This is a genomic window from Sphingomonas sp. SDUR79 (assembly GCF_056821745.1).
In genome coordinates, this window is sequence record NZ_JBPDIN010000001.1 from 576,717 (window position 1) to 685,668 (window position 108,952).

Sequence of the window (108,952 nt, forward strand, 5' to 3'; positions counted from 1 at the left end):
CCGCGCGCCGCCGCCGCATCTTCGAATCCGGCGACAGCAGCCTCGTCGTGCGCGGGGCCGAGCGCGATCCCGCCGTCGCGCGGGTCGCCAGCTTCCTCCACCGCAACCGCATCCCGTTCCATGAGGAGGCCGATGGCGAACCGCTGGTCAGCTGGTCGGGCCATCCGATCCCGAACCCCACGCCGCGCGCGGTTGCGGGTCATCTCGGCCTCGACCTCACCGCCAGCTCGACCGAGCCGTTCGACCTGCTGATCGTCGGCGCCGGCCCCGCCGGCGTCGCCGCCGCCGTCTATGCTGGGTCTGAGGGGCTGCGCGCGCTGGTGATCGAGGATACCGCAATCGGCGGACAGGCCGGCACCAGCTCCCGCATCGAAAACTATATGGGCTTTCCCACCGGCATCTCCGGCGCGGACCTCACCTTCCGCGGACAGGTTCAGGCGATGAAGTTCGGCACCTGCTTCGCCATGCCGCGCCGGGTCGAGGCACTCGCCCGCCGCGACGACGGCTTCTGCGCCACGCTCGACGGGGGCGAAGAGCTGTGTGCCCGCGCCGTACTCGTCGCCACCGGCGTGCAATATCGCCGCTTGCCGCTCGACCGGCTCGAAGCGTTCGAAGGTGCCGGCATCTATTACGCCGCGACCGAGATGGAGGCGCGCCTGTGCGCCCAGACCGAGGCGGTCGTCGTCGGCGGCGGCAACAGCGCGGGGCAGGCGGCGATGTACCTCTCGCGCGTCGCCAAACGCGTCCATGTCGTCGTGCGCGGCGCCAGCCTCGCCGATACGATGAGCGCCTATCTGCGCGACCGGCTTGAGGCCGACCCGCGTATCGTCATCCACACCCACAGCCAGCTGGCGCAGCTCGATGGCGACGCCCATCTCGAACGCGTCGTGTTCACCGGCCCGGCGGGCAGCCATGCGGTCGATTGTCGCGCGCTGTTCATCATGATCGGCGCTGCGCCCAATACCGACTGGCTTTCCGGCCTGGTCGAACTCGACCCGCATGGCTTCGTCCGCACCGGCGCAGAAGTCGGCGCATCGTCCAGCTACGCCACCTCCTGCCCCGGCATCTTCGCGGTCGGCGACGTCCGCTCCGGCTCGGTCAAGCGCGTCGCCAGCAGCGTCGGCGAAGGCTCGGTCGTCGTCAGCGCGATCTGGACCCATGTCAACGCGCCCCCGCCGCGCACTATCGAGGGAAATCTATGAGCCGCATCCTCCGTCTTGGCCTTGGTGCGCTGCTCGCCGCCGCTGCGGTCCCCGCCATGGCCGCACCGCACCGCATCGACACCGCCGCACGCGCGGCCATGACGCAGACCGGCGCGCGCGGGCTGGCGATTGCGCTGGTCGAGCGCGGCCGCGTGACCCATGTCGCCGCCTTTGGCGCGCGCGACGCGTCGGGCCAGCCGCTGACGGCCGACACCGTGATGTATGGCGCGTCGCTGACCAAGGCGGTGTTCGGCTATTTCAATGCCCAGCTGGCGGACCAGCGTCGGCTGGACCTTGATCGGCCGATCGCCGCGCTGCTGCCGCAACCCGTCCCGGCCTATGGCAATGTGCCCGGATCGGGCCAGTGGGGCGACCTGGCGAATGATCCCCGCTGGAGCGCGATCACGCCGCGCATGACGCTGACCCATTCGACCGGCTTTGCCAATTTCGCCTTTCTCGAACCCGATCGCCGCCTGCGCATCCATTTCACGCCGGGTACGCGTTACGCCTATTCGGGCGAAGGGCTGATGCTGCTGCAATTCGGGCTCGAACGCGGCCTCGGTCTCGATGTCGAGGCGGAGCTGCAGCGGCGATTCTTTGTGCCGCTCGGCATGACGCGCACCAGCCTGAAATGGCAGGATCGCTTTGCCGCCAACCTCGCCGATGGCTGGGACGAAAGCGGTGCCGCCCGCCCGCACGATCAGCGCAGCCGCGTGCGCGTTGCCGGATCGATGGACACCACCATCGCCGACATGGCGCGGATGGCGGCGGCGATGGTGCGCGGCTACGGCCTCTCCAAAGCGGGGCATGCCCGCTTCAGCCAGGGGACGTTGCCGATCACCACGCGCCAGCAATTCCCCACCTTGCTGCCCGAAGCCCCGCCGGCCGAACGCCCCGCCGCCAAGGCCGCGCTCGGCGTGATCGCGTTCAACGGACCGCAGGGGGCGGGCTGGTTCAAGGGCGGCCATGACGACATTACCGCGAACACCCTGGTCTGCCTCCAGCGCGGCCAGCGCTGCGTGCTGATCCTGTCCAACGACGTCCGCGCCGAACGCGCGTTTCCAGCGCTCGTCCGGGCCGCGCTGGGGGAGACCGGTGTGCCCTATCGCTGGGAATATCCGGGGCTTCCCAGTTATTGAGGCGACCCCACCACCCGCGCCGGGCTCGCCTCACGCCAGCGCGACCTCACCCCTTACCGCCGCCCGCCGCGCCACGACAAAGGCCGCAGCCACCATCACCACGCCCAGATACCCGACCAGCAGCGAATCCAGCGCCATCACCGCCCAAACCACAGCCGGCGCCTTGCCCACCGCCACAAATGCCAGCGCATAATGCGCCACCATCAACGGCAGCATCGCCAGCAGCGACACGATCACGGCGTAAAGATACACCCCCCGCGTCAGCCGGATCGACCGCACAAAGCCGATGCCGGGATTGCCCGCCGCCGCCGCCGTCTTCCACGCCGACAGCAATGGCTCGAACAACAGGCTGACGATCAGGCTCACGATCAGCACCCACGCCGCGACATTGCCCCCGATTCCCGCCGCCTTGGCGATCAACGGCACGTCCTGCACCAGGATCAGCCAGAACAGGCTCCACACCATCACCGGCACGAACAGCCGCACCGCCACTGGATCGATCCGCCGCGCCGCAGCCGGATCATCGCCGAACACCAGAAAGCGCACCGCCCAATATCCGGTCAGGAACAGCGCGATCACCTTCACATGTCCGATCGCCAGCCGCAGCATGTCGCCCTCCGCCGCCTTGAGGCCCGCGATATCGACATACATGCCCGCGCGGATCTCGACCGCATGCTGCACCATCTCGACCGCGACCGGCACCAGGAACAACAGCGGGCAGAGCAGGGCATAGCGGCCCGATCGCACGAACACTTCAACCAGATCGCGTCCCATCGTCATTCCCCTTCGTCATAGGTCAGGATGTCGCCCGGCTGGCACTCCAGCGCCCGGCAGATCGCGTCGAGCGTCGAAAAACGGATCGCCTTGGCCTTGCCGGTCTTCAGGATCGACAGATTGGCGAGCGTGATATCGACCCGCTCGGCGAGTTCGGTCAGGGTCATGCGCCGCGCATGCAGCACATCGTCCAGCGTCACGCGGACCGCCATCAGACGGTCCCCTCAATCTCGTCCTGCATCGCCGCGCCCTGCTGGAACACCCGCGCCAGCACGAACAGCAACAGCACCGCGAGCCAGCCGGTGACCGAAAACTGCCACGCCATGAACTCGCCCGTCGCCTCGCTCAGCTGCGTCGCGAACCAGCCATAGCCAAGGTCGACGATCTGCAACGCCAGCATCGCCCAGGCGATCTGCCGCAACCGATCGGCATTGACCGCCGCGAACGGGGTGCCGATGCGCACCGTATCGATCATCGCGATGATCCGGGTAAACATGACATGCACCGGCACCGCAGCGACGCACCCGATCGCCATCACTCCGACCAGCGCAAGGCGAACTGCATCAGCCTTGCTACCGAAATCCTCTGTCAGTCTGCCCGTCATGAACTCGGGCATCGCCAGCAGCGCGCCGCCGAACACCACGAACCCCGCGACCGCGATCCAGTTGAGAACCAGCAGCACCATCAGGATGCGCCGCGTGAGAATGAGCATGTCGAGTCTCCGTGAATTATCGGTATTCGATAATCCACACATCGAATAACGGCAAGCAAATTTATCGTTTTACGATAAATCTCCCGCCATCCCGACGTCGGGGGGCGAAAACGCCCGCCCACACCCCTCGTCGTCCCGGCCTTGAGCCGGGACAGGGCTTCTTCTTGCTCACGAAGCGGTCATGTCGCTCATGGCTGGGACGACGCGCAGGAATCGAACGGTCGCCCAATCCACCCTCACCGCTGAAACCCAACCTCCCGCACCCGCACCCGCCGCGTCGCCACCGTCCGACCCGCGACAAACTCCCGCAACACCGGCTGGAGCATTGGGTCGCCGAACAGGTCGAACTGATGCGCCGCATTCTCCACCACGACGATTTGCGCATGCGACAGCCCCCGCGCGATCTCCCGCGCATTCTCCACCGGGGTGCGCGCGTCGAGGTCGCCGACCAGAATCAGCGTCGGCACCTTACTGCGCACCGGCTTGCGATAGGCCGCACCCAGATCGACCGCCGGCCAGGCATCGCGCAGCCCCGTCAGCGGAAAGTTGATCGCATTGCCGAGCAACGCGGTGCGCGCCTCGCGCTCGATCCGCCGCAGCCGCGCCGGGCTGGCATGCGAGGCGAGGTCCATCATGTACTTCATCCCCGACCCCAGCCGCCACTGGCTGCGCGCCGCCAGCGCCACCGCACCCATGCGCCGGAAATCGCCGGCCGCCATTTCGCGATAGGCGGCGGGCAGGGTGGCGAGCGTGCGCGGATCGCCCAGCGCCTGCGCGGTCAGCCACTGCACGTCGAACGCCCCGATGGTAACGCGGCGCGCCACCCCGTCCGGTCCCGCGACCTCTACGGTCACCGGTGCGCGCCGCAGCCGTGCGATCACCGTGCGCATCGTCGCGGGCAGTTCCGGCGTACCCGCCCGTTCGGCGATGCGTGCAATCACCGCATCGGTCTGCGCAGGCAGCTTGTAGGTGTGATCGGGGCCTTCGGGACTGACCAAAATCAGCCGCGCGACGCTCGCCGGGTGCCGCCGCAGAGTCGCCAGCGCGAGGTGCGATCCATAGCTGCGCCCCCACACATGCATAGTCGCATAGCCGAACGCCCGCCGCACCGCGTCGACATCATCGGCATTCTCGGCGCTGGTATAGGATGCCAGCCGCACCCCGCTCGCCTCGAACCGCCGCGCCGCCGCGCGCGCCGCATCCGCCATCACCGGCAGCCACAGGGCAGGGGAACCCTCCGCTTCCAGCGGCAGCGGTGTGCGCTCGGGCAGGGCAAGGCTCGGCCGCGACCGCCCGCTCCCGCGCTGGTCGAACGCGATCACGTCCCCGCCCATCAGGTCGAGCAGAGCAGCCGCGCGCGCGGCGGAAAGGCCGCTCAGCAATCCGGTCCCGGAATCGCCCGGTCCACCCGCCAGCACCATGTTGACGATCGGGCTCGGCGCGTCCGCCCAGCGCAGCCGCATCACCGCCAGCTCGATCACCCCCTCCGGCACCGCGCGGTCGCGGCGTTCGGGGACGCGGAGAAAACCGCGCTCGACCGCCATCGAGCGCCCGTCCGGCGCCACCAGTCGCTCGGCGCGCGCTTCACCCAGTTGCGGCGCGATCGGCGCGGCGTTGGCGGCGGTGGCGCTGGCCAGCAGCGCCAATCCGGTCAGCAGGAGGCGGATCATTGCGCGCGCTCCGCCATCTGCGTTTCCAGCGCCCGCCGCTTTGCCGTCAGAGCCGCGAGCCGCCGTCGCGCCCGGCCGAGCAGCACCAGCGCCGCACCGACCATCGCCACGCCCATCGCCGCTGCGACGAACCCCGTGGCCACCCCCGACCCGATCCCGATCGCCAGCGCCCCCAGCGTGAACACCGATGTGAAGGCGACCGCCATCCATCCGGCGACGACTTGCTGGCGCGCATACAGCACGCGCCGCTGGGTCAGCACCCATAGCGCATAGGCGGTCCACCCCGTCCCGATCAGCGACAACACCGCAAAGGCGGCACGCGTGCGTAACGGCAGGTTGGGCTCGGTCATGAACAGCGACAGCGTGACCACCGTCCCGCTCAGCGCGGCGGCCAGCAACAGCGCGTGCGCAATGCGGGGGCGGGGGGACAATTCGGCGCTGACGATCCGGACTTCCGGGGCCGCAGCATCCATTTGCGGGGCAAGGGTCATTGGGCGTCTCCATGCAGTTCGAGCACGCGCCGCAATTGCTTGCGGGCGCGGTACAGGCGTGACTTGACGGTTCCGGTCGGGATCGAGAGCGCGATTGCGACCTCGTCGATCGCCAGTTCCTCAAGGTAGAACAGGGTCAGGATCTCGCGTTCGACCGGGGCCAGTCGCGCCAGCCCGCGCTCGACCGCTTCGACATCGAACGCTGCCTCGCCGTCATCGGCTTCGGCGACATCGTCCTCGGCGGGCAGAGGCGTCGCGGCGCGGTATTTGCGGCGCAGCTGGTCGGCAAAGGCGCGATGCGCCACGCCGAACAGCCACGACCGGAACCGGCTCGTGTCCTCGATCCGCCCGATCCCGCGCACCACGCGCAGCCAGATGTCCTGCGTCAGCTCGGCTGCGGCATCGGCGTCGCCCGTCACGCGCCGGGCATAGCCGCTGACCGGCCCGGCCCATCTCCGCACCAGCGCATCGAACGCCTCGCGCTCGCCCAGCTGGCAGCGCACGACCAGCAGCTCGTCCGCGATTGCCCCCACTTGTTCCCCGCCATCCGGCCGCATCATTCACCTCATGCTTTCCCTCGTAGTCGGTGGACGGCGAAAAAGGTTCATTCGAATGGGTTCGGACGCTAACACCGCCGCATGACCGACCCCCGCGATTCCACGCTCGACCTCAACCCGAACTACGACGCCAACGGCCTGATCACCGCCGTCGCCACCCACGCCGCGACCGGCGAGCTGCTGATGCTCGCGCACATGAACGCCGATGCGCTGGCGAAGACACTGGAGAGCGGCGAAGCATGGTTTTGGTCGCGCAGCCGCCAGCGGCTGTGGAAAAAGGGCGAAAGCAGCGGCCATGTGCTGCGCGTGGTCGAGGCGCGGATCGACTGCGATCAGGACGCGCTGTGGCTCAAAGTCGACCCCGCCGGCCCCGCCTGCCACACCGGCGAACCCAGCTGCTTCTTCCGCCGCATCGAAAACGGCAAGCTGGTGCGCGAGTGAGGGGAGGGCATGTCCCAATTCCTCCCCCAGCTTGCTGGGGGAGGGGGACCGCCGCCGAAGGCAGTGGTGGAGGGGCCGCCCCGCAGAGGGCGGTGAGCATCTCGGCAAAATTCCGCCGTCTTCGCGGCGGCCCCTCCGTCAGCGCTGCGCGCTGCCACCTCCCCCGTTGGGGGAGGAATTGCGCGATCCTCGCCGCCGTCCTCCTCCTCGCCGCCTGCTCCGGCAGCAGCCCCCAGCCCGCAGCATCCCCCACACCCCCCAGCCTCGAATCCGCCGCCATCGAGCGGGGCCTCGTTCGCGATCCCAGGGCGAGCGACGTCACCGGCCTCTACGCCCGCGACACCGACCGGCTGTGCGTCGTGCCCGACGGCACCGCCTATCGCGTCGGCGCGTTCGTCGATTATGGCGACAAGGTCAGCTGCACCGGCCGCGGCACCGCCGCCCGCTCCGGCTCGACCCTCGCGATCGAGTTCAAGGGGCGGAACGGCGAGACCTGCAGCTTCGACGCCAAGTTCGACGGCGACCGGATCACCTTCCCCGCCACCGTCCCCGACAGCTGCGCCAAGCTGTGCGGCCCGCGCGCCTCCTTCGCGGCGCTGGAGGTCGAGCGCCTCAGCGAATCCGCCGCTGAAGCCGAAGCGCTCAGAAGTGCCGAGGGAGTCCGACTCTGCGGTAGTTGACGTTAACGTAAGGTCGGCGTAAATCGACTCGCATGGCAACGAAACTGAAAGCCGTAGCCAGCTTCGCCCCGATCGAGGCGCGGCCGGACAAGGAGAGCTTCTCGATCTCGGACCTGTGCGCCGAGTTCGACGTCACCGCACGCGCGCTGCGCTTCTACGAGGATGAAGGGCTGATCAGCCCCGAGCGGCGCGGGCTCCAGCGCATCTACTCGCACCGCGACCGCGCCCGGCTGGCCTGGATCCTGCGCGGCAAGCGCGTCGGCTTCAGCCTCGCCGAAATCCGCGAGATGATCGACCTCTACGACGTCGGCGACGACCGCCGCACCCAGCATCAGGTCACGCTCGACAAATGCCGCGCCCGCATCGACCTGCTCGAGCGGCAAAAGGTCGATATCGACGCCGCCATTGCCGAACTCGACGATTTCATCGCGGTCCTCGAAGGCCGCGCCAGCCCCATCAAATAAGAACAGGAACGAGAGAGATGCCCCGCTACAATCCCCCCGTCCGCGACACCCGTTTCGTCCTCGACCGCGTGCTCAAGATCGACCGCTACGCCAACCTCCCCGGCTTCACCGCCGCGACCCCCGACGTGGTCAGCGCGGTGCTGGAAGAGGGCGGCAAGTTCGTCGCCGAAGTCCTGTTCCCGATCAACCACAGCGGCGACCAACAGGGCTGCACCCGCCACCCGGACGGCAGCGTCACCACCCCCGACGGCTTCAAGGAGGCCTATAACCAGTTCGTCGAATCCGGCTGGGGCACCCTCAGCGCGCCGGAGCAGTTCGGCGGCCAGGGCATGCCGCACGTCGTATCGACCGCGTTCCAGGAGTACATGATCTCCGCCAACATGGCCTTCGCCATGTACCCCGGCCTCACCCACGGCGCGATCGAGGCGCTCCTCGCCAAGGGCAGCCCGGAGCAGCAGGAGAAATACGTCCCCAAGATGGTGTCCGGCGAATGGGGCGGCACGATGAACCTGACCGAACCGCATTGCGGCACCGATCTCGGCCTCATCAAGACCCGCGCCACCCCCAATGCCGACGGCAGCTGGTCGATCACGGGGACGAAGATCTTCATCTCCTCCGGCGAGCATGACCTCACCAGCAACATCATCCACCTCGTCCTCGCCAAGACGCCGGGCGCGCCGGAGAGCAGCAAGGGCATCAGCCTGTTCGTCGTCCCCAAATTCATGGTCAACGACGACGGCAGCCTGGGCGAGCGCAACGCCGTCTCCTGCGGCTCGATCGAGCACAAGATGGGCATCCACGCCAACTCGACCTGCGTCATGAACTATGACGGCGCGACCGGCTGGCTGGTGGGCGAAGAGATGAAGGGCCTCGCCGCCATGTTCATCATGATGAACGCCGCCCGCCTCGGCGTCGGGCTTCAGGGCCTCGGCATCGGCGAAGTCGCGTACCAGAACGCCGTCCAATACGCGCACGACCGGCGCCAGGGCCGCGCGCTCACCGGCGCCGCCGAGCCACAGGAAAAGGCCGACACCCTCTTCGTCCACCCCGATGTCCGCCGCATGCTGATGGAGGCCAAGGCGATGACCGAAGGGCTCCGCGCCCTGTGCCTGTGGGGCGGCCTCCAGGTCGACCTGTCGCACAAGGCGGCGAGCGAGGAGGAGCGTCAGCTCGCCGACGACCTGATCGGCCTGCTCACCCCGGTGATCAAGGGCGTCGGCACCGACGCCGGCTACCGCATCGCGACCGACAGCCAGCAGGTCTATGGCGGCCATGGCTACATCGCCGAATGGGGCATGGAGCAATATGTCCGCGATGCCCGCATCGCGATGATCTATGAAGGCACCAACGGCGTGCAGGCGATGGACCTGGTCGGCCGCAAGCTGGCCCAGAATGGCGGCCGCGCGGTCCAGACGCTGTTCCGCATCGTCGCCGAAGAGGTCGCCGCCGCCAAGGCCAAGCCTGACCTCGCCCACCTCGCCGAAGCCCTCGAAAAGGCCAATGGCCAGCTTCAGGCCGCGACCATGTGGTTTATGGCCAACGGCATGAAGGACCCCAACCAGGTCGGCGCCGGCGCGTATTCGTACATGGAGCTGATGGGCACCGTCGCGATCGGCCTGATGTGGCTCCGCATGGCCGACGCCGCCGTCGCGGCATTGGCCGAAGGCGACGACGACAAGGCATTCTACGAAGCCAAGCTGGTCACCGCCCGCTTCTACGCCGACCGCATCATGCCCAACGCCGGCGCGCTGCGCCGCAAGATCGAAAGCGGCGCGGAGACGATCATGGCGCTGCCGGTGGAGGCGTTTGGGGTTTGAGGGGAGGGGGCGGGCGCGGCATCAATTCTGGTGCCGCGCTCTACGCCGCCGCTTTCGTCACCGCGATAAAATTCTCTAACTTTGGCAAGACAAGTGTGGGATCAAAGAATATCACTTCTGATCCCGTGGATGCGCTGCGCGCGCTATAATTAATGTTATATTCGACCCCGGGTGATGCGGAATAAAGATCTTTGATTGGATTGACGTTATCGTAAGATACAAGCCAGTTGAATGGCTGTCGATCTTTTTGCACCTCGTCCGCAATGACTTTATGGTCTGACGGCTTGTAGTAGTCCAAATATAGTTGCCGACCCTTTGCGTAATATGGTGGGTCGAGATACATAAGTGTCCTGTGCGGCGACTTCTTTCTATAGGCGCACAGCAGCGACAGTGCATCACTTCTAGTTACGCTGATGCGATCTCTCATTGCGGCAAGCGTGCGTATCCGCGCCACGAGGTCAGTTCGGTTGAACCTCGCGTCAATCCCCCACTCGCTCGACTGCGATCGCCCGCCAATTATCCCTCCACTGAGTATGCCGGAGCGATTTGTGCGGTTCAGGTAGAAAGTGGAGAACCCAAGACTGTAGACGTCCGGGTTGGGAGTTCGACGCTGAGCTTCGAAAGTTGCTTTTTGCTGATCCCACTCGGAGATCGTGAGCGGCACTGAGGCGATCTGTTCGCAGAACCTATCAGTCTCGCTGAGCGCGGACTGCCAAAAGCAGAAAATAGCAGGTGAGAGATCGTTGATATGAATGCTGCGCACGTAGTTCTCGACGAGTAGTTCGCACGCCAACCCGGCCCCGCCGGCGAACGGCTCGACATACGTGCCGTCCTGAAGCTGATTTTCAGTTATAATCGCTTTCAATAGAGCAGACAGTTTCCCCTTACCCCCCGGGTAGCGGAGCGGCGAATATCTTCCAGTTCTAATCATTATGGCCACACATGCTCGAGAAAAACCTTGAGCGTGCTAGCGCCAGATCGAAGTTCACCCGGAGATGGGTTGTGATAAGCGTTGTGTACGTACTGATTTAGTAAATCGTGATAAAGGGGGCTGTTTGGGTTGTTAATAGATTTTGTCACGGGGCTCAACTTATGCTTTTTAATGCCAGAACTAATTAGATGAGTGCAAACCTCAGATACTTTTTCTGAAAGCGTTTTATCCTTTTCGTGGGGTGGCGTCCCCTTTTTGCGCGATATGTTATTGTTGTCCATATATTCGTCAGCGGACATCTCTAGGATAATTCTCATCAATACCGAGATTGAATTTTTGCACTTCTCTACCTCAAGTATTTTCAATTCCTTGAAAATATCGGTAACTCGGTCGACGCTCGCGTTGATATTAAAGGTTCTGGGCCAAATGGTCTTTTGAACAGACGGGCCTCTCTTTGATTTTTTCTTGGGCTTCGAAGAAAAATCGCCTTGAGTAAAAGAGTCGGCAGGTGTCTCGTCGATAGCTTGAGTGAGATCTGGTAAAAATTCAGACGGAATCTTCTTGATGAATTCGTTCTGGTCGTCTTTTGTATTGATCGTTCTGTTTGTGAGATTTCCGTTCAATATCTGACGAATTAAATAAGTTAGAGGCTTTATAAGTTCCTCTGCTCGTATCAACGAGTACAATATGTCTTTAGACGTTTTGACGCCAATGGCGTCTTTCATGGGCTTAGAGCCCATGATTCTATCGACTACGGAGATCGAAATGCTTTCAATTTTATCTCTTTCGTCATCTGTGAGAGTGCCAAACCGCTTTACCAGGTCGATTGCTTGCAGCGCTGGGCTGTTGCCCCGGAATCGAGCTGTGGCGATACCCGACCACCCCACTAGTCCTTCGCCGTCTCCTTGACCGGTGTGGCGCATTTCGATCCAGCGCCGAGCATCTTCGCGTTTGGCGAACGAAAAGCAGGGAATCGGCTCAACCTTCGCGGCTGAAAATTTCTTTGATGCGGCTTCAAGACGTTTCCGCATTGCGGGCGTGACCGTAAGGCCGCTTAGTACTGCTGGATTCTTCAGAATTTGAAGCGTTGCAACGCGCCGATTTCCTTCGAGGGTAACGTAACCCTTGGGGCTCCGTTGATGCATTACCAGCAACCGGTCTGCGGGGTTCAATCCGTGCTCGGCGATGTCTTCCGCCAAGGCAGTTAATCGACTCTTCTGATCGCTGATTACGGCTTGAAGCGCGTCGCGCTGACTCTGAACTTCTCTGGTGCGCGGATTAACGAGATCGAGCAGCAACTCGTCGATTTTCAGACTTTTTTCTGGCATCGGTTCCCCTCCGAAGCCGTTTCATAGTATTGTCGGCCGACACTTTACTAGACCCTTTGTTTTGGCATCGAGCTGTGAGGCTAGTGGCGCGCGAGAACAAAAATAGAACTTTCCTACAGCCCCCGTTCCGGCATACCTAACCGGTCCTCTGCATCACATCAGCAAAGGACCGGCACACATGAACGCTTTCACCACGCCAGAACCGGCGCCCCCAAAGCCCTCAACCTACGACGTCTCGACCTTCAACCACGCCGCCTTCCACGAACTCGAACCCGGCGTGCCCGATGCCCAGCGTTACGACGGCTGGACCCCCGAAAAGCAGAAGCGCTTCCTCACCGCCCTCGCGCGCGGGCATAATGTGACCAAGGCGTGCGCCATCGTCGGCATGTCGCGCCAGACCGCCTATGCCCTGCGCGACAGCGCGCGCGGCGCGGCGTTCGCGCTGGGGTGGAAGGCGGCTCAGCTTCGCGCCCGCGACTCCCTTGCCGACGAACTGATGGACCGCGCCTTCAACGGTGTCCGCGAATCCGTCACCGGCGATAATGGCAGCATCACCACCCGCCACCGCTACGACAACCAGCTGGCGTGGAAGATGCTGAACCGGCTCGACAAGCGCGCCGACGCCGCCTGCACCGATACCGACGCCGCCGCCGTGCGGCTCGCTGCGGCGGACTTCGAACAATATCTCGATCTGGTCGAACAATCGGCGGCACCGGGCCGCGCCGGCCTGTTCCTCGCCGCGCGCTTCGGGGCGGCGGGGGTGGCCAGTGAGGACGACCTCGCCCCGATCCGCACGCTCGCCCGCGCCGATCGCTGGCTGCGCACCCATGTCGACGACAGCGCCGCCGTCCCCGCCACCGACCTCGACCCCGCCGACCGCGCCCGCTGGACCGACGACCAATGGCGCCGCGCCGAAGCCATCGGCCTCGTCGCGCTCGCGTCCGAAGTGCCGCCGGATGAGGATGCTGACAGCCTGTCCGACACATGCGATTCTTGTCAGGATCGTCTGGACAGTGACGCGACTGCGCCGCCCATCTGGTGGTGCGACGAACGCAACGCCTGGCGCACCAGCTTCCCGCCGCCCCATGATTTCCACGGCTTCGACGAAGGCATCCCCGGCACCGACGATTATGAGCGCGATCTGACCGAGGAAGAGGAAGACGCCGTCGAAGCCGAAGAGGACGCCAAACTCGAACCCCTTATCGCCGCCGGCGACGCCGCCCGCGAAGCCTGGCTCGCCCGATGCCGCGCGAGGGCGGGGGAGGGGGCCACTTCTAATTCCTACCCTGAGCCTGCTCAGGGGAGGGGGACCGCCGCCGAAGGCGGTGGTGGAGGGGCGGCCGCGCAGACGGCCGGTGAACAGCTCGACAAAATTCCGCCCTCTGCGAGGGCGGCCCCTCCGTCATCGCTGCGCGATGCCACCTCCCCCAGCAAGCTGGGGGAGGAATAGCCAACCCATAACCCCTTGAGCCTTTCGCCCCACCCGCCATAACGGAGGAATGCTGCTCCCAGACACGCCGCTCCACCCGCTCGAACATGGCCAGCTCAAGGCGATGCGCCTGTCCGCCGCCGTCTTCTGGACGATCGCCACGCTCGTCTCGATCGGGCCGGGCTTCGGCCTCAGCACCGCGTTCGGCTGGTTCCCGATCTGGCTGCCCACCGCCGTCATCGCCCCGCTCGGCCTGTGGTCGGTGCTGATCGCGACCCCGGCGCGCTGGCGACGCTGGGGCTGGGCATGGACGGGGAAGGAACTGCACGTCGCTTCCGGCTGGCTCGCCCGTCGCCACACCATCGTCCCCGCCGCGCGCGTCCAGCATATCGACGTGACACAGGGGCCGGTCGAGCGGATGTTCGGCGTCGCCACCCTGGTGCTGCACACCGCCGGAACCGCGAACAGCCAGGTCGACCTGCCCGGCATCACGCGGGAGACGGCGGAGGAGATCCGCGACGCGATCCGCGACCAGCTGACGGTCGACCCGTGGTGAGCGAGGAGATTGAAGACCACGGACCGCGCCGCGTCCACCCGCTGACGGTCGTCATCTGGTTCCTGAAAAAGGCGCCACAGAATGTCCTCGGCCTGCCCGCGATCATCGGGATCACCTCCGGCCGGGGTCTTGGCTGGATCGCCTTGGCGGCGGTGGGGATTGCGGTCGTCAGCCTGGTGTGGACGTGGATCAACTGGCGGCGCTTCACCTATGAAGTGACCGACAGCGAATTGGTGATCGAACGCGGCCTGTTGAACCGAACCCGCCGCTCGATCCCGTTGGAGCGGATTCAGGACGTCGGCATCGAACAGGGGCCACTGTCCCGCATCTTCGGCCTCGCCGAAGTCCGCGTCGAAACCGGCGGTGGCGACAAGGACGAAGCGGTGCTGGACAGCGTGTCTTTGTCCGAAGCCGCCCGACTGCGCGGAGCCCTGCGCGGCGCCCCGGCCCGGCCGATGGTCGGACTGGACACCGGCGAAGACGCCCAGCCGGTCGAGGACAGGCTGACCGACGTGTTCGCCATGTCGCCGGGGCGGGTGCTGCTGCTGGGGCTGTTCAGCTTCTCGCTGGTCTGGATCGCCGCCCTGGCCACCGGCATCCAGTTCCTTGGCGATGCTCTTGGCTTCGGCTGGGACGAAATCGCCGATCTGGCGGAAACGGCGCAGGGAGAAGTGCAGAGCCGGTTGACCTACTCCACCGGCTTCGGCCTGTTCGGGCTGGTGGTGGTGTTGGGGGTAATCACCGGGGTGGCTCGGACGGTGCTGCGCGAATGGAACTTCAAACTGCGCGCCGGGATCGGCCGCTTCCGCCGGACCAGAGGGTTGCTGACCCGCAGCGAAGTGGTCGTTGCCATGCGCCGCATCCAGCTGGCGCTGATCCAGCGCGGCCCGTTCCGCGGCCTGCTCGGCTGGAATGACCTGAGTGTCCAAACACTTGGCGGCAGCAACGACCCCAGCGGCCGCCAAACCCTCGCCCCCCTGGCCCGCGATTATGAAGTGGCCGGAATCGTCGAGCGAGCCGGCCTGCCCCCCTTCGAACGTTTGCCGCTCCGCCCCGTAGCCCCGGCCCACATCCTCCGGGCCCTGGTATTGGCAATCCCCCTGCCACTGCTGGTCATCGCCGCCGCACTGCTGCTGACCCCCTTCGCCTGGCTCGGCCTGATCCTGACCCTCCCGCCAGTCCTCACCGCCCTGCTGCAACGCAAATTCCACCGCTACGCCCTCCGCAGCGCCAGCCTGCAAGTGATGCGAGGGGTGCTAGCCCAGCGCGACTGGATCGTGCCCGTAGAGAATGTCCAGGTGGTCACCCTGCGTCAGGGCCTGATCCAGCGCTGGCTCGGCCTCGTCACCGTCGACATCGACACCGCCGGGGCCAGCCTGGCCAGCACCCCCGCTGTCGTCGATGTCGCTCTGGACGACGGCGCGACCCTGGCCCGCGACCTCGTCGCCGGGATCAGTTGACGTCCGGGGAGGGGACCGGAGTAGGGGACGGAGCCGCCTTGCGCCGCACCCCGCTCAGCACCTCCGGCGTTGCCGACGGAACCGGCACCGGGGCGGCCGCCGCAGCGACCGGCGTCCGCCGCATACATTGGATCGGACTGGGCCGCTTGAACTCGCCACAATTCCACAGCGCCTTGCCAAACCCCTGTTCCTTGTCCCGCAGATAGCTGAACGACATCGCCTCGATCTGCGCCGGAGTCAGCGCCGCGCCGACCGCCGGCACCTTGGTCCGGTCGGTCCAGCCGAGGAACTTGCAATAGGGCCGCTCACCACAAGTCCGGATCGCCAGCGCCGCAAAGGCATCCGCCCCCAGCGCCTTGTCCAGAACGACATGGAAATTGTCGCCCCCCGACGCCACCGGCTTTGGCACCGCCGACTCCGGAATGGTGTCCGGGTCCAGCATCGCCGCAGGATCGACCACTCCGGCCAGCGCGACCTCGCCACCGCCATGAAAGGGCGACAGCGCCGCCATCTTCGCCACCACCGGTTCAGCCCCGGCATAGCCGCGACGAAAGGCCGGCGGCGTCCCCCACCAGCCGGTCCAGCGGAAGAAGAGGTGGGTGTTCACCTCTGCCACCTTATCCAGGCTGGAACTCCAATAGGGCACCACCCAGTCGGTATGGTAATGCGTCGAATGCCCGACCTTTGCAAAGACCGCGCCGGTCAGCGCCTGCCGCGCAATCGTCTGCGCCCGGCCCCAGGCGGCGGGGGCGGGGGTGCGCCGCATCGCACCGTCGCAGGTGAAGGTGAACTGGCAGCCGGTACGCCGCTCCTGCCCCTGAAACACCACGCCGCAGACCGATTTGGGGAAAGCAGGGTGGCGCATCCGGTTGAGCACCACCTGAGCCACCGCCCGCTGGCCGACCGGGTCGTCGCCAGCCTCATACCAGGTGGCAGCGGCGAGGCAGTCGACCGCGCGCCCGAAATCTTCGGCACCAGCGTCGAGGATCAATGGGCGGGCTGCAGGATTTGGGTCGGTCGAAAAGGGGATGGCGGCGTTGAACGTCCGTGCATCGTCCATCGACAATGCAGCGAGGCGCACCGGCTCGACCTCTGGCAGTTCGGCCTTCGGTACCACGCGTTTTGGCCGCGAAATTTCGGCAAGCACTGGCGCCGTTGCGGGCGGCCCTGCAATCTGCACGACAGCCAGCGGCACTGCGATGGCCGCCAGCGCAATCGCCGCGAGCGCGATCCACAGGCCCGGAGCAGGACGGGGCGCGGTTACCGGAACGGGGGAGGGGGTCACAGGGGGCGCGCGGTCCTTCAGCGGCGAAACGCCAGGGGTGCTGGCCGTCTCCCTTTAGCGCAAGACGCACGCGCGGCAAACCGCGCCGTTGGTCCGGAACGTCGGACGGCCTCAGTTCAGGGCCAGAAGCCCGTCGCTTCGCACAGGTCCCACTGGTCCGCCACCTTCATCCGGCAGCTGCTGTCAATCGCATTGCAGCGCGCATATTCGCGCTCATAGCGTTTGAAGCAGCTTTCCAGCGCCTTGGCTTGCGGTGCCCCCGCAGGCTTGACGGCAGTCTTAACCAGCCGCGCATCGGCAGCAGTGGCACCGGACGCGGCGACCGCCGCGACCTTCGCCCCGGCTGCCCGAACGGCCGATGTCTGTTCGCTGCCGAACACCATCGGCCACGCCAAAAACATTGCCAGCATCACGCTGACGCAAATCATTGCATTCCGCACGATTTCCCCCCGGAATCCGTGTTCCCCGACTCAGGCCAGTTTATCCGTATCGGGACAGAATGCGAGTCATTACGCCTCGGGAAGAAAGTCCGGAACGCTCAGATAGCGCTCACCTGTATCATAATTGAACCCTAGCACCCGCGAACCGGCCGGAAGGTCGCCCAGCTTCTTCGCAATCGCCGCCAGAGTCGCGCCCGACGAGATGCCGATCAGCATCCCTTCCTCACGCGCCGCGCGGCGGGCAAACTCCTTCGCATCGGCGGCATCGACCTGGATCGCGCCGTCGATCGAGTCGGTGTGCAGGTTCTTGGGGACGAAGCCCGCGCCGATGCCCTGGATCGGATGCGGCCCCGGCTGGCCGCCGGAGATGACCGGCGAGAGTTCCGGCTCGACCGCAAACACCTTGAGCGCCGGCCAGGTCTTTTTGAGCGTCTCGGCGACGCCGGTGATGTGGCCGCCCGTGCCGACGCCGGTGATGATCACGTCCGGCGGGGTATCGGCGAAGTCCTTGAGAATCTCCTGCGCCGTGGTGCGGACATGGACGTCGATATTGGCCGGATTCTCGAACTGCTGCGGCATCCATGCGCCCGGGGTCGATTCGACGATTTCCAGCGCACGCTCGATCGCCCCCTTCATGCCCTTTTCACGCGGGGTAAGGTCGAAGCTCGCGCCATAGGCGAGCATCAGGCGGCGGCGTTCGATGCTCATGCTTTCCGGCATGACCAGGATCAGCTTGTAGCCCTTGACCGCCGCGACCATTGCCAGGCCGACGCCGGTATTGCCGCTGGTCGGCTCAACGATCGTGCCGCCGGGCGTCAGGCTGCCATCGGCCTCCGCCGCCTCGATCATTGCGAGCGCAATGCGGTCCTTGATCGACCCGCCGGGATTGGTGCGCTCCGACTTGATCCACACCTCGGCATCGGGGAACAGCCGGGCCACGCGGATGTGCGGGGTGTTGCCGATCGTTTCGAGGATGTTGTTCGCCTTCATGCCTTGATCTCCTCTGGCGGGGGATTGTCCAACGACGCGGGCGGATCGAAGGTCCGCGCGCGCCGCAATTCGGGGAAGATACGCGCCCAAAGCGCGGTTACCAAGATCGCTGCGATGCCGCCGCCCACGGTCGCGACGACCGGCCCGATCAGCGAGGCGAGAAAGCCCGAACGCGCCTCGCCCAGCTCGTTCGAGCTCGACACGAACAGCGTCGAAACCGATCCCACCCGCCCGCGCATCGCGTCGGGCGTATGCAGCTGGATCAGCGACGAGCGGACATAGACCGAGATCATGTCGAAGGCACCCAGCGCGATCAGCGCGACGATCGACACCAGCACTGCCGGGGCCAGTTCGCTGCCGATCATGCTCGGCCCGAACCAGCGGGTCATCAACGGCCCGGCCCACCCAAACACGGTCGTCGCCGCGCCGAAGCCGATGACTGCCCACAGCATCTTGACCCCGACATTGGTCTTGAGCGGACGCCAGGACAGCACCACCGCCACCGCCACCGCACCGACTGCCGGCGCCGCGCGTAAATGGCCAAGGCCGTCCGCGCCGATCATCAGCACGTCGCGGGCATAGATGGGGAGCATCGCGGTGGCACCGCCCAACAGCACCGCGAACATGTCGAGCGAGATCGCGCCGAGGACGAGGCGGTTGCGTCGGACATAGCGTAACCCCTCAATCATCTGCATCAACGGGTTGCCGATGCGAGCAATGGTGCTGCGCGCCACCGGAGTGACCAGCAGCATCATGACGAACGCGACGCCGAACAGCGCGGTGGCGACCCAATAGGGGACCGCCGGACCGACCGCGTAGAGATAGCCACCCATGGCCGGACCACCGATCGAGCCAACCTGCCACGCCAATGCGCTCAGCGCGATCGCGGTCGGGAGCGAGGCGGGGGGCACGAGGTTAGGCGCAAGCGCCTGTTGCGCAGGGCTGATGAACGCGCGTGCGACGCCGAGTAGCGCGGCGATGCCAAACAAAGCGGGCAAGGTGATCGTATCGTTCTGCGTCAGCCAGGCCAGCGCGGCGGCGCAACCCAGTTCCAGCGCGATTGCGGCGCGCACGATCCAGCGGCGGTCGAGCCGGTCGGCAACCCAGCCGGTGACGAGGGTAAGCGCGAGCAGCGGCAGAAACTGAACCAGCCCGACAAAACCAAGTTGCAACGCGGCCTCGCGAATGCCCATGGTTTCACGGGCAATGTCGTAGACCTGCCACCCAATGACCACGACCATCGAAAGTCCGGCCAGTGTCGATGCAAGCCGCGCGATCCAGTAGACGCGGTAATTGTGGATCGAGAAGGGATGGGCGGCCATGCGTTCCTGTCCGGCCGTCGGTCCCGATGACCGGCGGACGAACCGGCCTTAGGGGGTCGCGAACGCTTCGCGCAATGAAGTTATCGTTGCGCGCGGCGTTCGCGACGGTTGGCGTGGGTCAGGCAAGCGAAACGTCGGCGACCTTGTCCTGATAATCCGCCTTCGGGTCCGAGCCGAGCAGCATTTTGAGACCCGCGAACAGGCTGTTTTCATTTAGCCAGATCTGACCATGTTCGGTGTCGAGGCGGAGAAGCTGGAGCTTGGGATCGTCCTTCCCGCCTTCATACCATGCCGCGATGAACGGGTTCCACAGCCGGTCAATGGTGGCGCGATCATTGTCGGCAACCAGACTGCCGTGGATCGTCGCCCACAGATCATGACCCTTGGTCACGAAATGGGCCATGGCGCGGTTGCTCTCGCTCAGCGCGGCGACCAGGCTGTTGTCCTTGGTGGTAAAGAACCAGATCGGACCACCCGTTTGCCCGTCCTCACGCAGCGCCGTCATCGGCTGCGCATGGCCGTCGCGCGCACCGTCGAGGCCGAGGAAAAGGGTGCGGTCGCTGTCGAGCGCCGACCAGAATTTGTCGGCGAGTTCCTGCGGGGTCGGCATCGGGCTGCTCCTGAATGGTGGGATTGCAGCGGGAACGGCCGATGCCGCGACGCGGTTCCCTATGCTAACCCAAATCAGGCGGCGGCATGCGGCCGCGAATATAGGCCGTGCCGGGACGCTCCATCGGAAAGCCGCACAGGGCGAGCCGTCCGAGCAGCTGACGCGCGCGGTTGGCCAGCGTCGTGCGGGCCGCGATGGCTGGGGCATCGGCAACCGGGAGCAGAATGGCGCCCGATCGGGTCAGCAGACCGCGCGCAACGAGCGCATCGATATTGCGGGACGTCGTCGCATAGGGCAGCCCGAGCATGCGTGCGGCGTTACTGGTGCGGATCATTGGATCGGACTTGCCATCCGGCCCGGCATCGGCACGGCGGCAATGGCCCCATTCGACCGCCAGCAGCAGGGAGAGCCGGGTGAAATTCTCCTCGCGCGGCCCATGGCTTTCCATCGCAGCGAGGATGAGGTCGAGTGCGATCCCCACCCCGGATCGCGGGTCATAGGTGATATCGGTGCCGGTTGGCGGCAACGCAAAGCCGTTCTTGCCCAAATCCTCGACCAGACAGACGAGCAGGTCGTGGCAGCTTTCGGTAAAGCGCGCCAGGCGCGGTTCGACAATTGTATCGATCGGCACGGAAAGACCGCCCGGCGCGCGGGCGATCAGCCCGACCTCGACCAGTGCGATGGCATGACGGCGCGTCGTTTCAAACGGCCGACCGATCGATGCAGCCAGCGCATTGATGCTGACCGGTCGCTTACGCCCGGGGGACTGGTCAAACGGGCCACAGGCACGCGCCGTTGCCGCGAACACGACTGCGCTGTTGAGGCTGCCGAACATTTCCAGCGCGTGCGCCATCGCCGACACGGCAAATTCGAGGACGTGCAGATCGAATACGGGCCCCGATAGCGGCGCCGATGCCTCAAGATCTTTGCCGGGCCTAGGCAACATGGCGGCAGACCAGGTTGTTGCACGTGAAGTTCGCACGCAAAGAAGCCACTACTTTCCCCAAAGTGGAGCAAAGTAAGGGCGCTCTGCGGCAGCGGCGCAACGCGCCAGCTACTCATTTTGCGCGCTGGGCGGTGCTGTGGCCAACAAATCCGAGTATTTGCGACCCAAAAGCCACATCGCGGGGCGGCGCAATTGCGCGGGATGGGTCGGCGATCACGTCAAAGATGCGGCCATATTGGTATCATTTGGCCGCTCCAGTTGGACCGGGGCGCGGCTAACCCGCGCCCCGACCCGGGTCAGGCATAGGCCGCGCGCATCGGCACCGGTGGCAGCCGGTCGCCAAGGGCACCGAGCGGGCCGACCACCAGCCGGCGCATCGGCTGCCAGAAGGCCGACAGGGTCAGCAGCGCCGATCCGATCACCAATGCCGTCAGCGCCGCACCCAGTTCGACCGCGCCCGCAGTCTGCAACAGCGCATACATGGCGTAGAGGACGTAGGCGAGGCTGGAGACGAGCAGCGCGCGGCGGTCTACTGCGAGTGCAACGACCGCAAAGCCGACATAGAGCAACAGCACGACGGCGGCGATGCCCGGCTGAACCGCGCCGTCGAACACGCCGAGCATGTGGAAGATCGGGTGTGCGATCATGGGCGCGGCGGCAAGATGCAACCAGAAGGCGACATCGGCGCGGCGCGTCTTGCGCTCGCGGTCGGACATGTCCCAGCGCATGGCGAACAGGAACATCAGCACGCCGCCGGCCAGCACGATCGACATCGCCCAATCCTTGGCCGCCGGGAATGCAAGCATGATGAGCGCGATCATCACCCCGACGACCGCGACCGCCCCCGCCGCCACGGTGATCGGAACCATGAACCGCCGCCAGTGCAGCCATGCAGCCGCGGCAGTGACCAGGCCGACCGTGGCAGCAATGCCTGCCGCGACCTGACGCGCAAATGTTTCACCTTCCCGGCTGACATAGCGTTCGAGCCATTCGCCATTGTCCACAACGATGCCCACCAATGTCGCGGCAATGCCCCCGACAAAGGCGAGCAGCAGCAGAATGCTGGGCAGCGCCATGCGGCGCACGCGGGTGAAATACTCGGCCAGCCCCCAGGCCAGTGCCGCGACCGCGAGGCCACCCAGCCAGGGCTTGATCTCGCCGCCGATCCAGGCGACCGCGACGAGCATCAGCGCTGCGGCGATCGCGACGAAGATGTCGTTGAACCCGGTCAACAGTCGGAAATGCTCCTCATCCGCGATCGGCGCAGAGCGCATCGACGCGATATGATCGCGGAATGCGGCGGCGGCTTCAGGGCTGATTGCCCCGGCCTCCACCGCGCTGTTCAGATCCACTTCGCTATACATGGCAGTCCCTCCTGTGCCGGAGAGACTGCCACAAGTGTGTTAGTGATGCAATACGCCGTGGCGCTGGTCTGCCCCACATCGAAAAACTTCAACCTTGCAGCTTGGCCATGATCGTCATTGCCTGCTCGCCACCCGACTTGGGCACGATTTCGCCGGTGCGATCGGTAATCTGTGCCCAATGTGCGGCGACACCCTCGGGGCTCATGTCGTCCCCGGTCAGTCGTGCGCCCTGAGTGAGGGTTACGTAAGCGGCCTGGAACACCCCGGCGCCTGCGCCGACGATCGCGTTGGTCGGCGCATCGTCGCTGACCAGGAACAGCGCAGCGGGCGCGACGCTTTCGGGGGTGAATGCCTTGAAGGCGGCTTCGGGGAAAATATCCTCGGTCATGCGCGTGCCTGCGGTCGGGGCAAGGGTGTTGACGCGGATGTTGTATTTCGCGCCCTCCAGGTAGAGCGTCTTGGTCAGCCCGGCGAGGCCGAGCTTGGCCGCACCGTAATTCGCCTGGCCGAAATTGCCGTAGAGGCCGCTGGAAGATGCGGTCATCAGGATGCGACCGTAATTCTGGTCGCGCATCGTCGCCCATACCGCCTTGGTCGCATTGGCCGAACCATTGAGATGGACATCGATGACGAAGCGGAAATCCTCCGGCTCCATATTCGCAAAGCTCTTGTCGCGCAGCACGCCGGCGTTGTTGATCAGGATGTGGACGCCGCCCCAATTCTCCTGAGCCTGGGCGACCATTTCCTGCATCTGCGCATAGTCGGTAACGCTGCCGCCATTGGCGATTGCCTCGCCGCCCGCAGCTTCGATCTCGGCGACTACCCGCTCGGCCGCATCCGATGCACCGCTGCCATCCCGCGATCCGCCCAGATCGTTCACCACGACCCGTGCACCGCGCCGTGCGAGTTCCAGCGCATAGGCGCGTCCCAGACCACCGCCAGCGCCGGTTACGATTGCGACGCGGCCTGCAAAACTGATGCTCATAACCCTCTCCGCATTGACGTTTCCGTCAAGCTATGCGGCGCACATGCGCGGCTGGCAAGCGGGGAGGTGGGGCGGGGTAGCACCCGCCCCACGGGGCTCATCCGCCGCGCTGGCGGCAATTGTCATACTGGCCCTTCTTACAGATCGGATATTCGGCAAGCGGGGCGGGGGCCGGGAAAGCGACGTCTGGTGCAGGTGCTTGCTGGAACACCACTGTCGTACCCGGCGCGGGCGGCGCCGACATTGGCGGGGTCGCAGGCTGGTAGCCGCCGACCGGATCTTCGGTCGTCGCGGCGGTGGTGGTGGTTTCAGGCGCGGCGGGGGCAGGGGCCGCCATGTCCTGCGCAGCAGCCGTTCCGGCCACCGCGAGCGCTGCGGCGAGTGCGATCAGCTTCATCTTCGTTCTCCTGACATTGTTACGCTTCGGAGCGAATTGCTCGTCGCGCCAACGCGTCAGGAGAAGAATCTTTCCGGAGCGGGCCGGTGCTGCCCGTCAGCGAACCTGACGCAGCACGTTACTGCCCGGCGTCGAGCGAATAGCCGGCCGAGCGCACGGTGCGGATGATGTCCGGGCGGTTGCCGATATTGATCGCCTTGCGCAGCCGCCGGATATGGACGTCGACCGTGCGGCTTTCGATATCGCTGTCATGGCCCCACACCGCGTCGAGCAGCCGTTCGCGCGAGAAGACCCAGCCCGGATGCTCCAGGAAATGCTTGAGCAGGCGGAATTCGGTCGGGCCGAGCGGCACGACTTCGCCCCCGCGCCTCACCTTGTGGCCGACCGTGTCCATTTCGATATCGGCATAGGTCAGCGCCTCGCCCGCCAGCGCCGGGCGCACGCGGCGCAGCACTGCGCCGACGCGCGCGACCAGCTCGCGCGGGGAGAAGGGCTTGGTGACATAGTCGTCCGCCCCGGTCTCGAGGCCACGCACACGGTCCTCTTCCTCGCCGCGCGCGGTGAGCATGATGATCGGGACGTTCGCCGTCTCGCTCATCCGGCGCAGGCGGCGGCACACTTCGATCCCCGACAGGCTTTCGACCATCCAGTCGAGCAGGACGATGTCCGGCGGCGATTCCTGGGCGAGCAGCAAGGCTTCCTCGCCATCGGGGGTGTGGCGAACCTCGAAATCCTCACGGCGGAAATGATAGGTGAGGAGTTCGGCGAGTGCCGCATCATCCTCGACCAGTAGCATGCGGGCGCGGCTCATCTCAGGCCTCCGGAACCTCGACCGTGTCGCGCTCGGCCATGTAGCTGCCGGTCGCGGCAAAATAGACCATTTCGGCGACATTGGTCGCATGGTCGCCGATGCGCTCGATATTCTTGGCGACGAACAGCAGATGCGCGACTTCGCTCACCGTGCGCGGGTTTTCGACCATATAGGTCACCAGCGTGCGGAAGATGCTGTCGTAGAAATCGTCGAGCCGGTTGTCGCGCTCGACCACCCGGATCGCGGCCTCGGCATCGCGTGCCGAAAAGGCGTCGAGCACGTCATGCACCATTTCGCTCGCCATCTGCGCCATGGCGGGCAGGATCGAAATCGCTTCGATCCGGTCGGCACCGGGGGTGTGGACGAGGGGAACGCGCTTGGCGATGTTCTTGGCATAATCGCCGATCCGCTCCACGACCGCCGCGATCTTGAGTGCGGCGACGACTTCGCGCAGGTCGTCGGCCATCGGCGCGCGCAGGGCGATGACGCGGACGGCGAGCTTTTCGACCTCCGCCTCGATCGCGTCGATGGCCTTGTCCTTGGCGCGGACATCCTTTGCCAGAGCGGTGTCGTTGCGGGTCAGTGCCAGCATCGCATCGGCAATTGCTTGCTCGGCAAGGCCGCCCATCTGCGAGATCAGCGCGCGCAGATGCTTGATGTCCTCGTCGAACGCCTTGACCGTGTGTTCCTGGCCCGTTGACATTTCAGCCATACCTTCCGGTGATGTAATCTTTGGTCCGCTCCTGACGGGGCGCGGTAAATATCTGGTCCGTCTCGCCATATTCGACAAGCGTGCCGAGATGGAAAAAGGCGGTGCGCTGGCTGACCCGTGCGGCCTGCTGCATGTTGTGGGTGACGATCACGATCGCATATTTGCCGCGCAGTTCGTGGATCAGCTCCTCGATCTTGGCGGTGGCGATCGGATCGAGCGCCGAGCAGGGCTCGTCCATCAGGATGACTTCGGGATCGACCGCGATGGCGCGTGCGATGCACAGCCGTTGTTGCTGGCCACCCGACAGCGCGGTGCCGCTGTCCTGCAGCCGGTCCTTGACCTCTTCCCACAGCCCGGCGCGCTTGAGCGAGCGTTCGACGATCATGTCCATTTCGTTGCGCGCGCGGGCAAGGCCGTGGATGCGCGGGCCATAGGCGACGTTTTCGTAGATCGACTTGGGGAAGGGGTTCGGCTTCTGGAACACCATGCCGACGCGCGCGCGCAGCTGCACCACATCCATGGAGCGGTCGTAGATATCCTCGCCGTCCAGTGTGATCTTGCCGTCGACCCGCGCGCTGGCGACCGTGTCGTTCATGCGGTTGAGCGTGCGCAGGAAGGTCGACTTGCCACAGCCCGACGGGCCGATGAACGCGGTCACATTCTCCATGTCGACATCGATCGACACGTCGCGGATCGCCTGTTTCTCGCCGTAGAAGACGTTGACGCCGCGTGCCGACATCTTGGGTACAGTTCCGGCCTGGGCGGGCGCGGCGCTGTCGACGGCGGTGCTTGCATAATCGGTTTGGGTCATCACCAGCGGGTCTCGAAGCGGTTGCGAAGATAGATGGCGATGGCGTTCATCGCGAGCAGGAAGATCAGCAGGACGATGATAGCGGCGCTCGTCTTCTCGACAAAGCCACGACTCACCTGGTCCGACCAGAGGAAAATCTGCACCGGCAGCACTGTCGCCGGATCGAACACGCCGCCCGGCGGCGTGACGATGAAGGCGCGCATGCCGATCAGCAGCAGCGGCGCGGTCTCACCCAGCGCGCGGGCCATGCCGATGATCGTGCCGGTCAGGATGCCCGGCAACGCCAGCGGCAGGACGTGGTGGAACACCACCTGAATGCGGCTCGCGCCGATGCCGAGCGCGGCGTCGCGGATCGACGGCGGCACCGCCTTGATCGCGTTACGGCCAGCGATGACGATCACGGGCATGATCATCAGCGCCAGCGTCAACCCCCCGACCAGCGGCGCGGAACGCGGCAGGTGCAGAAAGTTGAGGAACACGGCGAGCCCGAGCAGGCCGAAGATGATCGACGGCACCGCCGCCAGATTGTTGATCGACACTTCGATCAGGTCGGTCCAGCGGTTTCGCGGGGCATATTCTTCCAGATAGACGGCAGAGCAGACGCCGATCGGGAAGGCGATCAGCAACGTCACCAGCATCGTCAGCAGCGACCCCTTGAGCGCGCCCCAGATGCCGACCCCGGTCGGGTCGGTGGCGTCGGAACCCACCAGAAAGTCAATGTTGAACCCCTGGGTCAGCGTTCCCTGATCGCGCAGCCGGGTTGCCACCTTGATCACTTCGGGATCGCTGCCATCGCCCTTGGCGGCAAGCGCAATCGGCGACGAGGCGGGCACGTCGATCGACGCGCGCCCCTGCAGCAACTCGGGCCGCGCCTTGAGTTCGTCGCGGACGGTGACCCATGCACTTTCGGAGATATAGTCGGCGCCCTCCGGGCCGAAGGCGGCGACGGCGGCATTGGCGACGACATCGTTCAGCCCCGCGCTGGCCAGCGCCAGATCGGCACCCTTGCCGCGCAGCTGTTCCGGCGTGACCTCAAGGGCCGCAGCCTTGAAGTCGATCGGCAGTGCGATCTCGGCGCGCTGAAACCCGCCAATGCCCTGCCACAGCATCGTGACGAGCAGGAAGGCGAGGAAGCTGGCCGAGCCGACGACGGCCGCCAGCCCCCACATGCGGAAGCGACGCTCCTTGGCATAGCGGGCACGGATGCGCTTTTGCATCGCGTCGGTTTTCCAGCCGGTCGGAGCCGCGCGTGCGGGCTCTTCGTTACCGGTCGGGAGCTGCGGGATGAGGCTCTCACTCATAAGCTTCGCGATACTTTTTGACGACGCGCAGCGCGACGATGTTGAGGAGGAAGGTGATCATGAACAGCGTGAGGCCCAGCGCGAATGCGGCGAGCGTTTTGGGGCTGTCGAACGCGGTCTCACCGGTCAGCAGGTCGACGATCTGCTTGGTCACGGTGGTCGCGCCATCGAACGGGTTGAGCGTGATGTTGGCTGCGCCCGATGCCGCCATCACCACGATCATCGTCTCGCCGATCGCGCGGCTGACCGCCAGCAGGATGCCGGCAACCACGCCCGGCAGTGCGGCGGGGATCAGGACGCGCTTGATCGTCTCGCTGGTCGTCGCGCCCATGGCGAGCGAGCCGTCGCGCATCGCGGTGGGAACCGCGGCGATCGAGTCATCGGCCATCGACGATACGAACGGGATGATCATGATGCCCATCACCAGCCCTGCCGAGAGCGCGCTTTCGGCCGAGGCGAACTGAAAGCCCAGCATCACCGCAAAGTCGCGGATCAGCGGGCCGACCGTCAGCGCCGCGAAATAGCCGTAAACGACGGTCGGCACACCCGCCAGGATCTCCAGGATCGGCTTCATCCACGCCCGGAAGCTGCGCGGGGCATATTGCGTGAGGTAGATCGCGCTCATCAGGCCGAACGGGATCGCGATGATCATCGCAATGACCGCGCCGATGAAGAAGGTGCCCCAGAACAGCGGCAGCGCGCCCAGATTGGCGCCGGGATCGTCGGCGCGAATGACCTGGGGGCTCCAGTTCAGCCCGAACAGGAAGTCGGTGATCGGCACGATCGAGAAGAAGCGCACGCTTTCAAAAATGAGCGAGAGGAAGATGCCGAGCGTCGTCAGGATCGCGATCAGCGACGCGACCAGCAACAGCATCATCACCGCCCGTTCGAACTTCGTCCGTGCGCGGAAGTCCGGTTTGACCTTGGTGAAGGCGAACGCACCAAAGGCAAAGGCGAGGATCAGCGCCAGCGCGGTGCCGATCCAGTCATAGCGGTTCAGCGCCGTGGCATAGGCCGGCGCAAGCTGTTCGGCGAGGGGATAGAAGGCGCCCTGGCTGCTGCCCTGTGCAAGGCTGCGCGCCTCGTTGAGGATCGTCTCCCGCTCGAACCCGAATGCCGGAAGCTGTGCGGCGGCCGGGGTGGAAAGCACCGTTTCGGTGACCAGCCCGGGGCTGATGTTGACCCAGAAGACCAGGAAGATCAGCGCCGGGATGACCGCCCAGGTCGCGACATACCAACCATGCTGGCTAGGCAGGCTGTGCAGCCGTTTGGCGGGCAGCCCGCGTGCCATGCGCGCCGCCCGCGCGCGCGCCGTCAGCCAGCCAATCAGGCCCAGGCCGAGGATCAGGAACAGGAGTGCGAAAACATTCACCGGTCGAAGCCGCCTATCTGGGAACGATGTTGGTATCGGTTCGGATTATTTCAGATCGCCGCGCTGCATCGTCAGGCCCTTGGCGATGGTGTCGCTCGCCTTGCTGCGGTCCGCGTCAGACGAGGCGATCATGCCGCGCTTGGCCAGCGGGCCCCCGGGGCCCCACATCCGGGTATATTGGGCCAGGAATTCATTGATCCCTGGCACCGCCTTCAGATGCTGTTTCTTGACGTAGATGAACATTGCGCGCGCACCCGGATACTGGCCCGACGAGATCGCCGCATAGCTGGGCTCGACCCCGTTGACCGGGACGCCCTTAAGCCGCGACGCGTTTTCCTCAAGGTAGGAATAGCCGAACACGCCGATGGCATTGGGGTTGGCGCTGAGCTTCTGGACGATCAGATTGTCGTTCTCACCCGAATCGACATAGACGCCGTCCTCGCGCACGCGGGTGCACAGCTCGGTTGCCTTGTCCTTGTCGGTCTTCTCGATTTCCTTGACCTGCGGATAGGCCTCTTCGCAGCCCGGATGCATGATCAGTTCGTGCAGTGAATCGCGCGTGCCGCTGGTCGCCGGCGGGCCCATGACCGAAATCGGCACCGCCGGCAGCGACGGGTTGATGTCCGACCACAGCTTCGACGTATTGGGTTTGCCCATCGGGCTTTCGGCGAGCGCGCGATACGCTTCGGCCAGCGTCAGCCGGATCTTGGGGCCATTGACCGATTCGGCAAAGGCGATGCCGTCCATGCCCACCTGAACCTCAAGAATGTCGGTGACGCCGTTGCGCTGACACAGGTCGAATTCCGACGCGGTCATCCGGCGCGACGCGTTGGTCATGTCGGGGTGCTGCGGGCCGACGCCCGCGCAGAACAGCTTCATGCCACCGCCGGTGCCGGTCGATTCGATCACCGGGGCCTTGAAGCTGCCCGAATTGACAAATTGTTCGGCGACCATGGTGGTGAAGGGGTAAACGGTTGAAGAACCGACGATCTTGATCTGATCGCGCGACGCCTGGCCCCCGCCGCCACAGGCAGACAAGGTCAGCGCCGAAAGCGCGATCAGCGAAAAACTGCGCATCGTGATTCCCCCCGGCCATCTTGCGAGTCGCGAAACAGGGGCCGGTCCCGCCCGCGCTGGCCGTCTGTTGCAGTTGCGTGACGCTATGATGACACGGGCCCCGGAATCGGCGCGACAGGCAGCAGAATGGTGACCGAAGTACCCTGGCCCACCACGCTCGTGATGTCGAGGCGACCGCGATGCCGCTCGACGATATGCTTGACGATCGCCAGGCCCAGCCCGGTCCCCCCGGCCGCGCGGCTGCGGCTCGAATCGACCCGATAGAATCGCTCGGTCAGGCGCGGCAGGTGCTCGGGCGCAATGCCTTCGCTCTCGTCGCGCACGGTCAGGCGGACCATCGCCGAATCGGTGGCGTCGAGCGCAACGGTCACCGGCGTTCCGGCTCGGCCATATTTCATCGCATTGCCGATTATATTGTGCAGCAGCTGCGAGAGTTGCACCCGGTCGCCGCGTACTCCCGGCAGCGCCTCGACGCTCAGCGCGATGTCCGCGGCCCGCGCCGGCGCGAGGGAGGCCAGCTCGTCGCGGACCTGCGCGAGCAGTGCGGCGAGATCGACGACATCGTCGGGCGCGCGGTATTTCTCCGCCTCGATCCGCGACAGCGAGATGAGGTCGTCGATCAGCCGCCGCATGCGCCGCGCCTCATTATCCATGACCTTCAGGAACCGCGCACGGGTTTCGGGATCGTCCGCGGCATCCTCCAGCGTCTCGATAAAGCCGAGGATGGAAGCGAGCGGGGTGCGCAGCTCATGGCTGGCATTGGCCACGAAATCGACCCGCATCCGGTCCGCCGCATGCGCGCCGGTGCGATCGCTCAAATGGACGACCCGCGCACCGCCCGGCAGCGCGCGCACGCGCATCTCCCAGCGCTGGTCGCGGGTGCCGAGACCAACCAGATGGATCGGGCCGCCCGGCGCGCCCTCGACCGGGTTGAGCAGCCGTTCGGCGGCGGCCGGGTGCCGGATCGCAACGCGGACATCCTCGCCCAGGATATGCTCGCCGAGCAGCGCGCGCGCGGCGCGATTGGCCGCTTCAACCCGCTGCGCCTCGACCAGCAACATCGGTTCGAACACCGCCTCGATCGCCTCGGCCACGCCGGCGGGGGCAGTGCTGACCGGGTCGGGGCCCGGTATTTCGTGGGCCGGTTCCTCGGGCGGGGGCGAAGCGATCAGCGCCGCCAGCGTCGCGCCGACGAGCGCGATCCCGCCCGCCTGTGGTCCGGCGGTGATCCACGCTACAACCGCGGTGACGAGGACGGCGATCAGCGCGGCGAAGGTGCGGGGGTTGGTCAGGCTGGGCATGACTTCATGCCTAACCGATCATCCGCGCGATTCACACTTGTGAAAGGCCATTATGCGAGGGAAGAACGCATATGGCCGACACCACGCCCCCCAAGGACGGATCGCCGAAACGCCCGAGCAGGCGCGCGCTGATGCTGGGTGCCGCAAGCGCGTCGGCGATTGTGTCGATCAAACCGGCGCTCGCCCAGACTGCCGGATCGGTGCTGAATTGCGAGATTCCGGTCCCCGATGCAGGACGCGCGGGCAACTATATCGCCGCCGATGGATCGCTGGTGCCGGCCGGGACGCAGGGCGCGTTTCCGCCGGCCGGACGCAATTTCAAGGGTGAAGAGGTCAAGCAGGCGCTGAACGGCGCGAACCTGCCCGGCACGACCTATGAGCAGAGCCGCGCCTACACCAATTATATCCGCCGGCTGCAGCGCGGGACGAGCGGCTTTACCTGTTTCGCATCGCTTCAGATGCCGCGCGGGTAACGCCGCATGACCCGGTACCGCGCCGCGCCCGCCGCGACGCTGCGGATCGAGCCGCTCGATGCGCTGACGCTGATCTATCACCGCGCGTCGGGGATCACGCATCTGGTGGATTCGCCGGTGCCGGAATTGCTCGAACTGCTGGCCGCGCCATTGACGCTTGAGCAGGCGTTGGCGGTGCTGACCGAGCGGTTCGATCTGGTCGATCCCGACCGCGATGCGCTCGCCGCGCGGATCGAAGAGCTGGTCGCGTCCGGGCTGGTGGAGCGGCTGTGATGCGCCATGCGACCATGCTCCGCATCGGCCCGGTGGGGTTCCGCATCGGCAGCGACTGGCGCGTGCCGGTTGCTGCGCTGGACGATCTCTACCGCGACTATCCGCAGCCTCAGGACGGCATTCCCGATTTCACCGTCCGGCTGTTCGCCGCGCGACCGTGGCGGCGCTGGATCCGCCCCGCCGTGCATCTGGGCGGCGATTTCGTGATCCCGGAAGCGGCGCCGCTGCCGCTGGCACAGGGGGTGCTTGCGGCGGAAATGGCGATGAACTTGCAGATGGCGCTGGGGCAACGGCGCTATCTGCTGATCCACGCCTCGGCTGTGGAAAAGGACGGGCGTGCGCTGCTGATGACCGGCGAGAGCGGGGCCGGGAAGTCGACGCTCGCCGCGCTGCTGATGGCGCGCGGATGGCGGCTGATGGGCGACGAGTTCGCGCTGCTCGATCCGGTAACGGGGATGCTGCACGGTTTCCCGCGGCTGATCAGCCTCAAGAATGAAGCGATCGGGGTGATGCAGTCGGCGCTGCCCGATGCGCGCTGGGGGCCTTTGCTCGCGGGTACGCCCAAGGGGGATATCCGCCATTTGGTGCCTGACGCCCGCGCGATTGCCGCGATGGATGCGCCTGCGCGGCCTGCCTTGATCCTGTTCCCCGCATTCGGCCATCAAATCGCCGAGCGCGCGGTGGAGCCGAGCGAGTGTTTCGTCCGGCTGACGCAAGCCTCGACCAACTATGTCGCGCTGGGCGAGGCCGGGTTCGATGCGCTGACCGGCCTGGTGCGCGGGGTGCCGGCCCGTGCGATCGACTATCCCGACACCGACGGCGCGATTGCGCTGGTCGAGCGGCTGTGGGGGGAGCTGGCGTGAGCGGCGCGCTGGTCGCCCGCGCGCTGCGCGATCCGGCGTCGGTGCTGGCGCTGGATGCTGCGGGATGGACGGTTTTGCTGTGCGCGGCGCGGGCCGAGACGCTGATCGGCAGCCTGGCGCACCGCGTCGAAGGGCTGGCGATCCCGGATGCAGCAGCGCGGGTGTTGGCAGACGCGCGCGCGGCGGCCGAGCAGGGGCGGATGGCGGCGTTATGGGAGGCCGAGATGGCGCGGCGCGCGCTCGCGCCCAGCGGTATGCCGGTCGTGCTGCTCAAGGGCACCGCATTTGTCGCGAGCGGGCTGGCGGCGGGGCAGGGGCGGCAGATCGGCGATCTCGACATCCTCGTCCCGCGCGAGCGGATCGACGAGGCGGAGGCGCTGCTGCTCGCCGCCGGGTGGGAGTGGGTCAAGCCTGATCCCTATGACGACGCCTATTATCGCCGCTGGATGCATGAACTGCCGCCGCTGATCCATCGTGAGCGGGACCGGATGATCGATGTCCACCACACGATCCTGCCGCTGACCGCGCGGGTCACGCCCGATGCGGCGGCGCTGATCGCCAGCGCGGTCCCGCTCGGCAATGGCCTGTCGGTGCTGCCGCCCGAGGGGATGGTCGTCCATGCGGCGGCGCATCTGTTCGCCGATGGCGATTTGCAGGGCGGCTTGCGCAATTTGTGGGATATCCACTGCCTGCGCGGCGAGTTTGGCGGGGTGGAGTTCGACCTGAGCCTCACGGCCTGCGCGGCTCAGCACGGCTTGACCCCTGAGGTCGAGCGCTCGCTGCGGCTATCGGCGCATCTGTTCGGGGATGGCGCGGCACTGACCCTTGCCGACCGCGTCTATGTCCGCCGCCTGCTGGCGCGCGATGGCTGGGGCCGGCGCACCCGCAAGTTGACCGAGCTCGCCTTCTACCTGCGCGGCCATTGGCTGCGCATGCCACCGCTCATGCTGGCGCGGCACCTGTGGACCAAGTGGCGGAAAGGCTATCGCCCAGCCGGATAAGCGTCGGCACCAGTTCGTCATAGCCGTCGATCACTTCGTCTGCGCCGAGTTCCTCGACCGGCTGCATCAGGAAACCGAAGCTGACCGCGATGCTCGGGATGCCCGCATTCTTCGCCGCCATGATGTCGTAGATCGAATCGCCGACGAACGCGGCGCGCCCACCGCCGCATCTGGCGATCATTTCATGGATCGGGGCGGCGGAGGGCTTGGCGTTGCCGCGCCCCATCGTGTCGCCGCCGATGACGCAGGCAAAGCGGTGGTCGATGCCGACTTCGCGCACCAGCCGCGTCGCGAACCGCTCGAACTTGTTGGTGACGATGGCGAGCTTGACCTCGCGCGCCTCCAGATCGTCCAGCGCCTCCGTCAACCCGGCGAAGGGCACCGTCCCGTGCGAGAGGTTGTCGCCATAGAATTCGAGCAATGCCGGATAGGCCGTGGCCATGACCGCATCGTCATACCCGCCTGATTCCTCCAGCCCCTGTTTGAGCATATTCTTCGCCCCGCCGCCGATCATCGACTTGATCCGGTCGGGCGCAAGGGTGGGGCGGTCCACCAGCGCCAGCGCATGGTTGGTCGCGGCCAGCAGGTCGGCGCTGGTGTCGAGCAGCGTGCCGTCGAGGTCGAACCCGACGATAGCGAACGGAACATCGGTCATCGCGCCAAATGCCTGCGCCGCTATGGAAATTGCAACATGATCGTGGCAGTGCGCCCGCCAAGGGGAGCTATCGACCAATGACCAAGCCGATCGCCGCGATCATCCTTGCCGCCGGAAGCGGGACACGGATGAAGTCCGATACGCACAAGGTGCTGCACAGAATCGCGGGCAAGCCGATGCTGCTGCACCTGACCGATGCCTTTGCGGCGGCGGGCGCGGCGGAGAAAGTCGTGGTGGTCGGCGCACGGCGTCAACAGGTCGAGGCGGCGGTCGCGCCGCTCGGCGTGAAGATCGCGCATCAGGCCGAGCAACTCGGCACCGCGCACGCCGCGCTGATGGCGCGCGACGCGCTGGCGGGGTTTGACGGCATTGTGATCGTCGCATTCGGCGATACGCCCTTCCTGTCGGCACAGACGATTGCCGCGATGGCGGCGCGGCTCGATGCGGCGGATGCGCCGCGCGTCGCGGTGCTCGGCTTCCGCCCCGACGATGCCAAGGCCTATGGCCGGATCATCGCCGATGCGAACGGCGCAATCGTCAAGATGGTCGAATATAAGGACGCCAGCCCCGAGGAGCGCGCGGTCGATCTGTGCAATTCGGGCGTGACGGCCGTGCGCGCCGCCGATCTGTGGCCGCTGCTCGACCGGGTCGGCAACGACAATGCGGCGGGCGAATACTACCTTCCCGACATTGTCATGCTGGCGCTGGCCGATGGCGACCGCGCGGTGGTGGTCGAGACCGACGCCGACGAGGTGATCGGGATTAACAGCCGCGCCGAACTCGCCTATGCCGAGGATCGCTGGCAGGCGGCACGGCGGGCGCAGGCGATGGCCGATGGCGCGACGCTGACCGCACCCGAAACCGTGTGGTTCGCCCACGATACCGCGTTGGGCCGCGACGTGACGGTAGAACCGAACGTGGTGTTCGGCCCCGGCGTGACTGTCGCGAACGGCGTCACCATCCGCGCCTTTTGCCATATCGAGGGTGCGAGCATCGCGACCGGCGCGGAAGTCGGGCCCTATGCCCGGCTGCGCCCCGGCACGGTGCTGGGCGAGAAGAGCAAGATCGGCAATTTCGTCGAGACGAAGAAGGCGGTGTTGGGCAAGGGCGCCAAGGCCAATCACCTGACCTATCTGGGCGATGCTCAGGTGGGGGAGGGCGCGAATATCGGCGCGGGGACCATCACCTGCAATTATGACGGCTTCTTCAAATATCCGACGGTGATCGGGGCGGGGGCGTTTGTCGGGTCGAACAGCGCGCTAGTCGCTCCGGTCAGCATCGGCGAGGGTGCAATCGTCGGCGCGGGCAGCGTGGTGACCAAGGATGTCGAGGCCGACGCGCTCGCGCTGGTCCGTCCCGAACAGACTGGCCTGCCTGGCTGGGCAAAGCGGTTCCGCGCGGCGATGACGGCACGAAAGGCGGCGAAATGAGCGATATCTATGAAGGCAAACCGTTCCTGAAGCTGCTCGACGCCTATGTCCTCGATGCCATCGGCGCGCTCGATGCGGATAGCGATGCGGTGCTGACAGCGCAGGAGCCGGCGTTTCACGCGATGTTCGGCGCGACGGGCGACTGGCGCAGCATTGTGGTAGAGCGGATGCAGTTTCCCGACGGCATGGCGGGCGCGATCAACGAGGTCTGGGCCAAGGGGCGCACCAGGTTCATCGCAGCGCAGGGCCATGAGCCAGACCCGGTCGAATTCGTGCGGAGCTTCGTCGACAGCAAGTTCCCGCATTGACATGATATCATGATATGATATCATTATATCAATGACTCGCATCCTTGCCGATCTGCCCGATGAGGACATCAAGTGGCTCGACGCCCAGGCGGCCGAGCAAGGCAAGTCCCGTGCCGCAGTGCTGCGGGAGGCGGTCGCGGCCTATCGCGCTGAGGCGCCGCCGGCCGGGGACAAGGATTGGCTCGATCAGGCGTTCGGAATCTGGAAGGATCGCACCGATATCGGAGACGCCGTCGAGTGGCAGCGCCGCGAGCGCGCTTCATGGACCCGCCCGTGGGATGACGACTATGAAGAGGTCAAGGCTGAGTTCCCGGACCTGTTCGACGAAGACGATGACCGCGAGCGCCAGCGCTATCTCGACATGACCGGTCGCGAAACCTCCGATCAGAAGCGCACATCCAAGTGAGCGGTTATTCGTTCGACAGTAACATCCTGATCTATGCGCTCAACGGTGATCCGGTTGCGCATGCGGAGATCGCGCGGGTCGATCGGCCGTGGATCAGCCGCGTTACCTGGATCGAGGTGCTGTCGAAGGAGCGCGGCGCGACCCTTGCGAATATCAAGCGGTTCCTTGGCGGCTTTTCGATTGACGAGGTGGACGCGCACATCGCCGAACACGCAGCGGCGCTCCGGCGCGAGCGGCCTCGCCTGAAACTACCGGATTCGGTGGTGCTCGCTTCCGCTCAGGTCAATCACCGTATTCTCGTAACAAACAACACCAAGGACTTCCCGGCGAACATGCCGGGCGTCCGGGTTCCTCGAAACTTCTAGGCAGAGACAGCAAACATGTGTGGAATCGTTGGAATCCTGGGCAATGACGATGTTGCCGACCGGCTGCTCGACGGCCTGAAGCGGCTGGAATATCGCGGCTATGACTCGGCGGGCATCGCGACCATCGTCGATGGCGGCATCGCGCGCCGCCGCGCATCGGGCAAGCTGGTCAATCTTGGCAAAGTGCTGGCCGAAGACCCTCTGCCCGGTACGGTCGGCATTGCCCACACCCGCTGGGCAACGCATGGCGGCCCGACCACCAACAACGCCCATCCGCACGCGACCGGTGAGGTCGCGCTGGTCCACAACGGAATCATCGAGAATTTCAAGCCGCTGCGCGAAGAACTGCTGGCGCGCGGCCGCGTGTTCGAGAGCGAGACCGACACCGAGATCGTCGCGCATCTGGTGAGCGAGCAGGTCGAGGCGGGCCTCGATCCGGTCGCTGCGGTCAAGGCCATCCTCCCGCGTCTGCACGGTGCCTTCGCGCTCGCGATCCTGTTCCGCAGCCATCCCGACATGCTGATCGGCGCGCGGCTCGGTTCGCCGCTGGTGGTCGGCTATGGCGAGGGGGAGACCTATCTCGGCTCCGACGCGCTCGCGCTCGCGCCGCTGACCCAGCGCATCTCATATCTGGAAGAGGGTGATTGGGTCGTCCTCACCCGCGACGGCACGCAGGTCTATGACGTCGAGAACAACCCGGTCGAGCGCCCGATCGTCAATTCGGGCGCATCGGGCCAGCTGATCGACAAGGGCAATCACCGCCACTTCATGGCGAAGGAAATCTACGAACAGCCGATCGTCGTTGCGCAGACGCTGCGCGGCTATCTCCAGCGGCTCGAGGAAAAGGTGACACTGCCGATCCCCGAGTTCGACCTGTCCGCGATCCGCCGCGTGACGATCGTCGCGTGCGGCACCAGCTATTACGCCGGGATGGTCGCCAAATACTGGTTCGAGCAGTTCGCGCGGGTCGCGGTGGACATCGATGTCGCTTCCGAGTTCCGCTACCGCGCGCCGGTGATGGAGCCGGGCGGGTTGATGATCGTCATCAGCCAGTCGGGCGAGACCGCCGACACGCTCGCCGCGTTGCGCCACGCCAAGGCGGAGGGGCAGACGATCGCCGCCGTGGTAAACGTGCCGACCAGCACGATGGCGCGTGAGGCTGACCTGCTGCTCCCCACCCATGCCGGGCCGGAGATCGGCGTCGCGTCGACCAAGGCATTCACCTGCCAGCTCGCGGTCCTCGCCGCGCTCGCCGCCAATCTCGCCAAGGCGAAGGGGCGGATGACGCCGGAGGAGGAAAAGGAAATCGTCCTCCACCTCGCCGAAGCGCCCGCTGCGCTCAACGATGCGCTCAGCCGCGACGAGGCGATCGAGGCGATGGCCGGCAGCGTCGCCGGTGCGCGTGACGTCCTCTATCTCGGCCGCGGCACCGACTATCCGCTAGCGATGGAAGGCGCGTTGAAGCTCAAGGAAATCAGCTATATCCACGCCGAGGGCTATGCTGCGGGCGAAATGAAGCACGGGCCCATCGCGCTGATCGACGAGAATGTGCCCGTCATCGTCATCGCGCCGAGCGGCCCGCTGTTCGAAAAGACCGTCAGCAACATGCAGGAAGTGCAGGCGCGCGGCGGCAAGGTCGTGCTGATCTCCGACGCCGAGGGGATTGCTGCAGCGGGCGACAATTGCCTCGCGACGATCGAGATGCCCAAGGTCCACCCGCTGATCGCGCCGATCGTCTATGCGGTGCCGGTGCAACTGCTCGCCTACCATGTCGCAGTGGCGAAGGGCACGGACGTCGACCAGCCGCGCAACCTCGCCAAGTCGGTCACGGTGGAGTGAGCTAGCCGAAGCGGTGGTGGAGCGGGTGAAGGGAATCGAACCCTCGTCGTGAGCTTGGGAAGCTCCTGCTCTACCATTGAGCTACACCCGCGAGGCGCGCCGAAATCGGGGGTTTGCGCGGCATTGTCAAGCCGGATCGCATGAATATGGCCAGGCAGCAACATGACCCGCGTCGCTAATCCGGAGTTAGCCAGTCTGGGTGACGCTTTGCTAGCAATGATGTGGGTAGGCCTTCAGTCGGGAGCCATAGGGCCGGGGCTGGAGCTGCGAGCACTCTATCTTCGGTGAACGTTTGCTCGCGGGAGCAATGCCCGTGAATGTCGATCATGCGTCGGAAGCGACGCTGCAACCCGACGATGATCGCCGCGCCGACGACCGGACGACGACCCTGTTCCAGGTCGCACGGCTGCTTACCGAAGCGGGGGCGCAGCATCTCTGCCTGATCCGCAATATCGGGGCGGGCGGAATGATGGTCGAAATCTACGCGCCGCTCGAACCGGAGACGCGGGTGCGGATCGAACCCAAGGTGTGCGATCCCGTCGCCGGGGTGGTGCGCTGGGCACAGGCGGGGCAGGCGGGGATCGCCTTTGACGATCCCATCGACGTGCACGCTTATCTCCACACACATAACGTGCTGCTGCCCGATCAGCTGCCGCGATGCCCGCGCGTGACGACGACGTTACGGGCGCGGCTGCGGATCGGTGCCGTCTGGCACCTCGTCCCGCTGATCGACCTGTCGCAGGGCGGGGCGAAGGTCGAAACCGACCTGCCCGTCGAACTGGGGCAGGGGGTCGAGATCGATATCGCGGGCATCGGAACGCTGGGCGCGCATGTCCGCTGGGTGCGCGGCGAGCGGATCGGCCTGATCTTCACCAGCGCATTGCGGCTGGCGCGCGTCGCCCAATGGATCGCGACGCATGGCGCGGAACAGGGCAATGTCCGCGCCGCATGATTGCGCTCAGTCGATCGTGCGTCCCAGTTCGCGGTTAAGCCAAAGTGCCACCAGCGTGCCGATCGCGCCGGACAGCAGATAGGCACCCGCCGCGAGCAAGCCGAACTCCGCCGATAGCCACAACGCCGCCAACGGCGCGAAACCCGCCCCGAACAGCCAGGCAAGGTCGGAGGTCAGCGCGGAGCCGGTATAGCGATGGCGCTGCTGGAAGCTCGCCGACAGCGCGCCCGATGACTGGCCAAAAGTGAGGCCGAGTAGGACGAAGCCGAGCAGCATGAACGCCGCTTCGCCTGCTTCGCCCATTTCGAGCAGCTGCGGGGCGAAGCCGCTGAACGCCGCGATGGCGGCCGCGGTGGCGGCGAGCACGGTGCGGCGACCGACCCGGTCGGCGAGATAGCCCGAGGCGATGATCGCGCCGACGCCAAGCGCGGCTGCAACCGCCTCGATCGCGAGGAAGCGGACCGGCGATTCCTCGGTATACAGGAACACCCAGGACAGCGGGAACACGGTGACCATGTGGAACATGGCAAAGCTCGCCAACGGGGCGAAGGCACCGAGGATGATCGTGCGCCATTCGGAACGGATCGTCTCGGTCATCGGAGCCGGCTGCAGCTCGCGGCGTTCGAACAAACTGGCATATTCGGGCGTCACCACGATACGCAGCCGGGCGAATAGCGCGACGACGTTGATCGCGAACGCGACGAAGAACGGGTAGCGCCAGCCCCAGTCGAGGAAGTCCTGCGCGGGCAGGGCGGCGATCAGGAACATGAACAGCAAGCTGGCGACGATCAGGCCGAGCGGCGCGCCGAGCTGCGGGATCATCGCATACCATCCGCGTTTGCCCTCTGGGGCATTGAGTGCGAGCAGCGAGGCAAGGCCGTCCCAGGATCCGCCCAGCGCCACGCCCTGACCCATGCGGAACAGTGCGAGCAGCAGTGCCGAGCCTACGCCGATCGAGGCATAGCCGGGAAGGAAGGCGATGGCGGCGGTCGATCCGCCGAGCAGGAACAGCGCAATGGTCAGCTTGGCGCCGCGACCATAGGCGCGGTCGATCGCGGTGAAGATCAGCGTACCGACCGGCCGCGCGACAAAGGCGAGCGCGAAGATCGCGAACGACCACAAGGTCCCCTGGAGCGGGTCGAGATGCGGGAACACCAGCGACGGGAACACCAGCACCGATGCGATGGCATAGACGAAGAAGTCGAAGAATTCGGACGTGCGCCCGATCACCACGCCGATCGCGATCTCGCCCGGGGCGATCTTGTGCCCATCCCGCGGGCCGTCGGAATTGACCGCGCGCGCATCGCGTTCGGCTTCGGTCGTGGGGACGGTTTCGGCGCTCATTCCAGTCTTCCCGGCTTGCCCCGCTGACGCGGCGCGACTCACTCATGCGGTCCAGTGTCGGCTTCCCGCAGTGAAAACGCACTGCTGCATTGATGGGCATCAAGGGATTGGACAAAATGTCCTATGTGCGCGCCGGGGGCACAGGCGTAGGCGCCGATCATGGCCCAGAACCCTGTCCGATTCCGCCATCGCCTTCGGCCCCTGCTCGCGCTTGCGGCCCTGCCGCTGCTGTCCGGCTGCGGGCTGATCGTCCTCGACCCCGCCGGTGAAGTGGCGCGGCAGCAGGGCAATCTGGTGATGATCTCCACCGCGCTGATGCTGTTGATCATCGTGCCGGTGATGGCGCTGACCGTGTTCTTCGCGTTCAAATATCGCGCGGCGAACCAGGACGCGACCTATGATCCCGACTGGGACCATTCGACCCAGCTGGAGCTGGTGATCTGGGCAGCGCCCCTGTTGATCATCATCTGCCTTGGCGCCCTGACCTGGGTCGGCACGCATCTGCTCGACCCGTATCGCCCGCTCGCGGCCGCTGAAGCCAAAGGGCCAGGCGCACCGGAGACCGACCGCGAAAAGCCGCTCGAGGTGCAGGTCGTCGCGCTCGATTGGAAGTGGCTGTTCATCTATCCCGAACTGGGGATCGCGACGGTCAACGAGTTTGCCGCGCCGGTGGATCGCCCGATCCGCTTCCGCATCGCGTCCTCCACGGTGATGAACAGCTTCTACATCCCCGCGCTGGCGGGCCAGATCTATGCGATGCCGGGCATGGAGACCAAGCTGCACGGCATCTTTAACGAGACCGGCAATTTCGTCGGCTTCTCCGCCAACTATTCCGGCGCCGGCTTCTCCAACATGCGCTTCGCTGCAAAGAGCATGGAGCGCGGCCAGTTCGACGCCTGGGTCGCGCAGGTGAAGGGCAATGCAACGCCGCTCGACCGCGCCACCTATCTCAAGCTCGAACGCCCGAGCGAGAAGGAGCCGGTGCGCCGCTTTGCGCAGGTCGAGCCGAACCTGTTCGACCGCGTCGTCAACCTCTGCGTCGAGCCTGGCAAGATGTGCATGCACGACATGATGGCGATCGACGCGCGCGGCGGGCTGGGCCTCGCCGGCACGTACAACGTCCGCGACCTTGCCTATGACAAATTCACAGCGCGCGGCACGTTGCCGACGCTCAACACCCGCTATGTCGCCGCCGTCTGCACCACGCCGATGGTGCCGATGACCGGTCCCGATCCCAAGCCGGTGGACAGCACCCCGCTGACCGGCGCCGGCCTGTCGCGCGTGCGCCAGTCGACCCCGCCGATCGCGCGTACCGCGATGACTGACATCCCCGTCCTTCCGGAAAGCTGAGCAAGCCCGTGTCCGATCCCATTGCGCATCCCGCCCCGTCGGTCGATCCGATCTTCGGCCGTCTGTCGCTCGACTCGATCCCGCTGCACGAACCGATCCTGATCGTCACCTTTGCGGTGGTCGCGATCGGCGGCATGGCGGTGATCGCGCTGCTGACCAAATATCGCCTCTGGGGTTATCTGTGGAAGGAGTGGTTCACGAGTGTGGACCACAAGAAGATCGGGATCATGTACATGATCCTCGGCCTCATCATGTTCCTGCGCGGCTTTGCCGATGCGATCATGATGCGGTTGCAGCAGGCGATGGCGTTCGGCGGGAACGAAGGCTATCTCAACGCGCACCATTATGATCAGATCTTCACCGCGCATGGCGTGATCATGATCTTCTTCGTGGCGATGCCGTTCATCACCGGCCTCATGAACTATGTCGTCCCGCTGCAGATCGGCGCGCGCGACGTCAGCTTCCCGTTTCTCAACAATTTCAGCTTCTGGATGACCGCAGCGGGCGCGGCGCTGACGATGGTGTCGCTGTTCGTCGGTGAATATGCCCAGACCGGCTGGCTCGCCTATCCGCCGCTGTCGGGGATTACTTACAGCCCCAATGTCGGCGTCGATTACTACATATGGTCGCTACAGATAGCAGGCGTCGGCACGACCTTGTCCGGCATCAACCTGATCGTCACCATCCTGAAGCTGCGCGCGCCGGGCATGGGCCTGATGAAGATGCCGGTGTTCACCTGGACGTCGCTATGCGCCAACATCCTGATCGTCGCCAGCTTCCCGGTGCTGACCGCCGTGCTCGCGCTGCTCGGACTCGACCGCTATGCGGGGACCAACTTCTTCACGAACGACTTCGGCGGATCGTCGATGATGTACGTGAACCTGATCTGGATCTGGGGCCATCCTGAGGTCTACATCCTGATCCTGCCGCTGTTCGGCGTGTTCAGCGAAGTCACCTCGACCTTCTCGGGCAAGCGGCTCTTCGGCTATACCTCGATGGTCTATGCGACGGTGGTCATCACCATCCTGTCCTACGTCGTGTGGCTCCACCACTTCTTCACCATGGGGTCGGGGGCGAGCGTCAACAGCTTCTTTGGCATCACTACGATGGTGATCTCGATCCCGACGGGTGCGAAGCTCTTCAACTGGCTGTTCACCATGTATCGCGGGCGCATCCGGTTCGAGCTGCCGATGATGTGGACGATCGCGTTCATGCTGACCTTCACCATCGGCGGCATGACTGGTGTGCTGCTCGCGGTGCCACCGGCGGACTTCGTGCTGCACAATTCGCTGTTCCTGATCGCGCATTTCCACAATGTGATCATCGGCGGCGTGCTGTTCGGCCTGTTCGCGGCGATCAATTACTGGTGGCCCAAGGCGTTCGGGTTCAAGCTCGACAAGAAGTGGGGCCTGGTGTCCTTCTGGTGCTGGGTCGTGGGCTTCTGGCTCGCCTTCGCGCCACTCTACATCCTTGGCCTGATGGGCGTGACGCGACGGATGCGGGTGTTCGACGACCCGTCCTACCAGATCTGGTTCATCATCGCCGGCATCGGCGCGGCGACGATCGCGGTCGGCATCTTCGCGATGCTGGTCCAGTTCGCGGTCAGCATCTGGAAGCGCGAGGAGCTGAAGGTCGATGGCGACCCGTGGAACGGCCGCACGCTGGAATGGGCGACCAGCTCGCCCCCGCCGGAGTATAATTTCGCTTTCACCCCGCGCATCCATGATCTCGACGCGTGGTATGACATGAAGAAGCGCAACGCCGCGCGTCCGGTCGACGGGTTCCGCGACATCCATATGCCGCGTCCGACCGGCGCCGGGATCATCCTGTCGGGCATCAGCCTGGTGATCGGCTTTGCGCTGGCGTGGCATATCTGGTGGCTGGTGATCGCGGCGTTCGTCGCGCTGCTCGCCACCGCGATCATCCACACCTTCAACTATGACCGCGACTTCCACATCCCGGCGGCAACCGTCACCGAGGTTGAGGACGCCCGCACCCGCCAGCTGGCCGCCGGAGCCGCCGCATGACCGCTATCACCGCCACCAACGAGCCGCCCGTCTTTTACGAGTTGGAGGAGCATCCGCACCCTGAGGGGCACAGCACGATGCTGGGCTTCTGGATCTATCTGATGAGCGACTGCCTCATCTTTGCGATCCTGTTCGCCTGTTACGCGGTGCTGGGCGGCAATTACGCCGCCGGGCCGGGTCCCAAGGACCTGTTCGACCTCAAGCTGATCGCGCTCAACACCGCGATGCTGCTGTTTTCGTCGATTACCTATGGCTTTGCGATGCTGTCGATGCAGCTGGGCAAGGTTCGCGCGACACAGGGCTGGCTGGCCGTCACCGGCCTGTTCGGCGCGGCGTTCCTGGCGATCGAGCTGTATGAGTTCGCCCACCTGATCCACCTCGGCGCGACGCCCCAGCGCAGCGCGTTCCTGTCGGCCTTCTTCACGCTGGTCGGCACCCACGGCCTGCACGTCACCTTCGGCCTGATCTGGCTGGTGACACTGATGGTTCAGCTGGGGCGCAAGGGCCTGATCCCCGCCAATCAGCGCCGGGTCGCGTGCCTTGGCATGTTCTGGCACTTCCTCGACGTCATCTGGATCGGCGTCTTCACCTTTGTCTATCTGATGGGGATGCTGCGATGAGCGCGCACCATGACGAGCAACACGCCGCCGCCGAGCTGCCGCACGCGACGCTGCGCGATTATGTGATCGGTTTCGTGCTGTCGGTGATCCTGACCGCGATCCCGTTCTGGCTGGTGATGACGATGCCGCTCAGCGCCGGGGTTACGGCCGCTGTCATCATGGGCTTTGCGGTGGTGCAGATCATCGTCCACATGATCTTCTTCCTGCACATGAACCCGAAGGCGGAGGGCGGCTGGACGCTCACCTCGCTGGTGTTCACCGTGATCGTGATCTTCATCATGCTCGCCGGCTCGCTGTGGGTCATGCATCACCTCAACAGCAACATGATGCCGCAGCATCTGGAGCAGCAGGTCCCGTGAAGCTCCGCCGCGCCGTTCCGGCGGCGCTGCTGCTGATGCTCGCCGCCGGGTTTGTGGCGCTGGGCATCTGGCAGGTCGAGCGGCGGGCGTGGAAGCATGCGCTGATCGACGCGGTCGCGACGCGCAGCACCGCCGCTCCGGTCGCCGCGCCGGCTCCCGGGGTTGCGGTGAGTGCCGAGGCGGACGCCTATCGCCGCGTGCGGGTTACGGGACACTTCCTGCATGAGCGCGAGACGCTGGTGCGTGCGGTCAGCGATCTGGGCAGCGGCTATTGGGTCGTCACCCCGCTCGATACCGGTCGCTTCACGGTGCTGGTCAATCGCGGCTTCGTGCCGCCCGACCGGCGTGAGTCCGCAAGCCGCGCGGCGGGCAATGGGGCGGGGCAGGTGACCGTCACCGGCCTGCTGCGCGTGACCGAGCCGGGCGGCGGCTTCCTGCGCAGCAACGATGCGGTGGCGGACAATTGGTATTCGCGCGATGTCGACGCGATTGCCGCCGCGCGAGGGCTGAGCAACGCCGCACCCTATTTCATCGACGCCGACGCCGCGCCCAATCCGGGCGGGTGGCCGCGCGGCGGGCTGACCGTGCTGCGCTTCTCCGACAACCATCTGGGGTATGCCCTGACCTGGTTCGCGCTGGCATTGCTGTCGCTGGTCGGTATTTGGCTGGTGTTGCGCAAAGCGGTGGTTGCGCCCAACAAGGGTTCGTGAACCGGCAGATCCTTGAGCCCGCCTTTCAGCGGGCGGATGCGGGGCGGCGCAACATGCTGCTGCTCACGCAATTGCGCTGGCTGGCGGTGGGCGGACAGCTGGTGACGGTCGCGGTCGTCCAGCTTATCCTCGGCATCGACCTTCCGCTGACGCAGTTGCTGATGTCGACCGCCACACTTGCCGCGCTCAACATCGCCAGCCATGTGCTGATCGCCAGCGGCGCGCGCTTCAGCGACGGCGCGCTGGCGGCCGCCCTGCTGTTCGATGTCGGCGCGCTGACGGTGCAGCTCAGCCTGTCGGGCGGGATCACCAATCCCTTCGCTGCGCTGTTCCTGCTGCACATCGTGCTCGGCGCGGTGCTGTTGCGGCCGCATTATCCGTGGACGATCGTCGCCGCGACGCTGATCGCGCTGGGCATCCTCGCGCTCGATCCGACGCCGTTGGTGCTGCCGGCCGATCTGCCGGTCGATCCGGTCAATCTGTACCTGTTCGGCGGGTTTGTCTGTTTCGTGCTGATCGCGGTGCTGCTGGTGGTCTTTATCGGCCAGATCAGCCGCAACCTGCGCACCCACGACGCCGCGCTCGCCGCCGTCCGCCAGCGCGCGGCGGAAGAGGATCATATCGTCCGCATGGGCCTGCTCGCCTCGGGCGCGGCGCATGAGTTGGGGACGCCGCTGTCGCTGTTGTCGGTCGCGATCGGCGACTGGCGGGCGATGCCGCGACTCAGGGACGATGCCGAGCTGCAGCAGGAACTGGCCGAGATGGACGGGGCGGTTCGGCGCTGCAAGGCGATCGTCAGCGGCATCCTGATGTCGGCGGGCGAGGCGCGCGGCGTGGCCCCGGAGGTGACCAGCGTGCGCCGCTTCCTGACCGAGATTGTTGCGGATTACCGCGCCAGCCTGCTCCCCGGCACGCTCGACTTCGACGACCGCTTCGGCGCTGACGTGACCATCGTGTCCGACCCGGCGCTGCGCCAGGTGATCGGCAACGTCATCGACAATGCGATCGAGGTATCTCCCGGCACCGTGACCCTGACCGCACTGCGCGAGGAGGACGCGCTGGTGATCGAAATCGCCGATCGCGGCACCGGCTTCGCCCCCGAAATCCTCGCCACCTTCGGCCAGCCCTATCGCTCGACCAAGGGCAAGCCGGGCGGCGGCCTCGGCCTGTTCCTGCTGGTCAACGTCCTGCGCAAGCTGGGCGGGGAGGCGAGCGCGGAGAACCGGCTGGACGGCGGCGCGCGGGTGCGGATCGTCCTGCCACTCGCGGCGCTGGCGATGGCGGCACCGCGATGAGTGCGCGCCTGCTGATCATCGTCGAGGATGACGAGGCATTTGCCCGGACGCTCAAACGCTCGTTCGAGCGGCGCGACTACACCGTGCTGTGGGCGGCAAACCATGACGAGCTGGCGGCGTTGCTGACCGACCACGCGCCGGATTTCGCGGTGGTGGATTTGAAGCTCGGCGGCGCATCGGGGCTGGCGTGCGTCCAGACGCTGCGGGCGAGCGACGCGGGGATGAAGATCGTCGTCCTCACCGGTTTCGCCAGCATCGCGACGGCGGTGGAGGCGATCAAGCTGGGCGCGAACCACTATCTCGCCAAGCCATCGAACACCGACGATATCGAGGCCGCGTTCGCGCGCGTCGATGGCGATGTCGATGCCCCGGTCGACGGCCGCACCTCATCGATCAAGACGGTCGAGTGGGAGCATATCCACCAGACCCTGGTCGAGACCGACTTCAACATCTCCGAAGCTGCGCGGCGCCTGGGGATGCATCGCCGCACGCTGGCGCGAAAGCTGGAGAAACGGCCGGTGCGTTAGGGGGTGGGCGATAAACGAGCGCGTTCAGCTCGATGGCTGGGCGGCTTAAACCGGTGATTAGGTGCCGTCTCGGCGTCGCGGTCGCAATCGCCGAAGGCGACGTGCCAAGCCATGCGGCTGCCGCACGCCAAAATGGCTGAGCTCGCGACGTGCATCCAGATCGCCCATCCGCGCAGCCCTATAAAGCCACCGACGGTATCCGTGAAGATCGCCGACATTGTAGAGCGACATGGCCATGTTCTGCGCGGCGTTCGGTTCTCCAATACGATAGGCGCGGTAGGTCTGGGCAATCGGGCTGTTGCGATCTTGAAGCCGCCCCAATTCTCTCAACGATCCAGTCTGCGTGTAGCGATTTGCCAAATCGAGCAGAGCGGGACCGTAACCACGCAACGCAAGATGCCGTAAGACCGGCTCGCCGAAACCGTTCGCCCGTCTTTCAAGGATCATCTGGGCGCGCCGGAATAGTCGGTCTTCTCTGGTTTCCACGCCACAAACGTAACGCATTGGGCGACCTCCGCAACGGGGTCGCTTGCAGCCAGCCCCCTTCATGCATCGGGTGCCCAATCATCCGACCCCCGTCGGGGTGGAATGGATGGGATGCGGCTTGCCGTCAGCGCACAGCAAAGGCATGGCGCGGGGCACGAGAGAGGAATTCCGATGCGCCTGCGTTCGCTGTTGTTCGTTCCCGGTGACCGGCCCGACCGGATGGAAAAGGCGCTGGCCAGCGGTGCCGATGCGCTGATCCTGGACCTTGAGGATTCGGTGACGCCGGAGCGCAAGGGCGACGCGCGCGCGGCGGTGGCGGCGTTCCTCGCACGGCAGCACAGCGGCCCGGCGCTGTGGGTCCGCATCAACCCGCTCGACAGCGGCATGACGCAGGACGACCTTGCCGCCGCGCGCGGGGCGGACGGCATCGTGCTGCCCAAATCGGCGAGCGGGCAGGATGTCGCCGCGCTCGACGCGATGCTCGCGGGCGTGGCCGCGCGCATCCTGCCGATCGCGACCGAAACGCCCGCCGCGATTTTTGGCCTCGGCAGCTATGCCGGTTGCTCGCCGCGCCTCGCCGGGATCACCTGGGGGGCGGAGGATCTGCCCGCCGCGATCGGCGCGCAATCCTCACGTGAGGCGGACGGGCGCTACACCCCGCCCTATGAGATGATCCGCGGCCTGACGCTGTTCGGCGCGCACGCCGCCGGGGTCGCGCCGATCGAGACCGTCTATCCCGATTTTCGCGATCTCGACGGGCTGGCGGCCTATTGCGCGCGGGCGATGCGCGACGGCTTTACCGGCATGATGGCGATCCACCCGGCGCAGGTGCCGGTGATCAACGCCGCCTTCACCCCGTCCGAAGCCGCCATCGCGCATGCGCAGGCAGTCGTCGCCGCCTTCGCCGCCAATCCGGGCGCGGGCGCGCTTCAGCTCGACGGCAAGATGATCGACGCGCCGCACCTGAAACAGGCGCAGGCGCTGCTCGCCCGTGCGGGAGTGGCATGACGCCAGAGTTTCATCGCGACGATTTGGGTCGGCTGGAGCGGGCAGGGCGGCTGCGGTCGCTGAGTCCTCGCACCGGGCTGGATTTCGCGTCGAACGACTATCTCGGCCTCGCCAATGATCAGCGGCTGCGCGATGCGGTGGCGGATGCGGTCGCGCGTGGCGTGGCGGTCGGGTCGGGCGGATCGCGGCTGCTGCGCGGCAACGACCCGGAGATGGCGGCGCTGGAGGCCGAAGCCGCTGCACTGTTCGGGGCGGAGGCATGCCTGTATTTCGCGACCGGCTTTGCCGCCAATGTCGCGCTGCTGGCGACGCTGCCGCAGCCCGGTGACCTGATCGTCCATGACGCCATGATCCACGCCAGCATGCACGACGGCCTTCGCCTCGCCCGCGCTCCGGCGGTGGCTGCGGGGCATAACGACCCGCAGGCAGTGGACGATGCCATCCAGGCGTGGCGCGCGCAGGGCGGGACGGGCACGCCGTGGATCGCGTTCGAAACGCTCTATTCGATGGATGGCGATTGCGCGCCGGTCGCGGACTTCGCGGCAGTGGCGGCGCGGCATGACGCCATGCTGCTGATCGACGAGGCGCATGCCACCGGTGTGTGGGGCGCGAACGGGCGCGGCCTCGCCGAGGCGCTGGAGGGCGCGGAGAACGTCGTCGCGCTCCACACCTGCGGCAAGGCGCTGGGCTGTCAGGGCGCGCTGGTCACCGGCCCGCGCGTGCTGATCGATTTCCTGATCAACCGCGCGCGTCCCTTCATCTTCTCGACCGCACCCTCGCCCTTGCTGGCCAGCGCCGTCCGCGCGGCGCTGCGCATCGTGGCGGAGGAGCCGGAGCGGCGCGCGCGGCTCCATGCGCTGATCGCCCATGCCGAAAGCGTGCTCGCCCCGCATGGCGTGACCGCGACGGGGACGCAGATCCTGCCGCTAATCCTCGGCGACGACACGGCGACGATGGCGCGCGCGGCGGCGGTGCAGGCGCGCGGGTTCGACGTGCGCGGCATCCGCCCGCCCACGGTCGCGCCCGGCACCGCGCGGCTGCGGATCACGCTGACGCTCAACGTCACCGCGCAGGACATCGATTCACTGGCAGAGGCACTCGCATGATCGTTGTCACCGGCACCGATACCGGGGTGGGCAAGACCGTCGCATCGGCGGCGCTCGCCTGGCGGCTCGGCGCAACCTATTGGAAGCCGGTCCAAGCCGGGCGCGAGGACGCGGAGAGCGACCGGGAGGCGGTCGCGCGGCTGGCCGGGGTGGAGACGCTGCCCGAGGCCTATTTCCTCGAAACGCCCTGTTCGCCGCATCGTGCGGCAGAGATCGATGGTATAACGATCGATCCCGCCCGCCTGACGCCGCCAGCCGGGCGGCTGGTGATCGAGGGGGCGGGGGGCGCGCTGGTGCCGGTGACCCGCGACCTGCTCTACGCCGACCTGTTCGCGCGCTGGGGGCTGCCGGTGGTAATCGTCGCACGCACCGCGCTCGGCACGATCAACCACAGCTTGATGACCATCGAAGTGCTCCGCGTGCGTGACGTGACGGTCGCGGGCATCCTGTTCTCGGGCGATGAAGTGCCCGACAGCCAGGCGACGATCTGCGCGATGGGGCGCGTCGCATCGCTCGGCCGCCTGCCGCGCCTCGACCCGCTGACCCCGGACAGCCTGCGCGCTGCGGCGGCACAGCTCGATCTCGGGCCGATCGCATGACGTCACCCGTCTGGCACCCCTTCACACAGCATGGCCTCAATGAGCCGGTGCCGCTGGTCACGCATGCCGAGGGTGCGATCCTGCACACCGCCGATGGCCGCCGGGTGATCGACGCCATCTCGTCCTGGTGGGTGACGACGCACGGCCATTGCCACCCGCGCATCATGGCGGCGATCCGCGCGCAGGCGGAAAAGCTCGACCAGCTGATCTTTGCCGGCTGGACCCATGAACCCGCCGAGACGCTGGCGCGTGACCTCACCGCGATGATGCCGCCCGCGCTGACCAAGGTGTTCTTCTCCGACAGCGGATCGACCAGTGTCGAGGTCGCGCTGAAAATGGCGCTCGGCCATTTCGCCAATCGCGGCGAGGATCGGTCCCGCATCATCGTGATGGAGGGCAGCTACCACGGTGACACGATCGGCGGCATGTCGGTCGGTGCGCGCGGCGTGTTCAACAAGAGTTACGCGCCGCTGCTGTTCGATGTCGACGTCATCCCCTTTCCTGAGCGCGGTCGTGAGCCGCTGACGATGGCAGCGCTCGAACGATATTGTTCGCAATCGCCCCGGCCCGCTGCGCTGATCGTAGAGCCGATGATCCTCGGCGCGGGGGGCATGCGCATCTATCTGCCCGGGGTGCTGCGCGCGATGCGCGACATCTGCGCGGCGCATGGCGTGCTGTTCATCGCGGACGAGGTGATGACCGGCTGGGGCCGTACCGGGGCGCTGCTGGCGTGCGAATGGGCGCAGATCGTGCCGGACCTGCTGTGCCTGTCGAAGGGGTTGACCGGCGGGTCGCTCCCGCTCGCGGTGACCATGGCGACCGAGGAGATTTTTGCCTCGCATTTGAGCGAAGACCGGTCGCGGATGTTCTTCCATTCGTCGAGCTACACCGCCAACCCGATCGCCTGTGCCGCTGCCGTCGCCAACCTCGCCATCTGGCGTGAGGAGCCGGTGCTGGAACGCGTTGAGAACCTGGTCTTGCGCCAGACCGATCTCAGCGCCCCGCTACGCAGCAAAGTGTCCAAACTCCGCCAGATCGGCACGATCGTCGCGATGGAGCTGGAGGATCGTGCGGGCAGCTATATGTCGGTGCTCGGCCCGCAACTAATGGCGTTCTTCCGCGAGCGCGACGTGCTGCTGCGCCCGCTCGGCAACACCGTTTACGTCATGCCGCCTTACGGCATCGCCGACGATGATCTGGCGCGGGTCTATGCGGTGATCGCAGAGGCGGTCGACACGCTCTAGGCCGCGCGCAGATCGGACAGGAAGCTGCGCACCGCGCCGTCGAGCGCGCTGGCTTCGGCGTGGATGCGGTTGGCGAGGCCGCTCATCTCCTGCGCGCTCTGCGTCGCCGATCCCGCGCTGCCGCTGATTGCCGCGACGTCGTCGGCGATCAGTGCGCCGGCGCTGACCGTTTCGTCGACCGTAGCGGCGATCAGCCGCGTCGTATCGCGCTGCGTCGCCACGGCATGTTCGACCGTGTCGCACAGCCGCGCCATCGCCGCGATGGCGCGCTCAACCTCTTCATGTCCGCCCGCCACCTGGGCGATGCCGTCACAGATTTCGGCGACATGGGTGGTGATGCGCCCGGCGGCATTGCCGGCCTGGGTCGCCAGCGCCTTGACCTCGTTCGCGACCACGGTGAAGCCGCGCCCGGCCTCACCCGCGCGCGCGGCTTCGATCGTGGCATTGAGCGCGAGCAGATTCACCTGCCCCGCAATCTCGCCGATCAGCGCGATCACCGCGTCGATCGACTGCGCCGACCGCATCAGCTGACGCATGCGCGCGCCGCCCTCGCCGACCAAGCCGACAGCGTGCTCCGCCGCGCGCTTGGCCCGCGCGGTGTCACTGTTGATCGCGGCAAAGGCATCGGCGAGCATCCGACCGTGCTCGGCAATGCCGTTCATGCCAAGGCTGGTCTGCGATGCCGCCGCCGCGACGGTTGCGGCGCGGTCGCCGGTATCGGCGGCGCGCACTGCGGTGGCGCTGGCATGGGTGCCGATGCGCTGGGACAGGGTGCCGAGCGTCCCGGCCAGTGCAGCGACCTGGGTTTCGAACTGGTTCGATGCCGCTTCGATCCGGGCGGAGCGTTGCAGCTGCCCGCGCGCATGGTTGAGCTCGCGTTCGACCGCCAGGCTGACGATCCGCCGGTTTGCCACTACCGCAAACAGCCGCCCGCGATGGGTGAGGATCATGCCCTCCTGGCCACTGGCGGCGCGATAGGCGTCGAGCACTGCGCCGATATCCTGATCGACCTCTGCCTGAGGGCTGGGGCGGATATGCGCGGCAATCGCGCTGCCATAGGCCGGATTGCGCATCAGGGCGTGACCGAACGGGTTGAGCAGCAGCCGCCGCACATCCTTTTCGAACAGCGCGCCAATCGCCCGGTGATTGGCATCGATCACCGGCAGCAGGCGCAGTTCCATATTGGTCTGGAACATCTCGGTCGCGGTGAACAGCGTGTCGTGTTCGCGCAGGAACGGCGGGTTGCGCTCGACCGTCGACAACCAGTCGCGCATCGTCGACGAAGGGGCGGGGGCGGGATCGGCTGGCGCGAACATGGCCGCAACCTAGGGACCACAGGGTAAATGCCGCGTTATCCGGGCGTGACACTTCGGTGACAAATGGCGGATTTCCGGGATTTTCTGGACGTGAATGCGACAAACCAGTAACAATCGTAACTTGTGGACTTGCCGCGCAAGGGCTGGCGGGTGCATGAGCGCCGCAACAAGGAGAGGCATCATGGCGACGTCCGTTCGCGAGATCACCCATTTCATCGGCGGCGCGGCGACCGCCGGCACCGGCACGCGCCGGTCGGACGTGTTCGACCCCAATAGCGGTGCGGTGCAGGCACAGGTGACGCTCGGCAGCCCCGCCGACCTCGAAACCGCGATGCAGAAGGCGCTGGCGGCGCAGGTCGGCTGGGCAGCGACGAACCCTCAGCGCCGTGCCCGCGTCATGTTCGCGTTCAAGGCGCTGGTCGAGAACCACATGGACGAGCTGGCGCATCTGCTCAGCGCCGAACATGGCAAGGTCATCGCGGATTCGAAGGGCGATATCCAGCGTGGGCTGGAGGTGATCGAATTCGCCTGCGGCATCCCGCATGTGCTGAAGGGCGAATACACCCAAGGGGCGGGCCCGGGTATCGACGTCTATTCGATGCGCCAGCCGCTTGGCGTGGTCGCGGGCATCACCCCGTTTAACTTCCCGGCGATGATCCCGATGTGGATGTTCGGCGTCGCCATCGCCTGTGGCAATGCCTTCATCCTCAAGCCCAGCGAGCGCGACCCCAGCGTGCCGGTGCGCCTCGCCGAACTGATGCAGGAAGCCGGTCTGCCAGACGGCATCCTGCAGGTTGTGCAGGGCGACAAGGAGATGGTCGACGCGATCCTCGATCACCCCGAGATCAAGGCGGTCAGCTTCGTCGGCTCGTCCGACATCGCGCATTATGTCTATCGCCGTGGTGTCGAGGCGGGGAAGCGCGTTCAGGCGATGGGCGGCGCGAAGAACCACGGCATCGTGATGCCCGACGCGGACCTCGATCAGGTCGTCAACGACCTTGCCGGCGCGGCCTTCGGATCGGCCGGTGAGCGCTGCATGGCGCTTCCGGTGGTGGTCCCGGTCGGCGAGAAGACCGCCATCGCGCTGCGCGAAAAGCTGCTGCCCGCGATCGAGGCGCTGCGGATCGGCGTGTCGACCGATGCCGAGGCGCATTACGGCCCGGTGGTGACTGCCGCGCACAAGGCGAAGATCGAAAGCTATATCCAGATGGGCGTCGATGAGGGCGCCGAGTTGGTCGTCGACGGTCGCGGCTTCAGTCTGCAGGGGCATGAGGAGGGCTTCTTCGTCGGCCCGACCCTGTTCGACCGCGTGACGCCGCAGATGCGTTCCTATCAGGAGGAGATTTTCGGCCCCGTGCTCCAGATGGTCCGCGCCGACAATTTCGAGGAGGCGCTGCGCCTGCCGAGCGACCATCAATATGGAAATGGCGTCGCGATCTTCACCCGCAACGGCCACGCCGCGCGCGAATTTGCTGCGCGGGTCAATGTCGGCATGGTCGGCATCAACGTGCCGATCCCCGTGCCGGTCGCCTATCACAGCTTTGGCGGATGGAAGCGCAGTGCGTTCGGCGACACCAACCAGCACGGCATGGAGGGGGTCAAGTTCTTCACCAAGGTGAAGACGATCACCCAGCGCTGGCCCGATGGCGGCGTGGGGGACGCCGCCAACGCCTTCGTCATTCCCACGATGGGATGAGGTGGATGCGCCGCGGAGTTCGAGAATCGCTTGAGACCATGCTAACCATCTTTCCGGGTCTGCGGGGGATGCGGCTTGGTCTGGCTGTTTCGGATAATCGTGGCGGTTGCGGCGCTCACCTTCATCGCGTGGGCCGCACCGCTTGCGCTGTCGGCGGGCGAGCCTGAGCGCGTGGACAAGCGCATCGCCATCACCTTTGACGATACCCCGCGCGGGGCGGGGGCATTCCTGACGCTGGAGGAACGCGGGCCGAAGCTGATCGCGGCGCTGGAGGCTGCAGGCGTGCGGCAGGCCGCGTTCTTCATCAACCCGTGCCGGATGCAGAGCGATCGCGACGGCGCTTTGGTCCGTGCGTATGAGACGGCGGGCCACGTCCTTGCCGACCACACCTGCAGCCATCCCGGCCTGTCGCGGGTCAGCGCCGAATTCTACCTCGCCGATATCGACCAGTCGCAGGCGTGGCTGCGCGGGCGTTCGAGCTATCGCCCGTGGTTCCGCTTCCCGTTCCTCGATGAAGGTGGGCGCGATGCGGGCAAGGCACAGGCGGTGCGCGACGGGCTTGCTGCGCGCGGGCTGATCAACGGCTATGTCACCGCCGACGGCTATGACTGGAACATGGAGCGGCTGACGATCGCGGCGAAGCGCGCGGGGCGGACGATCGACATGGCGCGGCTGCGCGATCTGTATGTCGAGACCCATGTCGGCGCGGCGGAGTTCGCCGACAGCCTCGCGCTGCGTGCCACCGGCCGCCATCCGGCACAGGTGCTGTTGCTCCACGAGACCGACCTCGCCGCGCTGTTCCTGCCCGACATGGTCGCCGGGCTGCGCAAGGCCGGCTGGACCATCGTCACGGCGGATGAGGCATTCGACGACCCGATCGCCCGCCGCACGCCACAGGTCGATTTCGCCAACGGCACCCGTATCCAGATGCTCGCGTGGGAAAAGGGGCTGGAGGGATCGCGCTGGTACGACCGCACCGACGGCCCCATCGCCGACCGGCTGTTTGAGGAGCGAGTGATGCAGGGAGGGCGCGTCCAGTGAGGATCGTCGCGGCGTTGCTCGCCGCTATGCTTGTCGCGTTCCCCGCCGCCGCGCAAAAGCGGATTGCGCTCAGCTTTGACGATGCGCCACGCGGGGCCGGGGCGTTCCTCGATCCCGACGACCGGGCGAAGAAGCTCACCGCCGCGCTCAGGCGGGCGGGCGTCAAACAGGCGGTGTTCTTCGTGAACCCCGGCAATATCGGCCAGCCCGGCCATGGCGACGGTCTCGCCAATCTCGACCGCTATGTGAAGGCAGGCCATGTCCTCGCCAACCATAGCTGGTCGCACCTCAAGCTCGCCAGCACCGACGCCGACGCCTATCTCGCCGATCTGGACCGCGCCGAAGCCTGGTTGAAACCCCGCCCCGGCTACCGCCCGTGGTTCCGTTTCCCGTTTCTGGATGAGGGCGGCAAGGACAAGGTCAAGCGCGACGCGATCCGTGCAGGGCTGAAGGGGCGCGGGCTGATCAACGGCTATGTCACGGCTGAATCATCGGACTGGAATATCGAAAGCCTGACCATCGCAGCGAAGAAGGCAGGCAAAACGATCGACATGAAGGCGCTGCGCGATCTCTATGTCGAAAGCCATGTCGAGGCGGCGGAGTTCTACGACGCGCTCGCCGTCAGGACACTTGGCCGCTCGCCCGCCCACGTCATGCTGCTCCACGAAACCGACATCGCCGCTCTGTTCATCGGCGATCTGGTCAAGGCGCTGAAGGCAAAGGGCTGGACCATCGTCACCGCCGACGAAGCCTATGCCGACCCGCTCCGCGACGCCGCTCCCGACACGCCGCATGCCCAGGGCACGCTGATCGAGGCGCTGGCCTGGGAAAAGGGCCTGCCCGCGCCGCGCTGGTACGACCGCAACGACCTGCGCATCGCCAATCCGTTGTTTGCGCGGCGGGTGTTGGGGGAGGGGCAGTGACCACCCTCCCGGTCGGTCCATGGCCGCGCCGAAGCGCGGCCATGTATCCGTCAGATGTTGATCTCGGTCCATTCGACGGTCGAGTTGCCACCGCTATTGGTTTGGTTGCTCGACGTGTTGTAGGCACCCATCTTCGCGTAGAAATGGCGTCCGGTCTTGAGCTGGCCGCCGTCATAGACCGTGCCCGCGCGATCGCCGTCCGGGTTCGATTTCTGGCACTTAACTCCGTTGATATAGTAAGAGGGGCTTTGTCCCGCGCTGACCGACATGCTGATGGTGTAATAGGTGCCGACGGTCACCGCCGGCGCGCCGTTGCACACTTGGCCACCCTGGACGATGTAGAATTCGAGGTTCGACGAGCCCGATTTGGGCCGGATGGCAAGCTGGGTCACCGGCTCGGACGGGCCAGAAGTCTGGCCGACCGCAACGACGTTCAGCACCTGCATCAGGCTGACCCATTTGCCGCCGCTCACCAGCCTGAACCGGCCCGACGCGGACCTGCCCGTCGTGCTCGAACTGCCGCGCAACTCTGCCCGACCCGGCGTGCTGTCGGTCCGCTGCTGAATGATGAAGCGGTGGCCGCCGCTGATATTCTGAATCTGCCCGCGCGCATCCACGTCGGTCGTATAGGCATAGGCAGCGGTGGCCACCGCCATCGCGGCGACAGCCCCGGCAAGGGCGCAGTTCCGGGGCGATACGAGCGTGTTCGTGATCTTCATGACGTCCCACTCCTAAGGTCCGGCATTCATCGCGCGGTTCCAGCCGCATTGCCCGAAGTTGTCAGACAACTGATACCGGTGTCAGCTAGGTGCGTCGGACCAGGAAAAATGGCAAGAGTGAAAATGAATTTTGGCGCGTTAGGTGCTTTGGCGCCCCGCGACGCCGTGTCCGACTTGCCGCATGCCCAGGGCACGCTGATCGAGGCACTGGCGTGGGAGAAGGGCCTGCCCGCGCCGCGCTGGTACCACCGCAACGACCTGCGCATCGCCAATGCGTTGTTTGGGAAACGCGTGATGGGAGAGGAGAAATGAACCGTTTGGCTTGTACGTCATTGATGGCAACGCTGGCGCTTGCTGGCTGTTCCGCTGGTGACATGACGAACGACAGCGCGACCGTGACGGTCAATTTAGTCCTCCCGAGCGACGGCAAGCCTGCGCCGGAGCCGAGCGGCATCGTGCCGATCCCGCCGATCCCGGTCGCGCTGCACGGCTGCTGGCGGCTGGACGATCCGGACTTTCCCGACGCGACGACCCAGCTTCAGATCGACAGCGAAAAGATCGTCCAGACCGCCGACTGGCGCAAGGAAACCGTCACGGCCACCGCTGAACGGGTCGAGCAAGTCAGCGACACGATGATCGCGGGCGTGTTCAGCGCGCCCGAGGGACGTAACCGCATGACCATCGCGACAAAGCTCAGCCTCGGCACCGAACCGGGGCGGATGGTGTTGTCGGAGGGCGATGCCGGTAGCCAATGGTATCGCCGCTGCAAGAAATGATGATTGAGGATGCAATGACCGACCAGTTCGACCTTACCGAAGACCAGCGCGCAATTCAGGAGATGGCGCAGCGCTTTACCGCCGACGCGATTACCCCGCATGCGGCGGAATGGGACGAAAAACACATCTTCCCGCGCGAGACGGTGAAGGCCGCCGCCGAACTTGGCTTCGGCTCGATCTACGTCAGCGAGGAGAGCGGCGGAATCGGCCTGGGTCGGCTCGAAGCGGCGCTGATCATGGAGGCGATGGCCTATGGCTGCCCCGCGACCAGCGCGTTCATCTCGATCCATAACATGGCCGCATGGATGATCGACCGCTTCGGGTCGCAGGCGGTGAAGGACAAATATCTCCCGCAACTCGTCACCGCCGACTGGCTGGCAAGCTATTGCCTGACCGAGCCGTCCTCAGGCTCCGACGCCGCAGCGCTCAAGACGACGGCGAAACGCGACGGTGACCATTTCATCGTCAACGGGTCGAAACAGTTCATATCCGGCGCGGGCGAAAATGAGCTCTATGTTACGATGGTCCGCACCGGCGTCGATGGCCCCAAGGGCATTTCATGCCTCGCTATCGAAAAGGACATGCCGGGCGTCAGCTTCGGTGCGAACGAGCGCAAGCTCGGCTGGCATGCGCAGCCGACGCGACAGGTGATGTTCGACAATGTCCGTGTGCCGGTCGAAAACCTGATCGGCGCCGAGGGCGAAGGCTTCCGCATCGCGATGATGGGGCTGGATGGCGGTCGCCTCAACATCGGCGCCTGCTCGCTCGGCGGGGCGCAGCGCTGCCTTGATGAGGCAATTGTCTATACAAAAGACCGCAAGCAGTTCGGGACCGCCATCGCCGAGTTCCAGAACACCCAGTTCATGCTCGCCGACATGGCGACCGAGCTGGAGGCGGCGCGCGCGCTGCTCTACCTCGCCGCCGCCAAGGTCACCGCCAACGCGCCGGACAAGACCAAGTTCGCCGCAATGGCCAAGCGCTTCGCCACCGACACCGGATCTGCAGTGGTCGACCGCGCGTTGCAGCTGCATGGGGGCTATGGCTATCTGATGGATTACCCGATCGAACGCTTCTGGCGCGACCTGCGCGTCCATTCGATCCTGGAGGGGACCAATCAGGTGATGCGGATGATCGTCGGGCGGGAGCTGACCCGCCAGTGACCGATGTCCTGATCTCTACAGAAGGCCGCGTCGGCCGCATCCGGCTCAACCGGCCCAAGGCGATCCATGCGCTCAACACCGGCATGTGCGCCGCGATCCTCGATGCGCTGGCGGCGTGGCGCAGCGATATGTCGGTCGAGGCAGTAATGATCGACCATGCCGAAGGTCGGGGCTTCTGCGCGGGCGGCGATATTCGGATGCTCGCCACCAGCGGCGCGGACGATGGCGCGGCGGCGCGGGACTTTTTCCGCGTCGAATATCAGATGAACCACGCGCTGTTCACCTTCGCCAAGCCGATCGTCGCGTTCATGGACGGCATCACGATGGGCGGCGGCGTCGGCCTCAGCCAGCCCGCACGCTTCCGCGTCGCGACCGAAAACACGAAGTTCGCGATGCCGGAAACCGGCATCGGCCTGTTCCCGGACGTCGGCGGCGGTTGGTATCTCTCGCGCCTGCCGGGCCGCATCGGCCAGTATCTTGCGGTCACCGGTCACCGGCTCGACGGCGCGGAGTGCCTGGCGCTCGGCCTCGCCACCCATTATCTGCCGGCCGAGCGGCTGGACGATGCCAAGGCGCGGATCGTCGCCGACCCGCAGGCGATCGACGCGGTGCTGGCGGACCTATCCGTTCCCGCCCCCGACGCCCGCATCCTCGCCCACCGTGAGGCAATCGACCGCCTGTTCGCGAGCGACAGGCTGGAAGACATCCTCGCCGCGCTCGAAGCGGATCCGGGCGATTGGGCGATGCAGCAGCGCGCCGATATCGCGGGCAAATCCCCGCAGTCGATGAAGGTCAGCCTCAAGCTGCTGCTGGACGGCGTGACCATGCCGACCTTCGAGGACGAGATGCGGCAGGAATATGCAGTCGCCACCCGCGTCGTGCAGCGCCACGATTTCATCGAAGGTGTCCGTGCCCTCATCATCGACAAGGACAACCACCCGCGCTGGGATCCCGCCACGCCAGAGGGAGTAAGCGATCATCTGATCGACCAGATCTTCGCGCCGCTCCCCGAGGATGCGGCGTGGACGCCGGCTTAACTCCCCTCCCGCTTGCGGGAGGGGCTGGGGGAGGGCCTGTCACGGGCACCGTCCCCAAGAAACAGGCCCTCCCCCGACCCCTCCCGCAAGCGGGAGGGGAGAAAGGAACAAGATGACCGACTACAACACCATCCTCGTCGAACAGCGTGGCGCCGTCACGCTGGTGACGCTCAACCGCCCGCAGGCGCTGAACGCGCTCAACAGCGAAGTGTTGTCCGACCTGCTCGCCGCCTTCGCCGCGTTCGATGCCGACCCGTCACAGGGCTGCGCGGTGCTGACCGGCAGCGAAAAGGCGTTCGCAGCCGGAGCCGACATCAAGGAGATGCAGGCGCAGGGCTTTGCCGACATGTACGGCCACAATTTCTTCGCCGGCTGGGATCAGTTCACCCGCACGCGCAAGCCGATCATCGCCGCCGTGTCGGGCTTTGCGCTCGGCGGCGGGTGCGAACTGGCGATGATGTGCGACTTCATCCTCGCGGCGGACACGGCCAAGTTCGGCCAGCCCGAGATTAAGCTGGCGGTCGCGCCCGGCATGGGCGGATCGCAGCGCCTGACCCGCGCGGTGGGCAAGGCCAAGGCGATGGAGATGTGCCTGACCGGCCGCATGATGGGCGCCGAAGAGGCGGAGCGCGCTGGCCTCGTCAGCCGCATCGTCCCCGCCGCCGAACTGCTGGACGAAGCGCTCAAGACCGCGGCGACGATCGCGTCGATGGCCCCGCTGGCGGTGCTGGCGAACAAGGAAATGGTCAACGCCGCGTTCGAAACGGGCCTGGCGCAGGGCGTCCAGTTCGAACGCCGCCTGTTCCACGGCCTGTTCGGGAGTGCTGACCAAACGGAAGGCATGGCGGCGTTCGTCGAGAAGCGTCCGGGGAACTGGACGGGTAAATAAGTCCCCCTCCCGCTCGCGGGAGGGGTTAGGGGAGGGCCTGTCCCTCTTATTCAAAGACACCGCTCGCGGAAGACAGGCCCTCCCCCGGCCCCTCCCGCAAGCGGGAGGGGAGAGTGATGATGGCCCGCGTAGGATTTATCGGTCTTGGCAATATGGGCGGCGGGATGGCCGCGAACCTGGCGAGGGCGGGGCATGACGTCCGCGCCTATGACCTGAGCGAAGAGGCGCTCGCGCGCGCCAAGGCCGCCGGATGCCTGCCCGTCGCCAGCGCGGCAGAGGCGGCGCAGGGGGCCGAGGCGGTGATCACCATGTTGCCCGCGGGCAGGCATGTCGAACAGGTCTATGCCGACAGTGTGTTCGGCGCGGCGGATACCGGGGCGATCCTGATCGACTGTTCGACGATTGACGTGGACACCGCGCGCCGCGTCGCCGATGCGGCGGCGACCAAGGGGCTGATGGCGGTCGACGCGCCCGTCTCCGGCGGGATCGCGGCGGCGGCGGGCGGCACGCTCACCTTCATGGTCGGCGGCAGCGATGCGGCGTTCGAGCGCGCCGAGCTGTTCCTGTCCGACATGGGCAAGGCGGTGATCCATGCCGGCGGCAATGGCGCGGGGCAGGCGGCGAAGATTTGCAACAACATGCTGCTCGGCGCGACGATGGTCGCGACGTGCGAGGCGTTCCTGCTCGCGCGCAAGCTCGGGCTCGATCCGCAGACCTTCTACGACATCAGCTCGGTGTCGTCGGGGCAGAGCTGGTCGATGACCAGCTATGCGCCCTTGCCCGGCGTCGGCCCCAAATCGCCCGCCGACAATGACTATCAGGGCGGCTTCGCGGTCGGGCTGATGCTCAAGGATCTGAAGCTGGCGATGGAGGCGGCGGAGACGGTCCACGCCAACACGCCGATGGGCGCGCGCGCCGCCGAACTCTATGGCAAGTTCGCGGATGAGGGCCATGCGGGCATGGACTTTTCCGGCATCATCAAGATGCTGGAGGCGCGCGGGGCCTGACGCTTCACTGCGTCAGGCGGATCAGCGTCGCCGAATTGTAGAAGACGCCGTTGACCTGGAACGTCATGCCCGACGCATCCTGGGCGACTTCCTTGACCAGGCCGCGCGCGGAAATCGACACCGGCACGCTCGCGCCGGTCGTGTCCTTGGCCGAAATCTCGAGCTTATAAGCGCCGTCGGGCGCGCGGGTGCCATTGTCGAGCGTGCCGTCCCACACCAGCTCGCCCTCCGACCCGGTCAGGTTGATCGTGTGGACCGTCGCGCCCGACGCGTTCTTGATCGTCGCGACGACCGTTTCGGCCGGGCGGCTGGTGGCATAGGTCCATTGCGCCGGGCTGGTCGCAGTAAGGCCTGCCTGATCGCTGCCAAAGCTCGCGACCTTGCCCACCACCGATGCCGCGCCGACCAGATTGTCGGAGGTCAGCGCGGTCAGGATCGACTTGAGCGACGCGTTCTGCTGGATCGACTGTTCGACCTGCGAGAACTGGACGAGCTGCTGGGTATACTCCGACGTGTCCATCGGATCGAGCGGGTCCTGGTTCTGCATCTGCGTGGTCAGCAGGCGCAGGAACATCGTCGCGTCGGTGGCGAGCTTGCCCAGCGCGTTGGTCGAATTGGTGTCGGTCGCGGTAGTGGCGGCGGAGGTGGCGGTGACGGCCATGATCGGCTCCTTCAGGCGACGAGATCGACCCGGCCCGCGCTGCGGACCTGGACGGGGGAGGGGGTGGACTGAGCGTTGGCGGCATCGCCGTCGTTCAGATAAGCACGGCTGGCGACGCGGCGGCCCTGCTGGGCCTGCTGGTCGCTCTGGCCAAAGCCACGGCTGTCGAAGCGCAGGCTCTGATCGTCGGCGCGGAAGCCGGCATCGTTGAGCGCGCGGGTGAGGTTATCGGAATCGCGGCGCAACAGGTCGAGCGTGGCGGGCTGATCGGCGGTGACCTCGGCACTCAGCTGCCGTGCCTCGTCCATCCGCAACCGCACCTCGATCTTGCCCAGTTCGGCCGGGTCGAGCCGGATCACGAGCACCTCGCCCGAACCGCTGTCGGCATGGCGGATGATGGCGACGCCGACATCCTCACCAAGTGCACTGGCGCGGGCGCGGGGTTCGGTCGCGGCGGGATCACCCGTCTGCGTCGTGCTCTGAGGAGCGGCGGCTGCGAGCGGGTCGAAGGCGGGGAGCGGGGCTGCCGCAGCCTGTGCTGCTGCCGGGGCGGGAGCGGCGGGCTGCGGAGTCGGCTGGCGGTTGCCGTCGCGGTTCATCGCGTCGCCGCCCGTGTCGCTGGTGGTCTGCAGCGTATCGGTGTCGGCATCGCTCTTGGTGGCAAGGAGGGTATCGAATGCACCATCATCGGCGGGCGCGTCGCTGGCGATGTCAACCGGGGCAGGTTCGACCGCACGAAGCGCGACGGGTGCCGCAGCCGCAGTCTGCGCTTCGACCGTCGCGGGAGCCGGTGCCGACGTGGCGGGTTCGACGATGATCGGCGCTATCGGCGTGGCGTGGGCCGTTGTCATGGCGGGTGCCTGTGCCTCGGTCGGGTTCTGATCTGTCGGCGTCTCGGGCGGTGTCGTTCCGTCCTCGACCGGGGCTGGAGTTACCGGAGCCGGTTCGACTGCAGGCGGCGCGTCGGCGGCGGGCGCCACTGCGACCGGTTCAACTGCAAGCGGCGCGGTTTCGACCGCCGCTTCCGGCACCGGGTCGATGATCGGTTTGCGCGGCCCATCGATCACCGCGACGCTGCCGTCTTCCGGTGTCGGGATCGCCTTGGGCTGAACCGGCGTCGGGATGGCAGCTTTGCGCACGGGCTCGACGGTCGTTGCGGTGCCGCCCTGTGGGCCGACCACAGGGGCGGGTTCCGCCGGCTTCTCCACCGGGGTGACCGGCGCGTCGGTCCCGGTCGGAGGCGCTGGCAGAGCAGCCTTGTCGGGGCGGTCCACGGTGGTGACCGTGCCGTCAACGCCAGCCGTAGGCGGCGCGGGCTTTGCGATCGCGGTCGGTGCGGTCGGCGCATCCGTGATCGGCGTCTGTGGCAATTCGGGGACCGAGGCTGTGTCCGGTGTTTGTGGCACGACCGCCAAGGCGGCCTTGTCCGGCCCGTCGACGACCGTCACGCTCCCACCCTCGGGTGAGGGACCCGGTGCAGTTGCTTTGACGATCGGAGCGGGGGGCACGGGCGTTTCGCCGGTGCTTTCGGCAACTGGCGCAGGCTCGGGCACCACCGGCTTCGGCTCAATGACCGGCATGACCGGCACCGCCAGCGGATCGGTAACTGCCAGCGTTTCGGGAAGCGCGACTTCGGCGGGCTCGATGACACCAGCATCGGTCAGTCCCACCAGCCGCAGCGTGGCCAGCGGCAGCACGGCAATCCCCTTGTCCAGACGCTCCTGCGACATGGGAGTCGCTAGCGGTGCCAGCATGGTGGCAAAGCCAGGCTCCGCCACCGGCCCCATTACATTCGTCGGAGTCGGCCCGCCACCCGTGGTCACGGCAGCGGAAAAGGGCAGGAGGTTCGGCACCATAGGGCTTTCATAGAGGTGCGGCGTGCCGTCCGGTCGCATCGCTTAACCAATCGTGCCGAGCGCGCGCACCCGGGCGCGGGCGTGGATTTCGTTCTGCGACAGGACGACGGTCGCCGGGCGTACCCGCTCGATCACGCTGCGCACGAATGGGCGGATCGTGGGATTGGTGAGCAGGCACGGGATTTCGCCGCTGTTCGCCATCCGGTCATAGGTGTCGCGGACCGCGCCAATGAAGCCCTGCAGCTGCGACGGCGGCATGGCGAGGTGGCGATCGTCGCCCTGGCCCATGATATTCTCGGCAAAAGCCGCGTCCCATTCCGGGGAGAGGGTGACGATCGGGATCGCCCCCTCGCGCGACTGGGTGGCGGAGATCTGCCGGGCGAGGCGCGCGCGGACATGTTCGGTGATCTGGGTCAGGTTGGTGGTGATCGGCGCGGCCTCGGCGATCCCCTCCAGGATCGTCGGCACGTCGCGGATCGACACGCCTTCGCCGAGCAGATTCTGCAGGATGCGCTGCACACCCGAGATCGAGATACGCGACGGAATGATCTCCGCCACCAGCTTGGACGAGTCGGTGTGCACCTCGTTCAACAGCTTCTGTACCTCGGTATAGCTCAGCATGTCGGCGATATTGTCCTTGACCAGTTCGGTCAGGTGCGTGGTGATGATCGTGCCGGCATCGACCACGGTCAGGCCACGGAAGCCCGCTTCCTCGCGCAGCTCGCGGTCGATCCACAGGGCGGGCAGGTTGAACACCGGCTCGCGCGTCGGTTCGCCTGGGATGCCCGCCGGACCGTCGCCGGGATTGATGACAAGCAGGCGGTCGAGCCGGATGTCGCCGCGCGCTGCCTCGGTTTCCTTGATGTAGATGACATACTGGTTCGCCTGCAGCCCCATATTGTCGATAATGCGGACCGAAGGGAGGACGAACCCGTACTCGGTCGCCATCTGGCGGCGCAGCGCGCGGACCTGATCGTCGAGGCGCGGTTCGCGCGCGGCGTCGTTGATGATCGGAAGCAGGCCATAGCCAATCTCGATCCGCACCGCGTCGATCGCCAGCGTGCGCGAGATCGGTTCCTCGACCGTGGCAGCGGCCTCGGCTTCTTCGACCTGCGCGATGCGTTCGGCGAGGGCGGCGCGTTCCTTGGTCCGCTTGGCGAGATACCAGCCGGCATAGCCTGTGCCTGCCGCGAACATCGCAAACGGCAGGAACGGCAGGCCGGGCATCAGGGCGAGGGCGCCGAGCAGTACGGCAGACATGCCGAACGCCTGCGGATAGCGACCCAGCTGCTCGCCCAGTGCCGTGCCGGTCTTCCCCGCCTGCGTGCCCTTCGACACCATCAGGCCAGCGGCGATCGAAATGACCAGCGCCGGAACCTGGCTGACCAGCCCTTCGCCGACGGTCAGCAGCGTGTAACTGTGAAACGCTTCGCCGAACGGCACGCCATGGACGGCGACGCCGATGATCAGGCCGACGATCACATTGATCGCGGTGATCAGCAGAGCGGCGATCGCGTCGCCCTTCACGAATTTGGACGCACCGTCCATCGCGCCGAAGAAGCCGCTTTCGGCCTCCACTTCCTGGCGACGCGCGCGGGCCTGTTCCTCGGTGATCATGCCGGCCGACAGATCGGCGTCGATCGCCATCTGCTTGCCGGGCATCGCGTCGAGACTGAAGCGCGCGGCGACTTCTGCAATGCGGCCCGCGCCCTTGGTGATGACGACGAAGTTGATGACGATCAGGATCGCGAAGATGGTGATGCCGATCACCGGCTCGCCGCCGATCAGAAACTCGCCGAACGCCGCGATCACGCCGCCGGCGGCATGCGCGCCCTCATGCCCATGCGCCAGGATCAGGCGGGTCGAGGCGATGTTGAGGCCCAGCCGCAGCATCGTCGCGATCAGCAGGATCGTCGGGAATGCCGACAGCTGCAGCGGCTTTTCGATGAACAACGCCGTCATCAGGATCATGACCGACAGGGTGATCGACAGGACCAGGCCCAGGTCGAGCATCCAGCCGGGCATCGGCAGCACGAGCGTGCCGATGATCGCCAGCACGCCGACCGCCAGCGCGATGTCGCGGCCATTGCCCAGACGCGAAAGAAAGCTGTTGAGTCCGTTCATCGAATGAGTTCCACGTCAGGTTGCCGGGACGACCGCAATGCCCGCCTCGACAAAGGCCTTGAGCTTGTTGCGCATCGTGCGGACCGAAATGCCCAGGATCTGGGAGGCAGAGGTGCGGTTGCCCTGACACCGCTCGAGCGTCTGCAGGATCAGCTGGCGCTCGACCTCCTCCACCGTCTGACCGACGAGCGAGGCGATGACCGGCTTGCCCGCGGTCGGTGCGGGCGGCGCGAGCCGCGATCCGTCCGCCAGCACGATTGCTTCCGGACCGATATAGCCGTCGGGCGACAACAGCACCGCGCGGTGCATCGCGTCCTGCAGCTCGGCGACATTGCCCGGCCAGTCATGGCTGGTCAGCAAGGTTTCGGTCGCCGGGTCGATCAGCGGGCTGGGCAGGCACTGCATCGCCGCAAAGCGCGCGGCAAAGGTCGCCGCCAGCAGGCGGATGTCACCGCCGCGCGCGCGCAGCGGCGGCAGCGCGACGGTCGCCAGCGCAAAGCGGGCGAGCAGGTCGCCGCGAAACTGCCCGGCATCGACCATCGCGGCGAGATCGCGGCGCGTGCTGGCGATGACATTGGGCGCGCCCGGTGCCGCCATCGCCTTGAGCACGTCAAGCTGGAGCGCGGCGGGCAGGCGATCCATGTCGCGCAGGAACAATGTGCCCCCGCTGGCGGTGGCGAATGCGCCACGACGGCTGGCCAGCGCGCCCTCAAACGCGCCCGCTGCGTGGCCGAACAGCTCCGAATGCAACACTTCCGGCGCGACGCCAGTGCATTCGACCGTCACGAAGCCCGAGCGGCCCGACGCGGCATGGGTGGCGTGTGCGACGCGCTCCTTGCCGGTGCCACGCTCGCCGCTGATCAGGATCGGGGCGTGCGCCGGGGCCATCGCGCGGGCAAAGTCCAGCGCGCGCAGCCAGGCAGGGTCTTCGCCAACCATCGGCGCGAAATCGGCCTGCGCCATTTGCGCGATCGCGGCCGCGATTAGTTCGCGATCGGGGGGCAGGGGGATATAATCGCGCGCACCGGCGCGGATCGCGGCCACTGCGCGTTCGGCAGGAGCGTCGATGCCACAGGCGAGCACCGGCACGGCAAAGCGCTCGGTGATCAGCGCGCGCATGAAGCCGGGAACGTCGCTGTCGACATCGATCATCACCAATCCCGCGCCGCGCTCGCGCAGATGCTCAAGCGCTTCGGACGGCGTCTCGGCGATCGTCACCTCGGCGCCCAGGCTCTGCGCCATGCGCGCAGCCTCGCCAAAGGGGCCGCTGCTGGCGCCGACGATCATCAGGCGAAGCTGCATGTTCAGCCTTCCTGACGGACGATTTCGGTGAGCGTGACGCCGAGCGCATGGTCGACCAGCATCACTTCGCCGCGCGCCACCAGCCGGTTGTTGACATAGACATCGACCGGCTCACCGACGCGACGATCGAGTTCGAGCACCATGCCCGACTTCATCCGGATCAGCTCGCCAACCGGCACACGCGCGCGGCCGAGCACGGCCTGGACGCGGACCGGCACCTCGCTGACCGCGGACAGCGACCCGGCGGGGCCGGTATCGGCGACGGGGGCGTCGGTGGCGAATTCCTCGAAAGACGGGGGTGCCTCGCTCTCGATCATCGCGCCGCTTTCGTGGCTCTCGATCGGTTCGCCGGGTTCGGACATCGGGGTCTCCATCATGCGTTCATCCACTGGCGGATCACGGCGGTCGCCTCGGGCGCGTTGCTGGCGACCATGTCGCCGATCTTGCGCAGGTGCGACGCCTTGATCTGGCCATCGACATTGTTGAGCTGGACATCATGGTCGAGCAGGGGGACGTCGGGACGATTGCCCTGCATCGCTTCCAGTTGCTTGAGCGCCTCCGGGTCGCCTTCGGCGGCCTGCTGGGCGATCGCCAGCATGTCGGCATTCTGATCGCTGGGCAGCATCGGCGGGCCGGCCTCGCCCTCGGCCTCCTTGTTCGCGCGCGAGCGGAGCATGCGCAGCACGATCAGACCGATGACACCGACCAGCAAAATCTTGAGCAGTCCCACCACCTGATCGGAGGTGAAGAAGCTGTACCAGGCGGCCTGCGCATCGGCGGGTTCGGCCGGGGTGGCAAAGGCGAGGCTTTCGACCACCACGCTGTCGCCGCGCTCGGTATCGATGCCGACGGCATTCTCGACCAGCCGGGTCAGCTGTTGCTTGCGCGCTTCGGGCAGGCCCTGCGCGCCACCGTCGACCGTGACCGCGACCGACAGCCGGGTCAGCTTGCCAGGTTCGCGCGTCACGACGCTGCGGGTCGCGCTGTTGGCATAGGTCACGTCTTCCGACGTTTCCTTGCGCGCCTGTTGCCGCGTGTCGCCGCCATTGGCCCCGACCGGCTGCTGCTGCGCTTCGGGCAGCTGGTTGCCCACGGTCGCGGCCTGTTCGCCGCTGTTCTCGTTGGTCTGGTCGTCGCTTTCGACCGTCACCTGGCGCGCAATGACCTGCTTGTCGGGGTCGTAGACGTTCGATTCCTCGCGCGTCGCGTCGCGGTCGATCTGCGCCGCCACTTCGGCGCGGACCTTGCCCTGACCGACAATCGGTTCGAGCAGCGCGACAATCTCCTCGCGCATCTTTGCTTCGATCTGCGACTGGCGTTCGTCGATGCTGCCGCCCCCCGCCGCGCCCTGTTCCCCGGCCCGGGCGAGCAGGGCGCCCGACTGGTCGACAATCGACACCGATTCCGGCGAGAGCTCAGGCACTGCAGAGGAGACGAGGTAGCGGATCGCCTGGATCGTCTCGGCGGGCAGGCGGCCCTTGGTCTTGACGGTGACCGATGCGGTAGCCGGGCGGGCCTCCGCAGCGAACATCGCGCGCTCGGGCATCACGATATGCACGCGCGCGCCCGAGACGGCGTCGAGGCTCTGGATCGAGCGGACCAGCTCGCCTTCGATCGCGCGGGTTTCGTTCATCTTGGCGCGGCTGGCGGACACGCCGAAGGGCTGTTCCTCGTCGAGCACGTCATAGCCGATCTTGCCGCCAAGTTTCTCACCGGCCATCGCCATGCGCAGCTCAGCCAGCTTGTCGACCGGAGCCATGACGGCGGTGCCGTCGGCGGACAGTTCGAACGGCACGTTCTGCGACTTGAGCTTTTCCGAGATGGCGGCCGCCGCCGACGGGTCGAGGTCGGTGTAGAGGAACCCCATGGTGGTGTTCTCGCCGCGCAGTGCGACCATCGCCAGCGCCGCCATGATCAATGCCGCGACGCCGCCCATGATGATGAGCCGTTTGGCCCCCAATTGTGCGATCAGCCCTTTAACCTGCTCCAAGCGGCACCCTATCAACCAGCCGGAACTGCCTGTTCCTCAGGTCAATTATAGATGGCGGCGGCGCGGCAGGTTTTGCCGGTGGGAAAAAATTGCCGAGTGGATTTCTGCGGCACCGGCCCGCTGGATCGCAAACAAAAGCGCCCCCGGACGGGGGAAGTCCGGGGGCGCCGATTGCGGCGGTGGCCGGGCAGGGGAGCCGAGCCGTCCGACACGCTATTGATAGAGGATCAGTCGGCTGGACCGTCGCCAACCGGAAAAAGATTGTTGAGTTCGCGCAGCACCGCGTCCTCGCGCATGGCGCGGTCCAGCGTCAGGCCGCCTTCGTCCCACTCGATCCGCGCATCGCCGCTGGCCAGTGAGGGGTCATGGGTGACATGCAGGTTCAGGCGGCGGCGGTCATTGGCTTGCCGCGCGGCGATCCGTTCCTCGATCTGCTCGGCCATATCGGGGTGGATGCGCACCACCAGTTCGGTGCCGCGCGCCACCTGCGCCAGTGCCCGCCCGATCGCATCGTCGATCGCCTGAGCGGGCGAAGCGAGCAGCGGATGGCCGGCCAGATGCTGCGCCACCGCGAGCACCAGTTCGGCCGCTTCGCGCGCGGTGTCGGCGCGGAAGTCTGCGCGTTCTTCGACCATGCCCTCGACCCCGGCTTGAAGCGCATCCATGGCCGCGAGCAGGGCATTGTCGCGATCCGACCGGGCGGCATCGAGCCCGGCCTGAAACGCATCGGCGCGCGCACGGGCAAGCTCTTCATTCTGCATCTTGCGCAGATGCGTCAGTTCATCCTCGAGCGCCTCGATCTTGATGACGAGCGAGATCGTGTCCTCGTGCTCGACGGTGCGGTTCGCTTCGCGCGCAGTGAACACGCGGTCAAAGCCGAACGGCTTGGTGCTGAACGATAGGTCCATCGGCCGTCCCCTAGATGATCATCGTTTCGTCGCTCTTGGGATCGACCAGCACGATCTCCCCCATATCAGCGAGGTTCTTGGCCAGGCGGACCAGGGCGGATTGTGCCTCTTCGCAATCGCGCGCGCGCACCGGGCCCATCGAGGCCATATCCTCGCGCAGCAGCTTGGCCGAGCGTTCGGTCATCGTGGAGAAGAACAGCGAGCGGATATTCTCCGGCGCGCCCTTCAGCGCCAGCGCCATCTGGCGTTTGTCGGCCTGACGGACGATCACCGCGATCGATGCCGGGAGCAGGCCGCCGAGATCTTCGAAGGTGAACATGAGCGAGCGGATGCGGTCGGCGGCGTCGGGCGAGCGGGCGTCGAGCGCGGACAGCATGCTTTCTTCGGTCGAGCGGTCCATGGCGTTGAAGATTTCGGCCATCGCCTCGTGCGGATCGCGGCGCTGGGCGCGGGCGAAATTGGCCATGAACTCGGTTCTCAGCGTCGCTTCGACCTGTGCCAGCACCTCTTTCTGCACGGTTTCCATGCGCAGCATCCGCTGCACCACATCGACCGCGATGTCGCGGGGCAGCGCGCCGAGGACGCGTGCGGCATGGTCGGACCTGAGTTTGGACAGGATCACGGCAATTGTCTGGGGATATTCGTTGCGCAGATATCCTGCCAACACGCCTTCGTTGACGTTGGACAGCTTGTCCCACATCGTCCGGCCCGACGGACCGCGGATATCCTCCATGATCTCCTTGACGCGATCGGCGTCGAGCACGCTGTTGAGCAGCCGCTCGGTCGTCTCGTAAGAGCCATGGCACGAGCTCATCGAAGACATTTCGACCTGGAACTGGTTGAGCAAATATTCGATCAGGGTCGACGGGATTCGCCCGAGCTGCGACATGCTCTGCGACAGCTCCTTGACCTCGTCGATCGACAGCTGCTCCCAGATCGGGGCACCATGCTCTTGGCCCAGCGCGAGCATCAGCGCCGCAGCACGCTCCCGCTGGTTCAGCCGCTTAAATTCTGGCGGTTCCGCGACCGGAGTCATCATCATCGTCTAGTTCCCCTGCATTTATTCGTGGTTAACCCGTCGGTTTCGCGCACGACCCCTCTATTATGGACTCGAAAGGGGGTTTCCGGTCGCGTGAGGACAGGAACATGAACATCAATTCGGGATTGGCGGGACTGACCCTGCTGGGTGCCGATACGAGCTGGTATTCGACCTCGGGCGCGGGCCTGACGGTGGAAAGCAAGGCCGTGCGCGAGGCCAAGGCTCAGTTCACCCTGCCCGAAACCACACCCCCCTGGCGTGAGGCCGGATCCACCGGATCGATCTCGACCCAGATCGCCACGATCCGCCGCCTCGCCACCATCATCGACAAGCCGCTGACCGGCGTGCGCGCGCTGCCGACCGACGTGCAGTCGGCGTTCACGACTTGGAAAGCGCTCGATCGCCTCAATATTCTGGCGACGACCGCGGCCAAGCCCGGCCTGTCGGCCACCGAACGCGGGCAGCTCGCCTCTACCTTCGCCAAGGGTCTCGCCGACCTCCAGACCTATATGGGCACCGCTCCGTCGGACAAGCTGGAGCTTTCCTTCGGGCAGCCGGTGCGCCGCGCCGAGAGCACGGTCGTCGCGCCGGGCACCGGCGGGCTGACGGTCAGCGTGTCGGGCAAAGGCGTTGTCGCCAAGCGCGATGAAGTGCTCTCGCAAATGTCGGGGACCGAACGGTTCCGGGTCACGCTGGAACGCGGCAGCAGCGTCGATACGGTCGTGATCGATCTCGGCTCGCTGCCCGAGCCACCGACGCTCGACAGCGTGGCGAACCTGGTCAATCAGGCGATCGCCAATATCCCGATGCGCGATGCAGGCGGCAACATCGTGCTCAACACCGACGGCACACCCGCGCCCAAGTGGAAAGTGACGTTCGAGCCCAAAAAGACCGAAGAAGATGGCTGGGCGATGGGCATCAACCGCCAGGGCCTGGAAAGCGTGTCGATCGATCAGGTCGACGCCCCCGACGCGCTGATCGTCGCGACCGGGCGCACCGGCCTCGAAACGCCGACCGCCGCGCGGGTGCTGCGCATCGACGATCCCGAAGCGGCGATGACCAACAAGACGCTGGCGACGATCGAGGCGAAGGACCGGCTGACGACCAAGGCGGTGGCGACCACCACCGACGCGGTCGCAACCGACGCCGATGGATTTGCCTATGTCGTCGGAACGGCGTCAGGCGATCTCGATGAGCTCCGCGCCGCGGGCACGCAGGACCTTTATCTCACCAAGATGGACAGCGTCGGCAATGTCGTGTGGCAACGCGCCCTGGGTGCCGCCGACAGCGCGTCGGGTGCTGCCGTGACCGTTGCCGAGAATGGCGACATCGTCGTTGCCGGGACGGTGTCGGGCAGTTTCGACGGGGCCAGCGCGGACGCCGACATGCTCGTCGCCCGCTATGGAAACAATGGCGACGAGATGTTCGCCAGCCGCATCCGCTCAGCCGGAGAGGATCGCGCCACCAGCATCGCCATCGCCGATGACGGCGCCATTCTGGTTGGCGGGCGCGCGGGGCAGGGCGGGGGTGACGCATTCGTCGCCCGGCTCAGCGGCACGGGAGCGGTGACACAGCGGGTCAAGCTGCCCGGCGCGGGCGATGAAAGCATCACCGCCATGGCGATGACCGCCGATGGTCGCCTCGCCGCGCTGACCAAGGAAGGCGCGACATCGAAACTGCGCTTCCTCGATCCGGCCAGCCCCGGGACGGTGCTCGATACGATCGACCTCGGCACTGCCGATGCACGCGCGATCGCCATGGCGCCCGACGGATCGATCGCCATCGGCGGAACCACGCTTTCGGCGCTGTCGGGAACCCAGGTCAACGGCATCACGGGCGGCCGTGACGGGTTCGTCGCGCGGCTCGCGGCGGACGGTGCCGGTATGGCGGTTACCTATCTCGGCACCGGCGGCAATGAACAGGTCGACAGCCTCGCGTTCAGCAACGGGAAGCTCTATGTCGGCGGTCGCACGACGGGCGACTTTGGCGGGACGCGCAGCGGTCCCACCGATGGCTTCGTCGCTCGGATCGATCCGGCCAGCGGCGGCGTCGAGAAGGTCACGCAATTTGGGCAGCCGACCCTGCGCACCGAGCCGGTGCGCGTCGCCGCGTCGGACGGCGGGTCGAGCAAGGTCGACGCGCTCGGCCTTGGTCGCGGCGTTGCGACGCCGGAAGGCTCGCTGCGCCTGACCACCGGGTCGAGCCTGCGCGAGGGCGACAGCTTCCAGATGCGCGTCGCCGGCGGCGTGGTCCGCACGATCACGATCGCAAAGGAAGAGACGCTCGCCAGCCTGGCTGACAAGGTACGCAAGATCACTGGATCGAAAGCGCTGGTGACCACGCCCAAGAAGGACGATGGCGCGATGCTGCGCGTGGCACCTAAGGCGGGGATCGACATCGAGTTCGTCGCCGGTCCGGCCGGGCGCGATGCACTGGAAAAGCTCGGCCTGCCAGCCGCGCGCGTGTCCGGCATGGACCCGATCGACAAGGATGCACCGCGCGTCCGTCCGGGCGGCAGCTTCGGTCTCGGCCTCAACCCCGGCCTGTCGATCGCGGACCAGAAGTCGGCGACTGCCGCGCTCGCCAAGCTCAAATCCGCGCTGTCTGTGTCTCAAACCGGCTATCGATCGCTCTATTGGGACGATGGCAAACAGGCACTGGTCGAAGGCGCACGCAAGGGCGGGAACACCGCGCGCGAACAGGCGCAGATGGCGAATTACCAGGCAGCGCTCAGCCGCCTCGCCTCCGGCCCTTCGACTTCCATAGGGTTCTGATAGCATGACTGATCTGATCGGCGGGATTGCCCGCAACATGAAGCATCTCTCGGAACGCCAGCGCGTGCTTTCGGAGAATATCGCCAACAGCGAAACGCCAGGGTTCAAGGCGCGCGACGTGCGCGCGCCCGACTTCAGCGACCTTATCAACACCGGCAACAGCAGCGCATCGATCGCGCGGCCGCGGGTTCAGCTGACCGGCAGCATGGCCGCACTCGGCGCGCGCGCGCCGATCTCGGCGGGCAGCGTGATGCTCGACGCCAATACCAGCGAGACCAAGCCCGACGGCAATAATGTCACGCTAGAAGATCAGCTGCTCAAGATGGGCCAGATCCAGGCGGACTTCGCCGCGATGACCAGCCTCTATCGCAAGAGCCAGGGGCTGATGCAGTCGGCGCTCGGCCGCAAGGGCGGCGGCTGACGCGACGCACCGCATGCAAAAAAGGGGGCGTCCCGGCCGGGACGCCCCCTTTTTTACCGCGATTCAAAAGCTTGCGTTGACGGAGATCGGAACCGCCGTCCCGGCAAAGGCCATTCCGCCCGATGCGCCATAGGCGCCGCTACCGCTGCCGCGACGGCGGCGGGCGTCGGCGGCGATTTCCGCCATCATCTCGTCCGACAGGTCGATCTGACGCTTGAGCGCAGCGCCATTTGCGGCGCAGATGTCGCGCAGCCGCGCGGCCAGCTCGGCCAGTTCGGCACGCACGCCCGGGTCGAGCGTATCGCGCCAGTCGGGGCTGGTGCGGTCGAGCCGTGCCACTTCATGGTCGACCGCGCCGACCAGCCGTATCTTGGCCTGCACCAGCCCCGCGATCTCGCCGCGACGGCCCTGCGCCAGCAGCATCGTTTCTTCCTCGCTGATCGACGCCAGCGACCGGAACAGGTCGAGAAGTTCAGTTTCCATGTGGGTTGCCCCCCTGCAGCTTGATGATCTGGTCCATCACGGCGGGGGCCAGGCCGATGCCGCCCTTTGCCGCGATGGCGGTGCCGAGATTTTCGGCGAGCACGCCGCGAAACATCTGTTCGCCATGCCCGCCGGAAAACTCGCCCTCCTCGACGCTCTCCAGCATCAACTGGGTCATCTGGCCGATAAAGGTCGCCTCGAACGCCTGCGCGGTTTCCTTGCTCTTGGGCGTCGGAATGCTCGGCGCAGCGCCAGTGGTCGCAGCGCTGGGGGTGGAAAGGGGGCTCATCACTGCACCTCGATATCTGCCTGGAGCGCGCCGGCGCTCTTTACGGCCTGAAGAATGGTGATCAGATCGCGCGGACTGACGCCGAGCGCGTTGAGGCCGGCAACCAGCGAGGCGAGCGAGGTTTCGCCGCCCAGCGTGCCGAGCGAACGACCGGTGCCGTCATCGACCGTCACCTGAGTGCGCGGCACGACCTGGGTCTGCCCCTGCGACAGCGGTGCGGGCTGCGACACTTGCGGCGTTTCGGCGATGCTGATGGTGAGACCGCCCTGCGCGATCGCGACCGGGCTGATCCGGACATTGGCGCCCATCACCACCGTGCCCGATGCTTCGTTGACGATCACCTTGGCGGGCTGATCGACCGTGACGGGCAGGTTTTCGATCCGGGCGACCAGATCGACGACCGATCCGGGAAAGCCCGGTCCGGGCTTCAACTCCACGGTGGCCGGGTCCAGCACCTCGGCGGTCCCGGCGAAGGTCGAATTGATGACGCCCGCGATCATGTTGGCGGTGGTGAAATCGGGGTTTTTGAGCGCCAGCTTCAGGCTCGTCGCGCTGCGCAGCGCAAACGGCACCTCGCGCTCGATGATCGCGCCATCGGCGATGCGGGCAGAGGTCGAAACGCCGCGGCTGATGCTCGCCGCCGCGCCTTGCGCCTTGAAGCCGGAGACGGAAACCTGGCCCTGCGCCACGGCATAGATCTCGCCATCCAGTGCGCGAAGCGAGGACGCGATCAGCGTCCCGCCCTGCAGGCTGGTGGCATCGCCGATCGCCGACACCGTCACATCGATGCGCGATCCGGCGCGCGCAAAGGGCGGCATGGACGCGGTGATCGATACGGCGGCGACATTCATCGTCTTGAGCTGCGAGCCGCGCACATTGACGCCCATGCGCTCCAGCATCGCCTGCATCGATTCCTCGGTGAAGGGCGTGTTGCGCGTGCGATCACCGGTACCGGCAAGGCCGACGACGAGACCATATCCGACCAGCTGATTGGGGCGGACATTCTCGATATCGACGATGTCTTTGATGCGGTGCGCGCTGTTTGCCGCGGCGGTGCCGGGCACCGCCAGGACCAGAGCCAGCAGCAGGAACCTCAAAATGTGCATAAACCTGTCCATCGTCTCCGGAACGCCGTTAATCTTCTTATAGAAAGAGTAAGGCCGTTCCGGTCTGCGCGGAGAAGAGAAGCAGTGCGTATCGAGGGCGTTCCGATGCCGGTGCAGATGGTGCTCAACGCACTGTCCAAATCCGACGCCGCCCTGCGCCTGGCCGTCCCGAAAATGGAGATGCCCGAAGCGCCGCGACAGGGGCAGCAGGCCGCCCCGACACTGCAGGCCGCGACCACCGTGCACGTGTTGCTCGCCGCGGCGACCGCGCTGGAAACCCCGAAGGACAAGCGTCGGCGCGAGGCGCGCCCGGCGGCACGCGGCCTCGAAATCCTCGAGCAGCTGCACGCCGCGCAGGTCAAGGGATTGCCGGACGAGGCCGCGCTCGACGCGCTCTCGCAATGGGCCGCTCTGTTCGAAATGCCGGACGATCCCGAGCTGGCCGACATCGCGCGCGACATCGAACTGCGCGTACGCGTCGAACTGGCCAAGCACGACCGCACAGTCTGATCCGCAATTCTAAATCGGCATGGTTAATGGCGGAACTTATGCTGCCCTGCCGTCACCCCCGCGAAGGCGGGGGCCCATCTCCTGCATGATCGGCACATCACCCCGGTGCGGTTGATGGATGTTCCGGGAGATGGGCCCCCGCTTTCGCGGGGGTGACGGAGTATTAAGCCCCGCCGCCGCGCGCCAGCTTCATCACGTAGCTGATGACCTCTGCCACCGCCTGATAATGTTCCAGCGGGATCGGGTGGTCGATCTCAGCGCTGGCATGCAATGCGCGCGCAAGCGGGCGGTTTTCGACCAGTGGCACGCCGCTGGCGGTCGCGATCTCACGGATCTTCAGCGCGATTGCATCGGTACCCTTGGCCACCACGATCGGCGCATTCATCGCGCCATGATCATATTTCAGCGCGACGGCATAGTGGGTCGGGTTGGTGATCACGACCGTGGCCGAGGGCACCGCCTGCATCATCCGCTGGCGTGAGCGCTTCATGCCGATCTGGCGCATCTTGCCCTTGATCTTGGGGTCGCCCTCCTGCTCCTTGTGCTCGTCCTTCATGTCCTTGAGCGACATCATGTTCTTCTTCGTCCAGCTGTAGCGCTGGTAGATGAAGTCGATGCCGGCGATCACCGCGACCAGCACCACGACGATAGTCAGCACGCTCATGATCATCTGTTGCGACAGATCGGCGATGGTGGTCGGGCCGACGCCGACCATGGTCTCGAAGCCGGGCAGGAACGGCCACAGGATGATCGTTCCGATGGTGCCGACCACGATCAGCTTGGCCAAGGTCTTGGCGAATTCGAACAACCCCTGTGCGCCGAACATGCGCTTGAAGCCCGACACCGGATTGATCTTCGTGAATTTGGGCGCGATGCGGCTGAAGCTGATCATCGGCCGCCCTTGGGCAAAGCCGCCAATCAGCGCGCAGCCGAACAAGGCGCCGAGCACCGGCAACAGCGCGGCGGCCAGTTCGGCCAGGATATATCCGCCGAATATCTGCGCCCCGTCGGGATTGAACAGGAAATCGTCCGCCCGGCCCCAGATGCGGGCGAGCGATCCGGCCAGTGCCGACGCGGCCTGTGCGCCGAGGGCACCGGTGACGATGATCAGGCCGACGAACATCGCCGCCTGACGCATCTCCGGCGCCATCGGCACATCGCCCTTCTTGCGCGCGTCCTCGATGCGCTTTTCGGACGGGGCGAATGTTTTGGAGTCTTTGTCCTGCGTGTCATCGGCCATTGCGTCAGCTCCAGCCCATGTTCATCCACGTCGCGATACTGTTCGCGAAGGTGACGAGCGTCGCCCCCAGCGTCGCCGCGGCGATGGTGACGCCCAGCAACAGGTTGAGCGGCTGGGCGATGAAGAAGACCTGCAATGCCGGTGCCACGCGCGCGACCAGCCCGAGGACGGTGTTGAAGACGATGCCATAGACCAGCAGCGGCGCGGCGAGCGACACGCCGAGCGCGAGCGAATTGCCCGCGACCTTCACCGCCAGCTGGGCGAAGTCATGGCTGTTGGGCACAACGCCCACGGGAAACAGCCCATAGGATTTGATCAGCGCGCCGAGCCAGAGATGGTGGACTGCCATCGCGAAACACACGACCGCAGCGGCGACGCCGACAAATTTGGACAGGATCGGTGCCTGGCCCGACTGGCCGGGGTCGAACACCATCGCGGAAGTGAGGCCGATCTGAAGGCTGATCAGCGATCCGGCAATCGAGATGGCCTGATACATGATCCGCATGATCAGGCCGAGGCCGATCCCGACCAGCAGCTCGGCGACGAGGATCGCTGCGAGCTGAAGGTCGGTGACGTCGGCCATCGGGATCACCTTGGCCGACAGGAAGCTCCACAGGCCCAGCGTCATGCCGAGCCCGGCGAACAGGCGGATCTGCGCGGGGACCGCGTCTTCGGAAAAGACCGGCAACAGCATCAGCACCGATCCCACCCGTGCGAACAGGATCAGAAAGGCGGTGGCGTGCAGCGGCAGGTCTTCGATCATCGCTGGCTCAGCCGCCCTGCACGATCTTGTCGCTCAGCACGCGCATGAAGTCGCCGAGCGCGCCGCCGATCATCGGGAAGCTCAGTAGCAGCGTGATGCCCATGATGATGATCTTGGGCACGAAGGTCAGCGTCTGTTCCTGGATCTGCGTCAGCGCCTGAAGCAGGCCGATCGCAACGCCGGTGAACAGCGCGGCAAACAGCAGCGGCCCGGCGACGGTGAGGGTCAGGATCAGCGCGGCGCGACCGATCTCGATGGCGGAATTGGCGTCCATCGCTCCGGCCTAGATCTGCATCCGCATGATTTCGGAATAGGCGTTGACCACGCGGTCGCGCACGGCGACCACGGTGTCGAGTGCGACTTCGGCCGCGCCCATTGCGGTCACCACGTCGATCAGGTCGCCCTTGCCGGCAATCTGGCGCGTCGATGCGGTCTCTGCCGCCTTCAGGCTCGACGACGCTTCGCCGACCATGCCCTGGACGAGCTGGCCGAAGCCGCCCGCAACCGGCGCGTCGGTGCCGCCGGGGCCGCCGATACCGGGACCGCGCGACAGCGGCGAAACGCCGGCGGCGCGGCTATAGGCGGTGGCGGCGTCAAGTGCTCCGATGGACATGGATGCTTCCCTTATTTCAGCAGGTCGATGGTGCGCATCGTCATGCCCTTGGCGGCTTCGATGGCGCTGAGATTGGCTTCGTAGGAGCGCTGTGCGGCCTTGAGGTCGGCGGTCTCGACGAGGCCGTTGACGTTGGGCATGTTCACATAACCGCGCGCGTCGGCAGCAGGATTGCCCGGCTGATAGACGCGCTGGAATGCCGACTTGTCGGTGGCGACGCCCTTGACCGACACCTTGGTCGCACCGGTCGCGCGATCCACTTCGGCGGCAAAAGTTGCCACCCGGCGGCGATAGGGGTCGCCGCCCGGCGTCTGCGACACCGAGCTCTGGTTGGCGAGGTTCTCGGCGATCACGCGCATCCGCAGCGACTGGGCACGCAGGCCCGAAGCGGAGACCGAGACGGCACTTTTGAGGTCCATGATCCCAAATCCGGCGCGGCGGGCAGGAATTGCCCCCGACAGCTTTCTTATAGGCAAGTTTTTCCAGTTCGGTCGGACCGGGGGCAAATTCTGCCCCCTATAAACACGGTATGACGACCACGCAGGGGAACGCCGTGCTCAACGATATCATGGTCGAACTGTCGATCGTGCTGGGGTCCACGCGACTGCCGATCCGCCAGGTGCTCAAGATGAGCCGCGGCGCGATCGTCGCGCTCGACAGCACCGACGCCGATCCGACGCTGATCTATGTCAACGACACGCTGGTCGCCAAGGGCCGCGTGATCGTGAGCGGCGAGCATATGTCGATCGAAATTTCCGAAGTCCTGCCCGCGAGTTCTGTGGCATGACGATCCTTGCTTTGTTGCGCATGTTCGGTGCGCTCGCGATCGTGCTCGGCCTGCTGGCCGGAGCGCTATGGGCAGTCCGCCGCTTCGACATCCGCCTGCCCGGACGCCTCGGCGCGGACGGTGCGCCCGACAAGCGGCTCGAAGTGGTCGAGCGGCTGACCGTCGACCCGAAGCGCTCGCTGCTGCTCGTCCGCCGCGACAATGTCGAACACCTTGTGCTGATGGCACCCGAGGGGAATGTCGTGCTGCACGAAGCACGCACCGACGCTCCGGCGCTGCGCGTAATCGATACGCCTGTGCCAAAGGCTGCGCCGGCATTTGCCGCACTGGTCGAACCCGATCCGGTCGCGATGTTCGACGCAACGCGCGACGGCGGCGACGCAGCCGGATCGACCACATTCCTGAGCAACCTCGAGCGGTTCCACAGCTTCGCCAATGCCCGGATTGCGCGTCATGCCTAAGCTGCTGCGCTATGCCCTGACAGCGGTCGTGTTGCTCATCCCCGCGACTGCTGCGGCCGCAGCTGGCGGCGGCGGGGCAGGGGGATCGGCGCTGGAGGCGGTCAGCGGGTCACTGAGCGGCAAGGCGATCGGCATGGTCGCGCTGCTGACGGTGCTCAGCCTTGCGCCCGGCATCCTGATGACGGTGACGTCGTTCACCCGCATCGTCGTTGCCCTGTCGCTGCTGCGCACCGGCCTGGGCGCACAGGGCGTGCCGCCCAACCCGGTGATCATCAGCCTGGCGCTGTTCCTGTCGATGTTTGTGATGACGCCGACGCTGGAGGCGGCATGGACCGCCGGGATCAAGCCCTATACCGAAGGCAAGATCAGCGAGGATGTCGCGTTCGAAAAAACCGCCGCGCCGTTCCGCAAATTCATGCTGAGCCAGGTGCGCGACGATGATATCGCGCTGTTCAACGGCCTTGCCGCCGAACCCGCCAAGACCCGCGCGGAAGTGCCGCTGGGCACGCTGATCCCCGCCTTCATGATCTCGGAGCTGCGCCGCGCGTTCGAAATCGGTTTTCTGCTGCTCTTGCCGTTCCTAGTGATCGACCTCGCCGTTTCGGCGGTGCTGATGGCGATGGGCATGATGATGCTGCCACCGACAACGATCGCGTTGCCGTGCAAGATCATCTTCTTCGTGCTGGTCGATGGCTGGGCGCTGGTCGCGGGCAGCCTGATCCGAAGTTTCGGAAGCGGTTAGGTCAGTCCCGCCGCCCGAACCGGCTGGCGGGATCGAGCAGCCAGGCCGACAGCGTCTCGAACCGCAGCGGCGTCAGAAATTGCAGCCCCGCCGCATCCTCACGCTGCCAGCGAACGGCAGCATTGACGGTCCCAAGCTGCGGTACATGCACCGCCAACGTCCCTTGCGTCAGCGTACGGTTGAGGCCATCGATCCGCATCCCGCGCTGATTGATGTCGCGCAGCGTCGCGGCCATGCGCCGGCCGTCGCATGTCACCAGCACCCCGCATTCCGCATCGAGTCGGGGCAGGCGGTTGTGCCAGCCCTGTTTGCACGGGGTCGGCTTGAGAATGACCTCGGCCGGAACCTTGGACAGGAAGCGCAGGCCGGATGCCCCGCCCTGCGACCAGGCGATCTCGGCATCGAGCAGCGGGGCACCGCGCAGTTCGAGTTGCACCTTGTCGGCGCGTGCCAGCGCAATCGGGCATTCGACCCGCGCGCCGCTCTCCGAAATGTTGCGGACGCGGCACACGACGTCGCCATGCGGCGTGACGAGACGACCGACGAGCAGGGTCGTGACCAGCCGCGTTTCTCCGCCGCTGCGTCGGTCGTCTAACGCGGTCGGCGCGCTGTCCCAGCGTTCGGGGTGGTCGCTATACATCAGGCGGGCTCCGCTTTGGTGATCGCCACTTTGCGCACCTTGTCCGGGCCGATGGCCTCGCGCGCGGCTTCGATCACCACGCGGCGGAAATTGTCGAGGTCGGGTAGCATCCCGTCATTGCCGGCCGCCAGCGGCACCTTGAAGGTGCGCAGGTTGATCGCATGCTGCAAGAACGGCAGGCGCGCGGTCACGGCATCGACCTGGCTCTCATCCACCTCCAGCTGGAATTCAAACGTCGCATAGCCCGACAGCTTGCCGTCCTTGAGCACCAGCGGTGCGGTCATCGGGGGCACCGTGACGAACTTGCCGGGTTCTTCCTCAACCGGCTCGGGCTTTGCGGTGGTCGCGCCCGCCGGCGTGCCCAGGAAGAAGTTGGTCGCATAGCCGCTGCCGGCTCCGATGGCGCCGCCCGTGATCAGCAAGATGATGGGGAACAGGATCTTCTTCATGGTCCTCGGCTCACAGCTTAAAGCTTGAATCGGCAGGCGTGGCGGGGGATTCTCCCTTGACGATGATCGTGATGCGACGGTTTTCCGCCCGGTCGGGTTCGCCGGGATAGAGCGGCTGGCTCGCGCCGCGTGCCATCACGCCGGCGATGCGGTCGGCAGTGATGCCTCCGCCCAGCAGCGTCGATCGCGCGGCCAGCGCGCGCTCGCCCGACAGTCGCCAATTGGCTTCATTGTCCCCACCTGCACCGTCGGTATGGCCCTCGATCGTCAGGCGGGCACCCGACCGGGCGAGCTTTTCCGCCACGGTGTTCAGCTGGCGGCGGGCCAGGTCGTTGAGTTGCGCGGTGCCGGGCCGGAACATGGGCTGACGCACGCTGTCCATCAGCGTGATGCGCAGACCATCCTCGTCGGATTCCACCTTTTGCTGCGCGCTGGCATCGCTCGCAATTGCGTCGAGCGATACGCGCAGCTCCTGTGCCAGCACGCGCAGTGCCGCGTCCGGGATCGTCGCCGATCCGCCGCGCGCGGTGCCAACGCTCTGTGCGTCCATCGCGGGCACGCCTTTCGCCTGCGCCTGATCGGCATTCTTGGCGCGACCATGACCGCCCGAACCCGCCTGCGCGCCGCCGGCGGCATTGCCCGCTGCACCAACCATCGGCGGGCCGGGCGAGAAATACTCGGCGAGCCCCTTCAGCGTATCCTTGTCGGGATTGCCGATCAGCCACAGCAGCATGAAGAACGCCATCATCGCTGTTACGAAGTCGGCATAGGCAACCTTCCACGCGCCGCCATGATGGCCGCCGGCCACCTTCTTGATCTTGCGGATCACGATCGGCCGCGTGTTGGGTGCCTGGCTAGCCATGATCAGTGTGCCGCCTGAAGCGCCGTGTGCAGTCGCTCATGGATCTGACCCAGGCGCACGGGCGCAATCGCGCTGCGCGTGCAGGCTCCGGCGGCGAGCCGGTCGAGCACGGCTGCGCTCTCTTCGGTGCACTGGACCAACAGGTCGAACGCCTGCAACTTGTCGAGATAGCGGTCGACGAAATGTTCGTCGCCGACCAGCACCTCGGCCAGTTCCTCGATCAGCGCACGCACGTGGCGCAGCTCGCCCGCGACTGCGCCGTGCAGCACTCCGATCAGAGGGTCGGCGCCGGTGGCGGGGCTGTTGAGTTCTTCCATTGCTAACCCCTTTAAAACAGGTCGATCTCGCCGCCATGCGCGGGCATCTTTGGCGGCAGGGTGACGGGCGGCGGCTCCGCGACATAAGTGCATCGGATTTTGCCGTCATAGGGGCGGAACTCGACCTTGCGCGGCTGTGTCCCGCCGGTGTCGTTGTGGCCGATGGCGATGCCTTCGGTCTGCAGAAAGCGGACGGCAAAGGCCGCATTGGCCGTGCCGATTCCACCGAGCCCCGCGATGATATTCGCGCCGCCATACATGTGTGCGCGTAGTTGCGACCGCTCGGCCCCGGCCTTCATCATGCCGTTGATCAACAGCTCCATCGCGTGCACGCCGTAGCGCTGCAGCTCGGTCTGGCTGACCTTGTGGTCCGGGCTGGGTTCGCCGAGCAGGAAGTGATTCATGCCGCCGATCCGCGCGCGCGCATCGTGCAGACACACGGCGATGCACGACCCCAGCAGGGTCGAAATCACCACATCGGGTTTCGCGATCACGGCGAATTCGCCCTGGATGATCGAAATCTTGCCGGCGGTCGTAACACTCATGACAGATCACCGAAGACGCGCTCGATCTTTTCCTTCAGCGCGGCGGGCGCAAAGGGCTTCACGAGGTAATTGTTGACGCCCAATGCCGCCGCCTTCGCCACGACCTCACGGTCTGACGATCCGGTCAGCATGATGAACACGGTTTTGGCGAGCACGGAATCGTTCCGGACCGTTTCCAGGAACTCGAGTCCGTCCATCTCGGGCATGTTATAGTCCGAGATGATCAGATGGACCCGGTCGACACGCATCGCCGACAGCGCCTCGGGCGCCGTCGCTTTGTCGCGAATGTCCTTGAATCCAAAGTCCTGCAGCGCACGGCGAATCATCGCGCGCATGCTCGTCTGGTCGTCCACGACCATGACTCGGATGGCTGACGCGGCGGGCATTTAACGCTCCTGATACTTGCCGCGCGCGGCGGCGAGGATGGCTCCTGCCATGGCTGACAGGCTGGTTTCGGTTTCTACGGCGCCGATCTGGGCTGCCGCCCGCGGCATGCCCCAGACGACACAGTCTTCGCGGGTTTGACCAAAGGTGCGCGCACCCGTCTGGCGCATCGCCAGCATGCCATTGGCGCCATCGCTGCCCATGCCGGTCAGGATCGCGGCAACCGCCGACTTGCCCAGCTTGGCGACCGAATCGAACAGCATGTCGACCGACGGTCGATGGCCATTGACCGGGTCGGCCGCGATCAGCTTGATGCGCCCGGTCGTGCCGCCGTCCAGCACCATGTGATGCGACCCGCCAGGCGCGATATAGACCGTGCCGCGTTGCAGCCGTGCGCCGTCGGTGGCCTCTACCACGCGCACAGCGCAGCCGCGGTCGAGCCGGGCGGCGAAGCTGGTGGTGAAGGCGGCCGGCATATGCTGCACGACCAGCACGGGCGGACAGTCGGTGGGCAGTTCGCCCAGCACGCGGAACAGCGCTTCCACGCCGCCCGTCGATGCGCCGATCGCGATGACGACATCGCGGAACGGTGCCTGGCTCGCCGCCGGCGGGGGAGTCTGCGGTGCCGGAGCGGTGGACGAAAGGCCGCGCCGCGCCTGGGAGCGCGCTGCGCCTTTGACGGTCGCGCGCAGCTGCTCTGCACCCAGTGCAAGCTCAGCCGGGCCGCCCGAGGGCTTGGCGATGCAGTCGACCGCGCCGAGGCGCAGTGCTTCGATCGTGACTTCCGCACCCGCTGCGGTCAGCGACGAGCACATGACCACCGGCATCGGACGCAGCCGCATGATCCGCTCAAGGAAGGACAGGCCGTCCATCCCCGGCATCTCGACGTCGAGCGTCAACACGTCCGGGTTGAGTTCCTTGATCATCTCGCGCGCGGTGTGCGGCTCGGGCGCGGCACCGATCACCTCGATCTCTGGATCGCCGGACAGGATGCGCGTCAGTGCCGCCCGCATCGACGGGCTGTCATCGACGATCAATGCGCGAACGGGCCTCATGCGGCACCGTCCGTGCGCTGATAGATGGTGTTGCCGCAGCTCTTCATGCGCGACACCGCCGGGCCGATCAGCCGCTCGCTGTGACCGATATAGAGGAAGCCGCCGGGTTTGAGCAGATCGACCAACCGCGCCTCCAGTTCCTCCTTCGCCGGATCGTCGAAATAGATCATGACGTTGCGACAAAAGATCGCGTCATAACGCTGGCGCATCGGCCACTCGCCGAACAGGTTCAACGGACGCGCGGTCACCAGCGACCGCGCCGCCTCGGCCATGCGATATCCGCTGCCCTCGGGCACCATCCATGCCTTGCGATACGCCTCGGGCACGCCATCGACGCCGCTCGCCGGATAAAAGCCCTCGGCGGCAGCAGCGACCACCGGCTCCGAGATATCGGTCGCCAGCAGGCGGACGTCGCGGTTGCGCATCCATTCCGCCTGGGCACGGTCGGCGCCCATCAGCGTCATCGCCAGCGTGTAGACTTCCTCGCCGCTGGAGCAGCCAGCCGACCACATCCGCACCGGGGCACGGCTGGGATCAGCCTTCAGCTTCGGCATCAACACGTCGCGCAGATGGTCGAAGTGATGGCTCTCGCGGAAGAAATGCGTGTGGTTGGTCGTCAGCGCCGTCACCAGCAGCCGCAACTCCTCCGCATCATTCTCGGCAAAGGCGATATAGTCCTTGAACGACGCCAGTCTGCGTTCGCGAAGGCGGCGCGACAGGCGCGAATGCACCAGCACCTTCTTCGTCGGGGGCAGGCTGATGCGCGCCTCGGTCATCATGATCCGCGCGATCGCCGCGAACTCGCTGTCGCCGAGCGGCGGGGCGCCGTCGGACAGCAGCGGGTTCATGGGCGCAGGCGCCAGCGACATGCTCATTATGCGGCCAGGTCCAGGTGACGGGTGATCGACAGCGCGTCGAGATCGAGCAGCAGCACCATCTGGGGGCTGGGCTCGCTCCCGTCGCGGGCACGGGCGGTGATCTGGACCAGGCCGGAAATCACGTTGGACTCCTGCAGCTCGACATCGGGGGCAGCCTGGATCGCGCTTTCCTGAATGGCGACGATGTCATCGACTTCGTCGACCAGGAAGCCAGCCTGCTTGCCTGCGATGTTGACGACCAGCACGCATGAGCGGGCGTGGATTTCGCTCGGGGTCCAGCCCAGTCGGTCGGCGAGGCCGATCACCGGTACCACGGTGCCGCGCAGGTTGGTGACGCCCAGAATGTAGCCCGGCACGCTGGGAAGCGGGGTCGGTTCGGCCCATTCGCGGATTTCGATCAACGAGCGCATGTCGATGCCGAAATGGCGGCTGCCCAGGGTGAAGGTGACGATCTTGATCTCGTCAGCGGGGGTCTCTTGCTCGTTCATGCTGCCAGTCCTCTCAGAAGGGTGCGGGTTTGTCCGGCCGGGGCGACAAGCGCCTCGACATCGAGGATGAGTGCGATCGAGCCGTCGCCAAGAATGGTGGCGCCGCCCAGACCGCGGATCGGGTGGAGATTCTGCTCCAGGCTCTTGATGACCACCTCGCGGCGGTCGTCGATCGTGTCGACGAGCAGGCCGACGCGGCCGGCGCTCTCGCTCTCGACGATGATCACCAGGCTTTCATGGACCGGCCGATCTTCGTTGGCGTGCAGCCCGAAGACCTGAGTGAGCCGGCGCACGGGCAGGTAATCGCCGCGGATCTCGATCACTTCGCTGCCAGGCGTGGTCGCGCTGACCTGGCCCGGCTCGGGGCGGATCGCCTCGATCACGGTGGCCAGCGGGAGCACGAAGCGCTGTCCGGCGAGGCGGACGACCATGCCGTCGAGGATCGCCAGGGTCAGCGGCAGGACGAGCGTGAAGCTGGTCCCCTTGCCCGGAACCGACGCGATCTCGACCCGGCCACCCAGTGCCTCGACGTTGGAGCGGACTACGTCCATCCCCACGCCGCGACCGGAAATGTTCGAGATCGTCGCCGCGGTCGAGAAACCCGGGGCGCAGATCAGCTGATCGATTTCCTCGTCGCTCAGCACCGCGTCGGCGGCGATGATGCCCTTTTCCACGGCCTTGGCGCGCACGCGGGCGCGGTCGATGCCCTTGCCGTCGTCCGACACGGTGACGATGATCCGCGCGCCCTTCTGCTCGGCCGACAGCACGATCGTGCCTTGGGGCGCCTTGCCGGCGCGCAGCCGGTCCTCGGTGCTTTCCAGGCCATGATCGACCGCGTTGCGGATGAGGTGGGTCAGCGGGTCGCCGATCTTCTCGATCACGCCCTTGTCGACTTCGGTCATCTCGCCATGCGTCTGCAGGTTCACCTGCTTGCCGGTCTCGGCCATCAGGTCGCGCAGCATGCGCGGCACGCGGCTGAATGCCTGCTTGATCGGCTGCGCGCGCAGGCTCATCACATTGTCCTGAATCTCGCGCGTCAGGCGGGCGAGTTCGGGCAGTTCGACCCGCTCCTGGTCCTTGGCGCTCAAGCGGTCGGACAGGATCGAGTTGCGGATGACCAGCTCGCCGACCAGGTTGAGCAGCATGTCGAGCTTGACCAGATCGACGCGGATCGTCTGCGATCCGCTGTCGCCCGTCGGCGCCGGAGCGGCCGGCACGGCGGTCAGCGTCGGGGCGGCCGTGGTGGCTGCGGCAACCTGCTCGATCAGCGCGCGCGCATCTTCCAGGCGCTCGGTCCGTGCTTCGGCCGGTTCGACCGCGACAGCGCTCGGCTCCACGCGGGAGATCGCGATATGCGAGTCCGGCGCGACGAAATCGAACGCGTCGTTGATGCGGGCTTCGGCGGTCCAGCCGGGCAGCTCGATCGTCCAGCGCAGATAAGCCTGCTCGGGATCCAGGTCGCGCAGCGGGGGCAGGGCGTCGCAATCGACCGCAACCACGCGTCCGCCATTATCCTCCAGCTCGCGGATCACCAGCACCGGCTCGGCACCGGCGGCCATCGCATCGCGCGACGGGCCGAATTCGACACGCCACACTGCTTCCGCAGCGGGCGCTTCCGGCGCGTCGGCCGTCTCTTCGAGCGTATCGAGATCGAAATCCAGCGCAACGGCGACCGGTTCGAACCCGAACGGATCCGGCTCCGCTTCAACCGCCGCTTCCGGCTGCGCCGCTGGCGCTTCGGGGGCAGGAGCAGGGGCCGAATGATCGGCGTCGAGGATCGCCTGGATCGCTGCCAGCGAAGCGCTGTCGTCAGGCAACGGAACGCTACCCTGCGACGCGCCGACATGATCCGACAGGATGTCGAGCGCGGAGAGCATGACGCCCACCGTGGCCGGGGTCGGTGCGATGCGGCCGGCGCGCACTTCGTCGAGCAGATTCTCGAACTTGTGGGCAAAGGCAGTCAACGCGACATGGCCGAACGCGCCAGCGCCACCCTTGATCGAGTGCACCGCGCGGAACACGGCCGCGATCGTGCCAGCCGACACATCGCCGGCCTGCATCGCCGACAGCCCCTGTTCGGCGGCGGCCAGCCCTTCGGCGCATTCTTCAAAGAAGATCGCCTGGATATCGTCCATATCGTCGCTCATGGGCAAACGCGGCGGATCGCCGCTCCCAGCTTCTCGGCCTCGAACGGCTTGGTGATCCAGCCAGTGGCACCGGCGGAGCGGGCGCGCGCCTTCTTCTCGTCGGAGAATTCGGTCGACAGCACCAGAATCGGCGTGCCGCGAAATTCGGGCAGACCGCGCACCGCTTCGATCAGCTCAAAGCCGTCCATTTCGGGCATGTTGATGTCGGTGATGAGCAGGTCGGGCTTGACCTCCTGCATCCGCTCCAGACCGTGGCGACCATCATTGGCAGCCTCGATCTTGAACCCCTGTGCGGTGAGCGACGCCTTGAGCAGCATGCGCATGCTGGCGGAGTCGTCGACGGTAAGAATCAGCTTGCTCACGATTGCAGTTCCTCTTGGTGGCTCAGGCCCAGTCGGTCGATCAGACCAAGCGCCTCGGTCCTGGCCAGGAAGGCGGGGCTGGGGTTTTGGATGACGAAGCGATGGCCATGCGCTTCGGATTCGAGTCGGGCGGCGATCAGCAGCTGCAGCACGGCCTGACCGACGCTCTCCACCGCGCCAGCATCGACGACGATGTCGTCCCGGGCATCGGCGGCGAGCACCAGGCGCACCTTCAGCTCCTCGGCGGTCACGGTGACGCCGTGCGTGGGGAGTTCGATGATGCCCCCCGGCGATGGTGTCAGTTCAAGCGGGTTGGGCTGCGAAGTCACTCTTTGCCTCCTCGAGCGCGGATTCTAGTTGCTGGAAGGTCGGCGCCTTGTCCGAAGGCGTCGCACGGCGGGCGATCTCGACCGCCACCTGGGTCGGCATGCCCTGGGCGTGCGCGACGATGGCGGTCTTGGCGATCACGAACGGCTTGCCGTCCGCTTCGATGACCTGGCCGAGCTTGGCGGCCAGCGGGCCAACGAAGCAGTAGGACAGGAGCACCCCCAGGAAGGTGCCGACCAGTGCGCCGCCGATCATGGCGCCGAGCACTTCGACCGGCTGGTCGATCGACCCCATGGTCTTGATCACGCCCAGCACCGCGGCGACAATGCCGATTGCGGGCAGGCCGTCGGCCATTTGCTGCAGCGCATGCTGCGGGTGCATTTCGTGATGGTGATGCGCCTCGATATCGTTTTCCATCGCTTCGGCGATCTGGTGCGGATCTTCGAAATTCACCGTCATCATGCGCAGATAGTCGCAGATGAACTCGGTCAGGTGATGGTCGGCGATCAGGCGCGGATAGCGGCTGAAGATCGGGCTGTCCTTGGGCGAGTCCAGATGCGGCTCGATCGCGGTCGCGCCACCCTTTTTGAACGCCGACAACAGGCCGAACATCAGCGTCAGCAGATCGCGATAGTCGGAATCTTTCCAGCGGCTGCCCTTGAACGATTTGACGATGCCCTTGCCGGCGGCCTTCACCACCGCAATCTGGTTGGACACCAGAAACGCGCCGATCGCGGCCCCGCCGATCGCCATCATTTCATGCGGCAGCGCGTGGAGAATCACCTCCATCTTGCCACCAGCCATGATGTAGCTGCCGAACACGCAGATCATGATGATGACGAATCCGACGCCGTTAAGCATGTTGGTGGCGGTCCCCTGCCGTATGTGGTGGTCCCGTCGATTATAGGAGGGGCGCGGGGGCGGCGGACGCGCGGCACGTCTTTTAGATATTTGTTTGCCCAGTCGATGCGCACGCGACCGGACCGGCAAGGACCATTCTAGATAAGTGTAAACGCGAACGAGGAACCCGCATGTCGCTTAACGCTTATCAACGTGCCCGCACGCTCGTCGAAACGCCCCGCGCTACCGAGCAGCGACTGATCCGCGAGGTGACGGCGGCACTGATGGAAGCGCGCGACCTGGGCCATAGCGGTGGTCGCCTGATGGAGGCGCTGCACTGGAATCGCGAAATGTGGGATGCGTTCGCCAGCGCCTGTGGCGCGCCGGGCAATGAACTGCCCGACACGTTGCGCGCATCGATCATCTCGATTGCCCTGTGGGTCAACCGTCACGCCAGCGAGGTGATGAAGGGTCGCGAAGCGATCGATCCGCTGATCGAGGTCAACCGCTCTTTGCTTGAGGGGCTGGGCGAAGGCCGCATGGCGGCGTGAACGCAATCAGTTACACCGGTGCCGCCCCCTATACCGGCACCGCGACCTCTGCAGCATAAGCGAGCCGCAGCGCTTCGGAAAGGCTGCTGACATCCAGCTTTTCCATCATGTTCGCGCGGTAGATTTCCACCGTGCGGGGCGACAGGTCGAGTTGATGGGCGATGACCTTGTTCGGCCGCCCCTCGATCAATCCCATCAGCACCTCATGCTCGCGCGGGGACAGTCGTGCAATCCGCTCACGCGCCTGTTCGCGCCGCTGCGCGATACCGCTTGTCTCGCTGAACCGCGCGAATGCCTCGTCGAGCAGGTTGAGCAGATGGTGGGGGTCATAGGGTTTTTCGAGAAAATCGGTCGCCCCCGCCTTCATCGCCTGCACCGCCAGTGAGATGTCGCCCTGACCGGTCAGCATGATCGTCAGGAACTTGGCGCCGCGTTCCTGCAGCGCGCGCATCACCTCAATCCCGTTGCGGCCCGGCATCTGGAAATCGAGCAACAGCACGCCACCGTCGCTCGCCTCGATATTGTCGAGAAACGCGTCTCCCGACGCGAAGACGCGGATCACCAGATTGGGGCGCTCGGACAACAGCCCGTGGAGCGACTGACGTACCGCCTGGTCGTCGTCGACGATATAAACACTCTGCATCAGTCCTCCCCTAATGTCCGCTCGGCACCTGGAACGGTAAAGCGGAACCTGGCACCACCATTTTCGTTGTTTTGGGCCGATATTATGCCGCCATGCGCCTCGACGATCCGGCGGCAAATCAGCAGGCCGATTCCCATACTGCCTTCGCCCTTGGTCGAATTGAACGGCAGGAACATGCGGTCAAGGATCGGTTTGGCCAGCCCCGGTCCATTGTCGGACACCGAAAATTCGATCCGGTCGCCGTCCAGCTTGCGGGTTGTCACGCGAATGATGCGCTGGTCTGCGGCAGTAGCGCGCAAGGCTTCCAGCGCGTTGCGCATCAGATTGACCAGAACCTGTTGGATCTGGATCTTGTCGGCGAACATGAAGGGCGCCTCTGGTGCAAGATCATATTCTATGGATACGTCCAATCGCTGCGCTCCGACAAGTACCAAAGCACTAGCCTCGCGGATCGCGGTTTCGACCGGCTCGACGCGCAGATCGATGTCGCGCCGCGCGACGAAATCGCGCAGGCGCCGGATGATCTCGCCCGCACGCAGCGCCTGTCCCCGCGTCGCGCGCAACTGGTCGAACAGCCGTTCGTGCAACGGATCGGAAATCTGTTCATTCTCCAAGATGACCTCGGCCGTGGCGATATGGTTGGCGATCGCCGAAAGCGGCTGGTTGATCTCATGGGCCAGTGCAGCGGCGAGTTCGCCCATGGCGTTGATCCTGCCGATCTGGGTCAGTTCGCTGGACAATTGCGCCAGCTGCTCTTCGTTACGCAGCCGCTCTGACAAATCGGTGATAAAGCCGGTAAAGACGCGATTGTCCTGATACACCGCCTCGCCCACGTGCAGCTCGATCGGAAATTCGCTGCCGTCGGCATGCCGCGCGGTCAGGATGCGCGGCCGTCCGATAATCCGCCGCTGACCCGTGCGCAGATAATGGGCAAGGAAGCCGTCATGCCGCAGTCCGAACTCGTCGTTCATCAGCAGCGACACGTTGGAGCCGATCACATCGTTCGCGCTGTGGCCGAACATCCGCTCGGCGGCCGGGCTGAAACTCAGGATTCGCCCGTGGATGTCGATCACGACCATCGCGCTGGGCACGGTTTCGAGGATCGAGCGCATCTGTGCTTCACGCGCGGCGAGCTGCGCAGTCTGCTGAACCCGGTCCGTCACGTCGATATTGACGCCGACTGCCCGGATCAGCGCTCCGGATTCATCGTAGAAGCAGCGTGCCGATCCCTCGATTGCGCGGATCGATCCGTCGGGCAAGCGCAGGCGATAGGACAGGCTGATCTGATCGGCCTTGCTCCACACTGCCGCCTCCAGCCGCTTGGCAAGCAGCTGGCGATCTTCGGGAAACACGAACTCCTGCCATGACGCAAAGTCATTGAGCGTTCCCACCGGTACGCCCAGCAAGGGCTCGGTATTGGCGAACCAGGTCAGACCGCCCGAAGCCACATCCCACTCGAAGATGCCGATCTTGTGCGCTTCGGCCGCCAGCAACAGACGCTGATCGCTCTCCGCAATCGCGTTCTGTGCACGCAGCAGCGGACCAAGGTCGGTGATGGAGAGAACGGTGACATGGCCATGCTTGCCGTCCTCGACCTGCTGCGCATGCTCCAGCACCTGGACTTCGCCGCCATCGCGTGCGGTTTCGACCCATCGGTGCTGGCGCCATGCGCCGCGGGCGTCTACCGCCAGCTCGTCCTCGGCGACCCCCTCGACCGGGCGGGTCTGCAGCAGCTCGGCCTTGACCTTTCCCAACGCTTCTTCTGCGGTGAACCCGAACAAATGCTGGCAACCCCGCGACCAGTGAATGATCCGGCCCGTCCGGTCGGTCATCACGGTCGGCTGGACGTCGAGCGTCGCGGCATAAATGCGCAGGGTCGAGCGCTGGCGCGTCAGTCGCGCAATGGCCCATAACAGCACCGAACCCACGATCAGCGTGTTCGCCAGCATGCCCCAGATTTCGGTCATCTCGGGAAATTCCGGATCGCCGAACAGGATCAGGTCGGCGGCCAGCACGAGTGCCGGAGCGACCATCAGCGCCGGGACCGCGCGTAATGGCAGTGGCCAGCGTTCCTCGCCGCTGGCCCGATATTCCGCGAGCGTCTGGTCAATCGCGGTGAGCAGCAGGCCAAGGCCGAGCAGCAGTTCGGCAACATTGGTCAGGATCGCGATATGCCAGGGCTGTACCGTGCCACCGCGCAACTCGGTGGCGAGAATCTGGCCGGCCAGCATCAGCAACGCAAAGCTGATGACGAGTGCCGCGATCAGCGCTGCGATCGGTGCCGCATCGTGATCGGTGCGAAACAGGATCACCGTCGTGCTGCCAAGCAGCAGGATGATGAGGCACGAGATCGGACTGCCGCCACCGTCGGTGAATATCGAGATCGCGAGCAGCACCAGCGCGACGACGGCAACGCCGATCCCGACAAATGCCACATTCCTGCGAGATACGGCACCCGATACGCTGACCGCGATCAGCGTTACCGCAAGCACCAAATTGGTCGCGAGGGTGGGAGGCCAGGCAGCCCGGAAACCCGAAAAGGTGCTGTGCAGAAGCGGGTAGCTGAGGATCGAGTCGAAAAGACCGGCCAGGCAAACCAGCGCGGCCAGCGCGAAACAGCTTGCGGCTACTCGTCCGCGAATCGACCCGATTGGAAACCAGATACGGCTCGGCGCCACGCTCCCCCCATTACAGCCTCAACCGGTTTCTTGCCCCGAGTTTACCCATAATGGATGACGTTACAACCAGTTAGACAAACCGCGCAGCGACGACCGCATGGACCTCGTCCTGGGTCAGCTCGTTGAGCTGCAACGCGCGCTGCGGCGACTGGCTGTGTCCCACCAGCGTGCCATCCATGCCCGCCGCGACCGCCAGGATGCGAAACCCGCGCGGTTCGCGCACTGCGGCCAGGCCGCCCGCAACCGGATAGCGGTCGGGGTCGATGAACAGGATCGCCTGACCGGGCAGTCCGGCGCCGAGCGTGGCACGACACAGGCGCAGCGCGATCACATGGACACCGCATCCGGGCGGGGGCGGGATGCGCTCGCCCGTTTCCTGGTCGAGGATCAGCCCATCCGGCCCGGCGATGCCGCGGACGGGAATCGTCGCAGAGGGGTCGCCGACCGTCGCGATGGTCGCGGGACTCGCCGCCGTCCCTGCCGCCTCGCCGCGCAGCTCGGCGCGCAATGCCGCGATCCGTTCGCGTGTTCGGCGCAGGCGCGCTTGCGGATCACTGACCGATGCCATCCACGGGTCGAGATCGCCTGAGCGGTGGAGCTGGTCGATACGGGCGCGCAACGTCGCCTCGCTCGCCGTACCGAACAATGCGGCGATCGCCAGCCGGGTAGGGGCATTCCATTCCTCAAAGCTGCGCTGCGCATTTTCGATCCGCGACAGGTTGACCGGCGCGATCCCGTGCCGCTCGCCGATCGCCTGGATCGTCAGCGCGCGATCGGTCGAGCGCAGCTGCCGCACGGCCGCAGCGAGCAGCACTGCGAACTGCTCGCGCTCCAGGTCCAGTATCGGCGCGCTGACAAAGGGCGCCGCCCAGTCCTCGATCGAGAAATCCGGCGCGTCGACATCGACCAGCAATGCATCTGGCCCGACGCCGAGCACGGTTGCGACCTGGATCAGTTCATGCGCCCGCGCCGTGACCTCGCCGCGCTCGATCTTGGACAAGCGGATATAGGTCAGTCCGGGCAGACGGTGCGCCAGCCCGATCAGCTTTTGATATCCTGCGCGCCGACGTAATTCGCGGATATGATTGGGAAAGATGAACGCCCGATACGGATCGACCGGCACCGCCCCGGGAGCAACCGCAGTCCTTAACATGACGGGCGCATCCATGCCCCGAACTCCTATACCCACTTTGGTATAGGATAGCAGGCATCCTCAATGGTTCCAAGCTTGTAGCGGGGCAGCGGTCAGCCCGCCCGACGCGCGGCGATCGACCGTGGCGGCTGGGAGATCAGCGCCCAATTGCCGGCCGGATCAAAGCGGCGCAGGGCGACGAGGCTTCCGGGACGCGCGATGCGGCGGTCGAGCCAGCCCGGCGCGAGCGGCCAGGGGTCTTCGGGCGCAACGGCAACACCGCTGCCATCGGTGATCAGTCCGATGCTGTGCGGTGCCATGCCGAGCGGCCAGCGCTGGCGAACCCGCTCGAGCAATTGTGCGGCAAGGCGCTCACAGCTGCGGGCAGAGCGCAGCGGCGCGATCTCCTGGCGCTTGAGCCAGCGGTCCCAGCTGACACCGAAATGCCCATTTGTACCCACGCCCCAAACGGCGATCAGATGTCCCGACTGGTCGAACCAATAGCGGGCGCTGTGACAGAATTCCCGGGACAGTTCGTCCAGGCCCGGATCGATGAACGGCATAAGGCCGTCGGCGCTGCTCTGAGCGGTCATGATGCTCTCGCGGATCACGGGATGATGCTCAGCGCGAACGGGTGGCGCCGCGAACCAGCGCGGCTTCGCGCTCGTCCTGCTCGACGGCCGGGGTCTCTTCCATCTCCGTCGGCACCACCGCGATCACGCGGCTCAGCCGGTTATGCGGTGCATTGTGATCGGGCAGCACGCCGATCGACGGCGTGTCGACCTTGTCGCTCGCGCGGCGACGCGGCGTGGTCTTGGGGCGTTCGAACATGCCGCCAAAGCGGGGGTCATGTGCCGCGATGTCGGCAATCGCCTTTGCCGCGCGCTTGGCGACCTGGCGCTGGCGCTCGCGCTCTTGGGGATCGGCTTCCAGCTCGATATCGGCGGCGTCGTCCGACAGGCGGCGCGCGACCGTGCGGCGCTGTATCTCCAGCTTTTCCTCCAGTTCGGCGATCTCGGCCGGATCGATGATCGCGGCACCGGCACGATAGCGGGGGAGGCGCGGGTCCTGCACCTGTACCGAGCGGGTGCTGCGTGCGCGGCGCTTGAGCTGTTCCATCGCGACGCCGCGCAGATGATCGACATAGGCGTCGAGCAGCGCTTCGCGGGTCTTGACCGCGAGATGCTCGCCAGCCGCCGCTTCGGTACGCTCAAGGGCGTATTCGTCCTCGATCATGCTCTCCAGCGTGTTGGCTTCGCCTTCCGCGCCCATGCTCATCGCATGGAGCGAGACGGTGGTTGCCTCGACCTTCTTCGCCGACGGGCGCTGATCGGTCATGACGCGGAAACGCAGGCTCTGCAGCTCGCCGCGCAGCTGCCAGTTGACGAAGGTCGTGAACTGGGCGCGCTCGGAGTCATAGGCCTGGATCGCGCGGTGGACGCCGATCGCGCAGCACTGCTCGGCATCGTCCCAATGAGCGGCGAGGCCATATTGGCGGATGAAGTGACGGATGCGCGGCGCGAGCAGCTTCAGCACTTGGGCGAAGGCACGCTCGCCATAAACGCGCTGGCGATTGGTCTGCGGCTGGCCGTCCTTGGCCATGTTCTCGATGACGGTTGCAACGGCAACTTCGAGCGCGGCGGTGGTGTTCGACATGATCGTCCCCTCGATCGTCTTTGCCGTCGCGATGTCTGCTTCGGCTGCAGGGGAATGATCGCCGATTGCAGTAAATAGGATTAAACTACTCCTATACGTAATTCCACAATATGGTGGTTCTACGGTAGGTGTGTCTCACGCCGCGCGCACCTGGCTGACGAAGCGATGGACCTGATCGGACAGGGTGCTGGCCTGTCCGGACAGCGCGCTGGCCGAGGTAAACACCTCATTCGCTGCGGTTCCCGTGGCCTCCGACGCCTGGCTGACACCGACGATGTTTGCCGACACTTCATGCGCCGCCTGGGCGGTCTGCTGGATGTTGCGGCTGATGTCGGCGGTCGCGCTATTCTGTTGGTTGACCGCGCTGGCGATGCTGGTGCTGATCTCGGCGACCTGGCCGATCGTCTCGGTGATGCTGCTCAGGCCCGTGACCGCCTGCCTGGTCGCTTGCTGAATCTCGCGAACCTGGGCCTCGACCTCTTCGGTCATGCGCTCGGTTTGGCTGGCGAGCGCCTTGACCTCGGCGGCGACCACCTCGAATGCCTTTCCGGCCTCGCCCGCGCGTGCCGCCTCGATCGACGCGTTGAGCGCCAGCATGTTGGTCTTGCCTGCAATCTGGCCGATCAGGCCGACCACGGTACCGATCCGCTCCGCGGCCTCGTCCAGCGCGCGAACGGTCTGGTCGGTCTGCTGGGCGTCGGTCACGGCGCGCTGGGTGGTGCGGCTGGATTCGGTGACCTGCGCTGCGATCATCTGGATCGATGCCGACAGCTCCTCTGCGGCCGACGCCACGGTTTGCACGCCCGCACTGGCCTGTTCAGCGGCAGCGGCGACGGCAAGCGCGCGATGATTGGCCTGACCGGTAGTGCTGGTCATCGACTGGGCGCTGGCTTCCAGCTGGTTCGATGCGACGCTCAGCTGTTCGACGAGACCGGCGACCTGTGCCTGAAAGTCCTCGGCAAGCTTGCCCAGCTTGTCGTCATAGGTAACCTTGTTCTCAACGATATAGCCGGAGATGGCGAGGTCCATGTCGATCATCACCGCCATGTTGATCGCGGTGCACAGGTCCGCCGTGCGGCGCGCGCCTGCCGGACTGAGCGCGCGCCCGCTGCTCTGTGCGGCCAGCTCGAACAGGTGGCGCAGGATGAAGGTGTAGCCGCCGATATACCATTGCGGGTCCAGCCCGATCTTGCTGTGCATCAGGCCGATTTTCCTGACCGATGCGACATAGGCGTCATCGAAGCGACCGCTGAACAGCATCTTCCAGTGCGCCGCCTGCGCGTTTGCGGCGCGCGGCATGGCTTCGCTGTCCTTGAACATCGCCGCCAGCTGGGGCCAGCTGCGCAGATTGGCGTAGAATTTGTCGAGGATCCCGGGAAGCGCGCGCTCCAGCGTCGGGCCGAACTTGGTCAATGCTGCGCGCTGGCTATCGGTAAATCCGGCAAAGGCGAGGCGTTCGACGAGTTCGGCGCTAACGGTCATGGCAGAGGCTTCCAGTTCAACTAAGTTCCCTGTTTTTATAGGACAAATAGTGGATTGGCGGTCGGTATTGGGTTTTTACCTAGTTAAGCAAAGCGCTCCGGGCGCACGCGGCTGCCGACATAATTGTCCAGCCAGGCGCGATGCGCGGCGCTGGCATCGCCGCTGCGGGCGATTGCCTGGGCGGCGCGACCGCCGCCGATCTGCGCGCGGAGCAACAGACTGGCGCGCGCGTCGGTCAGGCCGGTCTTGAGATATCGCGCGGCATCGCCCGGCCCAAGGTGATGGGCGAGATACGCGGTGCGCGCGACCGCCGAGGGATCCTCGCCGGTCGCGATCCCCGATCGCTTGAGCAGCTTCAGATTGGCCTGCGCATAGTCGGCGGTCGTCTCGATCGACGCGGTCGCGTCATAGCGCAGCTGAAGCAGCGCCGCGCGCGCTGCCGGACGGACCTGACCCGACCGGTCGAGCCAGCCCTTGGCCTGTGCCGTCTGGTTGAGCCAGGTGCCGCGCGTTTCGGCCATGCCCTGCCAGGTGCCGCTGAGGAACTGGCCGAGGCCTGCCGCCGACGAGCGGCTATTGCGCGAATAGACGTTCCACTGGCCGCTCGAATCCTTCGCTGCCTCGGCATTGACGATTGCGGCCAGCGCGGTGGCGGGGATGCCGGTGCGCTCCGCCGCGCGCTCGAGCGCGGGGGCGTGCCGTGCATTGGTGCCAAGCCGCATCCGATCGAGCGTTGCCGCGCCGATCGCTTCCGGCTGGCGCGTCTCCAGGCTGCGCAGATCGGTGTCGCGGAACTCCGGGCTGTGCAGCATGGCGGCCATCGGGCGCGGCTGCGTTGCCTGACCCGACAGTTCGAGCAAGGCGTCCAGGTCCAGCTTCTCCATCTCTGGGCTTTGCGGCAGCTTGGCCTGTGCGTCCGGGGCCATCGTGCCGATCGCGGCCTGCCACAGCCGCTTCTGCGCCGCGCCCAACGCATTGCGGTGGATCGCTGCGGCGGTCGCGGCGGTCTCGGGCGCGCCGAGCGGGCGGGTGTGGATCGTCGTCATCTGCTGCTCCTGCGCAGGTCGCGGGCGCGGCGCACGAAGCGCGCTGCGGTGAGATCGTCGAGCATCGCCTGCTCCGCCGTCTGCGCGACGCGTTCGGCCTCGGCCCGATACGCATCGGCGGCGTTGCCGATCGCCTTCATCGACGCATATTGCTGGGCCGCCTGGCGGCGCAGCATCGTCAGTTCGATCTGGGCATCGTGGCGCAATTGCTCCAGGCGCCGGCGCTCGGCGCGCGCCCGGTTGAGATAGGCTTCGGCATAAAGCTGCCAATCCATCGCGCTCAGTTGGCGTTCGCGCAGCATTTGGATGCCCAGCGCCTCGTGCAGCGACTGCATCTCCTCAAGCCGGGCGGTCGCGTCCGCGATCAGCCCCTTGAGTGCATCCATGTCGCGGTCGAGCGCGCGCAGCGCGGCGTCATAGGGCGTGCGCATGCGCTGCCTCCACCAATGCGTTGAGGTCGGCAAAGGCCTGATCGGCGTGACCGCGATCGCCCTTGTTTTGGGTCAGCATCGCTTCGATCTGCGGCGCGATCGCTACGGCACGATCGACCTCGGCGTTCGACCCGGCCTTGTACGCGCCGAGCCGGACGATTTCTTCCATATCGGCATAGGTGCCGAGCACGCGCCGTGCGGCCAGCCGCGTGGCATTCTGCTCCTCGTTCAAACAGCGGGGCAGGGTGCGGGATACCGATTTGAGCAGGTCGATCGCCGGATAGCGCCCGCGCTCGGCGATGCGGCGGGTGATGACGACATGGCCGTCCAGAATCCCGCGCACCGCGTCCGCGACCGGCTCGTTATGATCGTCGCCATCGACCAGCACGGTGAACAGCCCGGTGATCGACCCTTGTCCCGGAAGCCCCGGCCCGGCGCGTTCGAGCAGCCGAGGCAGCTCGGCAAAGACGGTTGGCGTATAACCGCGCGTCGCCGGCGGTTCGCCATTGGCGAGGCCGATTTCGCGCTGCGCCATCGCAAAGCGCGTGACCGAGTCCATCAGGCACAGCACGCGCAGGCCGCGGTCGCGGAAATGTTCGGCGAGGGCGAGGGTGGTCCACGCCGCTTGACGCCGCATCAGCGCGGGTTCGTCCGACGTCGCCACGACGACGATGCTACGCGCAAGACCTTCGGGGCCGAGATCATCCTCGACAAATTCCTGCACTTCGCGTCCGCGTTCGCCGATCAGCCCGATGATCGCGACATCGCATTCGGTCCAGCGTGCCAGCATCGACAACAGCACCGACTTGCCGACGCCCGATCCGGCAAACAGGCCAAGCCGCTGGCCGGTGCACAAGGGCACGAAAAGGTCGAGTGCGCGCACGCCGGTTTCGATCCGCTCACCGACCCGGGCGCGCGAGGCGGCCGGGGGCGGGGATGCCTTGATCGGCTGGCGGGTGGCACCCAGCGGCAGCTCCCCCTTGCCATCGACCGGGCGGCCAAGGCCGTCGACCATCCGGCCAAGCCATGCGTCGCACGGGCGCAGCGACAGCGCGCCGGGGTGCAGCCAGGCCATGGTGCCCGAGCGCAGCCCCTGTGGCTCGCGGAACGGCATGCATTGCGCAAGACCCGCCTCGATCCCCGTCACTTCCGACGGGATCATTCCTTCGGGCGTATCGATGTCGATCCGCGCCCCGATCTGCGCCGCGCCGGCCAGGCCTTCGACCTCGATCAGCGCACCGCGCACCGCGGTCACGCGACCATAGCGCTGTTCTAGCGGCAGCGCGGCGATCGTCTGGGCGGCGGAAGACAGGCTGTGCACGCGACGCGTCTCAGGCCGCTTCGTTCGCCGGGGTGGTGGCCGCGTCCTCGAACGCGATCAACGCGCGGCACGTAGTGAGACCCCGGTAAAAACTGCCCTCGGCAACCTGACGCGCAAAGCGCACGCACGCGGCGCGGCCTTCGTCGCTTCCCATTGCCGGGATCAGCAGCGTCAGCTCATCGATCACCTGATTCTTGTGCGCTTCGGGCGCGTCGCCGAGATACGCCATCATCGTCGCATAATAGAGGCGGCGCGCGGTCGTGGTGGCCTCTTCGGGCGCCATGATTTCGCGCCCGCGCAGCAGCGCGACCTTGTTCTCGATCACCAGTTCGGTGCGGCCCTTGGCGCGCAGCATCGCTCCGTTGACCACCAGCGCCTCGCCGTCGCGCAGGGAAATTCGCAGCATCGTCAGGTCCTCATCTTGTGCATTGCTGCATCATAGAGCGGCGGGGAGGGGCGCGGTTCCGCACCCGGAAAAAATTGCCGCCCAGCAAATTTTGCGCGCCCCTTCAGACCGATGGGGTCGCCGCTCTCCTATCATGGCCATGTCAGCCCACAGGGGCACGAACCGGAGACAGTCCTTGAGCCTTTATTCCGCACTTTATGCCGGTGTCGCCGGTCTCGGCGCCGAAGCGACTGCGATGGCGGTCGTTGCCGACAACATCAGCAACATCAACACCATCGGCTATAAGGGGAACGACATCCAGTTCCGCACGCTGGTCAGCGACGGTCGCGCCAGGTCGGCCTATACCGCAGGCGGCGTGATGGCGGCGCCCCAGGCGCTGATTTCGAAACAGGGCCTGCTTCAGGCGTCGAGCAACACCACCGACCTCGGCATCGAGGGCGGCGGCTTCTTTGTCGTGCGCGAAACGCTGAACGGCAACGACGTCGCCTTCACCCGTGCCGGTTCGTTCCGCCCCGATGAGTTCGGTTTCCTGCGCAACGCGTCGGGCATGTACCTGCAGGGCTGGCGCCTCGACAGTTTTGGCGAGTTCACCAATACCGGCAACGTCGCGGCGCTGACCCCGGTCCGCGTCAGCGACCTGACGGGTGCCGCCGCGCCGTCGACCAAGATCGACATTCGCGCAAACCTTCAGTCGACCGCGCCGTTGCACAGCGGCGCCTATGCGGCCGGCGATATTGCCAACGGCACCGTCGAGCCGGGCTTCAGCCGCTCGTTCGACATCTATGATGCGCAGGGCACCTCGCACCGCGTCACCATGGCCTATGTCCGCACTGGCGCGAACACGTGGCAGGGTGAGCTGTACGCTGAGCCAGCCACCGACGTCACCGCCGCCGGCGGGGTGCTGGCCAGTGGCGAACTGCGCTTCAACCCCGATGGCAGCCTGATCATGGACGATGCCGTCTACACGTCGGGCTTTTTCGATCCGGTTGCGATCACTTGGTCCAACGGCGCGGGATCGGTTCCGCTGCGCCTCGGCCTCGGCGAAAACGGCACGATCAGCGGCCTCAGCCAGTTCGGTTCGGAATCGGCGATGATCGCGGCAACCACCGATGGCGGCGTGCTCGGCAACATCGCCTCGATCCAGGTTTCGGAAGCGGGCGTGCTCAGCGCGGTGTTCGACAATGGCGTGACCCGCCCGGTGTTCCAGCTGCCGGTCGCGACCTTCCCGAACCCGGACGGGCTGACCCGTATTTCGGGCAACGCCTATCTGCTGTCGGACCGGTCGGGCAACGCCTCGATCGACATTGCCGGCGCGCTTGGCGCGGGCAAGATCCGCTCGAGCACGCTGGAAGCCTCCACCGTCGATCTGGCGCAGGAATTCAGCAACATGATCCGCTTCCAGCGCGCCTATAGCGCGGCGTCGAAGATCATCACCACGGTCGACGACATGTTGGCCGAAGTCAGCAACCTCAAGCGCTGATCGCTGAAGCGGCGGGGGACCGGGCGTGTCGATCGGGGAGATTCTGGGGGCTGCCGTATCCGGCATGAGCGCGGCGCAGGCCGGGCTCAAGACGGTGTCGACCAACATCGCCAATGTCGGCACCCCCGGCTATGCCCGCGAGCGCGCCAATCAGTCCGCTGCCATCCATGGCGGCCGGGTCACCGGCGTCGTGGTCGGCGAGCCGACGCGGATTGCGGACAAGTTCCTCGAAGCCGCCGTCTATCGCCGCGCCAACGACCTTGGCAATTCGGAGGTGACGGCCAGCTATCTCGATCGCATGCAAACCTTGCTCGGCGCGCCGGGCGGGGAATCGGGCATTCCGGCCCGGCTCAATGCGATCAACAGCGCGGCGATCGCCATGACCGGCGCGCTGGGCGCCGAACAGAATGCGGCCGACTTTATCGCGCGCACCACTGACGCGATCGGCACGTTGCAGCGGCTCGACACCGACATCTCGATGCTCACCGGCGATGTCGATGCTGAAACCGGCCTGACGGTCGAGCGGATCAACGCGCTGCTCAAGCAAATTCACTCGCTCAACGATGCCGTGTCGCGGCTCGACGGGCTGGGGCGCAGCGCGGCGGGTACCGCCGATCAGCGCAACAATGCCGTTCAGGAACTCAGCAGTCTGCTCGCGGTGAATGTGCGGGAACAGCCAAATGGCCGGTTGCTGATCGAAACCGCCGGTGGTGCGCCGCTGCTCGATACCCGCATGCGCCTGCTGTCCTATCCGACCTCGAAGTCGGGATCGGGCGCGGCGCTGGCCGAATATCCGGGCATCGATATCCGCTTTGCGACCGACTCCGGCGCGCTTGGCGCGGCGACCGGTGACCGGATCGAATCCTCGGCGGTGGGCGGCAAGCTCGGCGGGCTGCTCGAGCTGCGCGACCGCACGCTGCCGGGTTTCCGCGATCAGCTCGGCACCTTGTTCACCGGCCTTGCCCGCGCACTCAACGGCGCGTCCAATGCCGCCAGCGCTGCCCCGCCGCCAAATCGGCTGAACGGATCGACCACCGCGCTGGCGGCGAGCGACCGGCTCGGCTTTACCGGAGCGGCCGTGTTCGCAGTAATGGGATCGGACGGATCGATCGTTGCGCGGACCCGGGTCGATTTCGATGCGATGGGTGCGGGCGCCACCGTCGCCGACGCGGTGGCCGCGATTAATGCCGGCCTGGGTGGTGCGGGCACGGCCAGCTTCACCGATGGCCGTTTGACCATCGATGCGGTCGGCACCGGTCGCGGTGTCGCCGTGGGCGATGATCCCGCCGCCCCGTCCAATCGTGGCGGTGTCGGGTTCAGCCAGTATTTCGGTCTGAACGATGTGGTGCGGACCGAAGGCGCATTGATGGTGCCGCCGGGCTTTGCTTCGGGCGATCCGCACGGCTTTGCCGCCGGAAGCACCAGCGACATCATGTTGCGCGATTCCTCGGGGCGCGTGATTGCGCGCACGACGATGACCGCTGCGGCCGGCGGCACGATGGGCGACCTCGTGACCCAGCTCAACGCCAGCGAGCTGGGCGGTTTCGGCACCTTCTCGATCGACTCAAGCGGTCGCTTCCGCTTCGATCAGGCGGCCGGCGTTACCGGCACGTCGATCTCGATCCCGTCCGATGCCACGGCGCGCTATGGCACCGGCATTTCCTTTTCCGCGCTGTCGGGCCTGACCGGCAGCGTCAGCGGGCTGGCTGCAGGCGGCGTCGCGCCCGATCTGCGGAACAGCCCGGGCAAGCTGCCGCTCGCCATCTTCAACACCAGCGCTGCGGTCGGCGAACGCGGCGTGCTCGCTTCCGATACGCGCGCCGCGCAATTCTACACTGACAGCTTCAGTGAGGTGAACGACCTCGGCAAGGAAGGGAATGTCTCGCTGGAGCGCTACGCCTCGCTGATCCTGGGCGAAACCGGCACCAGCGCTGCAAATGCGCAGACCCGCTATGAGGACGCATCGGCGCGCACCCAGGACGCGATCAACCGGCGCGACTCCTATTCCGGCGTCAACATCGACGAGGAGCTGTCGATGATGATCGTTTTGCAGAACAGCTATTCTGCCTCCGCCCGCGTCGTGCGCGTGGCCGACGAAATGTACCAGGTCCTGCTCGGGACCGTGGGTTGAGGACCTGAACGATGCGCGTCGCCACCATCCCCCTGCAACAGACCACTGCGATCTCGATCCAGCGCGCGCAGGAGAAACTGTCGGTCACCCAGGCTCAGCTGTCGACCGGCAAAAAGGCGCCGGACCTCGCCGCACTGGGCAGCGAGGCGGTGCGCACGCTGTCGGCGCATACCTTGCTCGCTAAGCAGGAGGCGCATGCCCAGACCGCGACCCGGCTCGGCACCACGCTCAGCCTCTACGAAACCTCGATCACCGCAATCGAAAATGGCTCGATGGAACTTGGCAACCGCCTGTCGCTGGCGGTCGGCACCGGCGATTCGGCTGGCCTCGACGAAGCCATTTCCGCTGCGTTCGATCAGTTCCGCTCGATGCTCAACACGAGCGAGGGCGGGCTGCCGCTGTTCGGCGGCGGCATCTCCGGTGCCCCCTATACCCCATCTAAGATCGGCGATCTGATCGGTACGGGCGCGGCGGACCATTTCGTGGATGGCGAGGCGATTGCCCGCGCCCGGGTCGGCGACGGCCTTGACCTCAACTATGGCATCACTGCGTCCGAGCTCGGGCTTGAGATGACCGACATCTATCGCAGCCTGGTCGAGGCAGGTCCGTTCGGCGAGCGGCTCACCGACGCACAGAAAGCGACGCTGACCAATATCAAGGTCCAGCTCGACGATGCGGTCGGCGGCATCCGCCGCCTCAATGCTGAGAATGGCCGACGGCTCGCTCAAACAGAAACACTGGTCGATCGCGCCAATGAGCGCGCGCTCGTTCTAAAAGACGTCATAAGCCGTAACGAAGATGCGGATCTGGCGCAGGTCGCGATGGATCTGGCGATGCACAAGACGACATTGGAGGCCAGCTACTCGGTCTTCACTCAGCTCAATGAACTCAGCCTCCTCAATTACATGAGGTGACCCATTTGCGGACGTCCCAGCGGGACGGTCCTGTACCCGAAACAAGCGTATGACCCGAACCGGAGTCTGAACATGAAGGCCTTCACCAACCTGAAAATCGCGTACAAGATCGCGGCATTGCTGCTGATGCTCGGCGCCGTGACCCTTGGCCTTGTCCTGAACAGTGTCAGCACATTGAAGCATGTCGACAAGGAATATGATTACCTCAGCGGCACCACTCTGCCCAACAACACCGAACTTGCCCGCGCCTATCAGGGTGTGATCGACATGAGCCTCTCGGGTTATCAGGTGATGTACTATCCTGGCGGAAGTGAGCGAAGCCGTGAGGCAATTGCGTCGGAGCTGGATTCGTACAAGAGCGCGAAAGCCCGGCTCGCAGCGATCGCGAAATCGGAACCCTATAGCGCCAGCGCCATTTCGCCCATCGTCGCTGACCTCGATGCGCTGCATAAGCTCACCGTGCAGGCCATTGAACTGGGCAAAGCGGATCGCAACGAAGAAGCGGGCAAGGCGCTCGCGGCCGCCGATCCGATGGCGAA

118 protein-coding genes and 1 tRNA gene (2 of these 119 only partly in view) are annotated in these 108,952 nt (G+C 66.0%); 50 read left to right on the forward strand and 69 right to left on the reverse strand.

Annotation, left to right across the window (positions count from 1 at the left end; all coding sequences use genetic code 11):
* On the forward strand, window positions 1-1,202 hold the 3' portion of the coding sequence (locus ACRYLO_RS02625) for an FAD-dependent oxidoreductase (RefSeq protein ID WP_482658731.1). The gene continues 385 nt to the left of window position 1, outside the view; the window shows 1,202 of its 1,587 coding nt (coding positions 386-1,587); its start codon lies beyond the left edge, outside the window; it ends in the stop codon at window positions 1,200-1,202.
* The gene (locus ACRYLO_RS02630) at window positions 1,199-2,341 is read left to right on the forward strand and encodes a serine hydrolase domain-containing protein (protein ID WP_482658732.1); all 1,143 of its coding nucleotides are present in this window, start codon (window positions 1,199-1,201) and stop codon (window positions 2,339-2,341) included. The genes ACRYLO_RS02625 and ACRYLO_RS02630 overlap by 4 nt, the downstream gene beginning before the upstream one ends.
* Window positions 2,342-2,371: 30 nt before the next feature.
* Here the strand turns inward: ACRYLO_RS02630 and ACRYLO_RS02635 are convergent, their stop codons facing one another.
* The 6 genes from ACRYLO_RS02635 to ACRYLO_RS02660 form a co-directional block, all read right to left on the reverse strand.
* Entirely contained in the window at window positions 2,372-3,115 is a 744-nt protein-coding gene (locus ACRYLO_RS02635) for a hypothetical protein (protein ID WP_482658733.1), read from the reverse strand.
* 2 nt (window positions 3,116-3,117) lie between these two features.
* On the reverse strand, window positions 3,118-3,327 hold the full coding sequence (locus tag ACRYLO_RS02640; RefSeq protein ID WP_482658734.1) for a helix-turn-helix domain-containing protein: 210 nt from the start codon (window positions 3,325-3,327) through the stop codon (window positions 3,118-3,120).
* Window positions 3,327-3,827: a DUF2975 domain-containing protein gene (locus ACRYLO_RS02645; RefSeq protein WP_482658735.1), complete on the reverse strand. Its 501-nt coding sequence runs from the start codon at window positions 3,825-3,827 to the stop codon at window positions 3,327-3,329. The genes ACRYLO_RS02640 and ACRYLO_RS02645 overlap by 1 nt, the downstream gene beginning before the upstream one ends.
* 236 nt (window positions 3,828-4,063) lie before the next feature.
* Window positions 4,064-5,497: an alpha/beta fold hydrolase gene (locus ACRYLO_RS02650; protein WP_482658736.1), complete on the reverse strand. Its 1,434-nt coding sequence runs from the start codon at window positions 5,495-5,497 to the stop codon at window positions 4,064-4,066.
* Window positions 5,494-5,988: a hypothetical protein gene (locus ACRYLO_RS02655; protein ID WP_482658737.1), complete on the reverse strand. Its 495-nt coding sequence runs from the start codon at window positions 5,986-5,988 to the stop codon at window positions 5,494-5,496. Before ACRYLO_RS02655 ends, ACRYLO_RS02650 begins: the two co-directional genes overlap by 4 nt.
* Window positions 5,985-6,521, reverse strand: coding sequence for an RNA polymerase sigma factor (locus ACRYLO_RS02660; RefSeq protein ID WP_482658738.1), 537 nt, complete (start codon window positions 6,519-6,521; stop codon window positions 5,985-5,987). Before ACRYLO_RS02660 ends, ACRYLO_RS02655 begins: the two co-directional genes overlap by 4 nt.
* 105 nt (window positions 6,522-6,626) lie before the next feature.
* On the opposite strand from ACRYLO_RS02660, the gene hisI reads away from it, so the two are divergent.
* From hisI to ACRYLO_RS02680, 4 genes are all read left to right on the forward strand, one after another.
* Window positions 6,627-6,986, forward strand: a complete 360-nt coding sequence (gene hisI / locus ACRYLO_RS02665) for a phosphoribosyl-AMP cyclohydrolase (RefSeq protein ID WP_482658739.1) — start codon at window positions 6,627-6,629, stop codon at window positions 6,984-6,986.
* Window positions 6,987-7,078: 92 nt separating this feature from the next.
* Complete coding sequence (locus tag ACRYLO_RS02670; protein ID WP_482658740.1) at window positions 7,079-7,666, forward strand: hypothetical protein; 588 nt, start codon at window positions 7,079-7,081, stop codon at window positions 7,664-7,666.
* Window positions 7,667-7,698: 32 nt separating this feature from the next.
* Window positions 7,699-8,130 carry a MerR family transcriptional regulator gene (locus ACRYLO_RS02675; protein ID WP_482658741.1) on the forward strand — a complete coding sequence of 144 codons (432 nt, stop codon included), beginning with the start codon at window positions 7,699-7,701 and terminating at the stop codon, window positions 8,128-8,130.
* Between the two features lie 17 nt (window positions 8,131-8,147).
* Window positions 8,148-9,947, forward strand: a complete 1,800-nt coding sequence (locus tag ACRYLO_RS02680; RefSeq protein ID WP_482658742.1) for an acyl-CoA dehydrogenase C-terminal domain-containing protein — start codon at window positions 8,148-8,150, stop codon at window positions 9,945-9,947.
* 40 nt (window positions 9,948-9,987) lie between these two features.
* Here ACRYLO_RS02680 and ACRYLO_RS02685 read toward each other — a convergent pair whose 3' ends face one another.
* On the reverse strand, window positions 9,988-10,878 hold the full coding sequence (locus tag ACRYLO_RS02685) for a DNA adenine methylase (protein ID WP_482661660.1): 891 nt from the start codon (window positions 10,876-10,878) through the stop codon (window positions 9,988-9,990).
* Entirely contained in the window at window positions 10,878-12,206 is a 1,329-nt protein-coding gene (locus ACRYLO_RS02690) for a hypothetical protein (RefSeq protein WP_482658743.1), read from the reverse strand. The genes ACRYLO_RS02685 and ACRYLO_RS02690 overlap by 1 nt, the downstream gene beginning before the upstream one ends.
* Before the next feature lie 178 nt (window positions 12,207-12,384).
* Here ACRYLO_RS02690 and ACRYLO_RS02695 point away from each other — a divergent pair, with 178 nt between their 5' ends.
* From ACRYLO_RS02695 to ACRYLO_RS02705, 3 genes are read left to right on the forward strand one after another with little or no spacing between them, the layout of a single operon-like run.
* Window positions 12,385-13,656 carry a hypothetical protein gene (locus tag ACRYLO_RS02695; RefSeq protein WP_482658744.1) on the forward strand — a complete coding sequence of 424 codons (1,272 nt, stop codon included), beginning with the start codon at window positions 12,385-12,387 and terminating at the stop codon, window positions 13,654-13,656.
* A gap of 49 nt (window positions 13,657-13,705) precedes the next feature.
* Window positions 13,706-14,191, forward strand: a complete 486-nt coding sequence (locus ACRYLO_RS02700) for a PH domain-containing protein (protein WP_482658745.1) — start codon at window positions 13,706-13,708, stop codon at window positions 14,189-14,191.
* The gene (locus ACRYLO_RS02705; RefSeq protein ID WP_482658746.1) at window positions 14,188-15,651 is read left to right on the forward strand and encodes a PH domain-containing protein; all 1,464 of its coding nucleotides are present in this window, start codon (window positions 14,188-14,190) and stop codon (window positions 15,649-15,651) included. The genes ACRYLO_RS02700 and ACRYLO_RS02705 overlap by 4 nt, the downstream gene beginning before the upstream one ends.
* Here ACRYLO_RS02705 and ACRYLO_RS02710 read toward each other — a convergent pair.
* The 16 genes from ACRYLO_RS02710 to ACRYLO_RS02785 form a co-directional block, all read right to left on the reverse strand.
* Window positions 15,644-16,936: a cell wall hydrolase gene (locus ACRYLO_RS02710; protein WP_482658747.1), complete on the reverse strand. Its 1,293-nt coding sequence runs from the start codon at window positions 16,934-16,936 to the stop codon at window positions 15,644-15,646. The genes ACRYLO_RS02705 and ACRYLO_RS02710 overlap by 8 nt on opposite strands.
* Before the next feature lie 116 nt (window positions 16,937-17,052).
* On the reverse strand, window positions 17,053-17,346 hold the full coding sequence (locus ACRYLO_RS02715; protein ID WP_482658748.1) for a hypothetical protein: 294 nt from the start codon (window positions 17,344-17,346) through the stop codon (window positions 17,053-17,055).
* A 99-nt stretch (window positions 17,347-17,445) separates the two neighbouring features.
* A complete protein-coding gene (gene cysK, locus ACRYLO_RS02720; RefSeq protein WP_482658749.1) occupies window positions 17,446-18,366 on the reverse strand; it encodes a cysteine synthase A in 921 nt (306 codons plus the stop codon).
* Window positions 18,363-19,688 carry an MFS transporter gene (locus ACRYLO_RS02725; RefSeq protein ID WP_482658750.1) on the reverse strand — a complete coding sequence of 442 codons (1,326 nt, stop codon included), beginning with the start codon at window positions 19,686-19,688 and terminating at the stop codon, window positions 18,363-18,365. The genes cysK and ACRYLO_RS02725 overlap by 4 nt, the downstream gene beginning before the upstream one ends.
* 118 nt (window positions 19,689-19,806) lie before the next feature.
* The gene (locus tag ACRYLO_RS02730; RefSeq protein ID WP_482658751.1) at window positions 19,807-20,298 is read right to left on the reverse strand and encodes a pyridoxamine 5'-phosphate oxidase family protein; all 492 of its coding nucleotides are present in this window, start codon (window positions 20,296-20,298) and stop codon (window positions 19,807-19,809) included.
* A 64-nt stretch (window positions 20,299-20,362) separates the two neighbouring features.
* Window positions 20,363-21,151, reverse strand: coding sequence for a hypothetical protein (locus ACRYLO_RS02735; protein ID WP_482658752.1), 789 nt, complete (start codon window positions 21,149-21,151; stop codon window positions 20,363-20,365).
* A gap of 389 nt (window positions 21,152-21,540) precedes the next feature.
* Window positions 21,541-22,608: a hypothetical protein gene (locus ACRYLO_RS02740; RefSeq protein WP_482658753.1), complete on the reverse strand. Its 1,068-nt coding sequence runs from the start codon at window positions 22,606-22,608 to the stop codon at window positions 21,541-21,543.
* Between the two features lie 88 nt (window positions 22,609-22,696).
* Window positions 22,697-23,593 (reverse strand): SDR family NAD(P)-dependent oxidoreductase, encoded by an 897-nt coding sequence (locus ACRYLO_RS02745; protein ID WP_482658754.1) that lies wholly within the window; start codon window positions 23,591-23,593, stop codon window positions 22,697-22,699.
* A 97-nt stretch (window positions 23,594-23,690) separates the two neighbouring features.
* Entirely contained in the window at window positions 23,691-23,990 is a 300-nt protein-coding gene (locus ACRYLO_RS02750; protein WP_482658755.1) for a hypothetical protein, read from the reverse strand.
* A 118-nt stretch (window positions 23,991-24,108) separates the two neighbouring features.
* Window positions 24,109-24,801, reverse strand: coding sequence for a phosphate regulon transcriptional regulator PhoB (gene phoB / locus ACRYLO_RS02755; protein WP_066662523.1), 693 nt, complete (start codon window positions 24,799-24,801; stop codon window positions 24,109-24,111).
* Window position 24,802: 1 nt separating this feature from the next.
* The gene (gene phoU / locus ACRYLO_RS02760) at window positions 24,803-25,504 is read right to left on the reverse strand and encodes a phosphate signaling complex protein PhoU (protein ID WP_482658756.1); all 702 of its coding nucleotides are present in this window, start codon (window positions 25,502-25,504) and stop codon (window positions 24,803-24,805) included.
* 1 nt (window position 25,505) lies between these two features.
* Window positions 25,506-26,324, reverse strand: a complete 819-nt coding sequence (gene pstB / locus ACRYLO_RS02765) for a phosphate ABC transporter ATP-binding protein PstB (RefSeq protein ID WP_482658757.1) — start codon at window positions 26,322-26,324, stop codon at window positions 25,506-25,508.
* Window positions 26,324-27,625, reverse strand: coding sequence for a phosphate ABC transporter permease PstA (gene pstA / locus ACRYLO_RS02770; protein ID WP_482658758.1), 1,302 nt, complete (start codon window positions 27,623-27,625; stop codon window positions 26,324-26,326). The genes pstB and pstA overlap by 1 nt, the downstream gene beginning before the upstream one ends.
* On the reverse strand, window positions 27,618-28,997 hold the full coding sequence (pstC, locus tag ACRYLO_RS02775) for a phosphate ABC transporter permease subunit PstC (RefSeq protein ID WP_482658759.1): 1,380 nt from the start codon (window positions 28,995-28,997) through the stop codon (window positions 27,618-27,620). The genes pstA and pstC overlap by 8 nt, the downstream gene beginning before the upstream one ends.
* A gap of 45 nt (window positions 28,998-29,042) precedes the next feature.
* Entirely contained in the window at window positions 29,043-30,074 is a 1,032-nt protein-coding gene (locus ACRYLO_RS02780; RefSeq protein ID WP_482658760.1) for a substrate-binding domain-containing protein, read from the reverse strand.
* An 83-nt stretch (window positions 30,075-30,157) separates the two neighbouring features.
* Window positions 30,158-31,375: a sensor histidine kinase gene (locus ACRYLO_RS02785; RefSeq protein WP_482658761.1), complete on the reverse strand. Its 1,218-nt coding sequence runs from the start codon at window positions 31,373-31,375 to the stop codon at window positions 30,158-30,160.
* Window positions 31,376-31,446: 71 nt separating this feature from the next.
* Between ACRYLO_RS02785 and ACRYLO_RS02790 the strand changes: the two genes are divergently transcribed.
* The 4 genes from ACRYLO_RS02790 to ACRYLO_RS02805 are packed head-to-tail and all read left to right on the forward strand — an operon-like array spanning window position 31,447 to window position 33,985.
* Window positions 31,447-31,848 (forward strand): hypothetical protein, encoded by a 402-nt coding sequence (locus tag ACRYLO_RS02790; protein WP_294017238.1) that lies wholly within the window; start codon window positions 31,447-31,449, stop codon window positions 31,846-31,848.
* Between the two features lie 6 nt (window positions 31,849-31,854).
* Window positions 31,855-32,121 (forward strand): HPr-rel-A system PqqD family peptide chaperone, encoded by a 267-nt coding sequence (locus ACRYLO_RS02795; protein WP_482658762.1) that lies wholly within the window; start codon window positions 31,855-31,857, stop codon window positions 32,119-32,121.
* Window positions 32,121-32,984, forward strand: a complete 864-nt coding sequence (locus ACRYLO_RS02800; protein WP_482658763.1) for an HprK-related kinase A — start codon at window positions 32,121-32,123, stop codon at window positions 32,982-32,984. The genes ACRYLO_RS02795 and ACRYLO_RS02800 overlap by 1 nt, the downstream gene beginning before the upstream one ends.
* On the forward strand, window positions 32,981-33,985 hold the full coding sequence (locus ACRYLO_RS02805) for a nucleotidyltransferase domain-containing protein (protein ID WP_482658764.1): 1,005 nt from the start codon (window positions 32,981-32,983) through the stop codon (window positions 33,983-33,985). The genes ACRYLO_RS02800 and ACRYLO_RS02805 overlap by 4 nt, the downstream gene beginning before the upstream one ends.
* Here ACRYLO_RS02805 and ACRYLO_RS02810 read toward each other — a convergent pair.
* On the reverse strand, window positions 33,927-34,640 hold the full coding sequence (locus ACRYLO_RS02810) for an HAD-IA family hydrolase (protein WP_482658765.1): 714 nt from the start codon (window positions 34,638-34,640) through the stop codon (window positions 33,927-33,929). The genes ACRYLO_RS02805 and ACRYLO_RS02810 overlap by 59 nt on opposite strands.
* A gap of 77 nt (window positions 34,641-34,717) precedes the next feature.
* On the opposite strand from ACRYLO_RS02810, the gene glmU reads away from it, so the two are divergent.
* The 5 genes from glmU to glmS are packed head-to-tail and all read left to right on the forward strand — an operon-like array spanning window position 34,718 to window position 38,988.
* Complete coding sequence (glmU, locus tag ACRYLO_RS02815; RefSeq protein ID WP_482658766.1) at window positions 34,718-36,070, forward strand: bifunctional UDP-N-acetylglucosamine diphosphorylase/glucosamine-1-phosphate N-acetyltransferase GlmU; 1,353 nt, start codon at window positions 34,718-34,720, stop codon at window positions 36,068-36,070.
* Complete coding sequence (locus ACRYLO_RS02820) at window positions 36,067-36,378, forward strand: hypothetical protein (RefSeq protein WP_482658767.1); 312 nt, start codon at window positions 36,067-36,069, stop codon at window positions 36,376-36,378. The genes glmU and ACRYLO_RS02820 overlap by 4 nt, the downstream gene beginning before the upstream one ends.
* A 31-nt stretch (window positions 36,379-36,409) precedes the next feature.
* On the forward strand, window positions 36,410-36,784 hold the full coding sequence (locus ACRYLO_RS02825; RefSeq protein ID WP_482658768.1) for a ribbon-helix-helix protein, CopG family: 375 nt from the start codon (window positions 36,410-36,412) through the stop codon (window positions 36,782-36,784).
* The gene (locus tag ACRYLO_RS02830) at window positions 36,781-37,149 is read left to right on the forward strand and encodes a PIN domain-containing protein (RefSeq protein ID WP_482658769.1); all 369 of its coding nucleotides are present in this window, start codon (window positions 36,781-36,783) and stop codon (window positions 37,147-37,149) included. Before ACRYLO_RS02825 ends, ACRYLO_RS02830 begins: the two co-directional genes overlap by 4 nt.
* A 15-nt stretch (window positions 37,150-37,164) precedes the next feature.
* Complete coding sequence (gene glmS / locus ACRYLO_RS02835; RefSeq protein WP_482658770.1) at window positions 37,165-38,988, forward strand: glutamine--fructose-6-phosphate transaminase (isomerizing); 1,824 nt, start codon at window positions 37,165-37,167, stop codon at window positions 38,986-38,988.
* A 17-nt stretch (window positions 38,989-39,005) separates the two neighbouring features.
* Here the strand turns inward: glmS and ACRYLO_RS02840 are convergent.
* A tRNA-Gly gene (locus ACRYLO_RS02840) sits at window positions 39,006-39,079 on the reverse strand.
* A 222-nt stretch (window positions 39,080-39,301) separates the two neighbouring features.
* On the opposite strand from ACRYLO_RS02840, the gene ACRYLO_RS02845 reads away from it, so the two are divergent.
* The gene (locus ACRYLO_RS02845) at window positions 39,302-39,940 is read left to right on the forward strand and encodes a PilZ domain-containing protein (protein ID WP_482658771.1); all 639 of its coding nucleotides are present in this window, start codon (window positions 39,302-39,304) and stop codon (window positions 39,938-39,940) included.
* A gap of 6 nt (window positions 39,941-39,946) precedes the next feature.
* Here ACRYLO_RS02845 and ACRYLO_RS02850 read toward each other — a convergent pair whose 3' ends face one another.
* Window positions 39,947-41,284 (reverse strand): MFS transporter, encoded by a 1,338-nt coding sequence (locus ACRYLO_RS02850; RefSeq protein ID WP_482658772.1) that lies wholly within the window; start codon window positions 41,282-41,284, stop codon window positions 39,947-39,949.
* 159 nt (window positions 41,285-41,443) lie between these two features.
* On the opposite strand from ACRYLO_RS02850, the gene cyoA reads away from it, so the two are divergent.
* From cyoA to ACRYLO_RS02885, 7 genes are read left to right on the forward strand one after another with little or no spacing between them, the layout of a single operon-like run.
* Window positions 41,444-42,634: a ubiquinol oxidase subunit II gene (gene cyoA, locus ACRYLO_RS02855; protein ID WP_482658773.1), complete on the forward strand. Its 1,191-nt coding sequence runs from the start codon at window positions 41,444-41,446 to the stop codon at window positions 42,632-42,634.
* An 8-nt stretch (window positions 42,635-42,642) separates the two neighbouring features.
* Window positions 42,643-44,661 (forward strand): cytochrome o ubiquinol oxidase subunit I, encoded by a 2,019-nt coding sequence (gene cyoB / locus ACRYLO_RS02860; RefSeq protein ID WP_482658774.1) that lies wholly within the window; start codon window positions 42,643-42,645, stop codon window positions 44,659-44,661.
* Window positions 44,658-45,281, forward strand: coding sequence for a cytochrome o ubiquinol oxidase subunit III (cyoC, locus tag ACRYLO_RS02865; protein ID WP_482658775.1), 624 nt, complete (start codon window positions 44,658-44,660; stop codon window positions 45,279-45,281). The genes cyoB and cyoC overlap by 4 nt, the downstream gene beginning before the upstream one ends.
* Entirely contained in the window at window positions 45,278-45,640 is a 363-nt protein-coding gene (cyoD, locus tag ACRYLO_RS02870; protein WP_482658776.1) for a cytochrome o ubiquinol oxidase subunit IV, read from the forward strand. The genes cyoC and cyoD overlap by 4 nt, the downstream gene beginning before the upstream one ends.
* 35 nt (window positions 45,641-45,675) lie before the next feature.
* Window positions 45,676-46,350: an SURF1 family protein gene (locus ACRYLO_RS02875; RefSeq protein WP_482661661.1), complete on the forward strand. Its 675-nt coding sequence runs from the start codon at window positions 45,676-45,678 to the stop codon at window positions 46,348-46,350.
* Window positions 46,347-47,645, forward strand: a complete 1,299-nt coding sequence (locus tag ACRYLO_RS02880) for an ATP-binding protein (protein WP_482658777.1) — start codon at window positions 46,347-46,349, stop codon at window positions 47,643-47,645. The genes ACRYLO_RS02875 and ACRYLO_RS02880 overlap by 4 nt, the downstream gene beginning before the upstream one ends.
* The gene (locus ACRYLO_RS02885; protein ID WP_482658778.1) at window positions 47,642-48,172 is read left to right on the forward strand and encodes a response regulator transcription factor; all 531 of its coding nucleotides are present in this window, start codon (window positions 47,642-47,644) and stop codon (window positions 48,170-48,172) included. The genes ACRYLO_RS02880 and ACRYLO_RS02885 overlap by 4 nt, the downstream gene beginning before the upstream one ends.
* A 57-nt stretch (window positions 48,173-48,229) precedes the next feature.
* Here the strand turns inward: ACRYLO_RS02885 and ACRYLO_RS02890 are convergent, their stop codons facing one another.
* Window positions 48,230-48,676: a hypothetical protein gene (locus ACRYLO_RS02890; RefSeq protein WP_482658779.1), complete on the reverse strand. Its 447-nt coding sequence runs from the start codon at window positions 48,674-48,676 to the stop codon at window positions 48,230-48,232.
* Window positions 48,677-48,829: 153 nt separating this feature from the next.
* Here ACRYLO_RS02890 and ACRYLO_RS02895 point away from each other — a divergent pair, with 153 nt between their 5' ends.
* From ACRYLO_RS02895 to ACRYLO_RS02910, 4 genes are read left to right on the forward strand one after another with little or no spacing between them, the layout of a single operon-like run.
* Window positions 48,830-49,666 (forward strand): HpcH/HpaI aldolase/citrate lyase family protein, encoded by an 837-nt coding sequence (locus ACRYLO_RS02895; protein ID WP_482658780.1) that lies wholly within the window; start codon window positions 48,830-48,832, stop codon window positions 49,664-49,666.
* Window positions 49,663-50,772, forward strand: a complete 1,110-nt coding sequence (locus ACRYLO_RS02900; protein WP_482658781.1) for an 8-amino-7-oxononanoate synthase — start codon at window positions 49,663-49,665, stop codon at window positions 50,770-50,772. Before ACRYLO_RS02895 ends, ACRYLO_RS02900 begins: the two co-directional genes overlap by 4 nt.
* On the forward strand, window positions 50,769-51,371 hold the full coding sequence (gene bioD / locus ACRYLO_RS02905) for a dethiobiotin synthase (protein WP_482658782.1): 603 nt from the start codon (window positions 50,769-50,771) through the stop codon (window positions 51,369-51,371). The genes ACRYLO_RS02900 and bioD overlap by 4 nt, the downstream gene beginning before the upstream one ends.
* The gene (locus ACRYLO_RS02910) at window positions 51,368-52,615 is read left to right on the forward strand and encodes an adenosylmethionine--8-amino-7-oxononanoate transaminase (protein WP_482658783.1); all 1,248 of its coding nucleotides are present in this window, start codon (window positions 51,368-51,370) and stop codon (window positions 52,613-52,615) included. Before bioD ends, ACRYLO_RS02910 begins: the two co-directional genes overlap by 4 nt.
* Here ACRYLO_RS02910 and ACRYLO_RS02915 read toward each other — a convergent pair.
* Window positions 52,612-53,931, reverse strand: a complete 1,320-nt coding sequence (locus tag ACRYLO_RS02915) for a methyl-accepting chemotaxis protein (protein WP_482658784.1) — start codon at window positions 53,929-53,931, stop codon at window positions 52,612-52,614. The two genes, ACRYLO_RS02910 and ACRYLO_RS02915, sit on opposite strands and share 4 nt — an antisense overlap.
* A 181-nt stretch (window positions 53,932-54,112) precedes the next feature.
* On the opposite strand from ACRYLO_RS02915, the gene ACRYLO_RS02920 reads away from it, so the two are divergent.
* From ACRYLO_RS02920 to ACRYLO_RS02930, 3 genes are all read left to right on the forward strand, one after another.
* On the forward strand, window positions 54,113-55,627 hold the full coding sequence (locus tag ACRYLO_RS02920; RefSeq protein ID WP_482658785.1) for a CoA-acylating methylmalonate-semialdehyde dehydrogenase: 1,515 nt from the start codon (window positions 54,113-54,115) through the stop codon (window positions 55,625-55,627).
* A 75-nt stretch (window positions 55,628-55,702) separates the two neighbouring features.
* Window positions 55,703-56,668: a polysaccharide deacetylase family protein gene (locus ACRYLO_RS02925; RefSeq protein WP_482658786.1), complete on the forward strand. Its 966-nt coding sequence runs from the start codon at window positions 55,703-55,705 to the stop codon at window positions 56,666-56,668.
* Complete coding sequence (locus tag ACRYLO_RS02930; protein ID WP_482658787.1) at window positions 56,665-57,591, forward strand: polysaccharide deacetylase family protein; 927 nt, start codon at window positions 56,665-56,667, stop codon at window positions 57,589-57,591. Before ACRYLO_RS02925 ends, ACRYLO_RS02930 begins: the two co-directional genes overlap by 4 nt.
* 50 nt (window positions 57,592-57,641) lie before the next feature.
* Here the strand turns inward: ACRYLO_RS02930 and ACRYLO_RS02935 are convergent, their stop codons facing one another.
* Window positions 57,642-58,310, reverse strand: coding sequence for a hypothetical protein (locus tag ACRYLO_RS02935; RefSeq protein ID WP_482658788.1), 669 nt, complete (start codon window positions 58,308-58,310; stop codon window positions 57,642-57,644).
* Window positions 58,311-58,475: 165 nt separating this feature from the next.
* On the opposite strand from ACRYLO_RS02935, the gene ACRYLO_RS02940 reads away from it, so the two are divergent.
* The 6 genes from ACRYLO_RS02940 (at window position 58,476) to mmsB (ending at window position 63,179) form a co-directional block, all read left to right on the forward strand.
* Entirely contained in the window at window positions 58,476-58,622 is a 147-nt protein-coding gene (locus ACRYLO_RS02940) for a hypothetical protein (RefSeq protein WP_482658789.1), read from the forward strand.
* A 62-nt stretch (window positions 58,623-58,684) separates the two neighbouring features.
* Window positions 58,685-59,086, forward strand: a complete 402-nt coding sequence (locus ACRYLO_RS02945) for a hypothetical protein (protein ID WP_482658790.1) — start codon at window positions 58,685-58,687, stop codon at window positions 59,084-59,086.
* Between the two features lie 14 nt (window positions 59,087-59,100).
* Window positions 59,101-60,246: an acyl-CoA dehydrogenase family protein gene (locus tag ACRYLO_RS02950; protein ID WP_482658791.1), complete on the forward strand. Its 1,146-nt coding sequence runs from the start codon at window positions 59,101-59,103 to the stop codon at window positions 60,244-60,246.
* Window positions 60,243-61,283 (forward strand): enoyl-CoA hydratase/isomerase family protein, encoded by a 1,041-nt coding sequence (locus ACRYLO_RS02955; protein ID WP_482658792.1) that lies wholly within the window; start codon window positions 60,243-60,245, stop codon window positions 61,281-61,283. The genes ACRYLO_RS02950 and ACRYLO_RS02955 overlap by 4 nt, the downstream gene beginning before the upstream one ends.
* A gap of 112 nt (window positions 61,284-61,395) precedes the next feature.
* Complete coding sequence (locus ACRYLO_RS02960; RefSeq protein WP_482658793.1) at window positions 61,396-62,172, forward strand: enoyl-CoA hydratase; 777 nt, start codon at window positions 61,396-61,398, stop codon at window positions 62,170-62,172.
* Between the two features lie 119 nt (window positions 62,173-62,291).
* A complete protein-coding gene (gene mmsB, locus ACRYLO_RS02965) occupies window positions 62,292-63,179 on the forward strand; it encodes a 3-hydroxyisobutyrate dehydrogenase (RefSeq protein ID WP_482658794.1) in 888 nt (295 codons plus the stop codon).
* A 4-nt stretch (window positions 63,180-63,183) separates the two neighbouring features.
* Here the strand turns inward: mmsB and ACRYLO_RS02970 are convergent, their stop codons facing one another.
* From ACRYLO_RS02970 to ACRYLO_RS03005, 8 genes are all read right to left on the reverse strand, one after another.
* Window positions 63,184-63,840 carry a flagellar hook assembly protein FlgD gene (locus tag ACRYLO_RS02970; protein WP_482658795.1) on the reverse strand — a complete coding sequence of 219 codons (657 nt, stop codon included), beginning with the start codon at window positions 63,838-63,840 and terminating at the stop codon, window positions 63,184-63,186.
* 11 nt (window positions 63,841-63,851) lie between these two features.
* Window positions 63,852-65,696: a flagellar hook-length control protein FliK gene (locus tag ACRYLO_RS02975; protein WP_482658796.1), complete on the reverse strand. Its 1,845-nt coding sequence runs from the start codon at window positions 65,694-65,696 to the stop codon at window positions 63,852-63,854.
* A gap of 42 nt (window positions 65,697-65,738) precedes the next feature.
* The gene (flhA, locus tag ACRYLO_RS02980) at window positions 65,739-67,820 is read right to left on the reverse strand and encodes a flagellar biosynthesis protein FlhA (protein WP_482658797.1); all 2,082 of its coding nucleotides are present in this window, start codon (window positions 67,818-67,820) and stop codon (window positions 65,739-65,741) included.
* Between the two features lie 15 nt (window positions 67,821-67,835).
* Window positions 67,836-69,122: a sigma-54-dependent transcriptional regulator gene (locus tag ACRYLO_RS02985; protein WP_482658798.1), complete on the reverse strand. Its 1,287-nt coding sequence runs from the start codon at window positions 69,120-69,122 to the stop codon at window positions 67,836-67,838.
* 2 nt (window positions 69,123-69,124) lie between these two features.
* The gene (gene fliN, locus ACRYLO_RS02990; RefSeq protein WP_482661662.1) at window positions 69,125-69,439 is read right to left on the reverse strand and encodes a flagellar motor switch protein FliN; all 315 of its coding nucleotides are present in this window, start codon (window positions 69,437-69,439) and stop codon (window positions 69,125-69,127) included.
* Window positions 69,440-69,495: 56 nt separating this feature from the next.
* A complete protein-coding gene (fliF, locus tag ACRYLO_RS02995) occupies window positions 69,496-71,112 on the reverse strand; it encodes a flagellar basal-body MS-ring/collar protein FliF (RefSeq protein WP_482658799.1) in 1,617 nt (538 codons plus the stop codon).
* Between the two features lie 227 nt (window positions 71,113-71,339).
* Window positions 71,340-72,020, reverse strand: coding sequence for a FliH/SctL family protein (locus ACRYLO_RS03000; RefSeq protein WP_482658800.1), 681 nt, complete (start codon window positions 72,018-72,020; stop codon window positions 71,340-71,342).
* A 10-nt stretch (window positions 72,021-72,030) separates the two neighbouring features.
* Window positions 72,031-73,062 (reverse strand): flagellar motor switch protein FliG, encoded by a 1,032-nt coding sequence (locus tag ACRYLO_RS03005; RefSeq protein WP_482658801.1) that lies wholly within the window; start codon window positions 73,060-73,062, stop codon window positions 72,031-72,033.
* 104 nt (window positions 73,063-73,166) lie between these two features.
* On the opposite strand from ACRYLO_RS03005, the gene ACRYLO_RS03010 reads away from it, so the two are divergent.
* Entirely contained in the window at window positions 73,167-75,833 is a 2,667-nt protein-coding gene (locus tag ACRYLO_RS03010) for an NHL repeat-containing protein (protein WP_482658802.1), read from the forward strand.
* A 4-nt stretch (window positions 75,834-75,837) separates the two neighbouring features.
* Window positions 75,838-76,254, forward strand: a complete 417-nt coding sequence (locus ACRYLO_RS03015) for a flagellar basal body protein (protein ID WP_482658803.1) — start codon at window positions 75,838-75,840, stop codon at window positions 76,252-76,254.
* Window positions 76,255-76,317: 63 nt separating this feature from the next.
* Here ACRYLO_RS03015 and ACRYLO_RS03020 read toward each other — a convergent pair whose 3' ends face one another.
* Genes ACRYLO_RS03020 through ACRYLO_RS03030 form a run of 3 tightly spaced genes read right to left on the reverse strand, consistent with a single transcriptional unit; the run spans window position 76,318 to window position 78,132 of the window.
* Window positions 76,318-76,737, reverse strand: coding sequence for a hypothetical protein (locus ACRYLO_RS03020; RefSeq protein ID WP_482658804.1), 420 nt, complete (start codon window positions 76,735-76,737; stop codon window positions 76,318-76,320).
* Complete coding sequence (locus ACRYLO_RS03025) at window positions 76,727-77,026, reverse strand: rod-binding protein (protein ID WP_294017198.1); 300 nt, start codon at window positions 77,024-77,026, stop codon at window positions 76,727-76,729. The genes ACRYLO_RS03020 and ACRYLO_RS03025 overlap by 11 nt, the downstream gene beginning before the upstream one ends.
* Window positions 77,026-78,132 carry a flagellar basal body P-ring protein FlgI gene (locus tag ACRYLO_RS03030; protein ID WP_482658805.1) on the reverse strand — a complete coding sequence of 369 codons (1,107 nt, stop codon included), beginning with the start codon at window positions 78,130-78,132 and terminating at the stop codon, window positions 77,026-77,028. Before ACRYLO_RS03030 ends, ACRYLO_RS03025 begins: the two co-directional genes overlap by 1 nt.
* 84 nt (window positions 78,133-78,216) lie before the next feature.
* On the opposite strand from ACRYLO_RS03030, the gene ACRYLO_RS03035 reads away from it, so the two are divergent.
* Complete coding sequence (locus tag ACRYLO_RS03035) at window positions 78,217-78,642, forward strand: flagellar assembly protein FliX (RefSeq protein ID WP_482658806.1); 426 nt, start codon at window positions 78,217-78,219, stop codon at window positions 78,640-78,642.
* Window positions 78,643-78,805: 163 nt separating this feature from the next.
* On the opposite strand, the gene flhB is transcribed toward ACRYLO_RS03035, so the two are convergent.
* Genes flhB through flgC form a run of 5 tightly spaced genes read right to left on the reverse strand, consistent with a single transcriptional unit; the run spans window position 78,806 to window position 81,677 of the window.
* A complete protein-coding gene (gene flhB, locus ACRYLO_RS03040) occupies window positions 78,806-79,882 on the reverse strand; it encodes a flagellar biosynthesis protein FlhB (protein ID WP_482658807.1) in 1,077 nt (358 codons plus the stop codon).
* Window positions 79,883-79,886: 4 nt separating this feature from the next.
* Window positions 79,887-80,645 carry a flagellar biosynthetic protein FliR gene (gene fliR / locus ACRYLO_RS03045; protein WP_482658808.1) on the reverse strand — a complete coding sequence of 253 codons (759 nt, stop codon included), beginning with the start codon at window positions 80,643-80,645 and terminating at the stop codon, window positions 79,887-79,889.
* 7 nt (window positions 80,646-80,652) lie between these two features.
* Window positions 80,653-80,919: a flagellar biosynthetic protein FliQ gene (locus ACRYLO_RS03050; protein WP_422058448.1), complete on the reverse strand. Its 267-nt coding sequence runs from the start codon at window positions 80,917-80,919 to the stop codon at window positions 80,653-80,655.
* 9 nt (window positions 80,920-80,928) lie between these two features.
* On the reverse strand, window positions 80,929-81,258 hold the full coding sequence (gene fliE / locus ACRYLO_RS03055; protein ID WP_482658809.1) for a flagellar hook-basal body complex protein FliE: 330 nt from the start codon (window positions 81,256-81,258) through the stop codon (window positions 80,929-80,931).
* An 11-nt stretch (window positions 81,259-81,269) separates the two neighbouring features.
* Window positions 81,270-81,677 (reverse strand): flagellar basal body rod protein FlgC, encoded by a 408-nt coding sequence (gene flgC, locus ACRYLO_RS03060; RefSeq protein WP_224922409.1) that lies wholly within the window; start codon window positions 81,675-81,677, stop codon window positions 81,270-81,272.
* Between the two features lie 110 nt (window positions 81,678-81,787).
* Here flgC and ACRYLO_RS03065 point away from each other — a divergent pair, with 110 nt between their 5' ends.
* The 3 genes from ACRYLO_RS03065 to fliP are packed head-to-tail and all read left to right on the forward strand — an operon-like array spanning window position 81,788 to window position 83,248.
* Window positions 81,788-82,045, forward strand: a complete 258-nt coding sequence (locus tag ACRYLO_RS03065) for a FliM/FliN family flagellar motor switch protein (RefSeq protein WP_482658810.1) — start codon at window positions 81,788-81,790, stop codon at window positions 82,043-82,045.
* Window positions 82,042-82,506, forward strand: a complete 465-nt coding sequence (locus tag ACRYLO_RS03070) for a FliO/MopB family protein (protein ID WP_482658811.1) — start codon at window positions 82,042-82,044, stop codon at window positions 82,504-82,506. The genes ACRYLO_RS03065 and ACRYLO_RS03070 overlap by 4 nt, the downstream gene beginning before the upstream one ends.
* Entirely contained in the window at window positions 82,499-83,248 is a 750-nt protein-coding gene (fliP, locus tag ACRYLO_RS03075; protein ID WP_482658812.1) for a flagellar type III secretion system pore protein FliP, read from the forward strand. Before ACRYLO_RS03070 ends, fliP begins: the two co-directional genes overlap by 8 nt.
* A gap of 1 nt (window position 83,249) precedes the next feature.
* Here the strand turns inward: fliP and ACRYLO_RS03080 are convergent, their stop codons facing one another.
* From ACRYLO_RS03080 to motA, 13 genes are read right to left on the reverse strand one after another with little or no spacing between them, the layout of a single operon-like run.
* Window positions 83,250-83,888: a PilZ domain-containing protein gene (locus ACRYLO_RS03080; protein ID WP_482658813.1), complete on the reverse strand. Its 639-nt coding sequence runs from the start codon at window positions 83,886-83,888 to the stop codon at window positions 83,250-83,252.
* Window positions 83,888-84,337, reverse strand: coding sequence for a flagellar basal body-associated FliL family protein (locus ACRYLO_RS03085; protein ID WP_482658814.1), 450 nt, complete (start codon window positions 84,335-84,337; stop codon window positions 83,888-83,890). The genes ACRYLO_RS03080 and ACRYLO_RS03085 overlap by 1 nt, the downstream gene beginning before the upstream one ends.
* 10 nt (window positions 84,338-84,347) lie before the next feature.
* Window positions 84,348-85,199 (reverse strand): flagellar motor protein MotB, encoded by an 852-nt coding sequence (locus tag ACRYLO_RS03090; protein WP_482658815.1) that lies wholly within the window; start codon window positions 85,197-85,199, stop codon window positions 84,348-84,350.
* 2 nt (window positions 85,200-85,201) lie between these two features.
* A complete protein-coding gene (locus ACRYLO_RS03095; protein ID WP_482658816.1) occupies window positions 85,202-85,516 on the reverse strand; it encodes a hypothetical protein in 315 nt (104 codons plus the stop codon).
* Window positions 85,517-85,527: 11 nt separating this feature from the next.
* Window positions 85,528-86,061, reverse strand: a complete 534-nt coding sequence (locus ACRYLO_RS03100; RefSeq protein ID WP_482658817.1) for a chemotaxis protein CheD — start codon at window positions 86,059-86,061, stop codon at window positions 85,528-85,530.
* The gene (locus ACRYLO_RS03105; protein WP_294017182.1) at window positions 86,058-86,447 is read right to left on the reverse strand and encodes a response regulator; all 390 of its coding nucleotides are present in this window, start codon (window positions 86,445-86,447) and stop codon (window positions 86,058-86,060) included. The genes ACRYLO_RS03100 and ACRYLO_RS03105 overlap by 4 nt, the downstream gene beginning before the upstream one ends.
* Complete coding sequence (locus tag ACRYLO_RS03110) at window positions 86,448-87,500, reverse strand: protein-glutamate methylesterase/protein-glutamine glutaminase (RefSeq protein WP_482658818.1); 1,053 nt, start codon at window positions 87,498-87,500, stop codon at window positions 86,448-86,450.
* Window positions 87,497-88,375: a CheR family methyltransferase gene (locus tag ACRYLO_RS03115; protein WP_482658819.1), complete on the reverse strand. Its 879-nt coding sequence runs from the start codon at window positions 88,373-88,375 to the stop codon at window positions 87,497-87,499. Before ACRYLO_RS03115 ends, ACRYLO_RS03110 begins: the two co-directional genes overlap by 4 nt.
* Entirely contained in the window at window positions 88,375-88,866 is a 492-nt protein-coding gene (locus tag ACRYLO_RS03120) for a chemotaxis protein CheW (protein ID WP_482658820.1), read from the reverse strand. The genes ACRYLO_RS03115 and ACRYLO_RS03120 overlap by 1 nt, the downstream gene beginning before the upstream one ends.
* Window positions 88,863-91,013, reverse strand: a complete 2,151-nt coding sequence (locus ACRYLO_RS03125) for a chemotaxis protein CheA (RefSeq protein ID WP_482658821.1) — start codon at window positions 91,011-91,013, stop codon at window positions 88,863-88,865. Before ACRYLO_RS03125 ends, ACRYLO_RS03120 begins: the two co-directional genes overlap by 4 nt.
* A complete protein-coding gene (locus ACRYLO_RS03130) occupies window positions 91,010-91,375 on the reverse strand; it encodes a response regulator (RefSeq protein WP_224922395.1) in 366 nt (121 codons plus the stop codon). Before ACRYLO_RS03130 ends, ACRYLO_RS03125 begins: the two co-directional genes overlap by 4 nt.
* Complete coding sequence (locus ACRYLO_RS03135) at window positions 91,372-91,704, reverse strand: STAS domain-containing protein (protein ID WP_482658822.1); 333 nt, start codon at window positions 91,702-91,704, stop codon at window positions 91,372-91,374. The genes ACRYLO_RS03130 and ACRYLO_RS03135 overlap by 4 nt, the downstream gene beginning before the upstream one ends.
* A complete protein-coding gene (gene motA / locus ACRYLO_RS03140; RefSeq protein WP_482658823.1) occupies window positions 91,679-92,563 on the reverse strand; it encodes a flagellar motor stator protein MotA in 885 nt (294 codons plus the stop codon). The genes ACRYLO_RS03135 and motA overlap by 26 nt, the downstream gene beginning before the upstream one ends.
* Window positions 92,564-92,733: 170 nt before the next feature.
* On the opposite strand from motA, the gene flaF reads away from it, so the two are divergent.
* Window positions 92,734-93,093, forward strand: coding sequence for a flagellar biosynthesis regulator FlaF (gene flaF / locus ACRYLO_RS03145; protein ID WP_482658824.1), 360 nt, complete (start codon window positions 92,734-92,736; stop codon window positions 93,091-93,093).
* A gap of 28 nt (window positions 93,094-93,121) precedes the next feature.
* Here flaF and ACRYLO_RS03150 read toward each other — a convergent pair whose 3' ends face one another.
* The 10 genes from ACRYLO_RS03150 to ACRYLO_RS03195 all read right to left on the reverse strand — a co-directional run bounded on the left by ACRYLO_RS03150 (window position 93,122) and on the right by ACRYLO_RS03195 (window position 103,888).
* Entirely contained in the window at window positions 93,122-93,736 is a 615-nt protein-coding gene (locus ACRYLO_RS03150; protein WP_482658825.1) for a response regulator transcription factor, read from the reverse strand.
* Window positions 93,736-96,414, reverse strand: coding sequence for a PAS domain S-box protein (locus ACRYLO_RS03155; protein ID WP_482658826.1), 2,679 nt, complete (start codon window positions 96,412-96,414; stop codon window positions 93,736-93,738). The genes ACRYLO_RS03150 and ACRYLO_RS03155 overlap by 1 nt, the downstream gene beginning before the upstream one ends.
* A gap of 70 nt (window positions 96,415-96,484) precedes the next feature.
* Window positions 96,485-97,582 carry an XRE family transcriptional regulator gene (locus ACRYLO_RS03160; RefSeq protein WP_482658827.1) on the reverse strand — a complete coding sequence of 366 codons (1,098 nt, stop codon included), beginning with the start codon at window positions 97,580-97,582 and terminating at the stop codon, window positions 96,485-96,487.
* Between the two features lie 77 nt (window positions 97,583-97,659).
* Entirely contained in the window at window positions 97,660-98,157 is a 498-nt protein-coding gene (locus tag ACRYLO_RS03165; RefSeq protein ID WP_482658828.1) for a hypothetical protein, read from the reverse strand.
* A 10-nt stretch (window positions 98,158-98,167) separates the two neighbouring features.
* Entirely contained in the window at window positions 98,168-99,202 is a 1,035-nt protein-coding gene (locus ACRYLO_RS03170) for a sigma-70 family RNA polymerase sigma factor (RefSeq protein WP_482658829.1), read from the reverse strand.
* Window positions 99,203-99,337: 135 nt separating this feature from the next.
* A complete protein-coding gene (locus tag ACRYLO_RS03175; RefSeq protein ID WP_482658830.1) occupies window positions 99,338-100,684 on the reverse strand; it encodes a protoglobin domain-containing protein in 1,347 nt (448 codons plus the stop codon).
* Window positions 100,685-100,767: 83 nt separating this feature from the next.
* Window positions 100,768-101,730 (reverse strand): peptidoglycan-binding protein, encoded by a 963-nt coding sequence (locus tag ACRYLO_RS03180; protein WP_482658831.1) that lies wholly within the window; start codon window positions 101,728-101,730, stop codon window positions 100,768-100,770.
* Window positions 101,727-102,161, reverse strand: coding sequence for a hypothetical protein (locus tag ACRYLO_RS03185; protein ID WP_482658832.1), 435 nt, complete (start codon window positions 102,159-102,161; stop codon window positions 101,727-101,729). Before ACRYLO_RS03185 ends, ACRYLO_RS03180 begins: the two co-directional genes overlap by 4 nt.
* Window positions 102,145-103,482, reverse strand: a complete 1,338-nt coding sequence (gene fliI, locus ACRYLO_RS03190) for a flagellar protein export ATPase FliI (protein ID WP_482658833.1) — start codon at window positions 103,480-103,482, stop codon at window positions 102,145-102,147. Before fliI ends, ACRYLO_RS03185 begins: the two co-directional genes overlap by 17 nt.
* Window positions 103,483-103,492: 10 nt before the next feature.
* Window positions 103,493-103,888 carry a flagellar biosynthesis repressor FlbT gene (locus tag ACRYLO_RS03195; RefSeq protein WP_482658834.1) on the reverse strand — a complete coding sequence of 132 codons (396 nt, stop codon included), beginning with the start codon at window positions 103,886-103,888 and terminating at the stop codon, window positions 103,493-103,495.
* A gap of 175 nt (window positions 103,889-104,063) precedes the next feature.
* On the opposite strand from ACRYLO_RS03195, the gene ACRYLO_RS03200 reads away from it, so the two are divergent.
* The 4 genes from ACRYLO_RS03200 to ACRYLO_RS03215 all read left to right on the forward strand — a co-directional run.
* Window positions 104,064-105,368 carry a flagellar hook protein FlgE gene (locus ACRYLO_RS03200; RefSeq protein ID WP_482658835.1) on the forward strand — a complete coding sequence of 435 codons (1,305 nt, stop codon included), beginning with the start codon at window positions 104,064-104,066 and terminating at the stop codon, window positions 105,366-105,368.
* 25 nt (window positions 105,369-105,393) lie between these two features.
* On the forward strand, window positions 105,394-107,499 hold the full coding sequence (locus ACRYLO_RS03205) for a FlgK family flagellar hook-associated protein (protein WP_482658836.1): 2,106 nt from the start codon (window positions 105,394-105,396) through the stop codon (window positions 107,497-107,499).
* An 11-nt stretch (window positions 107,500-107,510) separates the two neighbouring features.
* The gene (locus tag ACRYLO_RS03210; RefSeq protein ID WP_482658837.1) at window positions 107,511-108,413 is read left to right on the forward strand and encodes a flagellin; all 903 of its coding nucleotides are present in this window, start codon (window positions 107,511-107,513) and stop codon (window positions 108,411-108,413) included.
* 72 nt (window positions 108,414-108,485) lie between these two features.
* A protein-coding gene (locus ACRYLO_RS03215; RefSeq protein ID WP_482658838.1) for a methyl-accepting chemotaxis protein crosses the window boundary here: on the forward strand, window positions 108,486-108,952 show its start. It continues 1,480 nt past the right edge of the window; 467 of the gene's 1,947 nt are visible here — the first part of the coding sequence; it begins with the start codon at window positions 108,486-108,488; the stop codon falls past the right edge of the window.

What these genes read in the sequence shown, in the direction of transcription:
- ACRYLO_RS02875 (WP_482661661.1), top strand. Translation starts at nt 45,676, where the DNA reads ATGCTCGCCGCCGGGTTTGTGGCGCTGGGCATCTGGCAGGTCGAGCGG.
- ACRYLO_RS02915 (WP_482658784.1), bottom strand. Translation starts at nt 53,931, where the DNA reads ATGTTCGCGCCAGCCGATCCCGCCCCCGCCCCTTCGTCGACGATGCGC.
- ACRYLO_RS02635 (WP_482658733.1), bottom strand. Translation starts at nt 3,115, where the DNA reads ATGGGACGCGATCTGGTTGAAGTGTTCGTGCGATCGGGCCGCTATGCC.
- ACRYLO_RS03050 (WP_422058448.1), bottom strand. Translation starts at nt 80,919, where the DNA reads ATGGACGCCAATTCCGCCATCGAGATCGGTCGCGCCGCGCTGATCCTG.
- ACRYLO_RS03210 (WP_482658837.1), top strand. Translation starts at nt 107,511, where the DNA reads ATGCGCGTCGCCACCATCCCCCTGCAACAGACCACTGCGATCTCGATC.
- ACRYLO_RS03160 (WP_482658827.1), bottom strand. Translation starts at nt 97,582, where the DNA reads ATGGATGCGCCCGTCATGTTAAGGACTGCGGTTGCTCCCGGGGCGGTG.
- ACRYLO_RS02675 (WP_482658741.1), top strand. Translation starts at nt 7,699, where the DNA reads ATGGCAACGAAACTGAAAGCCGTAGCCAGCTTCGCCCCGATCGAGGCG.
- ACRYLO_RS02780 (WP_482658760.1), bottom strand. Translation starts at nt 30,074, where the DNA reads ATGCGCAGTTTTTCGCTGATCGCGCTTTCGGCGCTGACCTTGTCTGCC.
- ACRYLO_RS02745 (WP_482658754.1), bottom strand. Translation starts at nt 23,593, where the DNA reads ATGAGCATCAGTTTTGCAGGCCGCGTCGCAATCGTAACCGGCGCTGGC.
- ACRYLO_RS03090 (WP_482658815.1), bottom strand. Translation starts at nt 85,199, where the DNA reads ATGGCTAGCCAGGCACCCAACACGCGGCCGATCGTGATCCGCAAGATC.
- flhA (WP_482658797.1), bottom strand. Translation starts at nt 67,820, where the DNA reads ATGAACGGACTCAACAGCTTTCTTTCGCGTCTGGGCAATGGCCGCGAC.
- ACRYLO_RS03070 (WP_482658811.1), top strand. Translation starts at nt 82,042, where the DNA reads ATGACGATCCTTGCTTTGTTGCGCATGTTCGGTGCGCTCGCGATCGTG.
- glmS (WP_482658770.1), top strand. Translation starts at nt 37,165, where the DNA reads ATGTGTGGAATCGTTGGAATCCTGGGCAATGACGATGTTGCCGACCGG.
- ACRYLO_RS03195 (WP_482658834.1), bottom strand. Translation starts at nt 103,888, where the DNA reads ATGCTGCGAATTTCCCTGCGCGACGGCGAGGCGCTGGTGGTCAACGGA.
- fliP (WP_482658812.1), top strand. Translation starts at nt 82,499, where the DNA reads ATGCCTAAGCTGCTGCGCTATGCCCTGACAGCGGTCGTGTTGCTCATC.
- ACRYLO_RS02945 (WP_482658790.1), top strand. Translation starts at nt 58,685, where the DNA reads ATGACGAACGACAGCGCGACCGTGACGGTCAATTTAGTCCTCCCGAGC.
- ACRYLO_RS02975 (WP_482658796.1), bottom strand. Translation starts at nt 65,696, where the DNA reads ATGGTGCCGAACCTCCTGCCCTTTTCCGCTGCCGTGACCACGGGTGGC.
- ACRYLO_RS03015 (WP_482658803.1), top strand. Translation starts at nt 75,838, where the DNA reads ATGACTGATCTGATCGGCGGGATTGCCCGCAACATGAAGCATCTCTCG.
- ACRYLO_RS02850 (WP_482658772.1), bottom strand. Translation starts at nt 41,284, where the DNA reads ATGAGCGCCGAAACCGTCCCCACGACCGAAGCCGAACGCGATGCGCGC.
- ACRYLO_RS02680 (WP_482658742.1), top strand. Translation starts at nt 8,148, where the DNA reads ATGCCCCGCTACAATCCCCCCGTCCGCGACACCCGTTTCGTCCTCGAC.
- ACRYLO_RS02735 (WP_482658752.1), bottom strand. Translation starts at nt 21,151, where the DNA reads ATGGCGCACGCGCTGGAAATGTTCGGCAGCCTCAACAGCGCAGTCGTG.
- ACRYLO_RS03175 (WP_482658830.1), bottom strand. Translation starts at nt 100,684, where the DNA reads ATGACCGTTAGCGCCGAACTCGTCGAACGCCTCGCCTTTGCCGGATTT.
- phoU (WP_482658756.1), bottom strand. Translation starts at nt 25,504, where the DNA reads ATGTCAACGGGCCAGGAACACACGGTCAAGGCGTTCGACGAGGACATC.
- ACRYLO_RS03170 (WP_482658829.1), bottom strand. Translation starts at nt 99,202, where the DNA reads ATGTCGAACACCACCGCCGCGCTCGAAGTTGCCGTTGCAACCGTCATC.
- ACRYLO_RS02960 (WP_482658793.1), top strand. Translation starts at nt 61,396, where the DNA reads ATGACCGACTACAACACCATCCTCGTCGAACAGCGTGGCGCCGTCACG.
- ACRYLO_RS02690 (WP_482658743.1), bottom strand. Translation starts at nt 12,206, where the DNA reads ATGCCAGAAAAAAGTCTGAAAATCGACGAGTTGCTGCTCGATCTCGTT.
- ACRYLO_RS03110 (WP_482658818.1), bottom strand. Translation starts at nt 87,500, where the DNA reads ATGAGGCCCGTTCGCGCATTGATCGTCGATGACAGCCCGTCGATGCGG.
- ACRYLO_RS02985 (WP_482658798.1), bottom strand. Translation starts at nt 69,122, where the DNA reads ATGCAGCTTCGCCTGATGATCGTCGGCGCCAGCAGCGGCCCCTTTGGC.
- ACRYLO_RS03095 (WP_482658816.1), bottom strand. Translation starts at nt 85,516, where the DNA reads ATGGAAGAACTCAACAGCCCCGCCACCGGCGCCGACCCTCTGATCGGA.
- ACRYLO_RS02910 (WP_482658783.1), top strand. Translation starts at nt 51,368, where the DNA reads ATGACGTCACCCGTCTGGCACCCCTTCACACAGCATGGCCTCAATGAG.
- ACRYLO_RS02970 (WP_482658795.1), bottom strand. Translation starts at nt 63,840, where the DNA reads ATGGCCGTCACCGCCACCTCCGCCGCCACTACCGCGACCGACACCAAT.
- ACRYLO_RS03020 (WP_482658804.1), bottom strand. Translation starts at nt 76,737, where the DNA reads ATGGAAACTGAACTTCTCGACCTGTTCCGGTCGCTGGCGTCGATCAGC.
- glmU (WP_482658766.1), top strand. Translation starts at nt 34,718, where the DNA reads ATGACCAAGCCGATCGCCGCGATCATCCTTGCCGCCGGAAGCGGGACA.
- motA (WP_482658823.1), bottom strand. Translation starts at nt 92,563, where the DNA reads ATGCTTAACGGCGTCGGATTCGTCATCATCATGATCTGCGTGTTCGGC.
- mmsB (WP_482658794.1), top strand. Translation starts at nt 62,292, where the DNA reads ATGGCCCGCGTAGGATTTATCGGTCTTGGCAATATGGGCGGCGGGATG.
- bioD (WP_482658782.1), top strand. Translation starts at nt 50,769, where the DNA reads ATGATCGTTGTCACCGGCACCGATACCGGGGTGGGCAAGACCGTCGCA.
- ACRYLO_RS02900 (WP_482658781.1), top strand. Translation starts at nt 49,663, where the DNA reads ATGACGCCAGAGTTTCATCGCGACGATTTGGGTCGGCTGGAGCGGGCA.
- ACRYLO_RS02825 (WP_482658768.1), top strand. Translation starts at nt 36,410, where the DNA reads ATGACTCGCATCCTTGCCGATCTGCCCGATGAGGACATCAAGTGGCTC.
- fliR (WP_482658808.1), bottom strand. Translation starts at nt 80,645, where the DNA reads ATGATCGAAGACCTGCCGCTGCACGCCACCGCCTTTCTGATCCTGTTC.
- ACRYLO_RS03120 (WP_482658820.1), bottom strand. Translation starts at nt 88,866, where the DNA reads ATGAACGAGCAAGAGACCCCCGCTGACGAGATCAAGATCGTCACCTTC.
- ACRYLO_RS03025 (WP_294017198.1), bottom strand. Translation starts at nt 77,026, where the DNA reads ATGAGCCCCCTTTCCACCCCCAGCGCTGCGACCACTGGCGCTGCGCCG.
- ACRYLO_RS02740 (WP_482658753.1), bottom strand. Translation starts at nt 22,608, where the DNA reads ATGTATAGCGAAGTGGATCTGAACAGCGCGGTGGAGGCCGGGGCAATC.
- ACRYLO_RS02895 (WP_482658780.1), top strand. Translation starts at nt 48,830, where the DNA reads ATGCGCCTGCGTTCGCTGTTGTTCGTTCCCGGTGACCGGCCCGACCGG.
- ACRYLO_RS02950 (WP_482658791.1), top strand. Translation starts at nt 59,101, where the DNA reads ATGACCGACCAGTTCGACCTTACCGAAGACCAGCGCGCAATTCAGGAG.
- pstB (WP_482658757.1), bottom strand. Translation starts at nt 26,324, where the DNA reads ATGACCCAAACCGATTATGCAAGCACCGCCGTCGACAGCGCCGCGCCC.
- ACRYLO_RS03105 (WP_294017182.1), bottom strand. Translation starts at nt 86,447, where the DNA reads ATGCCCGCCGCGTCAGCCATCCGAGTCATGGTCGTGGACGACCAGACG.
- ACRYLO_RS03080 (WP_482658813.1), bottom strand. Translation starts at nt 83,888, where the DNA reads ATGTATAGCGACCACCCCGAACGCTGGGACAGCGCGCCGACCGCGTTA.
- fliE (WP_482658809.1), bottom strand. Translation starts at nt 81,258, where the DNA reads ATGTCCATCGGAGCACTTGACGCCGCCACCGCCTATAGCCGCGCCGCC.
- ACRYLO_RS03000 (WP_482658800.1), bottom strand. Translation starts at nt 72,020, where the DNA reads ATGGACCTATCGTTCAGCACCAAGCCGTTCGGCTTTGACCGCGTGTTC.
- ACRYLO_RS03115 (WP_482658819.1), bottom strand. Translation starts at nt 88,375, where the DNA reads ATGAGCATGTCGCTGGCGCCTGCGCCCATGAACCCGCTGCTGTCCGAC.
- flaF (WP_482658824.1), top strand. Translation starts at nt 92,734, where the DNA reads ATGTCGCTTAACGCTTATCAACGTGCCCGCACGCTCGTCGAAACGCCC.
- ACRYLO_RS02640 (WP_482658734.1), bottom strand. Translation starts at nt 3,327, where the DNA reads ATGGCGGTCCGCGTGACGCTGGACGATGTGCTGCATGCGCGGCGCATG.
- ACRYLO_RS02785 (WP_482658761.1), bottom strand. Translation starts at nt 31,375, where the DNA reads ATGCCCAGCCTGACCAACCCCCGCACCTTCGCCGCGCTGATCGCCGTC.
- ACRYLO_RS02655 (WP_482658737.1), bottom strand. Translation starts at nt 5,988, where the DNA reads ATGACCCTTGCCCCGCAAATGGATGCTGCGGCCCCGGAAGTCCGGATC.
- cyoD (WP_482658776.1), top strand. Translation starts at nt 45,278, where the DNA reads ATGAGCGCGCACCATGACGAGCAACACGCCGCCGCCGAGCTGCCGCAC.
- ACRYLO_RS02790 (WP_294017238.1), top strand. Translation starts at nt 31,447, where the DNA reads ATGGCCGACACCACGCCCCCCAAGGACGGATCGCCGAAACGCCCGAGC.
- ACRYLO_RS02695 (WP_482658744.1), top strand. Translation starts at nt 12,385, where the DNA reads ATGAACGCTTTCACCACGCCAGAACCGGCGCCCCCAAAGCCCTCAACC.
- flgC (WP_224922409.1), bottom strand. Translation starts at nt 81,677, where the DNA reads ATGGACCTCAAAAGTGCCGTCTCGGTCTCCGCTTCGGGCCTGCGTGCC.
- ACRYLO_RS03065 (WP_482658810.1), top strand. Translation starts at nt 81,788, where the DNA reads ATGACGACCACGCAGGGGAACGCCGTGCTCAACGATATCATGGTCGAA.
- ACRYLO_RS03005 (WP_482658801.1), bottom strand. Translation starts at nt 73,062, where the DNA reads ATGATGATGACTCCGGTCGCGGAACCGCCAGAATTTAAGCGGCTGAAC.
- ACRYLO_RS02730 (WP_482658751.1), bottom strand. Translation starts at nt 20,298, where the DNA reads ATGCCGACCCCGCAGGAACTCGCCGACAAATTCTGGTCGGCGCTCGAC.
- ACRYLO_RS02810 (WP_482658765.1), bottom strand. Translation starts at nt 34,640, where the DNA reads ATGACCGATGTTCCGTTCGCTATCGTCGGGTTCGACCTCGACGGCACG.
- ACRYLO_RS02750 (WP_482658755.1), bottom strand. Translation starts at nt 23,990, where the DNA reads ATGAAGCTGATCGCACTCGCCGCAGCGCTCGCGGTGGCCGGAACGGCT.
- ACRYLO_RS03125 (WP_482658821.1), bottom strand. Translation starts at nt 91,013, where the DNA reads ATGAGCGACGATATGGACGATATCCAGGCGATCTTCTTTGAAGAATGC.
- ACRYLO_RS02725 (WP_482658750.1), bottom strand. Translation starts at nt 19,688, where the DNA reads ATGGCCGCCCATCCCTTCTCGATCCACAATTACCGCGTCTACTGGATC.
- ACRYLO_RS02650 (WP_482658736.1), bottom strand. Translation starts at nt 5,497, where the DNA reads ATGATCCGCCTCCTGCTGACCGGATTGGCGCTGCTGGCCAGCGCCACC.
- fliN (WP_482661662.1), bottom strand. Translation starts at nt 69,439, where the DNA reads ATGATCGAGAGCGAGGCACCCCCGTCTTTCGAGGAATTCGCCACCGAC.
- ACRYLO_RS02630 (WP_482658732.1), top strand. Translation starts at nt 1,199, where the DNA reads ATGAGCCGCATCCTCCGTCTTGGCCTTGGTGCGCTGCTCGCCGCCGCT.
- cysK (WP_482658749.1), bottom strand. Translation starts at nt 18,366, where the DNA reads ATGAAGGCGAACAACATCCTCGAAACGATCGGCAACACCCCGCACATC.
- ACRYLO_RS03100 (WP_482658817.1), bottom strand. Translation starts at nt 86,061, where the DNA reads ATGAGTGTTACGACCGCCGGCAAGATTTCGATCATCCAGGGCGAATTC.
- ACRYLO_RS02935 (WP_482658788.1), bottom strand. Translation starts at nt 58,310, where the DNA reads ATGAAGATCACGAACACGCTCGTATCGCCCCGGAACTGCGCCCTTGCC.
- ACRYLO_RS02715 (WP_482658748.1), bottom strand. Translation starts at nt 17,346, where the DNA reads ATGCTGGCAATGTTTTTGGCGTGGCCGATGGTGTTCGGCAGCGAACAG.
- cyoC (WP_482658775.1), top strand. Translation starts at nt 44,658, where the DNA reads ATGACCGCTATCACCGCCACCAACGAGCCGCCCGTCTTTTACGAGTTG.
- cyoA (WP_482658773.1), top strand. Translation starts at nt 41,444, where the DNA reads ATGGCCCAGAACCCTGTCCGATTCCGCCATCGCCTTCGGCCCCTGCTC.
- ACRYLO_RS02800 (WP_482658763.1), top strand. Translation starts at nt 32,121, where the DNA reads ATGCGCCATGCGACCATGCTCCGCATCGGCCCGGTGGGGTTCCGCATC.
- ACRYLO_RS03185 (WP_482658832.1), bottom strand. Translation starts at nt 102,161, where the DNA reads ATGCGCACGCCCTATGACGCCGCGCTGCGCGCGCTCGACCGCGACATG.
- ACRYLO_RS02795 (WP_482658762.1), top strand. Translation starts at nt 31,855, where the DNA reads ATGACCCGGTACCGCGCCGCGCCCGCCGCGACGCTGCGGATCGAGCCG.
- ACRYLO_RS02890 (WP_482658779.1), bottom strand. Translation starts at nt 48,676, where the DNA reads ATGCGTTACGTTTGTGGCGTGGAAACCAGAGAAGACCGACTATTCCGG.
- ACRYLO_RS02820 (WP_482658767.1), top strand. Translation starts at nt 36,067, where the DNA reads ATGAGCGATATCTATGAAGGCAAACCGTTCCTGAAGCTGCTCGACGCC.
- ACRYLO_RS02700 (WP_482658745.1), top strand. Translation starts at nt 13,706, where the DNA reads ATGCTGCTCCCAGACACGCCGCTCCACCCGCTCGAACATGGCCAGCTC.
- ACRYLO_RS03010 (WP_482658802.1), top strand. Translation starts at nt 73,167, where the DNA reads ATGAACATCAATTCGGGATTGGCGGGACTGACCCTGCTGGGTGCCGAT.
- ACRYLO_RS02885 (WP_482658778.1), top strand. Translation starts at nt 47,642, where the DNA reads ATGAGTGCGCGCCTGCTGATCATCGTCGAGGATGACGAGGCATTTGCC.
- ACRYLO_RS02645 (WP_482658735.1), bottom strand. Translation starts at nt 3,827, where the DNA reads ATGCTCATTCTCACGCGGCGCATCCTGATGGTGCTGCTGGTTCTCAAC.
- ACRYLO_RS03085 (WP_482658814.1), bottom strand. Translation starts at nt 84,337, where the DNA reads ATGAAGAAGATCCTGTTCCCCATCATCTTGCTGATCACGGGCGGCGCC.
- ACRYLO_RS03180 (WP_482658831.1), bottom strand. Translation starts at nt 101,730, where the DNA reads ATGACGACGATCCACACCCGCCCGCTCGGCGCGCCCGAGACCGCCGCG.
- pstA (WP_482658758.1), bottom strand. Translation starts at nt 27,625, where the DNA reads ATGAGTGAGAGCCTCATCCCGCAGCTCCCGACCGGTAACGAAGAGCCC.
- ACRYLO_RS02685 (WP_482661660.1), bottom strand. Translation starts at nt 10,878, where the DNA reads ATGATTAGAACTGGAAGATATTCGCCGCTCCGCTACCCGGGGGGTAAG.
- ACRYLO_RS03030 (WP_482658805.1), bottom strand. Translation starts at nt 78,132, where the DNA reads ATGCACATTTTGAGGTTCCTGCTGCTGGCTCTGGTCCTGGCGGTGCCC.
- ACRYLO_RS03150 (WP_482658825.1), bottom strand. Translation starts at nt 93,736, where the DNA reads ATGCAGAGTGTTTATATCGTCGACGACGACCAGGCGGTACGTCAGTCG.
- flhB (WP_482658807.1), bottom strand. Translation starts at nt 79,882, where the DNA reads ATGGCCGATGACACGCAGGACAAAGACTCCAAAACATTCGCCCCGTCC.
- hisI (WP_482658739.1), top strand. Translation starts at nt 6,627, where the DNA reads ATGACCGACCCCCGCGATTCCACGCTCGACCTCAACCCGAACTACGAC.
- ACRYLO_RS02920 (WP_482658785.1), top strand. Translation starts at nt 54,113, where the DNA reads ATGGCGACGTCCGTTCGCGAGATCACCCATTTCATCGGCGGCGCGGCG.
- phoB (WP_066662523.1), bottom strand. Translation starts at nt 24,801, where the DNA reads ATGAGCCGCGCCCGCATGCTACTGGTCGAGGATGATGCGGCACTCGCC.